64 protein-coding genes are annotated in these 83,687 nt (G+C 73.7%); 18 read left to right on the top strand and 46 right to left on the bottom strand.

The window, feature by feature from the left end; genetic code table 11:
• Window positions 1-153 precede the first annotated feature (153 nt).
• From ACIGZJ_RS25590 to ACIGZJ_RS25580, 3 genes are all read right to left on the bottom strand, one after another.
• Window positions 154-957 carry a DUF3710 domain-containing protein gene (locus tag ACIGZJ_RS25590; RefSeq protein WP_392940617.1) on the bottom strand — a complete coding sequence of 268 codons (804 nt, stop codon included), beginning with the start codon at window positions 955-957 and terminating at the stop codon, window positions 154-156.
• Window positions 958-1,026: 69 nt separating this feature from the next.
• Entirely contained in the window at window positions 1,027-1,494 is a 468-nt protein-coding gene (gene dut, locus ACIGZJ_RS25585; RefSeq protein WP_387951595.1) for a dUTP diphosphatase, read from the bottom strand.
• Window positions 1,491-2,084, bottom strand: coding sequence for a PaaI family thioesterase (locus ACIGZJ_RS25580; RefSeq protein ID WP_396459402.1), 594 nt, complete (start codon window positions 2,082-2,084; stop codon window positions 1,491-1,493). Before ACIGZJ_RS25580 ends, dut begins: the two co-directional genes overlap by 4 nt.
• Before the next feature lie 169 nt (window positions 2,085-2,253).
• Between ACIGZJ_RS25580 and ACIGZJ_RS25575 the strand changes: the two genes are divergently transcribed.
• Window positions 2,254-2,703: a DUF3093 domain-containing protein gene (locus ACIGZJ_RS25575; RefSeq protein ID WP_396459394.1), complete on the top strand. Its 450-nt coding sequence runs from the start codon at window positions 2,254-2,256 to the stop codon at window positions 2,701-2,703.
• A 403-nt stretch (window positions 2,704-3,106) separates the two neighbouring features.
• On the opposite strand, the gene ACIGZJ_RS25570 is transcribed toward ACIGZJ_RS25575, so the two are convergent.
• From ACIGZJ_RS25570 to ACIGZJ_RS25555, 4 genes are all read right to left on the bottom strand, one after another.
• Window positions 3,107-3,406 carry a DUF4193 domain-containing protein gene (locus ACIGZJ_RS25570; RefSeq protein ID WP_073924890.1) on the bottom strand — a complete coding sequence of 100 codons (300 nt, stop codon included), beginning with the start codon at window positions 3,404-3,406 and terminating at the stop codon, window positions 3,107-3,109.
• 483 nt (window positions 3,407-3,889) lie between these two features.
• A complete protein-coding gene (locus ACIGZJ_RS25565; RefSeq protein ID WP_396459393.1) occupies window positions 3,890-4,873 on the bottom strand; it encodes an acyl-ACP desaturase in 984 nt (327 codons plus the stop codon).
• A 245-nt stretch (window positions 4,874-5,118) separates the two neighbouring features.
• On the bottom strand, window positions 5,119-6,447 hold the full coding sequence (locus tag ACIGZJ_RS25560) for a sensor histidine kinase (protein ID WP_396459392.1): 1,329 nt from the start codon (window positions 6,445-6,447) through the stop codon (window positions 5,119-5,121).
• An 84-nt stretch (window positions 6,448-6,531) separates the two neighbouring features.
• Window positions 6,532-7,185, bottom strand: a complete 654-nt coding sequence (locus tag ACIGZJ_RS25555) for a response regulator transcription factor (protein ID WP_387951587.1) — start codon at window positions 7,183-7,185, stop codon at window positions 6,532-6,534.
• Between the two features lie 440 nt (window positions 7,186-7,625).
• On the opposite strand from ACIGZJ_RS25555, the gene ACIGZJ_RS25550 reads away from it, so the two are divergent.
• Window positions 7,626-7,811, top strand: a complete 186-nt coding sequence (locus ACIGZJ_RS25550) for a hypothetical protein (protein ID WP_030301315.1) — start codon at window positions 7,626-7,628, stop codon at window positions 7,809-7,811.
• Between the two features lie 180 nt (window positions 7,812-7,991).
• On the opposite strand, the gene ACIGZJ_RS25545 is transcribed toward ACIGZJ_RS25550, so the two are convergent.
• Both ACIGZJ_RS25545 and ACIGZJ_RS25540 read right to left on the bottom strand, forming a co-directional pair.
• Entirely contained in the window at window positions 7,992-8,801 is an 810-nt protein-coding gene (locus ACIGZJ_RS25545) for an inositol monophosphatase family protein (protein WP_396459391.1), read from the bottom strand.
• Window positions 8,802-8,826: 25 nt separating this feature from the next.
• Window positions 8,827-9,984, bottom strand: coding sequence for a ferrochelatase (locus ACIGZJ_RS25540; RefSeq protein WP_396459390.1), 1,158 nt, complete (start codon window positions 9,982-9,984; stop codon window positions 8,827-8,829).
• A gap of 129 nt (window positions 9,985-10,113) precedes the next feature.
• On the opposite strand from ACIGZJ_RS25540, the gene ACIGZJ_RS25535 reads away from it, so the two are divergent.
• Both ACIGZJ_RS25535 and ACIGZJ_RS25530 read left to right on the top strand, forming a co-directional pair.
• Window positions 10,114-11,370, top strand: coding sequence for an MFS transporter (locus ACIGZJ_RS25535; protein WP_396459389.1), 1,257 nt, complete (start codon window positions 10,114-10,116; stop codon window positions 11,368-11,370).
• 146 nt (window positions 11,371-11,516) lie between these two features.
• A complete protein-coding gene (locus ACIGZJ_RS25530) occupies window positions 11,517-12,839 on the top strand; it encodes a D-arabinono-1,4-lactone oxidase (RefSeq protein WP_396459387.1) in 1,323 nt (440 codons plus the stop codon).
• Between the two features lie 15 nt (window positions 12,840-12,854).
• On the opposite strand, the gene ACIGZJ_RS25525 is transcribed toward ACIGZJ_RS25530, so the two are convergent.
• Complete coding sequence (locus ACIGZJ_RS25525) at window positions 12,855-13,748, bottom strand: hypothetical protein (RefSeq protein ID WP_396459386.1); 894 nt, start codon at window positions 13,746-13,748, stop codon at window positions 12,855-12,857.
• Window positions 13,749-14,327: 579 nt separating this feature from the next.
• On the opposite strand from ACIGZJ_RS25525, the gene sepH reads away from it, so the two are divergent.
• Window positions 14,328-15,413 (top strand): septation protein SepH, encoded by a 1,086-nt coding sequence (gene sepH / locus ACIGZJ_RS25520; protein ID WP_396459385.1) that lies wholly within the window; start codon window positions 14,328-14,330, stop codon window positions 15,411-15,413.
• A gap of 66 nt (window positions 15,414-15,479) precedes the next feature.
• On the opposite strand, the gene ACIGZJ_RS25515 is transcribed toward sepH, so the two are convergent.
• Window positions 15,480-16,340, bottom strand: a complete 861-nt coding sequence (locus ACIGZJ_RS25515) for a sulfurtransferase (RefSeq protein WP_396459384.1) — start codon at window positions 16,338-16,340, stop codon at window positions 15,480-15,482.
• A 154-nt stretch (window positions 16,341-16,494) separates the two neighbouring features.
• Here ACIGZJ_RS25515 and ACIGZJ_RS25510 point away from each other — a divergent pair, with 154 nt between their 5' ends.
• Complete coding sequence (locus tag ACIGZJ_RS25510; protein WP_396459383.1) at window positions 16,495-17,244, top strand: VOC family protein; 750 nt, start codon at window positions 16,495-16,497, stop codon at window positions 17,242-17,244.
• A gap of 8 nt (window positions 17,245-17,252) precedes the next feature.
• Here the strand turns inward: ACIGZJ_RS25510 and ACIGZJ_RS25505 are convergent, their stop codons facing one another.
• From ACIGZJ_RS25505 to ACIGZJ_RS25490, 4 genes are all read right to left on the bottom strand, one after another.
• On the bottom strand, window positions 17,253-17,909 hold the full coding sequence (locus tag ACIGZJ_RS25505; RefSeq protein WP_387951570.1) for a thymidine kinase: 657 nt from the start codon (window positions 17,907-17,909) through the stop codon (window positions 17,253-17,255).
• Window positions 17,910-17,952: 43 nt separating this feature from the next.
• Window positions 17,953-19,140, bottom strand: a complete 1,188-nt coding sequence (locus ACIGZJ_RS25500; RefSeq protein ID WP_396459382.1) for an alkaline phosphatase family protein — start codon at window positions 19,138-19,140, stop codon at window positions 17,953-17,955.
• Window positions 19,141-19,181: 41 nt separating this feature from the next.
• Entirely contained in the window at window positions 19,182-19,775 is a 594-nt protein-coding gene (locus ACIGZJ_RS25495; protein WP_396459381.1) for a DUF5998 family protein, read from the bottom strand.
• Between the two features lie 94 nt (window positions 19,776-19,869).
• Entirely contained in the window at window positions 19,870-22,770 is a 2,901-nt protein-coding gene (locus ACIGZJ_RS25490; protein WP_396459401.1) for a GNAT family N-acetyltransferase, read from the bottom strand.
• A 338-nt stretch (window positions 22,771-23,108) separates the two neighbouring features.
• On the opposite strand from ACIGZJ_RS25490, the gene ACIGZJ_RS25485 reads away from it, so the two are divergent.
• Window positions 23,109-23,390: an HPr family phosphocarrier protein gene (locus tag ACIGZJ_RS25485; protein WP_392940634.1), complete on the top strand. Its 282-nt coding sequence runs from the start codon at window positions 23,109-23,111 to the stop codon at window positions 23,388-23,390.
• Between the two features lie 81 nt (window positions 23,391-23,471).
• On the opposite strand, the gene ACIGZJ_RS25480 is transcribed toward ACIGZJ_RS25485, so the two are convergent.
• The 4 genes from ACIGZJ_RS25480 to ACIGZJ_RS25465 all read right to left on the bottom strand — a co-directional run bounded on the left by ACIGZJ_RS25480 (window position 23,472) and on the right by ACIGZJ_RS25465 (window position 30,368).
• Entirely contained in the window at window positions 23,472-24,053 is a 582-nt protein-coding gene (locus tag ACIGZJ_RS25480; RefSeq protein ID WP_396459380.1) for a hypothetical protein, read from the bottom strand.
• Between the two features lie 18 nt (window positions 24,054-24,071).
• A complete protein-coding gene (locus tag ACIGZJ_RS25475; RefSeq protein ID WP_396459379.1) occupies window positions 24,072-25,256 on the bottom strand; it encodes a hypothetical protein in 1,185 nt (394 codons plus the stop codon).
• Window positions 25,253-25,549 carry a WXG100 family type VII secretion target gene (locus ACIGZJ_RS25470; protein WP_396459378.1) on the bottom strand — a complete coding sequence of 99 codons (297 nt, stop codon included), beginning with the start codon at window positions 25,547-25,549 and terminating at the stop codon, window positions 25,253-25,255. Before ACIGZJ_RS25470 ends, ACIGZJ_RS25475 begins: the two co-directional genes overlap by 4 nt.
• 163 nt (window positions 25,550-25,712) lie before the next feature.
• Complete coding sequence (locus ACIGZJ_RS25465; RefSeq protein ID WP_396459377.1) at window positions 25,713-30,368, bottom strand: hypothetical protein; 4,656 nt, start codon at window positions 30,366-30,368, stop codon at window positions 25,713-25,715.
• 68 nt (window positions 30,369-30,436) lie between these two features.
• Here ACIGZJ_RS25465 and ACIGZJ_RS25460 point away from each other — a divergent pair, with 68 nt between their 5' ends.
• Window positions 30,437-31,918 carry a hypothetical protein gene (locus ACIGZJ_RS25460; RefSeq protein ID WP_396459376.1) on the top strand — a complete coding sequence of 494 codons (1,482 nt, stop codon included), beginning with the start codon at window positions 30,437-30,439 and terminating at the stop codon, window positions 31,916-31,918.
• A 114-nt stretch (window positions 31,919-32,032) separates the two neighbouring features.
• Window positions 32,033-32,245 carry a hypothetical protein gene (locus ACIGZJ_RS25455; protein WP_396459375.1) on the top strand — a complete coding sequence of 71 codons (213 nt, stop codon included), beginning with the start codon at window positions 32,033-32,035 and terminating at the stop codon, window positions 32,243-32,245.
• Between the two features lie 52 nt (window positions 32,246-32,297).
• On the opposite strand, the gene ACIGZJ_RS25450 is transcribed toward ACIGZJ_RS25455, so the two are convergent.
• The 3 genes from ACIGZJ_RS25450 to ACIGZJ_RS25440 form a co-directional block, all read right to left on the bottom strand.
• Window positions 32,298-33,491, bottom strand: coding sequence for an RtcB family protein (locus ACIGZJ_RS25450; RefSeq protein WP_396459374.1), 1,194 nt, complete (start codon window positions 33,489-33,491; stop codon window positions 32,298-32,300).
• A gap of 324 nt (window positions 33,492-33,815) precedes the next feature.
• The gene (locus ACIGZJ_RS25445; RefSeq protein WP_396459400.1) at window positions 33,816-35,183 is read right to left on the bottom strand and encodes a M16 family metallopeptidase; all 1,368 of its coding nucleotides are present in this window, start codon (window positions 35,181-35,183) and stop codon (window positions 33,816-33,818) included.
• A 20-nt stretch (window positions 35,184-35,203) separates the two neighbouring features.
• Window positions 35,204-36,550: a M16 family metallopeptidase gene (locus ACIGZJ_RS25440; RefSeq protein WP_396459373.1), complete on the bottom strand. Its 1,347-nt coding sequence runs from the start codon at window positions 36,548-36,550 to the stop codon at window positions 35,204-35,206.
• A gap of 228 nt (window positions 36,551-36,778) precedes the next feature.
• On the opposite strand from ACIGZJ_RS25440, the gene ACIGZJ_RS25435 reads away from it, so the two are divergent.
• Complete coding sequence (locus ACIGZJ_RS25435; protein ID WP_396459372.1) at window positions 36,779-39,229, top strand: DNA topoisomerase (ATP-hydrolyzing) subunit A; 2,451 nt, start codon at window positions 36,779-36,781, stop codon at window positions 39,227-39,229.
• A gap of 154 nt (window positions 39,230-39,383) precedes the next feature.
• The gene (locus ACIGZJ_RS25430; protein ID WP_396459371.1) at window positions 39,384-40,286 is read left to right on the top strand and encodes a sucrase ferredoxin; all 903 of its coding nucleotides are present in this window, start codon (window positions 39,384-39,386) and stop codon (window positions 40,284-40,286) included.
• Window positions 40,287-40,362: 76 nt separating this feature from the next.
• On the opposite strand, the gene ACIGZJ_RS25425 is transcribed toward ACIGZJ_RS25430, so the two are convergent.
• The 3 genes from ACIGZJ_RS25425 to ACIGZJ_RS25415 are packed head-to-tail and all read right to left on the bottom strand — an operon-like array spanning window position 40,363 to window position 43,145.
• A complete protein-coding gene (locus ACIGZJ_RS25425; protein ID WP_396459370.1) occupies window positions 40,363-41,442 on the bottom strand; it encodes an ABC transporter substrate-binding protein in 1,080 nt (359 codons plus the stop codon).
• Window positions 41,443-41,476: 34 nt separating this feature from the next.
• A complete protein-coding gene (locus ACIGZJ_RS25420) occupies window positions 41,477-42,346 on the bottom strand; it encodes an ABC transporter permease (RefSeq protein ID WP_396459369.1) in 870 nt (289 codons plus the stop codon).
• Entirely contained in the window at window positions 42,336-43,145 is an 810-nt protein-coding gene (locus tag ACIGZJ_RS25415) for an ABC transporter ATP-binding protein (RefSeq protein ID WP_396459368.1), read from the bottom strand. The genes ACIGZJ_RS25420 and ACIGZJ_RS25415 overlap by 11 nt, the downstream gene beginning before the upstream one ends.
• A gap of 384 nt (window positions 43,146-43,529) precedes the next feature.
• On the opposite strand from ACIGZJ_RS25415, the gene ACIGZJ_RS25410 reads away from it, so the two are divergent.
• Together ACIGZJ_RS25410 and ACIGZJ_RS25405 are read left to right on the top strand one after the other, a co-directional pair.
• A complete protein-coding gene (locus tag ACIGZJ_RS25410) occupies window positions 43,530-45,248 on the top strand; it encodes an ATP-binding protein (RefSeq protein WP_396459367.1) in 1,719 nt (572 codons plus the stop codon).
• Window positions 45,248-45,937 carry a response regulator gene (locus ACIGZJ_RS25405; protein ID WP_396459366.1) on the top strand — a complete coding sequence of 230 codons (690 nt, stop codon included), beginning with the start codon at window positions 45,248-45,250 and terminating at the stop codon, window positions 45,935-45,937. The genes ACIGZJ_RS25410 and ACIGZJ_RS25405 overlap by 1 nt, the downstream gene beginning before the upstream one ends.
• Window positions 45,938-45,994: 57 nt before the next feature.
• Here ACIGZJ_RS25405 and ACIGZJ_RS25400 read toward each other — a convergent pair whose 3' ends face one another.
• The 6 genes from ACIGZJ_RS25400 to ACIGZJ_RS25375 all read right to left on the bottom strand — a co-directional run bounded on the left by ACIGZJ_RS25400 (window position 45,995) and on the right by ACIGZJ_RS25375 (window position 53,075).
• Window positions 45,995-47,671, bottom strand: coding sequence for a cation acetate symporter (locus ACIGZJ_RS25400; protein ID WP_396459365.1), 1,677 nt, complete (start codon window positions 47,669-47,671; stop codon window positions 45,995-45,997).
• Window positions 47,668-48,282, bottom strand: coding sequence for a DUF485 domain-containing protein (locus ACIGZJ_RS25395; RefSeq protein ID WP_396459364.1), 615 nt, complete (start codon window positions 48,280-48,282; stop codon window positions 47,668-47,670). The genes ACIGZJ_RS25400 and ACIGZJ_RS25395 overlap by 4 nt, the downstream gene beginning before the upstream one ends.
• A 124-nt stretch (window positions 48,283-48,406) precedes the next feature.
• Window positions 48,407-49,114 carry a response regulator gene (locus tag ACIGZJ_RS25390; protein WP_396459363.1) on the bottom strand — a complete coding sequence of 236 codons (708 nt, stop codon included), beginning with the start codon at window positions 49,112-49,114 and terminating at the stop codon, window positions 48,407-48,409.
• Window positions 49,111-50,229, bottom strand: coding sequence for a sensor histidine kinase (locus tag ACIGZJ_RS25385; protein ID WP_396459399.1), 1,119 nt, complete (start codon window positions 50,227-50,229; stop codon window positions 49,111-49,113). The genes ACIGZJ_RS25390 and ACIGZJ_RS25385 overlap by 4 nt, the downstream gene beginning before the upstream one ends.
• A gap of 53 nt (window positions 50,230-50,282) precedes the next feature.
• Complete coding sequence (locus ACIGZJ_RS25380; protein ID WP_396459362.1) at window positions 50,283-50,789, bottom strand: DUF1453 domain-containing protein; 507 nt, start codon at window positions 50,787-50,789, stop codon at window positions 50,283-50,285.
• 174 nt (window positions 50,790-50,963) lie between these two features.
• Window positions 50,964-53,075, bottom strand: a complete 2,112-nt coding sequence (locus ACIGZJ_RS25375) for a type IIA DNA topoisomerase subunit B (protein ID WP_396459361.1) — start codon at window positions 53,073-53,075, stop codon at window positions 50,964-50,966.
• 539 nt (window positions 53,076-53,614) lie between these two features.
• Here ACIGZJ_RS25375 and ACIGZJ_RS25370 point away from each other — a divergent pair.
• Window positions 53,615-53,848, top strand: a complete 234-nt coding sequence (locus tag ACIGZJ_RS25370; RefSeq protein WP_396459360.1) for a hypothetical protein — start codon at window positions 53,615-53,617, stop codon at window positions 53,846-53,848.
• Window positions 53,849-54,055: 207 nt separating this feature from the next.
• Here the strand turns inward: ACIGZJ_RS25370 and ACIGZJ_RS25365 are convergent, their stop codons facing one another.
• The 7 genes from ACIGZJ_RS25365 to ACIGZJ_RS25335 form a co-directional block, all read right to left on the bottom strand.
• A complete protein-coding gene (locus ACIGZJ_RS25365) occupies window positions 54,056-54,856 on the bottom strand; it encodes a S1 family peptidase (protein WP_396459398.1) in 801 nt (266 codons plus the stop codon).
• A gap of 315 nt (window positions 54,857-55,171) precedes the next feature.
• Window positions 55,172-56,818: an RNA polymerase sigma factor gene (locus tag ACIGZJ_RS25360; protein WP_396459359.1), complete on the bottom strand. Its 1,647-nt coding sequence runs from the start codon at window positions 56,816-56,818 to the stop codon at window positions 55,172-55,174.
• A 483-nt stretch (window positions 56,819-57,301) separates the two neighbouring features.
• Window positions 57,302-58,180: a FadR/GntR family transcriptional regulator gene (locus tag ACIGZJ_RS25355; protein ID WP_396459358.1), complete on the bottom strand. Its 879-nt coding sequence runs from the start codon at window positions 58,178-58,180 to the stop codon at window positions 57,302-57,304.
• 283 nt (window positions 58,181-58,463) lie between these two features.
• Complete coding sequence (locus tag ACIGZJ_RS25350; protein ID WP_396459357.1) at window positions 58,464-59,369, bottom strand: hypothetical protein; 906 nt, start codon at window positions 59,367-59,369, stop codon at window positions 58,464-58,466.
• Between the two features lie 3 nt (window positions 59,370-59,372).
• The gene (locus ACIGZJ_RS25345; protein ID WP_396459356.1) at window positions 59,373-60,983 is read right to left on the bottom strand and encodes an ATP-binding cassette domain-containing protein; all 1,611 of its coding nucleotides are present in this window, start codon (window positions 60,981-60,983) and stop codon (window positions 59,373-59,375) included.
• A 224-nt stretch (window positions 60,984-61,207) separates the two neighbouring features.
• Window positions 61,208-61,966: an NUDIX domain-containing protein gene (locus tag ACIGZJ_RS25340; RefSeq protein ID WP_387950094.1), complete on the bottom strand. Its 759-nt coding sequence runs from the start codon at window positions 61,964-61,966 to the stop codon at window positions 61,208-61,210.
• Between the two features lie 156 nt (window positions 61,967-62,122).
• Entirely contained in the window at window positions 62,123-64,258 is a 2,136-nt protein-coding gene (locus tag ACIGZJ_RS25335; protein ID WP_396459397.1) for a glycogen debranching N-terminal domain-containing protein, read from the bottom strand.
• Window positions 64,259-65,068: 810 nt separating this feature from the next.
• Here ACIGZJ_RS25335 and ACIGZJ_RS25330 point away from each other — a divergent pair.
• Window positions 65,069-66,382: an alpha/beta fold hydrolase gene (locus ACIGZJ_RS25330; RefSeq protein WP_396459355.1), complete on the top strand. Its 1,314-nt coding sequence runs from the start codon at window positions 65,069-65,071 to the stop codon at window positions 66,380-66,382.
• A gap of 106 nt (window positions 66,383-66,488) precedes the next feature.
• Here the strand turns inward: ACIGZJ_RS25330 and ACIGZJ_RS25325 are convergent, their stop codons facing one another.
• A complete protein-coding gene (locus tag ACIGZJ_RS25325) occupies window positions 66,489-68,012 on the bottom strand; it encodes a DUF4192 domain-containing protein (protein WP_396459353.1) in 1,524 nt (507 codons plus the stop codon).
• A 230-nt stretch (window positions 68,013-68,242) separates the two neighbouring features.
• Between ACIGZJ_RS25325 and ACIGZJ_RS25320 the strand changes: the two genes are divergently transcribed.
• Both ACIGZJ_RS25320 and ACIGZJ_RS25315 read left to right on the top strand, forming a co-directional pair.
• Window positions 68,243-70,474 carry a RecQ family ATP-dependent DNA helicase gene (locus ACIGZJ_RS25320; RefSeq protein WP_396459352.1) on the top strand — a complete coding sequence of 744 codons (2,232 nt, stop codon included), beginning with the start codon at window positions 68,243-68,245 and terminating at the stop codon, window positions 70,472-70,474.
• 474 nt (window positions 70,475-70,948) lie between these two features.
• Window positions 70,949-71,560 carry a hypothetical protein gene (locus tag ACIGZJ_RS25315; RefSeq protein ID WP_396459351.1) on the top strand — a complete coding sequence of 204 codons (612 nt, stop codon included), beginning with the start codon at window positions 70,949-70,951 and terminating at the stop codon, window positions 71,558-71,560.
• A 366-nt stretch (window positions 71,561-71,926) separates the two neighbouring features.
• On the opposite strand, the gene ACIGZJ_RS25310 is transcribed toward ACIGZJ_RS25315, so the two are convergent.
• The 3 genes from ACIGZJ_RS25310 to ACIGZJ_RS25300 form a co-directional block, all read right to left on the bottom strand.
• Window positions 71,927-72,649 (bottom strand): hypothetical protein, encoded by a 723-nt coding sequence (locus tag ACIGZJ_RS25310; RefSeq protein WP_396459350.1) that lies wholly within the window; start codon window positions 72,647-72,649, stop codon window positions 71,927-71,929.
• 110 nt (window positions 72,650-72,759) lie between these two features.
• Complete coding sequence (locus ACIGZJ_RS25305) at window positions 72,760-73,461, bottom strand: ribonuclease HII (RefSeq protein ID WP_396459349.1); 702 nt, start codon at window positions 73,459-73,461, stop codon at window positions 72,760-72,762.
• A 167-nt stretch (window positions 73,462-73,628) separates the two neighbouring features.
• Window positions 73,629-74,489, bottom strand: coding sequence for a TetR/AcrR family transcriptional regulator (locus ACIGZJ_RS25300; protein ID WP_396459348.1), 861 nt, complete (start codon window positions 74,487-74,489; stop codon window positions 73,629-73,631).
• A 160-nt stretch (window positions 74,490-74,649) separates the two neighbouring features.
• Here ACIGZJ_RS25300 and ACIGZJ_RS25295 point away from each other — a divergent pair, with 160 nt between their 5' ends.
• A complete protein-coding gene (locus ACIGZJ_RS25295; protein ID WP_396459347.1) occupies window positions 74,650-76,197 on the top strand; it encodes an MFS transporter in 1,548 nt (515 codons plus the stop codon).
• A gap of 168 nt (window positions 76,198-76,365) precedes the next feature.
• Here the strand turns inward: ACIGZJ_RS25295 and ACIGZJ_RS25290 are convergent, their stop codons facing one another.
• From ACIGZJ_RS25290 to ACIGZJ_RS25275, 4 genes are all read right to left on the bottom strand, one after another.
• A complete protein-coding gene (locus ACIGZJ_RS25290) occupies window positions 76,366-77,943 on the bottom strand; it encodes a DUF4153 domain-containing protein (protein ID WP_396459346.1) in 1,578 nt (525 codons plus the stop codon).
• Window positions 77,944-78,127: 184 nt separating this feature from the next.
• Entirely contained in the window at window positions 78,128-81,274 is a 3,147-nt protein-coding gene (locus ACIGZJ_RS25285; protein ID WP_396459345.1) for an Ig-like domain-containing protein, read from the bottom strand.
• 98 nt (window positions 81,275-81,372) lie between these two features.
• The gene (locus ACIGZJ_RS25280; protein ID WP_396459344.1) at window positions 81,373-82,422 is read right to left on the bottom strand and encodes a carbohydrate ABC transporter permease; all 1,050 of its coding nucleotides are present in this window, start codon (window positions 82,420-82,422) and stop codon (window positions 81,373-81,375) included.
• On the bottom strand, window positions 82,419-83,426 hold the full coding sequence (locus ACIGZJ_RS25275; protein WP_396459343.1) for a carbohydrate ABC transporter permease: 1,008 nt from the start codon (window positions 83,424-83,426) through the stop codon (window positions 82,419-82,421). The genes ACIGZJ_RS25280 and ACIGZJ_RS25275 overlap by 4 nt, the downstream gene beginning before the upstream one ends.
• Between the last annotated feature and the right edge of the window lie 261 nt (window positions 83,427-83,687).

The following is an 83,687-nucleotide window of genomic DNA, read 5'->3' as shown; positions in this document are numbered from 1 at the left end:
TATCAGATGTTTTCCGCCCCGTTTTCCGGAGTTTCATTCATCGGACTTGCTTTCCGCCGCCCCTCTCGGTGCGACTCCGGAACTGTACGGGGACGAGACCGTCACAAGCAAATCGCCCCCGCCCGGCGTTCCGGGCGGGGGCGATCGGGGTGCTCAGCGAACCTCGGTGATCTCCGGGCCGCGGGCGAAGGGGTCGAGCGCGGTGGTGCCGAAGCGACCGTCGCCCTCGCCGGCAGCGGCGGCTGCCCCGCCACCATCGGCGACCATCTGCGCGTCCTCGGGGAGCTTCAGCACGATCGGGTCGCGAGGCGCCATCGGGATCTCACCGCGCACGACGACCGTCTGCTGGAAGACCTGCTCCAGAATTCCGGCCATCTCGGGCTGCACGGCGGCCTGGCCCGAGATCACACCGCGCAGGAACCAGCGCGGGCCGTCGCAACCGACGAAGCGGACCAGCTGGACGCCCTGCGTGCCGTCCGGCAGCTGGACGGGGACCTGGGCGCGGAGGTGCCAGCCGAGCGGGCCCTCCTCCTCCTCGACGACGCCGCCCTGCGAGGTGATGCCGGTGGCGATCTCCTCGCGGACCTCGCCCCAGATGCCCTCGGACTTCGGTGCGGCGAAGGCCTGGAGCTGGATGGCGCTGTTGCCGAGGACAAGCGTCGCGGCCACGATCGAGTCGCCGGCCACCTCGACCCGCAGCTCCATACCCTCGACGCCGGGAACCAGCAGGCCCCCGAGGTCGACGCGACCCTCCTCCGGGTTCTCCAGCTCGGAGAAGTCCCACGGGCCGTCCGGACGCGGGGCCGGCGGCAGACCGACCCGGTCCGTCGGGTCCAGCTCGGTCACGTTCTCGCTCTCGGCGGAACCTTCGACGTCATCGGCCGTCTCGTCGGCGCTGATGGCGTCGTCGGCGAGCTGCTCGACAGCGTCCTCGCTCTTCTGGCGACGACGGAACACGGTCACTGTCCTTCCCGGTCCAAGACCGATGCGAATACCTGCTCGGCTTCCTACGAGGCCGCGGGCAGCCTAGACCGCGGCGTGGCCACCGGTCGACCCGAACCCGCCCTCGGCGCGTGCCGACCCGGGAAGTTCGGCCACCTCGTGGAAGCGGGCCTTCTCGACCTGCTGGATGACCAGCTGGGCGATCCGGTCCCCTCTGCGGAAGCTGACGGCTTCGCGCGGGTCCAAGTTGACGACGATCACCTTGATCTCTCCACGGTACCCGGCATCGACCGTCCCTGGGGCGTTCACCAGAGCAACTCCGCAACGAGCTGCGAGCCCGGACCGGGGGTGGACGAAGGCCGCGTAGCCGTCCGGCAACGCGATGGCCACGCCGGTGGGCAGCACGGCCCGCTCGCCGGGGGCCAGTTCGGCATCGACGGTGGTCCGCAGATCGGCTCCCGCGTCACCGGGCTGCGCGTACTCGGGCAGCGGCAGCTCGGCGTCGATTCGCCTGATCAGGACGTCCACCGGCGGACGGGGGGTGGTGCTCAAGGGTTCACCTCAAAGGCTCGGGCGCGCTTCATCAGGTCGGGGTCGTCCAGGACCTTGTCGATGTCCTCCGGACGACCGTGCTTGGTGAAGTGTTCCAGCTTCACCTGGATGAACAGTGCCTGAGCGCGCACCGCCACCGGTCCGTCCGGTCCGCCGATCCGCGCCTCGCCGGCGCTGTAGATCTTGCGGCCGTGCACGCCGGTGATCCGGGCGCTCAGGTGCAGGACGGATCCGACCGGCACCGGGCAGAGGAAGTCCGTCTCCAGCCGGCCGGTGACGGCGGGGGCGTGCAGCAGCCAGTTGAGCGTGCCGAGGGTCTCGTCCATCGCGGTGGTCAGCAGCCCGCCGTGGGCCAGGCCGGGGCCGCCCTGGTGGTCCGGGGCGACGGTGAACTCGGCGGTGACGTCGAGTCCTTCACCGGCCACCGCCTCGATCCGCAGGCCGCCGGGGTGCTGCGGGCCGCAGCCGAAGCAGTGCTCGTAGTGCGAGCCGAGCCGGGTGCCGGGGGCCGGGGCCTCCGGAGCGCGGGGCGGCAGCTCGGCGTCCGGCGGCGGGGAGGTCGGCGACAGCCGGACGGCGGCCTCCTGCACGGCGGCGGGCGGCTGCGGGGCGGAGGCCTGCGGAACCGCCGACTGCGCGGCCGACGGCACGGACGGAGAGGCTATGGAACCGGTCACGGGAGCACCCTACCGATCGGTAGCCGCCCGGCCCGCGGGGGTGCGGTCCCGCGCCGGGCGCCACGGCCACCACAATGGGGGCATGTACGACGAACGCCTCACCGTGCCGCGCTCCTGGTGGTTGCTCCCGGTCGCGATCGGGCTCACGCTCGCGTTGATCCTGCTGCGTCTCAGCGCGGTGGGCGCGCTGGTCGGGCTGGTGGTCGGCATCGCCGCCGGCGCCGCCGCGATCAGCAGTTACGGCTCCGCGCGGATCCGGGTGGTGCAGGGCTCCCTGGTGGCCGGCACGGCCCGGATCCCGGTCGACGCCCTCGGCGCCGCGCACCCGCTGAGCCCGGCCGAGGCCGTGGCCTGGCGCGGGCCGAAGTCCGATCCGCGCGCCTTCATGCTGCTGCGCAGCTACGTCCCGACCGCGCTGCGGGTCGAGGTCAGCGACCCGGCCGACCCGACGCCGTACCTCTACCTCTCGACCCGGTCGCCGATGAAGCTGGCCGAGGCGCTGGACGAGGCCCGCCGCAGCGCCCGGACCTGACCCGGCCCACTCCCCCTGCTCCGCCTCATCCACCCCGGCGGCCCCCGGTGGGCCCCGCAGGCCTGGCCCGGGCCCCGGAAGCCCGGTCCAGGCCCCTGCACGGCCCCATACAGGCGTCAGCACAGGCGTACGGGGCCGGAAAACGGAGAGGGACGGCTCCGCCTTCGCGGGACCGTCCCAGACACTCCGTACTGCGTGTTGCGTACTACTGCGTGTTGCGTACTACTGCCTACTGCCCGGCGCGGCACTGCGTGCTGCGCCGGCCCCGCGTGACCACGTACTGCCGGTGCGTCCGCCTCGGCGTCCGCCGAAACTGCCGTCCGGCCCCGCTGCCCGGGGCCGGAAGGGGCGGTGTGCCGGGCCCGCGGAGACCGCGAGACCCGGACCATGGCCGCCCAGGTGCTCAGGCGCCGCAGTCCCGGCAGATCGGGTTGCCGTTCTTCTCGCTGTACAGCTGGCTGCGGTGGTGCACCAGGAAGCAGCTCATGCAGGTGAACTCGTCGGCCTGGCGCGGCAGCACCCGGACGGAGAGCTCCTCGTTCGAGAGGTCGGCGCCGGGGAGTTCGAGGCCCTCTGCAGCCTCGAACTCGTCGACGTCCACCGAGCTGGTGCTCTTCTCGTTCCGCCGAGCCTTCAGTTCCTCGATGCTGTCCTCGTTGAGGTCGTCATCGGTCTTGCGCGGGGTGTCGTAGTCCGTTGCCATTTTTCGCTCTCCCCCTCCGGGTTGTGCGGTGTGTGCGGTATCTCCAGCGCACGTAACGCATGGGGGGTCGGTCTTGTGCCCGACCCGAGGCGGAGATTTTGCCTTACTTCAAGCCCTGTTACTCAATCGACACTCAGCCAGGGGTCCGTTGGGGTGATCGAATCGGGCTGGGAGGGCCTCACGCTGGGCCATCGCCGCCCCTCGGCCGAGCCCCGTCGGCGGACACTCACAGTGATCGAACGCCCCGCGGCCGCCTGCCCATTCCCCTGCCCACCAGGGGCACTCGTCAATCCACCGGAACGCCCCCGGCCGCCGATCCGATCACGGACGGCAACCGGGGGCTCCGGAATCATGATCACGCTCCGAGAGCATACCAACCCGCGGAGCCACGCGGTGTGACCTTGGTCACGTTCTGAAATTTCCGGGGCAAATCGCGGAAAATCCACCCAACCGGAACGGCCCCGCGCGCGGGCTCCCAGTCGCCTACTTGGCGGCCTCACGAGCGGCCCGGCGGGCCAGCAGGGCGGCCTGGCGCTCGTCGAACTTGGTCGCCATGGCGTCCAGCCCGTCGAGGAAGACGCCGAGCTCCTGCTGGGCCTGCAGGCCCTCCGGGCCGAGGCCGCCGATCTCCATCACCTTGAGGTGGCGCAGCACCGGCTGCAGCACGTCGTCGTGGTGGATGCGCAGGTTGTAGACGCCGCCGATGGCGATCTGGACGGCGGCCCGCTCGAAGCCGGGGATCCCGTGGCCGGGCATCCGGAACTGGGTCACCACGTCCGAGACGGCCCGCATGGCCTGGTCCGGGGCGATCTCCAAGGCGGCCTTGAGCAGGTTCCGGTAGAAGACCATGTGCAGGTTCTCGTCGTTGGCGATCTTCGCCAGCAGCTGGTCGCAGAGCGGGTCGCCGGCGAAGTGGCCGGTGTTCCGGTGCGAGATGCGGGTCGCGAGCTCCTGGAAGGCCACGTACGCGACCGAGTGCAGCATGCTGTGCGCGTTGTCGGACTCGAAGCCCTCCGACATGTGGCTCATCCGCGCCCGCTCGAGCTCGTTCGGGTCGACGGCCCGGGTGGCGAGCAGGAAGTCGCGAATGGCTATTCCGTGCCGGCCCTCCTCGGCGGTCCAGCGGTGCACCCACGTCCCCCAGGCGCCCTCGCGGCCGAACATGGTGGCGATCTCGTGGTGGTAGCTGGGGAGGTTGTCCTCGGTCAGCAGGTTGACGACGAGCGCCACCCGCCCGAGCGGGGTCACCTGGGACTGCTCCAGCGACCAGGCCTCACCGCCGAGGACGCCGTCGAAGTCGCGCCCCTGGCTCCACGGCACGAACTCGTGGGGCATCCACTCCTTGGCGACCTTCAGGTGGCGGTTGAGCTCCTGCTCCACCACCTCTTCGAGGGCCATGATCAGCCGCGCGTCGGTCCAGGTGCTCGAGCCGAGCGAGGCGGTGCGCTGCACGGGGGCGATGGTCACGAGTCTTGCTCCTGGTGGACGGGCACGCGCTGGGACGGGCACGTGGGGCCGGCACGTCGGGGGACGCACTTACGGTTGCGTAGGTTACGACACCGTAAGTTGACTGGACCGGAAAAGACAAGCCGCCCCCGCCAGGCCTTATGTCCTCTTGACAGGCTTGGCGGGGGCGGCTGGGAATGGTCGGCGCACGGAGCGCGGAGCGCCCGGAAGGGCGTGGCGGGGTGTGTACGGGCCCGGGGGGCCGGTCAGGCGCCCGGAATGCGGACGCGCATGGTGAGGCCGCCTCCGGGGCGCGGGGTGGCCTCGATGACCCCTCCGTGCGCCCGGACGACCGAGCGGACGATGGAGAGGCCGAGACCGACGCCCTTGTCGCTGCGGGTGCGGTCGGCGCCCTTCACCCGGCGGAACGGCTCGAAGATGTGCTCCAGCTCGTAGCCGGGCACCACCGGGCCGGTGTTGGAGACCACCAGCTCGCCGCCGCCGGGCACCCGGGCGGTGGTGATCTCGACCCAGCCGTCCGCCGCGTTGTAGCGCACGGCGTTCTGCAGCAGGTTGAGCGCGATCCGCTCCAGCAGGATCCCGTTGCCGGAGACCGCGACCGGGTTCAGCTCGGTGCGCAGCTCGACCTCCCGCTTGCCGGCCTCGGCCCGGGTCTGCTCCAGCGCGCGGGCGGCCACCTCGGAGAGCTCGACGGCGCGGCGGTCGGTCAGCTCGTTGTCGCTGCGGGCGAGCAGCAGCAGGCCCTCCACCAGCTGCTCGCTGCGCTCGTTGGTCGCCAGCAGGGTCTTGCCGAGCTGCTGGAGGTCGGGCGAGGCGCCGGGGTCGGCGAGCTGGACCTCCAGCAGGGTGCGGTTGATCGCCAGCGGGGTGCGCAGCTCGTGCGAGGCGTTGGCGACGAAGCGGCGCTGGGAGTCGAAGGAGCGGTCCAGCCGGTCCAGCATGTCGTCGAAGGTGTCGGCGAGCTCCTTGAGCTCGTCGTCCGGGCCGTCCAGCTCGATCCGCCGGTGCAGGTCGGAGCTGGCCACCTCGCGGGCGGTGCGGGTGATCCGGCCGAGCGGGCGCAGCACCCGGCCGGCCATCGCGTAGCCGGCCGCGAAGGCGATCACGGCGAGGCAGACCAGCACGGTGAGGGACTTGCGCAGCAGGGTGTTGAGGGCCGCGTTGGACTCCAGGCCGTGGCTCTTGGCGATGAGCTGGTTGAACTGGTCCGAGGTCATCGGCACGCGGTTGACGTAGATGTCGCCGTCGAACTTGAACGGCGGCGGCTGGACGTCGTGCAGGGCCTGCCGGACGAAGAAGTACATGAGCAGCAGCAGGACCACGCCCGCCATCAGGAACATCCCGCCGTAGAGCAGGGTGAGCCGGATCCGGATGGTCGGGCGGAACGGCAGCCAGGCGAGCATGCCGTCGCCGGGGACGTAGCCGTCGCCCGGGGACTGGTCCAGCCTGGGCGCACGCGGTGGGTGCGCGGGCCGGGGCGGGACGGACGCGGGCGGGACGGGCCGGGGCGGCACGGCGCGCGGGCCGCCGGCGGGCGCGCCGGAGGCCCCGCCGGCCGGGGGCGGGGTGGTCATGGTTGTCCTCTCGGGGCGTCCGCCGGGGGCGGGCGCGGCATGGTCGGATCCGGCGGATCCGGCATTCGGCTGTGGGGGCTCCGGTCAGATCCGGTAGCCGGAACCCGGGACGGTGACGATCACCGGCGGGTCGCCGAGCTTGCGGCGCAGCGTCATCACGGTGACGCGTACGACGTTGGTGAACGGGTCGGTGTGCTCGTCCCAGGCCTTCTCCAGCAGCTGCTCGGCGGAGACGACGGCGCCGCCGGCCCGCATCAGCACCTCCAGGACGGCGAACTCCTTGGGGGCCAGCTGGACGGTCCGGCCGTCGCGGATCACCTCGCGGCGGCCGGGGTCGACCGAGATGCCCGCGCGTTCCAGGACGGGCGGCAGCGGGACGGTGGCCCGGCGGCCCAGCGCCCTTACCCGGGCGACGAGTTCGCTGAAGGCGAACGGCTTCGGAAGGTAGTCGTCCGCACCGATCTCCAGGCCCTCGACCCGGTCGCTGATGTCGCCGGAGGCGGTCAGCATGATCACCCGGGTCGCCAGGCCCTGGTCGACCACGCTGCGGCAGACGTCGTCGCCGTGGACCAGCGGAAGGTCGCGGTCGAGGACGACCACGTCGTAGTCGTTGACCGCGATGCGCTGGAGCGCGGCCTCCCCGTCGTACACCACGTCGACGGCCATCGCCTCGCGGCGCAGGCCGGTGGCGACAGCCTCGGCGAGCAGCTGCTCGTCCTCGACGACGAGAACCCGCACGGTCGTTGTCCCTTCTCCAGGCCGGCCCCGGAAGCGGACGCGCGGCTCCATCGGTGCCTCCATCCTGCCTGGTCCTGCGGTAAAGCAGCGATAAGCTGCCCCGGAGGCACGGGTGCGCGTGAGGTCCCGCCCATGATTCGTGCCGGAATCAGTCCGCTTGGACTGTGACACAGGCAACTTTCTCGCCCGGGGAGGTTTCCCCGACACCGGGGCGGGGAGGACAGCTGCACACCCGCGATCTGGCCATCGGCCGATCGCACCCACCCGCCGTGCGTTCATCCGCGCCGGCCCTGGGGCTGGGGCGTCACCGGGAGCGGCCAAGGGCCGTCTCCGCGCCCGACCGGAGATCTCCACCTACCGGCTCGGACGCTTCCGCTGACCACCGCACCCGGGGCGGGGGACGCACGAACGTGCACGTCCGACACAGTAAGGGGGCCCGCATGGACGCCTTCACCGCCGGAATCCTGCAGCGCATAGCCAACGCCGAGCAGGACCTGCACCGCGCGATCGAGGCCGGGGACGAGTTCCTGGCCGAGGTGGAGCAGTCCGAGCTGGACGATCTCCGCCGGCTCGCCGCCGAACACGGCGTGGACACGGTGCTGGAGCGCCACCGCACTGCTGCCTGACCGCCCACCGACCCGACGCCGGTCCTCCGGCACCAGCGGCCCTGCGGGGGCCGTGCGAAACCCCAAGCCCTGGCATCTCCCGCATGCCAGGGCTCTTCGCTGTCCCGACCCGGCCGGACCCCGCCCGATGGCGCGGCGGGGTCGGGACGGCGGAGCCCGGTCGGGCCGCGTCAGACCGCGTCAGGCCCAGGCGCGCAGCTCCGCCAGGCGGTCCTGGAGCGGCTGGTAGACGCCGGGGGCGGCGGCGACGGTCAGTTCGCCGTCCGGGCCGTGCCCGGGGCGACCGCCGACCAGGGCGCCCGCCTCGGCGGCGATCAGGCAGCCGGCCGCCCGGTCCCAGGGGGCGAGGCCGCGCTCGTAGTAGCCGTCCAGGCGCCCGGCGGCGACGTCGCAGAGGTCCACGGCGGCGGCCCCGCCGCGCCGGATGTCACGCACCTCGGACATCAGCGCGAGCAGCACCTCGGCCTGCCGGACCCGCACCGACTGCACGTAGCCGAAGCCGGTGCCGATCAGCGCCTGGCCCCACGGCGGGGCCGGGCGGGCGGAGACCGGCTTGCCGTCCAGGTGGGCGCCGCGGCCGGTGACCGCGTGGAACAGCTCGCCGCGCACCGGGGCGTACACCACCCCGACGACCGCGCGCCCGTCCAGTTCGGCCGCCACGCTGACGGCCCAGGAGGGCAGTCCGTAGAGGTAGTTGACGGTTCCGTCGAGCGGGTCGACGACCCAGCGGACCCCGCTGGTGCCGGGGCGCTCGGCCCCCTCCTCGCCGAGGTAGCCGTCCTGCGGCCGGCGGCGGGAGATCAGCTCCAGCACGAGCTTCTCGGAGGCGAGGTCCATCTCGGTGACCACGTCGACCGGGCTGCTCTTGGTGTCGGCCACGCCCAGGTCGGCGGGGCGGCCGTCCCTCAGCAGGGCGCCCGCCTGCCGGGCGGCGTCCAGGGCGACGTCGAGCAGTTCGTCGAGCAGTTCGGGGCTGGGCACGCTGGGCACGGGTCCTCCGGGGTGCGGTAAGGGGTCAGCGCTCGGCGGCGGCCGGGCGCGGGGCGCGCGGGTTGGGGCAGCAGGCCACCGCGCAGACGTCGTGGCCGGCGCCGAGCCGGCCGAGGGCGCAGCGGGCGGGCTCCTCGCCGCGCTCGGCGGCGGCCCGCTCCAGGACGAGTTCGCGGACGGCGGCGGTGAAGCGGGGGTCGGCGCCGACGGTGGCGGCGCGGGCGACCGGCAGGCCGAGTTCGGCGGCCTTGGCGACGGCCTCGGTGTCCAGGTCGTACTTCACCTCCATGTGGTCGGAGACGAAGCCGATCGGGACCATCACCACGGCCGGGGCGCCGTCGGCGTGCTGGGCCTCCAGGTGGTCGCAGATGTCGGGTTCCAGCCACGGGATGTGCGGGGCCCCGCTGCGGCTCTGGAAGACCAGCTCGCACCGGCGGTCGGCGACCCCGGTGCGCTCGGCGACGGCGGCGGCGATCAGCTGGGCGACGTCGAGGTGCTGGGCGACGTACGCCCCGCCGGGCCGCCCGCGGGCCGGGTCGTCGGGCGCCCCGGAGCTCTCGGCCATCGCCTCCGGGATGGAGTGGGTGGTGAAGGCCAGCCGGGCGCCGTCCCGGACCTCGGCGGGCAGGGCGGCCAGGGCGTCCAGGGTGGCGTCGATCATCGGCTCGACGAAGCCGGGGTGGTTGTGGAAGTGCCGCAGCTTGTCCACCCGCAGCTCGGGCAGCCCCTCCTCGGCGAGCACGGCGAGCGCGTCGGCGAGGTTCTCCCGGTACTGGCGGCAGCCGGAGTACCCGGCGTAGGCGCTGGTGGCGAGGACGGCGATCCGGCGGTGCCCGTCGGTGGCGATCTCGCGCAGGGTGTCGACCAGGTAGGGCGCCCAGTTGCGGTTGCCCCAGTAGACCGGCAGGTCGAGGCCGTGCTCGGCGAGGTCCTTGCGCAGCCCGGCCAGCAGCTCCCGGTTCTGCTCGTTGATCGGGCTGACCCCGCCGAACAGGAAGTAGTGCTTGCCGACCTCCTTCAGCCGCTCCTTCGGGATGCCCCGGCCCCTGGTCACGTTCTCCAGGAACGGGACGACGTCCTCGGGGGCCTCGGGGCCGCCGAAGGAGAGCAGGAGCAGGGCGTCGTAGGGCCTGGTCGCAGCGGAACCGGCGCCGGAGGGTGAGGGATTGCGCACGTCGGACATGGGACCGATCCTGCCATTGAGGGCCCGGACAGCGTGGGCGGGGCCGCACCGGGTGTCCGGAAAATACTGTTTGCCAAGGTACGTAAGCTGTGTTGGCCAGCCTCGTTCCTTACTCCCGACGGAGCTCCCGTGCTGTCCAGCTACCGCCAGATATTCGCCGCCCCCGGCAGTCTGGCCTTCTCCTCCACCGGATTCGTGTCCCGGTTGCCGATATCCATGACCGGCATCGGCATCGTCACCATGCTCTCCCAGCTGAGAGGCTCGTACGGGGTGGCGGGCCTGGTCTCGGCGACGCTGGCGGTGTCCGCCGCGGTGCTGGGCCCGCAGGTCTCCCGGCTGGTGGACCGCCACGGACAGCGCCGGATCGTCCTGCCCGCCACCGCGATCACCGTCGTCGCCGCGGTCGGGCTGCTGCTCTGCGCCAGGCTGAAGGCGCCGGACTGGACGCTGTTCCTCTTCGCGGCCGGCATGGGCGTGATGCCCAGCACCGGCGCGATGGTCCGGGCCCGCTGGGCGCACCTCTACCGGGACGACGCGCCCAAGCTGCACACCGCGTACTCCTTCGAGGCCGTGGTCGACGAGATCTGCTTCATCGTCGGCCCGATCCTCTCCATCGGGCTGGCCACCGCCGTCTTCCCGGAGGCCGGCGTGCTGCTCGCCGGCCTCTTCCTCACGGTGGGCGTGCTGCTGTTCGCCGGGCAGCGCTCCACCGAGCCCCCGGTCCACCCGGCCGCGCGGCACGCCGGCAGCTCGGTGATCCTCAACCGCGGCCTGCAGGTGCTGATCCTGACCTTCGTCGCCACCGGTGCGATCTTCGGCTCGGTCGAGGTCGTCACCGTCGCCTACGCGGACGCCCAGGGCCACAAGCCCGTCGCCAGCGTGGTCCTCGCCCTCTGGGCGCTCGGCTCCTGCCTGGCCGGCGTGGTGTTCGGCACGCTCAAGCTCAAGGGCTCGATGGCCGGCCGCTTCTTCGGCGGGGTCCTGTTCATGGCGCTCAGCATGGCGCCGCTGCTGCTGGCCGCCGAGTCCGTGGGCGGGGTCGGCGGGCTGATCGCGGTCGGCGCCGCCCTGCTGGTCGCCGGCATCGCCATCTCCCCCACCCTGATCACCGCGATGGCCCTGGTCGAGCGGCTCGTCCCGGCCTCCAAGCTGACCGAGGGCATGACCTGGACGACGACCGGGCTCGCCCTCGGCGTCGCGGTCGGCTCCTCGGCCGGCGGCTGGGTCGTGGACGCGGCCGGCGCCGCCGCCGGATACTGGGTCCCGGTGACCGCCGGGGCGTTCGGTGTACTCACCGCCCTGGTCGGACTGGGCCGCCTGCGGGCCGGCCTGTCCTCCGCCGAGGCCGGACAGGACTCCGCGCAGACCGTAGACCTCGAACGGTGAACTGACTACTCTCCTGCCTACTCGCGGGTCTACCCGCGGGTAGGAGTTCCAGCGGGGGTCCTGCCGGGTCGCCGGGGGGACACCTCGGCGGCCGCGGCCGCCCCGGAGCGCGCCGACACGTTCGGCCACGGAGCAGGAGGCACCACATGCCCCAGGCCAGTACCGCACCCCGCACCCGCTGGACCAACTGGGCCGGCAACCAGAGCGCCCACCCGGCCAAGGTGGTCACCCCTGGCACCGCGGAGGAGCTGGCCAAGGAGATCCTGCGCGCCGCCGACCAGGGCCGGACCGTCAAGGCGGTCGGCTCCGGCCACTCCTTCACCTCGATCGCCGCCCCCGGGGACGGCGTCCTGGTCCGCCCGTACGCGATGACCGCCGTCCGCGGGATCGACCGCGCGGCGGGCACCATCACCGTGGAGGCCGGCCTGCCGCTGGCCCGGCTCAACCGGGTGCTCGCCGCGGCCGGCCTCTCGCTCGCCAACATGGGCGACATCGAGGTGCAGACCGTCGCGGGTGCCACCAGCACCGGCACCCACGGCACCGGCCGCGACTCCGGCTCGCTCGCCGCCCAGATCCGCGCACTGGAGATCGTCCTCGCCGACGGCAGCGTGCAGCACTGCTCGGCCACCGAGAACCCCCGGCTGTTCCAGGGCGCCCGGCTCGGCCTCGGCTCGCTCGGCGTGATCACCGCACTCACCCTCGCCGTCGAACCGGTCTTCCTGCTCACCGCCCACGAGCAGCCGATGCGCTTCGACGAGGTGCTCGACCGGCTCGACGACCTCACCGCCGTCAACGAGCACTTCGAGTTCTACTGGTTCCCGCACACCGACCGCTGCTCCACCAAGCGCAACAACCGAAGCCAGGGGCCGGCCGCCCCGCTGCCCCGGTTCAAGGAGTGGCTGGAGGACGACTTCCTCTCGAACACCGTCTGGGAGGGGGCCTGCCGGATCGGCCGCCGGTTCCCCGCCGCGGTGCCCTCGATCGCCTCCTTCGCCAGCCGCGCCTGGTCCGAGCGCACCTTCACCGACACCGCGTACAAGGTGTTCACCAGCCCGCGCAAGGTCCGCTTCGTCGAGATGGAGTACGCCGTACCGCGCGAGGCCGTCGCCGGGGTGCTGCGCGAGCTCAGGGCGATGATCGAGCGCTCCGACTGGCGGATCAGCTTCCCCGTCGAGGTGCGGTTCGCCCCCGCCGACGACCTCTGGCTCTCCACCGCCCAGGGCCGCGACACCGCGTACATCGCCGTCCACCTCTACCGGGGCACCGCCGAGCAGGGCTACTTCACCGAGGTGGAGAAGCTGATGACCGCGCACCGCGGCCGCCCGCACTGGGGCAAGCTGCACACCCGCGACGCCGGGTACCTCGCCGAGGTCTACCCGCACTTCGCCGAGTTCACGGCCCTGCGCGACGAGCTCGACCCCGGCCGGGTGTTCGGCAACGACTACCTCCGCCGGGTGCTGGGCGCCTGAACCCCGACCCGGGCCCTACGGCTGCGCGGTCGGAGCCCCGGTGTTCGCGGCGCCGGCAGCGCTCGGGGCAGGCGGCTGCGGGGTCGTCCGGTCGGCCGGCGGCGAGGCGGCGCCGCCCGAGGGGGACGATCCGGCGGACGGCGTCGAGCTCGAACCGGCCGAGGGGGAGGGCTTTCCGCTGCTCTCCGCGCTGTGGCTCGCACTCGGGCTCGGACTCGCGCTCGGGCTGCCGCCCGACTCCGGCCGCTCGGAGGCCGGGGCCGAGGCGCCGCCCGCTCCGGACGACGGCGAGGCGCCGGAGCCGCCCGCACCCTGGGACGGCGTACCGGAGGACGCACCGGACGGAATGCCGGACGGGCCGCCCGAGGGGTCGGCGGCAGGCTTGTCCGCCGGCTTCGGGGCGACGGTGCCGCCCAGCGAGGTGCCGCTGCCCGACCCGCCCTGGACCGTGGCCGACACCGGCTGGCCGGTGGCGAGTTCGAAGGCGAGGATCGGCGCCATCGCCAGCACGAACACCAGCGAGGACATCGCCGCGTACGTCTTCCAGGTCCACCGCCGACGCGCCCGGACCACCTGCGGCTCGCTCCACTCCGAGCCGGGCGCCGACACGGGCCCGCCGCCCACCGGGCCGGTCCGATCGGCGTGGTCGGCGTGGCTGGTGCGGCCGGTGTGGTCCGCCTGATCCGCAGGCACCTGGCGCAGGCCGTTCACGGTCTGGACCGGTACCCGGTCCGCCGCCTCGCGCAGCTGCTCGCCCGTGCGCCGGAAGAGGTGCTGGAACACCGCGCCACCGGTGGTCGCACCGACGCTCACCACCGCCGCGCCCAGAATCGTTCCGTAGACGCCGAGTTCGGAGGCGAGTACCGCCCCCACCACGGCGGCCAGTGCACTCGCCGCGACCTGAGCCACACTCAGATCAATTCGCCTGCGACCTTCCGTGCCCCCCTCCGCGGCGGGCTTCTCCTTCGGCATCGACATCCCTCGGTAAGTACGACTGCTCTTCGAACAAGTCACTCCATCTTGCCCAAAGAAGGACACAAGGGTCGAAAATGCGGTTCTGCCCGCTCGATATATGTGAAGATGATCACCGTGCAGCGGCCAGTCGTCGGCTGTGGGGTGTGCACGCTCTTGAGATTCCCGTGAATCGCGGGAGACTTGAGCGGCGAGCCGCCCCTCCGGATGCCACGAATGGAGTACTGTTCGTAAAGCCTGAGCCTTGGGTCGACTTGTCGACTGCCTATCAACCGGCAGATTGACAAAGAGCCACTGCACAGGCACGCACGGCGACGCCCGTCCCGGATCGTCGCGTCACTGCGCGTGCGAGGACGGCCGGGACACCCAGGCGCGACGTCGACGGATGACGTGGCAAAAAGGCAACCGTGCCACAGCGGCGTTCGCGGGTGTAAGCCCGACACGCCGGGGAACTCAGCAAGGTTGTGGCCAGTCGCGAGTGGGCAGGCCACACTCAGTACGGGAGCAGCGACGCAGGTGACGTCGGCAGGCACCACCCGGGAGGTAACCGTGCCCGAACTGCGGGTTGTGGCCGTCAGCAACGACGGCACACGGCTGGTGCTCAAGGCCGCCGACAGCACGGAGTACACCCTCCCCATCGACGAGCGGCTGCGCGCCGCCATCCGTGGTGACCGTCCGCGCCTCGGCCAGATCGAGATCGAGGTGGAGAGCCACCTCCGCCCCCGTGACATCCAGGCCCGGATACGAGCCGGTGCCTCCGCCGAGGAGGTCGCGCAGGCCGCCGGCATCTCCGTCGACCGGGTCCGCCGCTTCGAGGGGCCGGTGCTCGCCGAGCGCGCCTTCATGGCCGAGCGGGCCCGCAAGACCGCGATCCGCCGTCACGGCGAGTCCACCGGACCGCAGCTGGGCGAGGCCGTCGCCGAGCGGCTCGCGCTGCGCGGCGCCGAGAAGGACACCGAGCGCTGGGACTCCTGGCGGCGCGACGACGGCACGTGGGAGGTCATCCTCTCCTACCGGGCCGACGACGAGGGCCGCAGTGCGTCCTGGACGTACGACCCGCCCCGGCGCCTGGTCCAGCCGAACGACGACGAGGCCCGCGCGCTGATCGGCGAGAACGTCGAGCGGGAGGAGGAGTCGATCTTCCCGTTCATCCCGCGGATCGCCCGGCTCCCCCAGGACCGGCCGCTGCGCCCGATGATCGACCGGCCCTCCGCCGACCGCATCATGTCGGCCCGCGAGGTACGCGAGTCCCGCGAGGCCACCGCCGAGAACCGGGACTCGCTGACCAGCCTGCTCGACGTCGTCCCCGCCTTCCGCGGTGACCTCGCGGTCGGGCCGGCCCCGATCGAACCGGTGCCCGCCGAGGTCGCCGAGGAGGCGGAGGAGCCGGCTGCAGCAGCGGCGGCCGCCGCACCGGCGGTCGGCGCGGGTTCGGCCTACGCGGACATCCTGATGCCGCGCGCGGTCGCCCCGCACCGGGAGCGCCTGGTCGGGACGACGGACCGTCAGGCCGAGGCGGACGGCGTCCGGCCCGGCCGCCGGGCCACCGTGCCGAGCTGGGACGAGATCGTCTTCGGCAGCCGGCGCAAGAAGCAGGAATAGCAGGCACTACAGGAGCGGGGGTCGGCCCAGGCCGACCTCCCGCTCCTGCGTCGTGGGCCGCCGGGGTCAGCCCGGCTGGTCGGTGACCGCCACCGGGCGGCTCTCGTCGCTCGACCACTCGCTCCACGAACCCGGGTACAGGGTGGCCGGCAGGCCCGCCACCGCCAGGGCGAGGATCTGGTGCGCGGCCGTCACGCCCGAACCGCAGTAGACCGCGAGCTCGCGCTCCCCCGCGCCCAGCGCCCGGAACCGCTCCGCCAGCTCGGCGGCCGGCCGGAACCGCCCGTCCGGGCCGACGTTCTCGGTGGTCGGCGCGGAGAGCGCCCCGGGAATGTGGCCGGCGCGCGGGTCGATCGGCTCGGTCTCACCCCGGTACCGCTCCCCCGCACGGGCGTCCAGCAGCAGCCCGGTCCGGGCCAGCGCGGCGGCGCCGTCCCCGTCCACCGTCGGCAACTGCCCCGGCACCGGCTTGAAGTCGCCCGCCTCGGCCGGCGGCACCTCGGTGCTCACCGGCAGCCCGGCCTCCTGCCAGGCCGCGAACCCGCCGTCCAGCACCCGCACATCAGGGTGCCCGGCCCAGCGCAGCAGCCACCAGGCCCGGCCGGCCGCCATCGAGGTCGCGCCGTCGTACACCACCACCGGCCGGTCGGCCGAGACGCCGAAGCGGCGCAGCGCGGCGCCGAACTCCTCGGTGTCGGGCAGCGGGTGGCGCCCGCCGCGCCCGGGCGGGCCGGCCGGGGCCGCGAGCTCGCCGTCCAGGGCGACGAAGTGGGCACCGGGCAGGTGTCCGGCCGTGTAGTCCTCGATGCCGGGCGGGCCGCCGAGCTGCCAGCGCACGTCGAGCAGGACCGGCGGACGGGCGGAGCCGAGCGCCTGGTCGAGCTCGGTGGCCGAAATCAGCGGGGAGCCGTCGTTGTTGGTGGTCATGGCGGCCATTCTCGCGCAGCGCAGCGGCCTCGGAGCTCTTTGTGCGGTCTTTGCCGGACTTTCCGCGCGGCCCGAGGGTTCGACGCGCCCCAGGGTGGAAGCATCACCCTCACGTGCGCAGTTCCGTGCGCCGACCGCCCGTGAGGAGGCCCGCATGCCTGCGGTGAAGCTCCGTCTGGCCCAGGGCACGCCGTGCTGGGTCAGTCTGATGACCGACGACCTGGCCGGTGCCCGCGCCTTCTACGGCGGACTGCTCGGCTGGACGTACACCCCGGGGCCGACCGGGCTCGGCGACTACGTCCGGGCGGAGCTGGACGGCGCGCCGGTCGCCGGACTCGGGGTCGCCTCGGTGGTGGGCTTCCCGGTGCAGTGGACGACGTACTTCGCGGCGGACAGCGCCGACGAGGTGGCCCAGCGGGTGCGGGAGTGCGGCGGCACGGTCGCGGTCGGGCCGCTGCAGTCGGAGCGGGCCGGGCGGCTGGCGATCGCCGCCGACCTGTCCGGCGCGGTGTTCGGGCTCTGGCAGGGCGAGGAGCACCTGGGCCGGGAGGCGGGCCCCGAGCCCGGCGGTCCGGCCTGGGTCGAACTGCTCAGCGCGGACGAACAGGGTGCGGCCGCCTTCTACTCCACCGTGCTCGGCCGACCGGTGGCGCCGTCCGGGGAGGACACCGCGCTGCTGGTGGACGGCCGGCCGGTGGCCGGGATCCGGCACGGCCGCGAACTGCGCGGCCACTCGCCGCGCTGGCGGGTTCACTTCGCCGTGCGGGACACCGACCTGACGGCCCGTCGGGCCGTCGAGCTGGGCGGATCCGTGCTGGTGGAGCCGCACGAGACCGGGCGCGGACGGGTCGCCCGGCTGGCCGACCCGCGGGGCGGCCGGTTCTCGGTGGTCGAACCGCGGTAGAGAGGCCGCTAGGCCTGCTGCTCCTCGAAGGGCAGGACGTCCGGGGAGAGCACCGAGGCGCGGGCGGTGGCGGCGGTCAGCCGGCGGCGGTGGTGGCGGCGGCAGAGCACCTCGTAGCCGACCTCGTCCTCGCTCACCGTGATGTCGCCGATCACGACCTGGGCGCCCTCGACCACCATCACCCCGCCGACCGTGCGGGCGTTGTGGGTGGCGCGGGCGCCGCACCAGCAGAGGGCCTCGACCTGGAGCACCTCGACCCGGTCGGCGAGTTCGATCAGCCGCTGGGAGCCGGGGAACAGCCGGGTGCGGAAGTCGGTGGTGATGCCGAAGGTGAAGACGTCGATGCCGAGTTCGTCGACCACCCGGGCCAGCTGGTCGACCTGCTCGGCGGCGAAGAACTGGGCCTCGTCGCAGATCAGGTAGTCCACCCGGCCCCCGGCCGAGAGCCGGTGCACGACATGGGCGTGGAAGTCGAAGTCGTCCGCCACCTCGACCGCCTCGGCCTGCAGGCCGAGCCGGCTGGAGATGGTGGCCGCACCCGCCCGGTCGTTGCGGGTGAGGATGACCCCCTGCCGGCCGCGGGCGGCGTGGTTGTGGTCCATCTGGAGCGCGAGCGTCGACTTCCCGCAGTCCATCGTGCCCGAGAAGAACACCAGTTCAGCCATGGGTGGTGCAGCGGCCTTTCAGATCAGGGGGTTCGGGCGCGGGTCAGGAGCGCACTTCGAGCAGCGGCACGAACTGCTCCACCGGGGTCATCGAACCGTGCAGGCCGATCATCGCGGACTCGCCGGGCTCGTTGCGGGAGGCGATCACCGCGATGTCGTCGCGGGCCGCCGCGACCACGTCGCCGATCCGGTGGTAGACGCGGTCGTCCACCACCGGGCCGAACCAGCCGGCCGCGATCGCCTCGTCCCGGGTGGCCACCCACATCCGGTCGCCGAGCACCTCGCTCCACACCGTGTGGACGTCGGCGGCCGCCCCCGGCACCGCGTACACGTGCCGGGCCCGGCCCTCACCGCCGAGCAGGGCGACCCCCGCGCCGAGCTCCCAGTCCTCGTCGAAGTCGATCCGGTCCTCGGGTGCGATGTCGATCATGCCGTGGTCGGCGGTCACGTACATCGCCGAGCGCGGCGGCAGCTGCTCGGCGAGCCTGCGGGCGAGGCGGTCCACCGCGTCCAGCGTCATCCGCCACTCGTCGGAGTCCACGCCGAAGCGGTGCCCGGCACCGTCGAGCTCGCTGACGTAGGTGTAGACGAGCGCCCGGTCGTGCTCGGCCATCCAGCGGGCGGCCTGGTCCATCCGCTCCTCGCCGGTGGTCCGGCCGAGGAAGGAGCCGCCGGAGAGCGCCACCCTGGTCAGCGGGGTCTGCGCGAACAGCGGGGAGGAGACCTGGGCGGTCGCCACCCCGGCCGCGTGGGTCTGCTCGAACACCGTCGGGTACGGCTGCCAGAGCGCCGGATCGGTGTGCGGCTGCCAGCGCAGCTGGTTCATCAGGTAGCCGGCGCCCGGCACCGCCACCGTGTACCCGGCCAGGCCGTGCAGGCCCGGCGGGGTGCCGGTGCCGACCGAGGCGAGCGAGGTCGCGGTGGTGGAGGGGAAGCCGGCGGTCAGCGGGCGGCCGGTGCCGCCGAGCGAACCGGCGGTCAGCGAGGAGAGGAACGGCGCGTACTCGGGGTGGCGCAGCAGCAGCTCCCAGCCGAGGCCGTCGACCAGGAAGACCACCGCCCGGTCGGCCGGCGCTATCGGCAGTACGGCGGAGAACCCGGGCACCCCGAGCCCGGCCGCGACCGAGGGCAGCAGGTCACAGAGCGAACCGCCACCGTAGGGGGGCGCGGGGGCGGTGGCGGGGTCGAGGATCTCGAAGGCGTCGTAGCCGTCGGCGGGTGCGAAGGGCATCGTGGCGGGTCTGGCTTCCTGGCTTTCGGTAACGGCTCTGCTCAGACCCGGTTGGTGATCGTGGCGTCGGACAGCGCCCTGGCGAACAGCAGCGCCTGGGCGACCGTCTCCGGGCCGTCCCCCGCCTCGCTGACCCGAAGTGACAGGTCGTCAGCGGTGGCGGAGCCGGTGTAGCCGTGGTCCGCCTCGCAGTTCGGGTCGGAGCAGCCGGCCGGCTCCAGGTCCAGGCGCTGCACCGCGCCCCAGCCGATGGTCAGCACCACCTCGCGGGGCAGGGTGCCCGGGGTGTACGTCTCGGGGTTGGCGACCATCCGGCTCAGCACGACCGAGCCGATCCGGTCCAGCCGCACGCACTCGGTGGAGGTGGTCGCGTACGGGACGGCCGGGCCGGCCTCGCCGCCGGACTGCTCGTCGGTGTGGCTCACCACGAAGCGGGTCGCGGTCAGCACCAGCACGGTCACGTGCCGGCGGACCTCGTTGGCGTCGAAGGTGGTCTCCTGGTGCACCAGGTAGGAGCTGATCGCCTCGGGGCCCACCGCGGACTCGACCGCCTCGGACACCAGGGCCGGGTAGTAGCCGCTGCGCTCGATCGCCGAGCGCAGGTCCTGAGTGGTGGTGGTACCGGTCTTGGCCATAGCTCCATCCTGGCATGGTCCGCCGACGAAGCGGGCGGCACGGCGCCGAGCTTCCGGACAAGAGCGCCCCCGGGCAGGGCGCAACCTAGGAAGGTTACAGGGTGCTCATGGCGCGCGGGCCCAGATCACTGCGGACCGGCAGGGGCGCGATGCGTACCCGCGCCCCCAGGATCGCCAGCCCGTGCGGGGCCACGACCACGGGTTCGAGGTCCACCGAGGCGACCTCGGGGAGGTCGTCCACCAGCCGGGAGACCCGGAGCAGCAGCTCCTCCAGGGCGTCGGTGTCCACCGCCTCGGCGCCGCGCCAGCCGAACAGCAGCGGGGCCGCCCGCACCTCGCGGATCAGCCCGGCCACGTCCTGGTCGGTGGCGGGGACCAGCCGGTGGGCGACGTCTCCGAGCAGTTCGGCGGGGGCTCCGGCCAGGCCGAAGGAGAGGATCGCGCCGACCGCCGGGTCGACGGTCGCGCCGATCACGGTGTCCACCCCGCGCGGGGCGAGGCGCTGCACCACCAGCTCCGCCTGGGCGGCGCCGCCGAGCAGCGCGTCCAGCTCGCGGTGGGCCCGGCGCAGGCCCGGCTCGCCGGTCAGGTCCAGCCGGACGCTGCCGAGGTCGGGGCGGTGGCGCAGGTGCCGGGCGGTGGCCTTGAGGGCGACCGGGTAGCCGAGGACGGCGGCCGCCCGGACGGCGCTCTCCTCGTCGGGTGCGGGCAGCGTGGGGTGGACGTCGACGCCGTAGTGGGCGAGCAGCGCGGCGGTGTCCGCGTCCGGGAGGGTGATCCGCGCCCCGCCGGGCTGGGTGCGGGCCGCGATCGCGGTGCGGGTGCCGAGCGCCGCCTCGACCAGGGCGCGGGCGCCGCCCTCGTCGATCCGGTCCAGTTCGGGGACCCTGGCGGTCTCCTCGGCCTCGGCCATCCGGCGGCGCCAGTCGGCGTAGTGGACGGCGTGCGCGAGGGCGCGTACGGCCCGCTCGGGCGCCGGGTAGGCGGGGATGCCGCCCGGACGCAGCCGGGCCGGCAGGTCGGTCAGCGCCAGGTGGGCGAGCACCAGGGGCTTGCCCAACTCCTTCGCCCGTTCTCCGGCTTCGAGGAGGGCGGCGGCGATCTCCGGATCGTCCGAGCCCATCTCCGGGTCGTCCGGTCCGGTCAGCCGGCCGCCCATGAAGGCGTGCGCGGAGGTGCCGATCGGCGGGATGGCGACGGCGATCACCGCGTCCACGGCCGGGTCGGCGAGCGCCACGTCCAGCGCGATCCGGAAGTTCTCGCCGGTCGCGGCGGTGGTCAGGTCGACGGGGGTGCGCGGGCGCAGGCCGGCGCTCAGGCACGCGTCGTGGGTGAGCAGGCCGAGCGAGTCGGAGTTGCCGACGACGGCGACCCGGTCGCCGGGCGGCAACGGCTGCAGGGCGAGCAGCTCGCCGGTGTCGTACAGCTCGGTGATGGTCTCCACCCTGGTCACGCCGGCCTGCTCGAACAGGGCGTCCACCGTGGCGTCGCGCAGGCCGGTGGCGGTGGCCGGGACAGCGTGGCCGGGCGGCAGGCTGCCGGTGTGGCGGGCGCCCTTGACCACGACGATCGGCTTGGCGGTGGCCAGCCGGCGGGCGATCCGGGTGAACTTGCGCGGGTTGCCGAAGGACTCCAGGTAGAGCAGCACCACGTCGGTGGCCGGGTCCTCCGCCCAGTACTGGAGGAAGTCGTTGCCGGAGACGTCGGAGCGGTTGCCGACCGAGGCGAAGGAGGAGACGCCGAGGCCGCGCCGGTGGGCGGCCTCCAGCAGGGCGACGCCGATCGCGCCGGACTGGCAGAAGATGCCGAAGCCGCCGCGGTCGGGCAGGACGGGGGCGAGCGAGGCGTTCAGCGGCCGGTCGGGGTCGGTGTTGATCAGGCCGAAGGCGTTCGGGCCGAGCACCCGCATCCCGGCGGCCCGGGCCTGGCGGACCAGGGCGCGCTGGCGGTCGCGGCCCTCGGGGCCCGTCTCGGCGTAGCCGGCGGTGACCACGACCAGGCCCTGGACGCCGTGCGCGCCGCACTCGGCGACGGCGGCGGGGACGGCGGCGGCGGGGACGGCGATCACCGCGAGGTCCACCGGACCGGGGATCTCCAGGATCGAGCGGTGCACGGGGACGCCGTCCAGCTCGGTGCCGGGCGGGGCGTTGCGGTTCACCGCGTACACCTGCCGGTCGGGCGCGGGCGCGGGGAGCCGGGTGCCGCTCTCGGGGGTGCCGCTCTCGGGGACTGTGCTTTCGGGGAGGGGGCTTTCGGGGGCGCCGCTCTCCGGGAGGCCGCTTTCGGGGAGGCCGCCCAGCAGGTCGCGCAGGATCGCCCGGCCGACGGTCTGCGGGTTGCGCGAGACGCCGAGCACCGCGACCGAGCGCGGGGTGAGCAGCCGCTGGACGGACCGGGCCTCGGCGCGGTGCTCGCGCGCCCGCATCACGGCGAGCGAGGCGGCGGTCGGCTCCAGGTCGAACTCCAGGTGCACCACGCCGTCGGCGAAGCTGCGGTGCTGGGTGTAGCCGGCGTCGGTGAAGACCTTCACCATCTTGCGGTTCTCCGGCAGCACCTCGGCCTGGAAGCGCCGGATGCCGCGCTCCTGCGCCACCGCGGCGATGTGCTCCAGCAGCGCCGAGGCGACCCCGCGGCCCTGGTGGGCGTCCTGCACCAGGAACGCCACCTCGGCGTCCGTCCCGTCCTCGGAGGGGCGGCCCTCGGCGTCGATCCGGTCGTAGCGGACGGTGGCGATGAAGCGGTCCCGGACCACCACGGCGAGGCCGACCCGGTTCACGAAGTCGTGGTGGGTGAAGCGGCGGACGTCCCGGTCGGAGAGCCGCGGGTAGGGCGCGAAGAAGCGGAAGTACTTGGACTGGTCCGAGACCTGCTCGTAGAACTCGACCAGCCGGCCGGCGTCTCCGGGGGTGATCGGCCGGATCCGGGCCGTGCCGCCGTCGCGCAGCAGGATGTCGGCCTCCCAGTGCTGCGGGTAGTCCGGGCCGGTCTGCTGCAGGTCCCTCGCCGACTCCTTCGCCGGGTCCTTCGCCTGGTCCTTCCGCGAGTCCTTCCGCAGGCCCTGCCCGGCGTCCTTCGGCAGGTCCTGGTTCGGCTTCGGTACCGCGGAGTCGTCCACATTCGTCAGGTTATCCGGCGGCGAGCCGAATGGCGCCTGACCTGCGCCCACGGCAGGGTGGGCAGGGCCACTGGCCGGGGCTTATGCCCCCGAAAGAAACAATCACAACTCCTGAACGCGGCGGCTCGAAGGGGTCGCCTGCGTGCAACACTGGTCTAGACAACATGGCCGCCACCCCGAGCACGGCCGTGACCAGCTTCACCGGAAAGGCACGTCTCATGGCCGAGCGCCGCGTCACCATCGGTTGGGCCGAGGGCCTGCACGCCCGTCCCGCCTCCATCTTCGTCCGGGCCGTCACGGCCACCGGCGTGCCGATCACCATCTCCAAGCCGGGCGGCACCCCGGTCAACGCCGCCTCGATGCTGGGCCTGCTCGGCCTCGGCGCCCAGGGCGGCGAGGAGGTCGTCCTCGCCTCCGACGCCGAGGGCGCCGACGCGGCCCTGGACCGCCTCGCCAAGCTGGTCCAGGAGGGTCTCGACGAGCTGCCGGCCGCCGCCTGAGCACCGTCGTGACGGACTGAGCACCGTCATGCAGAGGGGGCACCGCTTCGGCGGTGCCCCCTTTCGCATCCGCAGGGTTCTTCAGCCCCGGCTGAACACCGTGAGCGCACCGTCCGGGAAGCGGCTGGGCGCCGGCGGACCGTGCAGGTGCTCGGCGAACTCCCGGCCGATCCCCAGGATGTCCGGCCAGTCGCCCAGCCGCGGGCAGGCCCCCTCGACCACGCCGTCCCAGTCCTCGTCCGAGGTGCGGCCGGCCCGGTCCAGCACGAAGCCCTGGCAGCCCGACCGGAACGTCGCCACGATCCGCACCAGCGCCCGAACCACCTGTTCCTGCCGCTCGCCCAGCCCCTCCAGCCCGAACTCGACCACGATGCCGTTCCCCGTGGCGCGCACGGCGGTGAACACGTCGCTCGCCGCGTCCAGCCACAGCTGGAAGGCCACCCCCGGCGAACCGGCCTCCAGCCCGTCCAGGCCGTCCAGCAACTCGGGCTCGGAGACGCTTCGTTGCTCACCCCAGGCGCCCGGCTCGTCCGCGATCACGGTGATGGCGCCGGTCAGCGGGTTGCGGGCGGCCAGGCCGAGGGCGGCCAGCCGCCGCAGCACCACGGCCGCCTCCCGGCGCGACCACGGTGCGCGGTACCAGAGCAGGAAACCCTCGTTCATCGCCAACACCCCTGAGGCTCAGACGACGACCACATGCTGCTTCCCGAGCAGGGTCCGCGCCTGGTCGAGGACCCGTTCGGCCGTACCCCGCTCGAAGTAGACGCGTGCCGGGACACCGCGGACCTGCGCCGCCCGGCGTAGCACCTCCAGCCTATGGGCGACCTTGGGTAGTTCGCCGGGTTTTGCCCGACCCAGCACCATGATCAACGAGCCGTCCGGGCCGATCACGTGCACGGCGGCCTTGCCCAGCCCGTCCAGCTGCACCACCGCCTCCGGGTCCCGGCCCGACAGCAGCACCCGCCCGCCGGTCAGCGCGGCCACCTCCAGCACGGCGCCGGGGGGTGCGGGCGGTGGCGGCGCGGCACCGCTCCCGCCGCCACGCGGGCCCGCCGAGGCCGACGGCGCGGCGGGGCCGCGCCGTTCGATCGCCGCCCCGACCACCTGCAGCACCGGGACGGCCTCGCCCGCACGGCGCAGCACCGGCTCCACGCCTAGCAGTTCGGTCCCGTGCGCGAGGGAGACCACCGGCAGCAGGGCCTGATCCCCCACCACCGTCGCAAGGTCGAAGCAGGCCCGCCCGAGCTTCGCCATGGCTCCCGTCACCGCCGACAGCAGCGCTCCGTCGTACCCCCGCCCGCGCCAGATCGCCGACCAGTGGCGCTCGGCCGCGCGCACCTCGCTGGAGGCGCTGCGCTCCCCGAGCAGCCGCACGCCCACGGTCATGTCGACGCCCGCCTCGGCGACCGACGTCGCCGCGGACTCCCAGGCGAGCCCGGCCTGGGCCAACAGTTCGGCGCCGGCCCGGCCGGGCCCGCCCGCGGTCGGCAGCGGCCGCTCCCGGAGGGCCTCGGGCGGGACGAGGAACGGCAGCAGGTCCGGGTAGGCGTGGACGGTCACGGCGTCGCTGGCGTGGTCGGCGCGCAGGTAGTTGTTCGCGGTCGCGACCAGGCAGTCCGCCATCAGCCCCACCGCGCCCCAGGCCGCCACGGCCGCCCGCTGAGCGGCCGCCGCGGCCTGGTCGTACGACTGGGCGAACACGGCCGTGGCCGGTCCGGCGGCCATCCCCGGTGTACCGGCCAGCCGGGCCACGAGCAGCCGCACCGCCTCGTCCACCTGGTCCTGGCCGCGGGCCAGGCTCTTCGCGACATGGTGGAGGTCCTCCGGGTCGAGGATCACCCGCAACCGACCGTCCGATCCGGTCACCGCACCCCCCACATCCGGTGGTTGGCCTCCTGGGCGGTGCGGTAGTGCTGCTGCGCCTGCACCACCACGGCCCGGAGCCGTTCGAGCGCGGCCCTGAGCTCGGCCGATCCGGCCTGCCACGCGGCGAAGCGCTGTTGGAACCGGTAGGCGGCCTCCCCCTCCCAGAAACCGTCCAACCGGGCCAGCCCCTGGTCGAGTTCGGCCAGCAGGGCGGCCAGTCGGCCGGCTATCGCCGTCAACTCGTCCTGATGCTCTTCCAGAACGACGGAGTCCAGGTGGAGCAGTGGGAACATTGACCACAACTCTCTTGTCAGAGACCGTTTCTGAGAAACCGTATCGCACATTTCGGACAGCGTCGGAGGTGATTTGGAGGCCGCTGTACGCGCCTGGGACCCGTTCGACCGGTTCCGGTACCTACCAGGCCTGGCCTGACCGGCCTGACCGGCCCGCGCGCCGTCAGCCGGTCGGATCGAGCGCGACGACGGCCAACCCCGCCGGGCCGCCGAAGGCCAGCGCCGGGGCCGGGGCCGAACGGGCGGCGCCGCCGCAGGCGGCCAGGGCCAGTACCTGGCGACCGGTCACCACGGACAGCAGCTCCACACCGTCGATCGGGTCCCACAGCCGGACCGTGCCGTCCGCCCCGCCGCTGGCCAGCCGGACCCGGCCGCCGAGGGCTCCAGGGGGTCCGGGGGTTCCGGGGGTTCCGGGGGTTCCGGGGGTTCCGGGCGTTCCGGGGGTTCCGGGGGTTCCGGGGGTTCCGAGACCGTCGACGCCGGAGCCCAGGACGGCCAGCCCGTGCACCTCGTCCACGTGTCCGGTCAGCACCTGCCCGGTCGGGCGACCGGTCAGCGCGTCCCAGAGCCGGATCGTGCCGTCGGCTCCCCCGGCGGCCAGCAGCCTCCGGCCGTCCGGGGCCGCGAACGCCACGACCGAGGTCACCGGGCCATCGTGGCCGGTCAGTTGCGTTCCGGGCTGCGGTTGCCGGAGCGGGTCCCAGAGCTGGACGGTGCCGTCGTCGCCACCGCTCGCCACCATGACCCGGCCCGCCGGGGTGGTGAACGCCGTCAGGCAGCGCACCCAGTCGCGGTGGCCGCGGAGTTCGACGACCCGATGCGGACCGTGGCGCATCGGGTCCCAGATCCGGACGGTCTCGTCGACGCCGCCGACGGCGAACAGCGGCCGGCCGTCGGCGCCGGTGAACGCCGTCAGCGCCAGGACACCGCCCGCATGCCCGGCCAGCGGCTCACCGACCGGCAGACCGGCGACCGGATCCCACAGCCGGACCGCGCCGTCGTCGCCCCCTCCCGCCACCAGCACCCGGCCGGACCCGGACACCGCCGCCACCGCGCGGACCCCGTCCGCGTGCGCCCAGGGGGATTCGCCGACCAGCCGGTCGTCCTGCGGATCCCACACCCGGAGCCGGCCGTCCCCACCGCCGGCCGCCACCAGCATCCGGCCGTCCAGGCCCGCGCACACCGCCACCGCGGCCACCCCGGCCACCCGCTCGGGCCCCGGCCCGGCACCGCGCCGCCCCGCGGAGCCCGCTACCGCCGGCGCAGTGGCCGCCGACCCGTCCGGGCGGGACACCTCCGACCCGTCCCACACCCGGACCGTGCGGTCCTCCCCCGTACTGGCCAACAGCGGCCGACCGTCGGCGGCGGTGAACGCCGTCACGGCGAGGACACCGCCCGCGTGCCCGGTCAGCGGCTCACCGACCGGCAGACCGGCGACCGGATCCCACAGCCGGACCGTGCCGTCGTCGCCACCGCTCGCCAGCAGCACCCGCCCGTCGGGCAGCGCACCCACCGCCACCGAGCGGACCCACCCTTCGTGGCCCGCCAGCGGATCGCCGACCAGCGCGTTGCGCTCCGGATCCCACACCCGCAGCACGCCCTGGTCGCCCGCTCCGGCGAGCAGCACCCGGCCGTCCGGGCCGGCGAACGCGGCCACCGCCCCGAGGTCCCCGCTCAGCCCGGTCAGCGGGGTACCTGCGTCCGCCCCGAACTGCGGGTTCCACAGGCGCAGCACGCCTGCACCGTCGCCGCTCGCCAGCAGCACCAGGTCGGGGCGCAGGGCGAACGCCGCCACCGAGCGCACCCAGTCCTCGTGCCCGACCAGCGGGGAGCGGACGGCCCGGCAGGTCACCGGATCCCAGAGCCGGACGGTGCAGTCCTCGCCGCCGGTGGCCAGCAAGGTCCGGCCGTCCACGCCGGTGAACACCGTGATCGCCAGCACCCGCCCGACGTGGCCGGTCATCGGCCTACCGACCGGCTGGCCGGCGGCCGGGTCCCACAGCCGGACCGTGCCGTCGTCGCCACCGCTCGCCAGCAGCACCTGACCGCCGCGAACGGTCACGGCCACGAGGGCCGCCACCCGGCCCCCGTGGCCGGTCATCGCCTCACCGACCGGCTCGCCCGTCGCCGGGTCCCAGATCCGCAGGGCGCCGCCCGCGTCCCCGGTGGCCAGCCAGGTCTCCCCGTTCGCCGCGGTGAAGGCGGCCAGCGCCGACGGGGTGTGCGGGACGGAGGCCAGCACATTGCCCGGCACGCTCCAGCGGCTCCACACCGGGGCCAGCCACGACCCCGCGAGCAGCGCGCCGTCCGCGGGGGCACGGCCCGCTGCGGAGGCGTGCCGGGCCAGGACCAGGCTGGCCACCCGCGCCCGGTGGTCGGCTCCACCGAGGAAGGGCTCGATCCGCGACCAGGCGGCCAGCCACCGCCGGCCCTCCCGGTCGGCGACCGGCAGGCCGAGCAGCCCCCGGACGGCGCCGCCGGTGTGCCAGGGCAGCACCTCCGGCGGCAGGTGGCGGTCGTCCAGCACCCCGCCGAGCGCGGCATGGCGGGCCAGGTGGCGGGCGATGTACGGGTGGGGGATCCGGCCGCGTCCCCGGTCGGCCAGGGCCGCGGCGATCCGGCGGTGGGCCGTCCGCGGCTCCCACCAGGGCCCGGGCGGCGGTGCCGGGGCATGGGCGGCGGCGGGCGGGCCGTTCAACGCGTCAACGGCAGGTGGGCCGTCCGGGGCGTGGGCGGCAGGTGGGCCGTCCGGCAGTCCGTGGTCGTGCCGCGGGTCGTCCGCCGACCACAGCAGCCGGTGCGGCTCGGTGCGCAGCACCTCGGCCAGCCGCTCGTGCGTCGGCCGGTAGACGGCCCTGCCGTCCTCCGAGTCGTAGCGCAGATAACCCGCCAGCCGGCTGTCCAGCAACAGCGCCACCATCCGGTCCGGCACCGGCCGCCCCCCGACCGGCCCGTCCCCGGCCAGCGCCTCCGCCAGCAGCGGCCAGACGTCCGCCCGGGGCACTCCCGCGCCCTGGGCGAAGGCCCCCGCACCCAGCAGCGCCAGCACCGTGGACGCCGGAAGGTCGGCCGTCGCCACCTCCGCCAGGTCCTGGCGCAGCAGCCCCACCGTCCCCTCGCCGAGGGAGGACCACCACCGGTCGTCGCGCAGCAGGCCTGCCGGGTCGGGCGACTCCCGCAGCTGGCGGCCGGCCAGGCGGGCGTCCAGAAAGGACGGCGCACACCGGCGCGCGACCCCGGCCAGCTGCGCCTGGTACTGCTCGCCGACCGCCCCCTCCTCGGGCAGCAGCGCCCGCAGATAGCGCTCGATGTCCGCCGCTGCGTCCGCGTCGTCCGTCCGCAGCACCGCCGCCCCCGGCAGCACCCGCTCCAGCAGCCGCAGCAGACCGGCGTCCTCCACCGCCTGCCCGACCACGCTGCGCACCCCGATGACCAACCGCAGCCCGACGCCCGGCTGCCCGGCGTCGGCGGCCCCGCCCGCGGCGGTGAACCGCGCCAGCGGGGCGAGCAGCCCGGTGACCAGCTGGTACGGCGCCCGCGCCTCGTCCAGGCCGTCGATCACCAGGGTGACCAGCCGCCCGGCATCCGCCAGCGCCGCCAGCAGCTGCTCACGGAGCTGGAGGACCCGGTCCGCACCGCCCACCTGCGCCGCCGGCGGGCATCCGAGACCGACCAGGACCCGCTCGAAGATCTCCGCGACATCCAGGTTCCGGGCCAGTACCGCGACGTCGATCGAGTCGACCGGGGGGACGGTTCGTTCCGGCGCCTCCGCCAGCGCCGCGGCATACCGCTCCTCGGCCCGGAACGACGAGTCGCTCAGCGTGACGGCCCGCGCGATCACCGCCGACTTGCCGGTCCCCGTCGCACCCGAAACCAGCAGCACCCCGGCCGGGCCCGCCAGGAAGTCCGCCACCACCGTGGTCAGCCGACTGCGGCCGGCGAAGTACCAGCCCCCGTCCTGCCTCCCCGTGCGGCCGCTGGCCCGCTCCACCCAGTCGTCCAACTCGGCCCGGGTGTAGGCCACCTGGCTGAGCTCGGGCGCCACCAGCGCAGGCACCGACCGGTACCCGGGGTTGGGCAGGCAGAGCGTGGCCTCGCCGGTGTTCGGCTCCTTCAGGAGCTCGGTCGGGATCCGCAGCGACAGCCGGCTCGCCGCGTCCTGCAGGGCGCCGACGAAGTCGTTCACCGACAGGTACGGCTCGGTGATCGCGCCGGTCTCCCGCAGGTGCTCGTGGGCCTCCGCCAGCACCTCGGTGAACTCCCGCACCTGGACGCGGTCGTAGACATCGGTGGTGGCCACCACCGCCAGGCTCGCGGTGCGCCGCCGGTCGGCGGCGATGTCGTTGCGCAGCCGGACGAGCTCCGCCTCGATTCCGCGCGCGCCACAGGTGTTGACGATCACCAGGACGTGCTCCGCCAGCGAGTCCAGCGCCGAGGCGACGAGGTCCATCGTGCGGTACGCCGTGGCCGGCAGCCGCTGCTGGTCCGACGCCGGCAGGCACAGGTAGTGGTAGCCGGACTGGGCGGTCTTCCCGTGGCTCGCGATGTACAGCACCAGGGCCGTCGACCGCCCGGCCTCCCGCAGGCCCGCCTCGTGCGCGAAGTCCTCCACCGCCCGGCGGCCGTCGAGCTTCTCGGAGTGCACCGGCGTGAACCGGCGCTCGCCCAGCTCCGGGCCGCACCACCACTGCTCGACCGTGACCCGCTGCTCCGCCATCCCGGCGGTGAACTCCTGGTCACCGTCGTCGTAGTCGGACGCGATCACCGTCACCAGCAGCCGTTCGACCCCGTCGCCGCCGCCCGCGGCCGCCGACGCCACGTCCGAAGGGTCTATCGGAGGTTCAACTTCCGGCAAAGGCAAGAACATTCACGCTATTGTGCCGATCCATGCGAACCCCGGCGGCGGATCCCGCACACTCGACCACCACGCGGGCCCTCACCGGCCGCTCGCCCGTCGCCCCGGCCGTCAGCCAGGACGCGGTCGTCGTCGTCCCCGGCATCATGGGCAGTGCCCTGCGCAACGCCCACACCGGAGAACCCGTCTGGGGCCTGAGCCCGAAACTGCTCGCCGGGTTCTGGAGCGACCCGGACCGCCTGCGGGTCCTGCACCTCACCCCCGCCGAACGCGAGGGCCGGTACGGCCGGATCGAACCCGCCGGCCTGCTCACCGCCTCCACCTGGGCCCCCTTCCTCAAGGGGGTCGAGCCCTACACCGACCTCGTGGACACCATCCGCGAGGTGGTCGCCGACCGCGCCGCCGTACTGGAGTTCGGCTACGACTGGCGCCTGCCGGTCGCCGTCAACGGCGCCAGGCTGGCCGGGGCCGCCCGACGCCACCTCGACACCTGGCGCACCCACCCCGCCCACGAGGCCGCCCGGCGGCTGCGCCCGGACGGCCGGCCCGCCCAACTCGTCTTCGTCGCCCACTCCATGGGCGGGCTCGTCACCCAGGAGGCGCTCGCCGCGGCTGGCGGGCTCGCCGCCGACACTCGCGCCGTGGTCACCCTGGGCACCCCCTTCGAGGGGTCCGTCCTGGCCACCGCCATCCTCAACTCCGGGCGCGGCGGCCCCGCGGCGCTGCCCCGGCGTGCGCTGCGCGAGCTCGCCGCCACCCTCCCCGGCGTCCACGACCTGCTGCCCCGGTTCCTCTGCGTCGACTCCGGCGCCGAGGCGCACCGGCTCAGCCCCGCCGACGTCGCCGCCCTCGGCGGGGACCTCCACCTGGCCACCGCCGCCGAGGAGTCCCACCGCCGCCGCAGGGCCGTGCCCCTGCCCCGGCACCGCGCCGTGGTGGGGACCGCCCAGCCGACCCCGCAGAGCCTGCGACTGCGCGACGGCATCGTCCACGAGCAGTACGCCGGGTTCACCCAGAACTCCGACCACACGCCGATCCGTGACGGCGACGGCGTTCCCGTCCTCACCGATCAGGCCGGCGACGGCACCGTCCACCAGGACAGCGCCTCCCGCGGCGGCGACGCCATCACCTACCTCCCCCTCCAGCACGGCGCGCTCGCGGCGGATCGCAGCGCACGCCACCACGTCCGCGCCGTCATCACCGAACGCGACCGGGTGCTCGGCCCGAGCATGGGCGCCGAGCACGTCGGCCTCGACGTGCCCGACCTGGTCGAGGCCGGCCTCCCCTGGCACCTCCGGCTCCCCGGCGCCGACTCCACCGCCGGTGTCAGCCTCACCATCCACGACACCGACGGCGACACCCCGGTGCGCGCCCCCTGGCCCTCCGCCCTGGACGGCCAGGTCGGAGCCCGGATCACCCTCCCCGCACCCGGCCTCTACCGCATCACGGCCATCGTCAGCGGCCAGCCGCCGATCACCCAACTCGTCCTGGCCATCACCCCCGGCCTCGGCTAGGGCCTAGCAGCCGCCCAGGCCTCTCACCTGCGGATTCGGCCACATCCACACCATTGGGCGAACTGGAGAGCGAACGACCCACTCGAACGGACGGAGCCCGCCCATGCTCGCGCCATGACCTTCTTCGACCTCGAACGACCTGACCACGCCTACATGTTCGCCTTCCTCCAGGCGGACGGGCACCTCGCGCAGGGAACCGGCAACAAGGGGTCGGGAGCAGCCAGCCTGGAACTCGCCGCCGAGCAGCTCGAACGCACGCTCAAGGGCTGCGCCATCCGCAAGTGGCGGCTCGTCAGCCCCAAGCGCAGAGGGGCGGCGTCCGGATAGGAGCAACGCGAGGAGGACCCCGACCGCGTCGGGGCCCTCCTCGGGTCGGTGGTCATCCCTTGATGCAGATGACCTGCTTGATCTGGGCGACGATCTCGACCAGGTCCCGCTGCTGTTCCATGACCTTCTCGATCGACTTGTAGGCACCCGGGATCTCATCGACGACGCCGCTGTCCTTGCGGCACTCCACGCCCTTGGTCTGCTCCTCCAAGTCCCGTACGGTGAACCGCTTCTTCGCCGCCGAGCGACTCATCTTGCGGCCGGCGCCGTGCGAGGCCGAGTTGAACGCCGCCGCGTTTCCGAGGCCGCGGACGATGAAGGAGCTCGTCCCCATCGAGCCCGGGATGATCCCGAACTCGCCGGTACCGGCCCGGATCGCCCCCTTGCGGGTCACGAGCAGGTCGACACCGTCGTACCGCTCCTCCGCCACGTAGTTGTGGTGGCAGCTGATCACCTCGTCGAAGGCGACCTTCTTCCCGGCGAACTCGCGGCGCAGGACATCCTGGAACATCGCCATCATGACGGCGCGGTTGTTCTTGGCGTACTCCTGCGCCCAGTACAGATCCTGCCGATAGGCCGCCATCTGCGGGGTGTCCGCGATGAACACCGCCAGATCGCGGTCGACCAGGCCCTGGTTGTGCGGGAGCGAACGGGCCACGCCCATGTGGTACTCCGCCAACTCCTTGCCGATGTTGCGCGATCCGGAATGCAGCATCAACCAGACCGAGCCGGCCGTATCAAGGCACACCTCGATCATGTGGTTGCCCGAGCCCAGCGTCCCCATCTGCTGCATGGCCCGCTCGCGGCGCCACTTGACCTCGTGGGCGACCCCGTCGAAGCGCTGCCAGAAGTCGTCCCAGCCGGCCGTCGCGAAGCCGTGGAGCTTGCCCGGGTCGACCGGGTCGGTGTGCAGGCCGCGGCCGACCGGGATGGCCTGCTCGATCTTGGAGCGCAGGCGGGAGAGGTCGTCCGGCAGGTCCTTGGCGGTGAGCGAGGTCTTCACCGCGCTCATTCCGCAGCCGATGTCCACGCCGACCGCCGCCGGGCAGACCGCGCCCTTCATCGCGATGACGGACCCGACCGTCGCGCCCTTGCCCAGGTGGACGTCGGGCATCACGGCGAGGCCGTGCAGCCAGGGCAGCGAGCTGATGTTGCGCAGCTGCTGCATGGCCTGGCCCTCGACGGTGGCCGGATCGGTCCACATCCGGATCGGGACCCGGACACCGGGTACCTCGGTGTACGACATGGTTGAACGACCTCCAAAGGTCGGCTGGTTCAAGCGTAGGTGTGCTGCCGCGCGAAGAGTCCCGGTGCGGCTCGGGGAAGATCTGGGGTCGGCAGCGCTCAGGCGGCCAGGGGGCATCGGGAGGACGGCCTCGGGGAGCGCACTATGGTCGACTCGACCCGCATGGTGACCGCCTCCTCTCCGTGTGTGTACCGGCTGCCGGGGGATATCTACCCACGCGGCGCCGAGGGTCCGCAAGGGAATTAACCGCAGTCCGGACGGCGGTCGAAAAGCGAGGGGCCCGGTGGAGCGCAGTGCTCCACCGGGCCCCGGCCCGCAGGGGGTTCAGGCGCTGATGACGGTGACCTCGCCGATGCCGAGCTTGCGCACCGGGTCGGCGATCTCGGCGGCGTCGCCGACGAGGACGGTGACCAGGCGGTCCGGCGGGAACGCCGCGACGACGGCCTCGGTCGCGGCGGCCGTCGGGAGCTCGGCGAGCCGCCGGTAGACCTCGGCCTGGTAGTCGTCCGGCAGGTGCTGCTCGACCTGGTCGGCCAGGGTGCCGGCCACCGAGCCCGCGGTCTCGTACTTCAGCGGGGCGACGCCGACCAGGAACTGCACGGCCTCGTCGCGCTCGGCGTCGGTGAGGCCCTCGGCCGCGAGGGTGCGCAGGATCGTCCAGGTGTCGCCGAGCGCCGGCGCGGTGGAGGCGGTGTCCACCGAGCCGCTGATCGCGATCAGCGCGCGGCCGGTACCGTCGGCGGCCGAGCGCAGCGGCTGGGCGAAGGCCCGCACGCCGTAGGTGTAGCCCTTCTCCTCGCGCAGGACGCGGTCCAGGCGGGAGGTCAGGGTGCCGCCCAGGCAGTAGGTGCCGAGGATCTGCGCGGCCCAGTCGGGGTCGTGCCGGTCCGGGCCGATCCGGCCGATGAGCAGCTGGGTCTGCACCGAGCCGGGGCGGTCCACGATCACGACGCGGCCGGTGTCGTCGGCGGTGACGGGGGCGTGGACGCTGGGGGCCGCGGTGTCGGCCGTCCAGGCGCCGAGGGTGGCTTCGAGCAGCGCCGGAAGCTCGACCCCGGTGAGGTCGCCGACCACGACGACGGTGGTGGTGGCGGGCCGGACGTGGGCGTCGTAGAAGGCCTGGACGGCCGCCCGGTCGATGGACTTGACCGACTCGGCGGTGCCGCCGCGGGGGCGGGAGAGGCGGTCGGCGCCGTCGAAGAGCTCGGCGTAGAGGGCCTTGGCGGCGCGCCGGGCGGGGTTGGCCTGCTCGTGGACGATCTCGTCGAGGCGGTTGGCGACCAGGCGCTCGATCTCGTCCTCGGGCAGGGCGGGGGCGCGCAGGGCGTCGGCGAGCAGGCTGAGGCCGCGCTGCAGCCGGGAGGCGGGGACCTCCAGGGAGACCCGGATGCAGGGGTGGTCGGCGTGCGCGTCCAGGGTGGCGCCGGCGCGCTCCAGCTCGGCGGCGAACTCCTCGGCGGTGAGGGTGTCGGTGCCCTCGTTGAGGGCCCGGGCGAGGATGCCCGCGATGCCGTCGAGGCCCTCCGGCTCGGCGGCGAGCGGGGCGTCGACGAGGACGTCGACGGCGACCAGCTGCTGACCGGGGCGGTGGCAGTGCAGGACGGTGATGCCGTTGCCGAGGGCGGCGCGCTCGGGGGCCGGGAAGGCCCACGGGCTGGGGGTGCCGGGCTGGGGCTGGGGGTGGAACGTCATGGCGGGGACGTAGTCGGTGCTCATGCGGCAGCGCCCTCCTCTTCGGTGTCGGTGGCGGCGGTCTCGTCGTCGTCGGCGGTGGTGGGCTCGTAGACGAGGACGGCCCGGTTCTCGGGGTGCAGCCGGGCCTTGGCGACGGCCTGGACCTCCTCGGCGGTGATGTCGAGCACCTTGGGGAGCGCCTCGTTGAGCAGCTTGGGGTCGCCGAACAGGACGGCGTAGCGGCAGAGTTCGTCGGCGCGGCCGGCCACGGTGGTGAGCCGGTCGAGCCACTCGCGCTCGATCTGGGCCTGGGCGCGCTCGAGTTCGGCGGCGGTCGGGCCGTCCGCGGCGAAGCGGGCGAGCTCCTCGTCGACGGCCGTGTCGATCTGCTCGATGGTGGCGTCGCCGGAGGTCTTGACGTCGAGCCAGCCGAGGCTGGGGGCTCCGGCCAGCCGCAGCAGGCCGAAGCCGGCGGCGACGGCGGTGCGGTCGCGCCGGACCAGGCGGTTGTAGAGCCGGCTGGACTCGCCGCTGCCGAGGATGGTGAGGGCGAGGTCGGCGGCGTCGGCCTCGCGGGTGCCGTCGTGCGGGAGGCGGTAGGCGGCCATCAGGGCGCGGGAGGGGACCTCCTCGCGGATGTTCTCCCGGATCTCGCGGCCGATGCTGTCGGGGAGGGTGCCATCGCGCGGGGGCTGCTTGCCGTCGTGCGAGGGGATCGACCCGAAGTACTTCTCGACCCAGGCGATGGTCCGCTCGGGGTCGATGTCGCCGACGACGGAGATGACGGCGTTGTTGGGCGCGTAGTACGTGCGGAAGAACGCGCGGGCGTCCTCCAGCGTGGCGGCGTCCAGGTCGGCCATGGAGCCGATCGGGGTGTGGTGGTACGGGTGGCCGTCGGGGAAGGAGAGCGCGGTGAGCTTCTCGAACGCGGTGCCGTACGGGACGTTGTCGTAGCGCTGGCGGCGCTCGTTCTTGACGACGTCGCGCTGGTTCTCCATCGAGGTGTCGTCGAGCGCGGCGAGCAGCGAGCCCATCCGGTCGGCCTCCAGCCAGAGGGCGAGCTCCAGCTGGTGGGCGGGCATGGTCTCGAAGTAGTTGGTGCGCTCGAAGCTGGTGGTGCCGTTGAGCGAGCCGCCGGCGCCCTGGACGAGCTCGAAGTGCCCGTTGTTGGAGACGTTGGCGGAGCCCTGGAACATCAGGTGCTCGAAGAGGTGGGCCAGCCCGGTGCGGCCCTTGACCTCGTGGCGCGAGCCCACGTCGTACCAGAGGCAGACGGCTGCGACCGGGGTGAGGTGGTCCTCGGAGAGGACGACACGCAGGCCGTTGGCCAGGCGGTGCTCGGTGATGGCGATGCCTCGGGTGGAGGCGGGGGCCGGGTTGGCCATGCGCTCGGGTCCTTCCCGTCGTCGATGTCGGGGATTCGTGTGGCGTCCCCATTGTGGTGCAACGCGCGGAGGGCGTGGATGTGTCCGCGCGGACGGGGCGTTCGCCAGGGGCGGAAGAGGGGCGCTGGCGGGGTGTGTCGGCGCGAGGGTCCACAATGGGGGCGCTGAGCCCTGATGGACGGCAGACGCAAGTGAGACGCAAGCGAGACGTAAGGGAGCCCCGCCGCGATGGCCCGCCGCAGTTCGCAGACCCCGCCGCCCGGAGATTTCGAGGAGCGGATCCTCGACGTCGATGTCGTGGACGAGATGCAGGGCTCCTTCCTGGAGTACGCCTACTCGGTCATCTACTCGCGTGCGCTGCCCGACGCGCGGGACGGCCTCAAGCCGGTGCACCGGCGAATCCTGTACCAGGCCAACGAGATGGGCCTGCGACCGGAGCGCGGGCACGTGAAGTGCGCCCGTCTGGTGGGCGAGGTGATGGGTCGGCTCCACCCGCACGGTGACGCGTCGATCTACGACTCGGTCGTCCGGATGGCGCAGCCCTTCTCGATGCGGCTGCCGCTGATCGACGGGCACGGGAACTTCGGTTCGCTGGGCAACGACGACCCGCCGGCCGCGATGCGCTACACCGAGTCGCGGCTGACGGCCGCGGCGATGGCGATGGTGGAGTCGATCCACGAGGACACCGTCGACTTCGGGCCGAACTACGACGGCAGCGAGCAGGAGCCGCAGGCGCTGCCGGCCGCGTTCCCCAACCTGCTGGTGAACGGCGCGACGGGCATCGCGGTCGGCATGGCGACCAACATGCCGCCGCACAACCTGTCCGAGGTCGTGGCGGCCGCGCGGCACCTGATCAAGCACCCGAACGCGGACCTGGACACGCTGATGCGGTTCGTGCCCGGGCCGGACCTGCCGACGGGCGGCCGGATCGTCGGCCTGTCGGGGATCCGGGACGCGTACGAGTCCGGGCGCGGCACCTTCAAGATCCGGGCGACGACCTCGGTCGAGAACGTGACGGCCCGCCGCAAGGGCATCGTGGTCACCGAGCTGCCGTACAACGTCGGCCCGGAGAAGGTGATCTCGAAGATCAAGGACCTGGTCAACGCGAAGCGCCTGCAGGGCATCGCGGACGTCAAGGACCTCACCGACCGCGAGCACGGGCTGCGGCTGGTGATCGAGGTGAAGAACGGCTTCGTGCCGGAGGCGCTGCTGGAGCAGCTGTACAAGTTGACGCCGATGGAGGAGACCTTCGGCATCAACAACGTGGCGCTGGTGGACGGTCAGCCGCTGACGCTGGGTCTGAAGGAGCTGCTGGAGGTCTACGTCGACCACCGCTTCGAGGTGGTCCGCCGGCGCAGCGACTTCCGGCGGCGCAAGCGCCAGGAGCGGCTGCACCTGGTCGAGGGCCTGCTGGTGGCGCTGGTCGACATCGACGAGGTCATCGCGATCATCCGGTCGAGCGACAACGCGGCGCAGGCGAAGGAGCGCCTGATCGAGCGCTTCTCGCTGTCCGAGACGCAGACGGCGTACATCCTGGACACCCCGCTGCGCCGGCTGACCCGTTTCGACCGGGTGGAGCTGGAGGAGGAGCAGGCGAAGCTCAACTCCGAGATCGCCGAGCTGACGGAGATCCTGGAGTCGGACACCCGGCTGCGCAACGTGGTGTCGACCGAGCTGGGCGCGGTGGCGAAGCAGTTCGGCACCGAGCGGCGGACGGTGCTGCTGGAGGCGGGTGCGGTGCCGTCGGCCTCGCTGTCGGTGCCGCTGGAGGTCGCGGACGATCCGTGCCGGGTGCTGCTGTCCTCGACCGGTCTGTTGGCGCGGACGGCGGACGGCGAACCGTTCGAGTTGTCGGAGAAGCGGTCGAAGCACGATGTGATCGTCTCGGCGGTGCCGGCCACGGCCCGCGCCGACGTGGGTGTGGTGACCTCGGCCGGCCGGGTGCTGCGGCTGGCGGTGATCGACCTGCCGGCGCTGCCGCCGACGCCGTCGCCGACGCTGGCGGGCGGGGCCGCGGTGGGCGAGTTCCTGCGTCTGGAGGCCGGTGAGCGGGCATTGGCGCTGACCACGCTGGACGAGTCCTCGCCGGGTCTGGCGCTGGGCACGGTGCAGGGCGTGGTGAAGCGGGTGGTGCCGGAGTGGCCGACGAACAAGGACGAGTTCGAGGTGATCGCCCTCAAGGAGGGTGACGAGCTGGTCGGCGCGGTCGAACTGCGCACCGGCGAGGAGGACCTGGTCTTCATCAGCTCGGACGCCCAGTTGCTGCGGTTCCCGGCCGGCACGGTCCGGCCGCAGGGCCGCCCGGCGGGCGGTATGGCGGGCATCAAGCTGACGGACGGCGCGCGGGTGCTGTCCTTCACCGCGGTGGATCCGGCGGTCGACGCGGTGGTGGTCTCGGTGGCGGGTGCCTCGGGCACGCTGACCGGTGAGGCCCAGAGCAGTTGGAAGGTCACACCGTTCGAGCAGTATCCGCGCAAGGGCCGTGCCACCGGCGGGGTGCGCTGCCAGCGCTTCCTGCGCGGTGAGGACGCCCTGGCGTTCGCCTGGGCCGGCGCGGCGCCGGCCCGTGCGGCCGCGGACAAGGGCGTTCCGGTCGATCTTCCGGAGCGCGACCCGCGCCGTGACGGTTCGGGCACTCCGGTGACGGCCGCGATCACGGTGGTGGCCGGACCGGCGTAGCGGTCGGCCGGTCGGCCAGGCGGAGGGGTACCGGATCCGGTACCCCTCCGCTCCTTTTTTGCCGCCGGTGGCGGGCCGCGCCGGGGCCGGGGGCCGGTACCGGCCGGACAGGATCCAGGTGGCCGGGTGGGGCGCGAAGGGTAGCCTTGCCTGCGTGAGTACCTGTGCGACCGCGTCGCGTGAACTGTCCGAGCCGCTGGCCGCCACGGCTGCGACGGCCGCCACCTGGCTGTTGGTGGAGCAGAACGGGCCGTGGGGAGCGAAGGCGGCGACCCAGAGCCATCTGGACGCGGCGGTCGGCCGTGCACTGGAGGCGGCGGCCGCGGGTACCGGGGTCCGGGTCGCGCTGATCCGTCGGCCCGGGCGGCACGCTGACTGTCTGGAGACGGCCCGGCACGAGGTGATCGTGGCCCACACGGTGCCGGGGCGGGGCTGGGTGCGGCGGGGGTCGGTGGCGGACCCGGCGGAACTGCTGGACCTGGACTTCGGCGCGCTGGGCGGCGGGGAGCACGGCGGCTTCGGTGCGGAGCACGTCGGCGGGCCGGTGGCCCTGGTGTGCACCAACGGGCGCCGGGACCGCTGCTGCGCGCTGCTGGGCCGGCCGCTGGCGGCCGAGCTGGCGGCGGCCGGGCACAGCGAGGTGTGGGAGGTGACGCACCTGGGCGGACACCGCTTCTCCCCCACCATGCTGGTGCTGCCGTACGGCTACGCGTACGGGCGGCTGACGCCGGAGAGCGCCAAGGAGGTGCTGGCGGCGACGGCGTCCGGGCACGTCGTGCCGGAGTGGTCGCGGGGCTGCTCGGGCTGGGAGCGCCCGGGGCAGGCCGCGGAGCACGCGGTGCGGCTGGCCACCGGGGAGACCGGGGTGGACGCGCTGACGCTGGTGCAGGAGCCGGCGGGCGGGGGCCGCTGGCTGGTGACCGTCCGGCACCGGGACGGCCGGGCCTGGGAGGCCGAGGTCGTCGAGGCGGCGAGCGAGCCGCCGCGCCCGGAGAGCTGCGGCAAGGCGGCGGCCACCCCCTCGCGGATGGACGTGGCGGTGCTGCGCGCACTGTGACGGCCCCGCGCCCGTGGGGGTGGGCGCGGGACCGTCGGCACGGGTTCGGCCCCTGGCGCGGGGCCCTCGCACGGGTTCAGCCCTTGGTCGCGGCCTTGGCGACGAACTCGGTGGTGTAGGTGCGGGCGAGGTCGATCGAGCCCTCCTTGCCCCGGACGTCCGGGTGGAAGGCGGCGAGCACGGCGAGCACCGTCTTCGGGCCGTCGGCGGGCATCACGCCGTCGGTGGTGAACATCGGCAGGGTGGCCTTGATCGCCGCCGCGTACTGCTCGGCGCCGCCCTGCGCGTAGTCGGCGGGCATCGCGGCGGCGATCTCCTGCGGGCTGTGGGTGGACATCCACGTGAGCGTCCGCACGAACGCGTCGGCGAGCCGCTGGGTGGTGTCCTTGTTCTTCCCCACCCACTCGGTGTTCATGTAGAGCGAGGAGGACGGGTAGAGCCCGCCGAGCGCCTCGCGGGAGCCCTCGGGGGTGCGCATGTCGTAGAGGATCCTGCCGAGGCCCTTGTCCAGGATGGTGGCGACCGTCGGATCCGTCGTCATGCCGGCGTCGATGCTGCCCTGTTGGAGGGCGGCGATGAAGGTCTGCCCGGCGCCGACCGCGATCGGGCTGAACTCGCTGACCGCCGTGCCGTTCTTGACGGCCAGGTACTTGGTGAGGAAGTCGGTCGAGGAGCCGACGCTGGTGACGCCGAGCTTGCGGCCCTTGAAGTCCGCGCCGGACCGGATGGCCTCGGCCTGCTTGGCGGAGACGATCTCGACCTCGCCCGGGGCCTGGGAGAACTGGACCACGGACTCCACGTTCTTGCCCTTGGCCTGGAGGTCGATGGTGTGGTCGTAGAAGCCGACGGCGCCCTGGACGTCCCCGGCGAGCAGCGCGGTGGTGGCGTTGACGCCGGCCGGCTCGCTCATCAGCTCGACGTTGACGCCGGCGTCGGCGAAGTACCCGAGGCGCTGGGTGAGCATGGCGGGCAGGTAGATGACCTTGTCCAGGCCGCCGACCATGATCTTGACCTTGGGGCCGTCGACCTTCCGCCCGGCCGGGGCGGCGCCGTTGTGGGAGGTCGAGGCGGCGTCGTTGGCGCAGCCGGCGAGCGGGAACAGCAGGACGGCGGCGAGGGCGGCTGCGGCGGATCTGCCGATCGGGTTGGGGCGCATGGGTGGGGGTGCCTCTCTCGAAGTGCGGTGGGGGTCAGCGGCCGTCGCCGGAGTCGGCGGGCTTCCAGCGGAACAGCTTCTTCTCGGCGAAGGTCAGCAGCCCTTCGGTGAACAGCGCGACCACGGCGAGGATGGTCATCGCGGCGTACACGCCGGCCGCGTTGAAGGTGCCCTGGGCGGCGGCGACGAGCAGGCCGAGGCCCTTGGTCGCACCGATGTACTCGCCGACGATGGCGCCGATCAGCGCGAAGCCGAAGCTGACGTGCAGGCTGGTGAAGATCCAGGTGGTGGCGGCGGGGATGACCACCTGCAGGGTGACCTTGCGGCTGTTTGCGCCCAGGATGCGGGCGTTGGCGACGAGGTTGCGGTCCACCTCGCGGGCGCCCTGGAAGGCGTTGAAGAACACCGGGAAGAACACCAGCACCACGGCCGAGGCCACCTTGGAGGCCGGTCCCAGGCCGAACCAGATCAGGAAGATCGGAGCCAGCACGATCCGCGGGATGGCGTTCAGCACCTTGATGTAGGGCCCGAACACCTCGGCCAGGAAGCGGATCCGGCCGAGTGCGATGCCGAGCAGCACACCGCCGGTGACGCCGATGACCCAGCCGGTGAGGGCCTCGTAGAGGGTGTAGCCGATCTGTTCGCCGAGCGAGCCCTGGGCCGTGCCATGGGTGATCCACTGCCAGATCTGCGCCCAGATCCTCGACGGCTGGGAGAAGTTGAACGGGTCGATGACCTCGGTGCGGGCGCAGACCTCCCAGAGGCCGAGGAAGGCGGCGAGCACCGCGACCCTGGCCGCGTAGACCCCCAGCCTCCGGTTGCGGGCCGCCCGTTCGCGGGCCGCCGTCCTGCTGGCGGGGACGGCCGCCGGCTGCGTGCCGGCCACTGCGGTCTCAAGCGGCACGACCCGCTCCTCTCTCCCGGGTGATGCGGACCTCTTCGCCGAGCGACGCCCAGATCTCGCGGTACAGCTCGATGAACCTCGGCTCCAGCCGGACGGCCTCCACGGTGCGCGGGCGCGGCAGGTCGACGGTGAAGACCTCCTTGACGGTGGCCGGACCGGCCGTCATCACCACGACCCGGTCGGCGAGGGCGATCGCCTCGTCCAGGTCGTGGGTGACGAAGACCACCGAGGAGCCGGTGCCGGCCCACAGCTCCAGCAGCTGGTCGGACATCAGGGCGCGGGTCTGCACGTCCAGCGCCGAGAACGGCTCGTCCATCAGCAGGATGCCGGGGTCGTTGACGAAGGTCTGGGCGAGCGCGACGCGCTTGCGCATACCGCCGGACAGCTGGTGCGGGTAGCGGTCCTCGAAGGCGCCCAGGCCGACCCTGGCCAGCCAGTCACGGGCCCGTTCCCTGGCCTCGGCGGCGGGGACCCCGCGGAAGCGCGGGCCGGCCATCACGTTCGACAGGACGGTCCGCCAGGGGAAGACGGCGTCCTGCTGGAAGACGAACCCGACCTTGTCGTTGATCCCGTCCACCGGCTCGCCGTACACCCGGACGTCGCCCTCGGTGGGCTCCTCCAGACCGCTGACCAGGGTCAGCGTGGTGGACTTGCCGCAGCCGGTCGGGCCGACGACGGCCACGAACTCACCTTGGGCGACGGTCAGGTCGAGATCGCGGACGGCGGTGTGCAGCACCCCGGAGGGGGTGCGGAACCGCTTGGTCGCGCCGGTCAACTCGATCGCCGGGGTTGTGCTCATGCCCACGCCTCGCTTCGCTCGACGTGCGCCTCGCGCAACGCGCCCCGCTTCGTGGTTCGCGCGCTTCGCTCGCTCATTGGACCTCCCGGGTCTGTGCTTGCCCCGGGAGGCTAGGAGCGGCCGGGCACCCGGCGGGAGGCTTGTCGGCGTACTGCGGGTTCTCCGCGTTGAGGGCTGTTCTGCTCGTTTTGCTTCCGCTACAACAGCGGGGACGCAGCTGACAGACCCACCCCGGAAACGTAGGGTGTGCCAGCCGACCGCCCGAGCCGCCCGCGGCTCCCGCCTGCCCGGCCACCGCCACCGCTACCGCCCCTGCCCGGGCCGCCCGCAGCCGCCCGCCCCTCCGACCGCCCCCGTCCACCCAGCCGCCGAGAGGAGGCCCGGATGAAGCGCCCGCACTGGCCCCGCCGCCCCCACTGGCCCCGCCGGGTCTTCGCCCAGCTGCTGCTCGGCCAGACCGTCGTCACGGTCGGCGTCACCGCCGTCACCGCCGGGCTGTTCCTGGCGCCGGTCAGCTCCGAGCTCGACCACGACGCGATGCAGCGCGCCCTGTCGATCGCCCAGGCCACCGCCGGCGACGAGGTGATCGCCCGCGCCGCCGAGGTCCGCGACTCCGCCACCGCGCAGCGCAACGCCGAGCAGATCCGGCTGGCCACCGGCGCCAGCTTCGTCGTGATCACCGACCTGTCCGGGATCCGGCTCTCGCACACCGACCCGGACCGGATCGGCCACCGGGTCAGCACCGACCCGGAGCCCGCCCTCAGCGGGCGCAGCGTGACCGCCATCCAGCAGGGCACCCTGGGCCGCACCGCGCGCGGCAAGGTGCCGCTGCGGGCGGCGGACGGGCGGATCGTCGGTGAGGTGTCGGTCGGCATCAGCGACGACTCCATCCGGCGGCGGCTGCTGAAGATGCTCACCGGGATCCTGCTCTGCGCGGGCGCGGGTCTGGCCGCGGGCACCGCCGCCACCCTGGTGCTGGCCCGGCGGCTCAAGCGGCGCACCCACAACATCGCGCTGGCCGACATCTCGGCGCTGCTGGTGGAGCGGGAGGCGATGCTGCACGGGATCCGCGAGGGCATGGTGGCGCTGGACGAGCGCGGCCGGATCCGGCTGGCCAACGACGAGGCGGTGCGGCTGCTCGGCCTGCCCGGGGACTGCACCGGGCGGCCGATCGACGCCGTGCTGCCGCCGGGCCGGCTGGCCGACGTGCTGACCGGGCGGATCGCCGGCGCCGACCTGCCGGCCGTCCGGGACGACCGGGTCCTGGTGGTGAACCGGATGGCGACGGCCGAGGGCGGCGCGGTGGTGACGCTGCGCGACCGGACGGAGTTGGAGTCGCTGGTCCGGGAGCTGGACACCACCCGCAGCCTCACCGAGGCGCTGCGGGCGCAGGACCACGAGCACGCCAATCGGATGCACACCCTGCTGGGCCTGCTGGAGCTGGGCCGGTACGAGCAGGCGGTGGCGTTCATCTCGGAGCAGTCCGGTTCGCACGCGGCGGTCGCGGCGCGGATCGCCGAGCAGGTGCAGGACCCGCACGTGGCCGCGCTGCTGGCCGGCAAGACGGCGGTGGCGGGCGAGCGCGGCGTGCGGCTGCTGGTCGCCCCGGCCGCCCACCTGCCGGACGCGGTGGTGGACGCCCGGGCGCTGGTCACCGTGCTGGGCAACCTGATCGACAACGCGGTGGACGCGCTGGCGCCGGGTGGCGGCGGGCGGCTGGAGGTGACCCTGGCCGCGGCCGGCTCCACCCTGCTGGTGCAGGTCTCGGACAGCGGCCCCGGGGTGCCCGAGCGGCTGCGCGAGCGGGTCTTCGAGGAGGGGTGGACGAGCAAGGAGGCGCCCGCGCACCGCCCGCGCGGGCTCGGCCTGGCGATGGTGCGGCGGCTGGTCGAACGGGCCGGCGGCCGGATCGGGCTGGACTGCGGCCCGCTCGGCGGCGCCCGGTTCACCGTCGAGCTGCCCGAGGCCCTGCACACCCGGCCCCCGATCCCGTGCGTACCGACCCCGCCCGCGCAGACCCCGCCCGACCGGACCCCGCCTGCCTTGACCCCGCCTGCCTTGACCCCGGCCGACGGCCGCACCGCACCGCTCGTGGAGGCGTGATGATCGACGTACTCGTGGTGGACGACGACTTCCGGGTCGCCGATGTGCACGCCGCGTACGTGGCCAAGGTGCCCGGCTTCCGGGTGGTCGGCACCGCGCACTCGGCCGGCGAGGCGCTGGCCGCGCTGGAGCGCCGTCCGGTGGACCTGCTGCTGCTCGACCACCACCTGCCCGACGAGACCGGCCTCGCCCTGGTGCGCCGGCTGCGGGACCGGCAGGTGGCCTGCGACGTGATGATGGTGACGGCCGCCCGGGACGTCTCCACGGTGCACGCCGCCATGCAGCACGGCGCGCTGCAGTACCTGGTCAAGCCGTTCACCTTCGCCGGGCTGCGCGACAAGCTGGTCGCGTACGCGCAGCTGCGGCACGCCCTGGCCGGGCCGGCCGCTCGGGAGGCCGGCCAGGACGAGGTGGACCGGCTGTTCGCCACCCTGCGCAGCGCCGCCGCCCCCGCCCCCGCGCTGCCCAAGGGCCACTCGGCCCCCACCACCGACCTGGTCCTCGGGGTGCTGCGGCGGGCCGGACGCCCGCTCTCCGCCCAGGAGGTCGCGGACGCCGCCGGGCTGAGCCGCTCCACCGCGCAGCGCTACCTCAAGCAGCTGGAGCGCGACAGCCGGCTGCGGCTGACCCTGCGCTACGGCGACACCGGCCGGCCCGAGCACCGCTACGGCCTGGCCGCCCGGACGTGACGAACCCCGGCCGGGCGCCGGTCCGAGGCGCCCGCCGGGGTTCGGGTACGGCCGCTGCTACGCGGCGCCGGCGCCGGTGAGGGCGCGCACCTCCAGCTCGGCGTAGCGGTCCGGGTCGGCCGGCTCGGGCGAGGTCAGCGTGCCGATCCAGCCGGCCAGGAACCCGAGCGGGATCGAGATCAGGCCCGGGTTCTCCAGCGGGAACCAGTGGAAGTCCACCCCGGGGAAGAGCGCCACCTTGCTGCCCGAGACGACCGGCGAGAAGGTCACCAGCACGATGGCCGGCACCAGCCCCCCGTACACCGACCAGACCGCGCCGCGGGCGGTGAACCGGCGCCAGAACAGCGTGTAGAGCAGCACCGGCAGATTGGCCGAGGCGGCGACGGCGAAGGCCAGGCCGACCAGGAAGGCGACGTTCAGCTGCTGGGCGAAGAGGCTGAGCGCGATCGCGACCGCGCCGATCCCCACCGCCGCGATCCGCGCGACCCAGACCTCCTGGCGCTCGCCGGCCTCGCCGCGCCCCGCCCGGGCGGCCGGGACGGCGGCACGCCGACGCCTGCGCCGGGGGCGGTCGCGCCAGGCGCCCGCCCAGATGTCGTGTGCGAAGGCCGCCGAGGAGGCCAGGGTCAGTCCGGCGACCACGGCGAGGATGGTGGCGAAGGCGATCGCCGAGATCAGCGCGAACAGCACCACCCCGCCGGTGCTGCCGTTGCCGCCGCCGAGCACCAGGGCCAGCAGCGGGACGGCGGTGTTCCCGGCCGCGTTGGCGTGCCGGACCTCCGCCGAGCCGACCAGCGCGGTGGCGCCCAGCCCCAGCGCGATGGCCATCAGGTAGAAGCCGCCGACCAGCCCGATCGCCCACATCGTGGAGCGGCGGGCGGCCCGCGCGGTGGGCACCGTGTAGAAGCGGGAGAGGATGTGCGGCAGGCCCGCGGTGCCCAGCACCAGGGCCAGGCCGAGGCTGAAGAAGTCGATCCGGCTGGTCACGCTCTTGCCGTACTTGAGCCCGGGCTCCAGGTAGCGCTGCCCGGCGCCGCTGTGCTGAGCCGCCTGCCGCATCAGCTCGGCCACGTCCCCGTGGAAGCGGACCATGAGCAGCACGGTGAGCAGCACCGAGCCCGCGATCAGCAGGAACGCCTTGACGATCTGGATCCAGGTGGTGGCCCGCATCCCGCCGACCGTGACATAGATGATCATCAGACCACCGACCGCCACGATGGTCCAGGTCCGGGCCGCACCGCTGTTGGTGCCGAGCAGCAGGGCGACCAGGCTGCCCGCACCGACCATCTGGGCGACCAGGTAGAGCAGGGTGACGACCACGCTGGCGCCGCCGGCCGCGGCCCGGACCTTGCGGCGGCGCAGCCGCAGCGCCAGCACGTCGGCCAGGGTGTACCGGCCGGCGTTGCGGACCAGCTCGGCGACCAGCATCAGCACCACCAGCCAGGCGACCAGGAAGCCGATGCTGTAGAGCACGCCGTCGTAGCCGTAGAGGGCGATCAGCCCGGCGACACCGAGGAAGGACGCGGCGGAGAGGTAGTCCCCGGAGAGCGCGAAGCCGTTCTGCAGCGGGGTGAAGTCGCGCCCGCCGGCGTAGAAGTCCTCGGCGGCGCTGCCTCGGCGGCCCACCCAGAGGGTGATCGCCAGGGTGACCAGGACGATGACGGCGAACAGCACGATGGCCAGATCGTGGTGGTCCCCGGCGGGGGCGACAGGGGGCGGGGTGGCGGTGGTCATCGCAATTGGTCCTGGGTGTCCCAGCGGAGGTCGAGGGCGGCCCGGTCGCGCTTGGTCCGGGCGTTGCGGGCGTAGAGCCAGGTGAGCAGGAAGGTCGAGGCGAACTGCAGCAGACCGAGCAGCCAGGCCACGTTGACCGGGCCGGCGATCTGGCTGCGCATCAGCCCGGGCGCGCAGGCCTGCGCGGCGACGTACATCAGGTACCAGCCGAGGAAGGCCCCGCTGACGGGGAAGACGAAGGACCGGTAGCCGCGCCGGATCTCCTGGAAGGAGTCGCTGGCCTGGACGGAGCGGTACACCTCGGTGCTGTGGCTGCCGGCCCGGCCCGGCCCGGCGGGCGCCGGCTGCACGGGCACCGGATGGGCGGACACCGGATGGGCGGACACCGGGTAAGCGGACACCGACACGGCGGGCATCGGCACGACGGGCGGCGGAGCGGCGGGCGCCGACGCGACGGGCGGCGGAGCGGCGGCGGGCTGCACCGGGGCCGGTTGGACGGGGGCCGCGGGCGCGGCGGCCGGCCGCCCGGGTTCGGGGGTGGTGGCGGGAGCGGCGGCCCACCAGTCGAATCGCTGCCCCTGCTCGGGACTGCTCGTCTGCTGCTGTGGCACTGCTGCTCCTGGGCCGAGGGCGCTCTGACCGCACCCATGATGGTGGCCCGCGAACACCCCCAACGACCAATGCAGATACGTTCACTCGATGAGGTGATCGATGATCCGACAGACACTCATCCGACTACTGCTGCGTACCGGTGATCCCGTGTCGGAAGGCGTACGCGACCGCCTGCGCCCGGTCCCGGACGGCGGTTTTGGCGAACAGGTTGTTGATGTGCGTCTTCACCGTGGCCGGGCTGACGAACAGCCGCCGGGCGATCTCGGTGTTGGAGAGCCCCTCGGCGATCAGCGCCAGCACCTCGGCCTCCCGGGCGGTCAGCCCGTCCGGGAGCTCGCCGGACCGGCTCGGGTAGGGCTCCGCCGAGGCCGGGCCGGGCTCCCCGGGAGCCGTCGGACCTGCGCCCGCCAGCCGTTCCAGCAGCCGCAGTTGCACCAGCGGTGAGAGGCCGGCCGCGCCCGAGCGGACGTCCGCGATGGCCCGGGCGATCTCCTCGCCGCCGGCGTCCTTGGTGAGGTAGCCGCGGGCCCCGGCCTGCAGCGCGGGGAACAGCGAGTCGTCGTCGGCGTACGTGGTGAGCACCACGACCTCGGTCTCCGGGTGGGCGGCGCGGATCCGCCGGGTCGCCTCGACCCCGTCCACCCGCGGCATCCGCAGGTCCATCAGGACCACGTCCGGGTGGTACCGCTCCACCAGCGCGACGGCCTCCTCGCCGTCGGCGGCCGCGCCGACCACCTCGATGCCCGGCAGCAGCCCGAGCAGCATCACGATGCCCTCGCGCACCACCGTCTGGTCGTCGGCGACCAGCACCCTGGTGTTCCCCGTCGTCATGCCGGCACCCTCAGCAGCACGCGCCACCCTCCGTCCTCCGGGCCCGCCAGCAGGGAGCCGCCGAGCAGTTCCGCGCGTTCGCGCATCCCCAGCAGACCGTACCCGCTGCCGCTGGCGGCCAGCTCGGCGGCGGGTTCGCCACGGGCCGGCCGGGCGTTGCGTACCTCCAGCTCCACCTCCTCGGCCAGGTAGCGGAGTTCGACCGTGCAGCGCGCGCCGGGGGCGTGCTTGCGGACGTTGGTCAGCGCCTCCTGCGCCGTGCGCCGGACCGCGAGCCCCGCCTCGGCCGCCAGCGGACGCGGAACCCCTGTGACGGAGAGCCCGGCCCGCTCACGGCCCGCCAGCTCCACCAGGAACTCCCCGACCGGGGTGAACTCGCCGCGCAGCGCGGAGAGCGCCTGCCGGGTCTCGGCCAGGCCGTCCTGCGCCATCCGCCGCGCGGCCACCACGCGTTCGCGGACCTGCTGCCGGTCGGTACCGGCGTCCAGCATCAGCCGGGCCGCCTCCAGGTGGACCAGCTGGGCGGAGAGGCTGTGGGCCAGCACGTCGTGGATCTCCCGGGCGATCCTGGCCCGTTCGGCGAGCGCCGCGCTCTCCGCCTCGGCGGCCCGGGCGGCCCGCTCCTGGACGAGCAGCCGCCGCGCGGTGCCGCGCGCCTCGATGTCCAGCCGCAGCAGGTAGCCGAGCAGGACGAGCCCGCCGACGGTGGCGATGACGCTCAGCCAACTCGCCCAGCTGACGGCGGCGTACGAGCCGAGCGCGGCCGCCGCGGTGAGCAGCGCCGGCGCGGGCGGCAGCCGGACGATGGCGGTCACGGCCAGCCCGTACCAGAGGACGTCGGCGAGCAGGAAGGCCTGCCCCCAGTTGGCCAGCCAGGCCGCGCCGAGCAGTCCGGCGGCGAGGCCGAACGCCGCCACCGGGCGCTGCTCCCGGCTGGCGTACAGGTATCCGGCGCTCAGGCCGACGGCCGCGGCCAGCCCGGCCGCCGCAGCGGCGGCCGCCCAGCCGGTGTACCTCCCGTCGGAGAAGGTCCCCCAGCAGACGGTGACCAGCAGGATTCCGCGGCCGAGCACGGTGAGGATCCGCCGCGGCCGGCTCTCGGCATCGCGTTCCATCCCCTCGCGGGACGGCCAGCGGGTCCAGTACCACCCGGCCACGGGTGCCTCCCTCACAACTCACGGCTTCGGACCGGTACGGGCTCTGCGGCCGCCTCCGGGACCTCCAGCATCCGGGCCCTCCAGTTCACCACGAGCGTGCGGGCCAGGAGCAGCACCGCCAGGCCGAGCAGCAGGGCGCTGCCCGTCTGGTGGACGTGCAGGGCCGTGCCGGTCCCGTAGATGCCCGCCCGGATGACGACCATCCCCGCCCAGGCGGCCAGGGTGGCCCTGGTGCCCCTGGCCCAGAGCGTGCCGTCCTCGGCCCGCCAGAGCCGGACGGTCCAGCCCCAGACGGAGCCCATCGCGAGCACCGCCACCAGTCCGCACCCGAGCAGGACGGCGGACTGTGCGGTGTGCTCGTGGTCGATCAACTGCGGGTCGCGCAGCGCGAGCCCGCCGAGGACCAGTGGCAGGACCCAGAAACGGCGCTCGGTGTCCAGACGCTGCGCGCGCATCTGGCGGCCGACGACCAGGGCCATCACCGCGATGACCGCGACGACGTTGACAAAGGTGCTCATCGGACTCTCCGTACCGACGGGAGGCTGCTGCTGACCTCCCCGACGCTACGGATCCGGCGCCTGCGGCTGATCGGAGCCCGGGTGGACGGGCGGGTGGATCCGGCAGCACACGGGCCCTCCACCCGTGGGTGGAGGGCCCGCGACGACCGGGTGCGCTCAGGCGGCCGGGTGCGCTCAGGCGTCGATGCGGGAGCGGTCCAGGGTGGCCGCCGAGTCGACGATGAACTCCTTGCGCGGGGCGACGTCGTTGCCCATCAGCAGGTCGAAGATCTTCTCGGCCTGCTCCAGGTCGCCCAGGTTGATCCGGCGCAGCGTGCGGTGGCGCGGGTCCATGGTGGTCTCGGCCAGCTGGTCGGCGTCCATCTCGCCGAGGCCCTTGTACCGCTGGACCGGGTCCTTCCAGCGCAGGCCCTTGCGCTGGAACTCCAGCAGGGTGGAGCGCAGCTCGGCGTCGGAGTAGGTGTAGTGGTACTTCTCCTGGCCGCGCTTGGGGTTGGTGAGCTCGATCCGGTGCAGCGGCGGCACGGCCGCGAAGATCCGGCCCTGCTCGACCATCGGACGCATGTAGCGCTGAAAGAGCGTCAGCAGCAGGATGCGGATGTGCGAGCCGTCGACGTCGGCGTCGGCCATGAAGATGACCCGGCCGTAGCGGGCCTGGTCGATGTCGAAGGTGCGGCCCGAACCGGCCCCTATCACCTGGATGATCGAGGCGCACTCGGCGTTCTTGAGCATGTCGCTCACGGACGCCTTCTGGACGTTGAGGATCTTGCCGCGGATCGGCAGCAGGGCCTGGAACTCGGAGTTGCGGGCCAGCTTGGCGGTGCCGAGCGCGGAGTCCCCCTCGACGATGAAGAGTTCGGTGCGGTCGACGTCGTCGCTGCGGCAGTCGGCCAGCTTGGCCGGCAGCGAGCTGGTCTCCAGCGCCGTCTTCCGGCGCTGGGCCTCCTTGTGCTGGCGGGCCGCGACGCGGGTGCGGGCGGCGGCGACCACCTTCTCCATGACGGCCCGGGCCTGGACCTTCTCGTCCTTCTTGGCGGAGGTCAGGAAGGCCTTGAGCTCCTTGGCGACCACCGCGGCGACGATCCGGTTGGCGGCCGAGGTGCCCAGCACCTCCTTGGTCTGGCCCTCGAACTGCGGCTCGGCGAGGCGGACGGTGACCACCGCGGTGAGGCCCTCGGTGGCATCGTCCTTGGTGATGTCGTCCTCGGCCACCCGCAGCAGCTTGGCGGACCGAAGCGCCTCGTTGACGGTCTTGGCGAGCGAGCGCTCGAAGCCGGTGACGTGGGTGCCGCCCTTGGGGGTGGCGATGATGTTGACGAAGGACCGCAGGGTGGTGTCGTAGCCGGCGCCCCAGCGCAGCGCGATGTCCACGCCGAGGGTGCGGGTGACCTCGGTGGGCGTCATGTGGCCGAGCTCGTCCAGGACGGGCACGGTCTCCTTGAACGTGCCCTCGCCCTGCAGCCGCAGCACGTCGCAGACCGGCTTGTCGGGTGCGAGGAACTCGCAGAACTCGCCGATGCCGCCGTCGTAGCGGAAGGTCGACTCCTCGACCTTGTCGCTCTCCGTCAGGCGCTCGTCACGGACCACGATGGTGAGGCCGGGGACGAGGAAGGCGGTCTGCCGGGCCCGGCTGTGCAGGCCCTCCAGGGAGAGCCTGGCCTCCTTGAGGAAGATCTGCCGGTCGGCCCAGTAGCGGATCCGGGTGCCGGTGCGGGTCTTCGGCACCTTGCGGACCTTGGTGAGGCCGTTGGCGGGCTCGAAGGGCGCGTCCGGGCTGGTCTCGGTGAAGATCCCGGGGGTGCCGCGGCGGAAGCTGATGCCGTGGGTGTGGCCGCTGCGGTCGACCTCGACGTCCAGGCGGGCGGAGAGGGCGTTGACGACGGAGGCGCCGACGCCGTGCAGACCGCCGGAGGCCGCGTAGGAGCCGCCGCCGAACTTGCCGCCGGCGTGCAGCTTGGTCATCACGACCTCGACGCCGGACAGGCCGGTCTTGGGCTCGACGTCCACCGGGATGCCTCGGCCGTTGTCGCGGACCTCGACCGAGGAGTCGTCGTGCAGGATCACGTCGATGCGGTCGCAGTAGCCGCCGAGGGCCTCGTCGACGGAGTTGTCGATGATCTCCCAGAGGCAGTGCATCAGGCCCCGGCTGTCGGTCGAGCCGATGTACATGCCGGGACGCTTGCGGACCGCCTCCAGGCCCTCCAGGACGAGCAGGTGCCGAGCGGTGTAGTTGGAACCGTCGTCGCCGGCCAGCAGTGCGGACGGCACGGTCGTTTCGGCACTCACGCGGCACTCTCCTCGGTGAAGTTCTGTCTCATCGGTCACATCCGGGCACACCCGGATCGTCCGCCAGTGCAGCACATCGCACCGACATTCGTTCCCCTGCGTGTGTACACCCCTCCGCTCGGTGCACAGCACGGCGGGCCGGTCCCGCGCAGCTTGTACGCGCTGCGCGAACAAGGGCTGCGCCGGATTCGGGGCGCCGGGGCGCCATCTCCTCCCGGTACCACCGGTCCTGGCGGACCGTGGGGCCGGGCACAGGCTCCGGAACTGCCGTTATGCAGGCTACCGGGGCCTGGGACGGGGCTTATGCTCCAACCCAGCAGAGGATTATGCTACGCGGACCTCGGCACCCGGTCCCGATCGGGCGTTCGAGCGATAGACGGATCCTGGGATTCGGTACGCATGAACCACCGGCCCCCGGGGCACGTCCTCATCAACACCTGCAGAATCCTCAAAGAAGAAAAGCCACGAGCGGGAACGTTTTCGGCCTGGTTGGATGTTGACCCTGGTACGACAGCTCGTCGAGCTAGAGAAGAGGCGACGTGACTACTGTTCTGACCCCTGCGAGCCCGCTCACCGCGGCTGACCGCTGCGACCGCTGCGGCGCCCAGGCTTACCTGCGCGTCGTACTCGCCAGCGGTGGAGAGCTGCTCTTCTGCGCCCACCACGGCCGGAAGTTCGAGCCCGAGCTCAAGAAGATCGCCGTGGAGATACAGGACGAGAGCGGCCGTCTCAGCACCACGGCCACGGCCACGGCCGCCGACGAGGAGCGCTGATCCGAGGCGCCACAGCAGCAATCAGCCACGAGCTGTGTCCGGCCGTGCACTGCGCATGACCGGTGAGCCGGGCGGCGGGCCTCCCCAAGGAGGTTCGGCCGCCCGGCTCCGCTGTTTTCCCCACCTGCCGCCCTCACACCGGCCGACACCGCTGTCGGCCGGGCGGGCCGACGCCGGATCAGAAGGCCACCGGCCGTGAGCGCCCGGTCACAGGACCGAGCGAACCGCGTCCGAGACCGCGCCGATCCTGGTGTAGACGCCGGGGTGGGCCGCCTCCGCGCAGCCAGTCCCCCAGGAGACCAGTCCGGCCAGCCGCCCGCCGACCACCAGCGGACCGCCGCTGTCCCCCTGGCAGGCGTCCCTGCCGCCCTTCTCCTCGCCCGCGCAGACCATGCCGCGGGCGTCGAAGCGCCCGTCCTGACCGCCGGGGTAGGCGTGCGCACAGGTCTGGTCCGCGATGATCGGCACCTCCACCCCACGCAGCGTGGGCGAGTAGTTACCGGTCCCGGTGGTGTCCCCCCAGCCGAAGACCTGCGCCCTCGTCCCCGGCGCGTACGGCTCGGTCTCGCCCTGGCCGACCAGGTCGATCACCGACCGGTCCGTCTGCGGCTCGGCGAGGGTGAGCACCGCCACATCGTTCATGTTGGCGGCGAAGGCGTAGTCGGGGTGGACCCAGACCGACTGGACCGGCACCTCGTGCCCGGCCGAACCCCGCAGATCGTCCCGGCCGATCACGGCCTTCAGCTCCGGCCGGTCCACCCGCTTGCCCTTGGACTCGTCGTAGAAGCAGTGCGCGGCCGTCACCACCTTGGTCGGCGCGACCAGCGCGGCGCCGCAGAACTGCCCCGAGCGCCCGTTGCCGAACTGCGGCCGGCTGGACAGCGCGACCACCCACGGGTGGTCGGAGGTGCCGACGGCCGAACCCCCGACGATCCGGCGCTGCGCCTCGGCCGGAGCGGCCGGGCCGAGTGCGACGAGCGGCGCGGGCAGCGCGGCCAGCAGGGCCAGGACGGCGGCCCGGTGGCGCCGGCCCCTCGGCCGGTCCGGACGTACCGGCGTCGGTGCGGCAGTCGGCAGGTCCGTGCGGTCCGGGTTGGGCAGCACCGTTTCTCCAGGGTGGCTCGGCAGCAGGCAACCGGCACAGCGTAGGTGATCAACTACGGTGTGCGACCGGTTCCCGACGCACGGCCACCCGGACGAGGGACAAGAGCCACCCGGACGCTGACGTGCCCGGCCCCGGACATGCGCAGAGGCCCGGAGCGGTGTGCTCCGGGCCTCTGCCGTCAAGCTCTCCGCAGGGCTCGCGCCCTGCGGTCCTGCCGATTAGTCCAGGTAGTCGCGCAGCACCTGGGAGCGCGACGGGTGGCGCAGCTTCGACATGGTCTTGGACTCGATCTGGCGGATGCGCTCACGGGTGACCCCGTACACCTTGCCGATCTCGTCCAGCGTCTTCGGCTGACCGTCCGTCAGGCCGAAGCGCATCGACACCACGCCCGCCTCGCGCTCGGACAGGGTGTCCAGCACCGAGTGCAGCTGCTCCTGGAGCAGGGTGAAGGAGACCGCGTCGGCCGGGACGACGGCCTCGGAGTCCTCGATGAGGTCACCGAACTCGCTGTCGCCGTCCTCGCCGAGCGGGGTGTGCAGCGAAATGGGCTCGCGGCCGTACTTCTGGACCTCGATGACCTTCTCAGGGGTCATGTCGAGCTCCTTGGCCAGCTCCTCCGGGGTGGGCTCGCGACCCAGGTCCTGGAGCATCTGGCGCTGGACGCGGGCCAGCTTGTTGATGACCTCGACCATGTGCACCGGGATACGGATGGTGCGGGCCTGGTCGGCCATCGCGCGGGTGATCGCCTGGCGGATCCACCACGTCGCGTAGGTGGAGAACTTGTAGCCCTTGGTGTAGTCGAACTTCTCGACCGCACGGATCAGACCGAGGTTCCCCTCCTGGATCAGGTCCAGGAAGAGCATGCCGCGACCGGTGTAGCGCTTGGCCAGCGAGACCACCAGGCGGAGGTTGGCCTCCAGCAGGTGGTTCTTGGCGCGGCGGCCGTCCTCGGCGATGATCTCCAGCTCGCGCTTGAGCTTGGGGGCGAGCTTGTCGGCGGCCGAGAGCTTGTCCTCGGCGAACAGGCCGGCCTCGATGCGCTTGGCGAGCTCGACCTCCTGCTCGGCGTTGAGCAGCGGGACCTTGCCGATCTGCTTCAGGTAGTCCTTGACCGGGTCTGCGGTGGCACCGGCGACGGCGACCTGCTGGGCCGGGGCGTCGTCCTCGTCGTCGTCGGAGAGCACGAAGCCCTGCGACTCCTCCTCGGGCTCCGCCTCCTCGCCCGCCGCCTTGTCACCGGGCAGCGCGGCGTCCTCGAGCAGCTCCTCCTCGCCGATGACCTCCTCGTCGCCCTTGCCCTTGCCGGCCGCGGTCTTCTTGGCCGCGACCTTCTTGGCCGGCGCAGCGGTCTTCTTGGCGGCGGTCTTCTTGGCGGGGACGGCCTTCTTCGTCGGAACCGCCTTCAGCAGCTCCGCGGCGACGGACGTCGACCCCTCGACCGTGATCTCGGCGGACACGGTGCTGACCGAGGCCGTGGCGGCCGCGACCGACGGGGTGGAGATGGTCGCACCGGGCGCGATCCGCACCGGCGGCTTGGTCGGTGCCGAGGGCGCGGCAGGGTTGCGGGTGGTGACCGCCTTGGTCGCCGTGCGCTTGGTGGGGCTCTTGGCCGCGACGCTCTTGCGCTTGGCGCCGGCCGGTTCGGCCGCGCTGACCATGAGATCCACCCCTTCCTCAATCAGAACCTGGTTGAGGCTGCGCATGACGTTCTTCCACTTGGTGACCGGGATCTGGTCCGCCTCGAACGCCTGGCGCACGTCGTCACCGGCGATCTGCCCCTGGGCCTTGCCCCGCTCGATGAGCGCCAGCAGAGCCGCGGACTCGGCGATCTCGGGGGGAAGTGAACGGGATGTGCTGGCCGACACGAACAACCTCTCGGACGATGAGTGGACTCGAACCCGTACCGGCCGCCCGAGCGGGCGGGGAAGGAAATCGCGCGTCGGACGCGCGGTGTCGATTCCGACCGACTCGGGCTTGAGGACTGGGTTTGCAGGACGGCAACAGCGCCGTGGATCAACACAGCATTCTGACATGTTGGGGTATTCCGGAGCTGCTTCCGCTCCGTACACATCGCTGCTACTCGTCAAGTGTTACGCATGGCCTTCGTGTCGCGGGTCACACCACTCGGCGCCCGCGGCCCGGGGGCCGACTTCCATCATCGCGCACTCTCCGCGAAGCGCGTGACATGGACACGATGCAAGTACCCCGGACGGCCAGGTCCGGTGTCCGACGCCCCGCGTCCGCCCCGCGCCGCGCCCGCCCCATGCCGAGGCCCTCCGGTCGCGCCGTGCGGTGCGGCCGGAGGGCCTGGGGTTCGCGGGGAGCCACTCGGTCGCCGAATGGACGGCTCAGTGCTCCCGGGGAGCCGGGACGGACGGCTCGATCTCCGGGTGGACGGTGAGCAGCGCCCGCATCGCGGCCTCGCCCGCGGTGCCGTCGCCGGTGCCGAGCGCGTCCACCAGCCGGGCGTGCAGGCTGACCGAGGCCTCCGAGGGGCGCTCGCAGGAGATGGCCGGACCTCCGGAGACCTGCAGGGCGCAGGAGACGATTCCCGAGAGGTGCTCCAGCATCCGGTTGCCCGCCATCTGCAGGACCAGGACGTGCAGCTCGACGTCGGCCCGCGAATAGGTCGAGAGGTCGGCCTGGGCGGCGGCGTGGCCCATGATGTCGATCAGCTCGACCAGCCGCTGCTGGACGTCCTCGCGGCCGTGGCCGGCGGCGAGCCGGGCCGCCAGCGGCTCGATCGCCCAGCGGAGCTCGAACAGCTCCCGGCGCTGCTCGTCGCGCTGCGGGCCGAAGGCGCGCCACTCGATGATGTCCGGGTCCAGCAGGTTCCAGTCGCCGACCGGCCGGACCCGGGTGCCGACGTTCGGCCGGGCGCTGACCAGGCCCTTGGCCTCCAGCACGCGCAGCGACTCGCGGACGACCGTGCGGGACACCTCGAACCGCTGGCCGATCTCCTCGGGGACGAGCGGGCGATCGGCGCCGAGATCGCCGGAGACGATCATCTGGCCGAGCTGCTGCACGAGCTGGCCGTGCAGGCCTCGGCCGCGACTGCTGGTGGTCTTGCGGCCGACCCGGGCGAGGTCCGACTCGGCGCCCTCCCAGCGGGGCGCCGGCGGGGTCGGCCGGTCGGCGTACGAGAAACGGTCCAGATCGCCAGGGCCGTGGATGGCGCCGTCGATGGAGCGGGCGGTGGTCATGGTGGGGTGCGCAAGGGTACTCACAGGTCCTTTGTCGGCGATCCGCGGGCCCAGCTTGAGGATTCTCGTGAAAAGCACACGAAAGGGTGATCGCCCGTGACTGGATAATTGACTTCTTATCAGGAAGAACCGCGCATTACGGTCACTGCTGGTCGATCTTGGCAAAGCTCGGCAGAGCCCGGCAGGGCGGAGACGGATCGTCAGCATCCCATCGCCGGAGCCCACCGCGTACGACCCGACGGCCGGACCGGCCCTACCGGACACCGGGCCGCCCGGCGGGAGTTGACGGGTGCCAGGCGGACTGGTCCTAGAGCGCGCGGCGGCGGACCTGGACCAGCAGGCAGACCAGCAGCAGCACGAACGCGGGCGCCACCACCGCCGCGAGCAGGGCGGGATCGGTCAGCGCCGACCCGGTCGCCGCAACCCGGCGGTCCCCGCCATACACCCATCCGTACGCCCACTCCACGCCGGACTGGAACGGCAGCAGTTCGGCCGCCCGGGACGGCCAGGCCGTGCCGGTCTGACGCAGCAGCAGCGCCACCCCGGACTCCAGCAGCGGCGGCAGCGCGCAGAGCAGCAGCACGCCGGCCGCGGCGCTGCGGGTGAGCGAGGCGGTCAGCACGCCCGTCCAGCCCGCCACCACCACCAGCGCGACGAAGGCCAGCAGGGCGGACGGCGACCCGTGGCCGGCCCCGAGCGCCACCGGGGCGAGCGCCCCCGGCAGGTCCGCCAGCCCGGTCAGACCGGCCGCGGAGAGCGCCTGGGTCACCTCGGCCGAGAGCACGGCCGGCTCGGACCAGGCCGCCACGACCACCCCGGCCGGCAGCGCGAGGTGCGCGGCCACGGCGTCGATCAGCAGGGTGGCCAGGGCCAGCAGCCCCGCCACCGGGCCGATCACCATCAGCTTGGCCAGCAGCAGCCGCACCCGGCGCGAGTACGACACCTGCGAGGCCGCCAGGCCCGGGTAGCGCACCTCGTGCCCGTACGAGAGGGCGCCCAGCGCCCCGGCACCGAGGGCCGCGAACGGCAGCGGGATCAGCGGGACGGCCGCCGTCAGCAGCCGGACGCCGGCCGGGGCGGCCAGCGAGCCCGCGGGCGTCTGGTGGGCGAGCACCGCGGCCGCCACCGCGTCGCAGAGCAGCACGGCGGCGAGGAGCAGCCAGGTGGAGCGGAGGCCGCGCAGCCGGCGCAGCTCGTAGGCCAGTACACGCACGGTTCACTCGCTCCGGTGGTCGGGGGTCTGGTGGTCGGGGGTCTGGTGGTCGGCGGTGGGGTGGTCGGTGGCCGGGCGGTCAGGCGTCGGGCGGGGGGTGGCGGCGGTCCGGGCGGCCAGCGGGTCGAAGCGGCCGAGGCGGACGGTGTCGTCGGTCAGCAGGTCCGCTGCGGAGGAGCCCGTCCGCTGGTCGCGGGGGCCGGGGGTGGAGGCCGGGACGGGGTCGCTCTGCCGGGTGACGGCGGTGCGGCTGTCCCGGAAGAGGCGGTCCACGGCGACCGTCGGGGAGTCCTCGAGGGCGTCGAGGGTGCCGGTCGCCTCCGCGGCTGCCACGGGGGCGGGGGTGCGGTCGGCGGTCCTGGCGGATCGCGCCGTGGCCGCCGACAGGGCGGTCGCGGCGGAGACCTTGGACGTGGAGACCGTGGAGGTGGGGACGGTGGAGGTGACGGCACTGGATCCCGAGCCCGCGGCGGCGGTGACGGGCAGCGCCAGGGCGGGCAGCACTCCCTCGTCCGGGTCCGCGGCGGCCGGCTGGGGCACCTGCGCGGCCGGGGTCTTCGCCGTCCGGGGCTCCGCCTGCGCCTCCTCGGACCGGCTCCTCGTCGCCGGGGTCCGAGCGGGTTGGGGCTTGGTCGGTTCGGGCTTGGCCGACTGGGGCTTGGCCGGTCCGGCCTTCGGCGGCTGGAGCTGGATGTGCCCGGAACGGCCCGAGGCGGCCGGCAGGGTGGCGCGGGGAGCGGGCTGCTCGACCACCCGGTCGGCGAGTTCGTGCAGCAGGATGCCGTGTCGGTAGGCGAGCTCGCCGATCTCGGTGCGGCCGATCCCCGCGACGGCGAGGCCGGCCCCGCCGTCGCGGCGGACCTCCGCGCCCTGGCCGATCAGCAGGTCGGCGAGCCTGGCCATCTGCGGCCCGCGTACGGCCACCTCGGGGCTGAGCCTGGTCCGGCAGAACTCCGTGACCGGCTGGTCGGCCACCAGCCGGCCCTGGTCGAGGGTGAGCACGCGGTCCGCGAGCTGCGCGGCCTCCTGCGGGGAGCGGGTGGTCACCAGCACGGTGCCGCCCGCGACTCCGAACGAGCGCAGGAAGGAGTGGAACCACTCCACGTTGCGCGGTGACAGGCCCTCGGTGGGCGCGTCGAGGAGCAGCGTGCCCGGGTCGCCGAGCAGCGCGGTGGCGAGGGCGAGCCGACGGTGCATGCCGGGCGAGAAGGTCCGCAGCCGCTGCCCGGCGACGGTGGCCAGCCTGGTCTGCTCCAGCAGCTCGTCCGCCCGCCGGCCGGGGAGCCCGACGGCCGCCGCAAGCATCCTGAGGTGGCTGTGCGCCTTCCGGCCGGGGTGGCCGGCGGCCGCACCCGAGGCTCCGGCCGGGTCCGCCAGCAGGACGCCGACCTCCCGTTCGGGGCGGCGCAGCCGGCGGTAGGTGCGGCCGTCGAAGAGTGTGACGCCCTGGCCGCGTTCGAGTTCGAGCATCAGCCGCAGCGCGGTGGACTTGCCCGAGTCCTCGGGGCCGAGGAGGGCGGTGACCACGCCCGGACGGGCGTCGAAGGTCAGATCGAGCACCGCCGGTGCACCGCCTCTGCGGTAGACCTTGGTCAGTCCGGTGATCTGGATCATCGCTGGCTGCTCCCATGCCCTTGGCCGACCTGGTCTGCACGGCGTGGGATCGTGCCCGCACGTCCCCGCGCCAGCACATTAGGGGGCCGGACCGGAGATTCCGGGCATTACGGGAGCGGCGCGGGCCCGCAGCCCGCCCACCTCACCCGATCAGGGGACAATCCGATCCTGCGACGGCACGCAAAGGTCCGCCGGGGCCGGGCGGGTGCGGTCGACAGCCCCGGTCAGGACTCGGGGCGCAGCATGGGCGGGTTGAGCACGGTGGCCCCGCCCGGGGTGAACAGCTGCGCCGGGCGGCCGCCCTGACGGGTCGTCGTACCGCCGGAGGGCAGCAGGAAGCCCGGGGTCCCGGTGACCTTGCGGTGGAAGTTCCGCGGGTCGAGGACCACGCCCCACACCGCCTCGTAGACCCGGCGCATCTCGCCGACGGTGAACTCGGTCGGGCAGAAGGCCGTCGCCAGCGAGGAGTACTCGATCTTGGATCGGGCGCGCTCGACCCCGTCGGCAAGGATCAGGCCGTGGTCGAAGGCGAGCGGGACGCCGTCGGCCGGGTTCTGCCCGAGCAGCTCGGCGACCGGGGCCCAGCGGGCGCTGCTGGCGTCGCCGCCGGCCCTGGGCGTCGGCAGGTCCGGGGCCAGCACCAGGTAGGCGACGCTGACCACACGCATCCGGGGGTCGCGCTGCGGGTGGCCGTAGGTCGCGAGCTGTTCCAGGTGGGCGCCGGCCGCGCCGGTGCCGATCCCGTCGTGGCCGGGGGCCGAGTGCGCGCGCAGGCCGGTCTCTTCGGCCAGCTCCCGGGAGGCGGCCTCGGCCAGGCCCTCGTCCGGACGGACGAAGCCGCCGGGCAGGGCCCAGTAGCCCTGGAAGGGCGGCTCGCCCCGTCGTACCAGCAGGGCGCACAGCGCGTGGTCCCGCACCGTCAGCACCACCAGGTCAACCGTGACAGCGAACGGGGGGAAGGCCGACGGGTCATAACGCGACATGGCGACGATCATAGTCGTCTCTCTGACGATAAGCACAGGCCGCCGTCGGGGCCGACCCGGACCCCGCTGCGGAGCGCCGCCCGGTTGCGGAACAGGGCAGGCCTCGGCGGCGGTGGGGGCGGTCCGCCCGCGCGTCCGGACGGACCGGCCCGACCGTCAGCGGGCGACCAGTTGCAGCTCCGCCGATGCCTCCTCCACCATCGCCACGCCGATCCGGCTCACCCGGACCGAGAACGGCTCGCCCGCGACCCGCAGACCGGTCAGCTGCAGCTCGCCGAGCGGCGCCGTGCTGGCCGGTCGGACCAGTACCCGCCCACCCGGGACATCGGGCCGGACCCCGGCGAGCGCGAACACCGCGTGCACCGCGCCCGCCGCCGAGACCGCCGCCGGGCGGCACGCCGCCGGGTGCGGCACGGGCGGGCAGCCGGGCGTGCGCTGCTCCCCCGCGTACATCTCGGGCAGCCGCCCCTCGTAGTGGGCGGCCGCGCCGAGCAGGCCCTCCAGCAGGGCGCCGGCTTCGTTCTCATGACCGGCCTCGGCCAGTCCGGCGATCGCGAGGGCCGTCTCGTGGACGCGCACCGCCCCGCTGCGGTGGCCCAGCGGGTTGAACCGGGCCGACTTGGCGCTGAGCGTGCGCAGGCCCCATCCGCTGTCCAGCTCCGGCGCCGCCAGGCGGTGGGCCAGCAGCCTGGTCTGCTCACGGTCCAGCAGGCTCTCGTGCCGACCGCCGTCGGCGCAGAGCCCAGGGTCGAGGAGGTGGACGAAGGAGGAGGAGGCGACCGCGGGCAGCGGCTGGCCGCCGGGGGCGATGCCAGCCGCCGGACGCCCGCCGGAGAGGTCGTCGATCCAGAACCGCTCCCGGAAGCGCCCGCGCAGCGCGGCCGCCCAGCCGCGCCACTCCTCGGCGCCGGGGCGCCCGAAGGCCTCCAGCAGCTCGGCGCCGTGCAGGGCGGCCCGGTGCGCCTGGGCCTGTACCTCCGTCCGGGCCGCCGCCGGGTGGGCGGCCCGCTCCTCGGCCGGGCGGCTCAGGTCGGTGACGAGGCCGTCGACCAGCCCGCCGCGCAGGGCCCCGAGGGCGCGCTCGGCGGCCGGGAGCAGCTCGGCGACCTCGTGCCGGGGCAGGCCCCAGCGCCAGGCCTCGGCCAGCACCGTGACGAACAGCAGGGTCGCCTCGGTGGCGGTGCAGGTGGGCGGCAACTCCGGCCCGGCGTGCCGCAGCGCGCCGGGCAGCAGGCCCTCGGGCAGCCGGCCGGGGCCGCCGCCCTGGCCGGCGGGGAGGGCGGGCTGCTGGCGGCGGGCCAGGGCCCGCAGGGTGCCCGCCGCCAGCCGGGTGCCCAGCGGCAGCGTGAGCCGCGCCGCCCACAGCGCGTCGGCCGGTGCGAGCCCGAACCGCCAGGGCGCTCCGGAGGCCGGGTAGAGGTCGGTGGGCCGGTCCGAGTCGGCGAACAGCAGCCCGCCGAGGGCGTCCAGCGAACGCGCCACCAGCGGCTGGGCCCGCGGGTCGTCGCAGCGGACCTCCGGTTCCGCCCAGGGCAGCGGGACGCCGGTGCCGCGGCCGCCCGGCGGGCGCGGGCCCGGGGCGGTGGCCTCCAGCTCGGTGCGCAGCTCGACCGACCAGCGGGCGCCGGGCTGGACCTCCAGGTCCCAGCGGAGCACGCCGGCCCCGGCGAGAACGGCGTGCGGCGAGGGCTTGGCGCTGACGGTGGCGCTGTGGGCGGGCCCCGCCCAGCGCAGCCCGGCGGACTGCACCTGGCCGGGCAGGTCGGGCGAGCGGTGTCCGGCGGCGATGTCGCCGACCGGGCCGAGGTCGGTGCCGAGGGCGATCTCCAGCGGGAGGCGGGCGGGGCGGCTCCCGGAGTTCCGCACGATGACGGTCTCCACGCCGTCGGCATGGCGCAGCCGCTCCACGGTCAGCGCCGGGTCCGGGTCGAGGTCGCCGGGCAGGCGGACGGCGCCGAGGAAGCGGGCCTGGGCCGCCGTGGTCAGGGTGCCCAGGAGCGGGAGCGGCTCCATGCCGCCGAGCCGCAGCTCCATCCTGGCCACGACCCGGACGCCGGAGCGGTAGAAGCCGTGGAGGCCGTGACCGCGCAGCTGCCCGTCCGGTCCGGAGGCCGCCATCGCGGGCGCGTTGACGCAGAGCACCGCGTGGTGGACGGCGGCGGGCTGCGGGCGGGACGGGGCCGCGGACCTGGCCTGGCCCGCGGGCGCGCCCACGGGGACCGGATCGGGACGGCCGACCGGTCTCGGCGCACCGACCACGCTCTCGGCCGGTGCGGCCTGTGGTGGCCTCATGGCGGTCACCGGACTCTCCTCCCCTCGGCGGTCCGGTGGCCGGTGGGGCCGGTGGGCCGCGAGCATGCTCGATCGCGTGCTGATGGTGCCGGGCCGGCGGGGGTTCCCGTCGGCGTGTGCCGTGTCTGGCCGTACCCGGTGCCGGGTCGTGCCATGCGAAGCGCGGTACCGCTCCGGTACCGGCCCCGCCCGGTGCCGGGCACCTCGCTGTGCCCGGCACGTCGTCGTGTGCGGCGCTCCCGTGGTGCCGGTGGCGCCGTGCCCTGTTCCGCGGCCGCGCGGCCGCCGTCGGTGGCGGTCCGCGGCCTCGGCGGCGGGTTCCGGCCGCGCCGACCGCCCCCACTGTCGGACGAGCCTCGTGCCGACGCCGCGGCGCCGGCGTCCTGGACGTTCGGCACGGCCCGACGGCCGGCGCTCCGCCGTCCCGTACGCCCCCGGGATTCCGGGGCCGTCGGGGCGCGGTGCCCCGGGGTTGAACGCCACGGACCGGCCGCAGGTAACGCCCCCGCGCAGCCCTGCCGGTCACCGGAGCGGGAAGGCGTGCGGTTGTGCCGCCGCCGTCGCGGTGGTGGCGCCGCCTCGCGGCGCTGCCGTTCCTGGTCGAACCGCGGGCGCGGCCTAGGCCCCGTCCGGGTCGTCGGTCGCGCCGTACGGCCTGCCGGAGCAGCGGTCGGTGGCCCGTTGTGCACGGCGACCGCCGAACCGGCGTCCGATCGCGGTCAGGATACGGTGCGGAGGTCACGGCGCCCGCACCGGCAACACCGTGAGCAGTGACGTGACAGCTGTGACCAGCGCATACCGAGGAGTTGTATGTCCACCGCCAGCCGGCTGCCCGGGATCGTCACGACCGACCACGTCTTCGAGCTGCCCCTCGATCACACCGCCCCGCAGGGCGAGCAGATCGAGGTGTACGCCCGGGAGGTGGTGTCCGCCACCCGCGCGAAGGACGACCTGCCCTGGTTGCTCTTCCTCCAGGGCGGGCCCGGCGGCAAGGCCGCCCGCCCGCTCGGCCGGGACGGCTGGCTGGAGCGCGCCCTGGACGACTACCGGGTGCTGCTGCTCGACCAGCGGGGCACCGGGCGGTCCACGCCCGCGACCCGGCAGACCCTCCCCCGGCGGGGCGGTGCAGCCGAGCAGGCGGACTACCTCGCGCACTTCCGTGCGGACTCGATCGTGCGCGACGCCGAACTGATCCGCCGCCGGCTGCTCGGCGACGACCAGCGCTGGAGCGTGCTCGGGCAGAGCTTCGGCGGCTTCTGCACCCTCACCTACCTCTCGATCGCACCGGAGGGCCTGCGCGAGGCCTTCATCACCGGTGGCCTCTCCGGTCTGCACAGCTCGGCCGACGACGTGTACCGGGCCGCCTACCCCCGGGTGGTCCGCAAGAACGCCGACTACTACACCCGGTTCCCGCAGGACGTCGAAGCCGTGCGCCGGATCGCCGCGCATCTGGCCGCCGCCCCCGTCCAACTGCCCGGTGGCGGATCGCTCACCGTCCAGGCCTTCCAGGGCCTCGGGATGCTGCTCGGCGCCGGCAGCGGCGCCGGCGTCCTGCACTACCTGCTGGAGGAGGCCTGGGTGGAGGGTGTCGGCGGGCCCGAGCTCTCCGACACCTTCCTGGCCGGTGTCCAGGCAAAGCTCTCGTTCGCCGAGGGCCCGCTGTACGCCGTGCTGCACGAGTCGATCTACGGCCAGCGGTCGGTGGACCCGGCCGGCACCGCCTGGTCGGCCGAGCGCGTCCGCAAGGAGTTCCCCGAGTTCGACGCCGAGGCGGCGCTGGAGTCCGGGGCGCCGGTGCTGTTCACCGGCGAGATGATCTACCCCTGGCTGTTCGACGCCGACCCGGCCCTGCGCCCGCTGAAGGAGACGGCGGACCTGCTCGCCGCCCGTACCGAATGGCCCGACCTGTACGACCCGGCCCGCCTGGCCGCCAACGAGGTGCCGGTGGCGGCGGCCGTCTACCACGATGACATGTACGTCGACACCGCCGACTCGCTGGAGACCGCCCGGGCCGTCCGCGGGCTGCGGACCTGGATCACCAACGAGTGGGAGCACGACGGACTGCGGGTCAGCGGCGGCAAGGTGCTCGACCGGCTGATCGCCCTGGTGCGCGGCGAGGCGTAGCAAGCGCCGCCACAGCGCTCGGCGCCTTGACCGCGCCACCCCCGGCCGGTCGGAGCGGATGGCTCCGCCGGCCGGAGGGCGGCCGGGTCGACGGCCCCGGTGGAGGTCAGCGCGCACGCCGAGCCCCGCTCGTCGCCGCCCCGGCACTGCGGCACCTCCCGCGACGGGCGGAGGCAACGGCCGGCGCCGCCCAGGGCGACACCCGGCCCAACCGCGCCTTGCGGGCGGCAGGGCCCCGGGGCGTCGTACGGCAGCCGGGGCCGCGGCGGGCCTGCGCGAGCGGACCCGCGTCCGGCTCGACCACCGCCGGCCCGTCGGCCTCCGGCACCGCCGCCGGCACCGGTCCGACGGCCGGGCCCGCCGACTCGGGCGCCTGCGGGGCAAGGAGAACCGGTGCCTCCCGCCGCGCAGAGCGCCGTCGGCGCCTGGCCGCGGCCGGGCCCGGCGAGCCGTCCGGCCCACCGGTCGGCCCCGGCCCCGACTCGGGCGGCTCACCCTCGGCCCGGGCGGGCGCCGCCGCCTCCCGCTGCGGCCCGTCGGCGGCGGGCGCGGTGCGGCGGCGCCGCTCGGCCTCCACTCCCGCCAGCAGCGGCTCCGGCGACAGCCCCGCGTTCAGCGACTCGTACAGCAGCTGGGCGAGCAGGTAGGAGGGGGCCGACCGCAGGGTGTGGGCCAGCACGACCCGGGCCGTCGCGGCGTCCCCCGCGACCCACGACGTCCAGGCCAGCAAGGTCAGCGGGGCCGCCGCATGGGACGAGTACGGCGGGACGCAGCGCTGGGCGAGGAAGCGCCAGAGCCGCTGGGCGGGCGCGAGCTCGGCCGACCGGACGTACTCGGCCGCGCGGTCCCGGACCTGCCGGTCCTGGAGCGTGACGATCAGCTGCGCCGCGCGCCACTCGTCGAGCTCCCGGACGCCGGCCGAGAACTCTGCGACGGCCTGGGCCAGCAGTTCGGTGCCCTGCTCGCGGGAGCGCACCGGCCCGTCCTGAGCACCCAGGGCCCGGGCCAGGGCCGACCGCTGGGTGTCCGCGGCGGGCGGGCCGATCGGATCCAGCCCCGCGATGATCGACTTGCGGCTGCCACGCGGTGCGAGCCCGGCGAACGTCGCCGCGGCCGCCGCCGCACCCGGGGCCGGAGCACGGCGGATCGGGTTCCCCGCCGGGTCGCAGCAGCCCTCGCGGCGGCAGAGGAAGGACCACCAGCGGCCGGACGAGACGCAGAGCGACTCCTTGACCCCCACGCCCCGGCTTTCGAAGGCCGCCCGCAAGCCGTCCGCGAGCGGCCTGAGACCGGCGACCGCTGGCGGGCCGTGCGCGCCCTCGGGATCGCGGCACAGATAGAGGAGCACTTGGACCGGTCGCCGGTCCCGCTGCTCGGAGAGGCCGATGAGCAGCGCGGCCGTCTCGTCTGCGGCGGCCGGCCACTGCGCGGGCGAGTCGGGGATGTCCAGCCGGATCACCCCGCCCTGGTACAGCTCCGGCCCCTGGAGGCCGACCGCGACGATGCTGTCATCGGGGAAGAAGCCCAGCAGATAGGGCAGCAGCTCGGCCATGTCGGACGGGCCGCGCATGGTGACGGGACGGTGGCCGGAGGCCGGGCCGAGGGAGAGCTCGATGTGTTCGTTGTTCATGGCGGGAAGACTGCCGCACCCGGCCAGCGCCTCCGGAGATTTTCTTTTTCCCTGTGGATAAACCCCGCCTGTGAATAACTCCTCCCCCATTCGGACCAGTCCGGACCACTCCACCGGGGGACATCCACCGGCCTTTCAGCGGCAGAGCCGATGAATCGCCCCCTCTCAACACCCCGCTGCCGGGCATCGCCGTTCGCCCCTTGTCGGCGGCTCGGGGTTACATGGACGCCATGCAGCAGCCCGAGTCCCACCCCAACGCCACCACCCACGCCGCCACCGGCAGCACCGGCACCGCGACGGCCGCCGAGCGTGCCGAGGTCCGGACGCGGGCCGAGTCCGTGCTGCGCGAGCTCGCCGGGCCCGGCGCCGTCCTGCGCGAGGACCAGTGGACCGCCATCGAGGCCCTGGTCGTCGACCACCGACGGGCCCTGGTCGTCCAGCGCACCGGCTGGGGAAAGTCCGCCGTCTACTTCATCGCCACCGCCCTGCTGCGGGCCCGGGGCGCCGGGCCGACCGTGATCGTCTCCCCGCTGCTCGCCCTGATGCGCAACCAGGTGGAGTCGGCCGCCCGGGCCGGCATCCAGGCCCGCACCATCAACTCGGCCAACACCGACGAGTGGGACGCCGTCCAGGCCGAGGTCGCGGCCGGCGCCGTGGACATCCTGCTGGTCAGCCCCGAGCGGCTGAACAACCCCGACTTCCGCGACCAGGTGCTGCCCAAGCTCGCCGCCTCCACCGGCCTGCTGGTGGTCGACGAGGCGCACTGCATCTCCGACTGGGGCCATGACTTCCGCCCCGACTACCGCCGGCTGCGCACCATGCTCGCCGACCTCTCGCCGGGCGTCCCGGTGCTGGCCACCACCGCCACGGCCAACGCCCGGGTCACCGCCGACGTCGCCGAGCAGCTCGGCACCGGCGCCACCGACGAGCACGCCCTCGTGCTGCGCGGCCCGCTCGACCGGGAGAGCCTGACCCTCGGCGTGCTCGCCCTGCCCGACCCGGCGCACCGGCTGGCCTGGCTGGCCGACCACCTGGACCGGCTGCCCGGCTCCGGCATCGTCTACACCCTCACGGTGGCCGCCGCCGACGAGGTGACGGCCTTCCTGCGCGAGCGCGGCTTCACCGTCGCCTCCTACTCCGGCCGCACCGAGGACGCCGAGCGCCGGACCGCCGAGGCCGACCTGCTGGCCAACCGGGTCAAGGCCCTGGTCGCCACCTCCGCGCTGGGCATGGGCTTCGACAAGCCGGACCTCGGCTTCGTGGTGCACCTGGGCTCGCCCAGCTCCCCGATCGCCTACTACCAGCAGGTCGGCCGGGCCGGGCGCGGCGTCGACCGCGCCGAGGTCCTGCTGCTGCCCGGGCGCGAGGACGAGGCGATCTGGCGCTACTTCGCCTCGCTGGCCTTCCCGCCCGAGGAGCAGGTGCGGCGCACCATCGACGCGCTCGCCCAGGCCGGCCGACCGCTGTCCACCGCCGCCCTGGAGCCCCGGGTGGACCTGCGGCGCGCCCGGCTGGAGACGATGCTCAAGGTCCTCGACGTGGACGGCGCGGTGCGACGGGTCAAGGGCGGCTGGACGGCCACCGGGCAGAGCTGGGCGTACGACACCGCCCGGTACGCCAAGGTCGCGGCCTCCCGCGAGGCCGAGCAGCGCGCCATGCGCGAGTACGCGACGGGCGTCGGCTGCCGGATGGAGTTCCTGCGCCGGCAGCTCGACGACGAGGAGGCCGTGCCCTGCGGCCGCTGCGACAACTGCGCCGGGCCGCTGCACACGGCGGACGTCTCGCCCGCGGCGCTGGACGCGGCCCGGGCCGCGCTCGGCCGCCCCGGTGTCAGCTTCGAGCCGCGCCGGCTCTGGCCCACCGGGATGGACGCACTGGGCGTGCCGCTCAAGGGGCGCATCCCGGCGGGTGAACAGGCCGAGACGGGCCGGGCGCTCGGCCGGCTCTCGGACATCGGGTGGGGCAACCGGCTGCGGGCGCTGCTGGCCGAGCAGGCCCCGGACAACGCCGTCCCCGGCGAGGTGGTGGACGCCCTGGTCGCGGTGCTGGCCGACTGGGCGCGCGGCCCGGGTGGCTGGGCGGGGCCGGCGGCCGCCGAGGGCTCCCGGCTCGACCGACCGGTCGGCGTGGTGACCATGGCCTCCGCCACCCGCCCCCAGCTGGTCGGGAGCCTCGGCGCCCGGATCGCGGAGATCGGGCGGCTCCCCCTGCTCGGGCGGATCGAGTACGCGGCGGGGCGGCCGCACGGTGCCCGGAGCAACAGCGCCCAGCGGCTGCACTCGCTGGCCGGCGCGCTGGTGCTGCCCCCCGAGGTGGAGGCCGCGGTGGCCGCGGCAGGCGGGCCGGTCCTGCTGGTGGACGACCTGGTCGACTCGGGGTGGACGGTCACCGTCGCCGCCCGGCTGCTGCGGCGGGCCGGGGCGAGCGCGGTCCTTCCCCTGGTCCTGGCCGTGCAGGGCTGATCCCGGCCCTGCGGGCCGAGGCCGGCCGCGGCTGTTCTCAGCCCGGGGCCGACCACTCGAACGGCGGAACGGAGGAAAGGCGGCAGGAGCGGACGAGTCAGCGGCGACGCGACGCGGCGACGGCGACGACCGACCGGCGGTGACCCGCCGGAGAAGGGAGGGTCCAGGTGGTGGACGCGCTCACCCACGGCCTGCGGACTGCCTGGATCACGATCCAGCACCGCCTGAGTGCCGCCTGTGCGGCGGTGGAATATATCCGGCAGAACGTGGACTTTCGGGTGGCGTTCATCATTTCATCGTTGCCGCTCCACCCCATCTGCCGCGAGACTTGGACGGTACCCGGAATCTGGTCCAACAGACCCGTCCTTCGGCGTACACACGTACCCGCGCGCCCGTGGGTCGGGAAGGAGGATCGTGATCAACGGTATCGGCCGAGGTCAGTATCCCCTCGCCCGGAGCTCATCGCCCAGACGGGTGATCGATCTGGAGACCTGGGCGGCCTCGGGGATCCCGCTACTGCGCGATCCGCGCGAGTTCGTCCTGGAACTGCACCAGCGCCACCTGCCGCAGCCCGGCACGGTGGTGGTCGCCGTGCTGGACGGGCTGCACCGGCTGAACGCCTCGGCGTCCTTCGCGCCCTGGCCGCACCACACCGACGGCTGGCAGCACCGCAACGCGATCCTCGGCCACCTGCGCCAGGTCATCCCGCACGACCTGCGGCTCGCCGCCCCGACCCGGACGGCGGTGCTGCTGCGCTGCCGGGACGGTGCGGCCGGCTGGGCGGAGCAGGACGGCGCCTGGATGTGGGCCCTGCAGGACGCGGCCGCGCTGCACGGGCTGCGCTGCGGCTCGTACATCGCACTGACCCAGGCCGGCTGGCAGATCCTCGGCGACGGGCGCAGTGGCCGCAGTCCACACGCGGGTTCGTGGGCGGAGGGACCGGTCCACACCGTGACGGAGCTGCCGCCCCGGTCGGCGCTGGAGGGATCGCGCGGGCCGCGCCCGCTGCGCCAGCCGCCCGAGCGCCCGTGGACGCCCGCCCGGGTGGCGACCATCGAACCGGCGCGGCGCACCGGGACCCGCTGACGCCGAGGTCGGCCGAGGTCGGCCCCGGGCCACCCGTGGAGGGTCCGCGCGTGGAGCGTCTGCGCGTGGCAGCGCCCCTGAGGCCTGGCGGCGCCCGACGGCATCCGTGCCGTCGGGCGGGCCTGCCACGCGCCGTGACAGCGGATGCCGTCGGACGCCGGGCATGGCAGGCCTCGCGGGCGGGGCCGAGCGAGCCGGTCCGCCCAGCGTCGCCGAAGTCCTTGAGACCTGACAGCCCAGGCCTCGGGGCACGTACGCACCGCAGGCTGTCGCACCGCAGGCGCCCCCACCTAAGGCGGTCACACCTCCAGCGGTCGCACCTTCAGCTGGCGCGCCTCAGGCGGTCGCACCTTCAGTCGGCGCGCCTCAGGCCGGCACCGACCGGCCTGCCGAGGCACCCGCGGCCGCTGTGGCAACGGGGCCCGCGTCACCGCAGACCACCAGCAGCGCGACGGCGCGGCCGAGCGCCTCGGTGTACGCCTGGGCGACCCGGTCGGCCGAGCCGCCGTTGACCACCAGGACGACCGCCTCGCGGCGGGCCGGGCGGTTCAGCGCGGCGTCGGCGTAGAACACGTCGCCGCCCTCGGTGAGCTGCGCCCAGTAGCGCTCCTCACCGAAGGAGAGCTCGTGCTGCTGCCAGGGGTGGGCCTCGCCGACCGTCAGCACCAGGATGTCGCCGGGGTTGCGGCCGGACTCCAGCAGTCGGTCGACCGCCTCGTCGGCCCGGTCCAGCGCGTCCGCCGCAGCGGCGGCGACCAGTTGGACCTCGGGCTGTCGGGCTGCGGGTCGTTGAACCGCAGGCTGCGGCTCGGGGGCGGGCGCCGGTCGGCGCGGGCCGGGCTTGGGGATCTGGCCCGGACGGGGCTGCGGTCCCGGGCGGTCGGCGCGCGGCGGCGCCGGCCTCGGGGGTGCGGGGCGAGGGCCCGGCACCGGCACCGGCACGGCAGCGGTGATGATGGACGGTGCGGAAGTGGTCGCGCTGCCGGTGGCAGGCGTGCGAAGGGCTTGTGCGTCCGACTCGCGGGGGAAGGGAACGCCGGGGCCCGGGAGGCTCTCGTGAATCTCCGGCTCCTCGGGGAAGACAGGCATACCCGGATATCTATCAAATGCCCGTCGAACGCGCACGGGCGCCCCACCCTTTGGGCACCTCGCCGCACCTCGCCGCACCTCCCCCACCCGGGGCAACAGCAGACGGAAGGTCAGAAACCGAGCGTCAACTGCTCGTCGGCCGGCCCTGCGCCGGGGGCGCCGGCCATCGCCCGCTCCCGCTTCAGGTGGCGCCATTTGGGCAGCGCGTCCAGATATGCCCAGGAGAGCCGGTGTTGTCCGGTGGGCCCGTACTCCTCCAGCGCCGCGCGGTGGACCGGGGACGGGTATCCGGCGTTGTCGGCGAAGCCGTACTCGAGGTGCTCCTCGCCCAGTTCGGCCATCAGGCCGTCGCGGTGGACCTTGGCCAGCACCGAGGCGGCCGAGACGCAGATGCAGGACTGGTCGCCCTTGATCACCGTGCGCACCTTCCAGGGGCCGCCGAGGTAGTCGTGCTTGCCGTCCAGGATCACCGCGTCGGGCTCGACCGGCAGCGCCTCCAGGGCACGGACGGCGGCCAGTCGCAGCGCCGCCGTCATGCCCAGTTCGTCGCACTCCAGCGCCGAGGCGTGACCGAGCGCATAGGCGGTGACCCACTCGGCGAGGACCGGCGCCAGCGCCTCCCGGCGCAGCTCGGTGAGCAGCTTGGAGTCGGTCAGGCCCTCCGGGGGCTTGCGCAGGCCGGTGACGGCCGCACCGACGGTGACCGGACCGGCCCAGGCGCCGCGCCCGACCTCGTCGAGACCGACGACGATCTTGGCGCCGGCCCGGCGCAGCGAGCGCTCGACGGAGTGCGTCGGCGGGACGATGGGCATCGCGGTATCCGTTCAGCTGGGGCAACCTCCAGCCTAAGCCCCGCACCGGGGCGCCCCACCCGCCGGCTGCACACGCCCACGCCGCGCACGCCCGCGCCACCCCGCACACCCACGCCGCGCGAGCCGTCAATCACCCACCGCAGTCACCCACCGCGACCGCCGCCGCCTCACCCCTCCCCCGACGGACCACCCGACGGCATGCCGATCAACGGCATCAGCACCTCGTCGACCAGTTCGGCCGCGAACTCCGCCCCGACGTCCCGCCCGCAGACCTTGACCCGGTACATCAGCATCGCCGGCGCCACGTCGGCGACCAGCGGCGTGGCCGCACCGGGGCGGACGTCGCCGCGCTCGGCCCCCCGCTGCAGGATGTCCAGAATGGTGCACTTGGTCGGTTCGATCACCCGCCGCACCACGAAGTCCTTGAAGACCGCGGCCTGTTCGTGGTCCAGCTCGGACATCAGCGCCTGCATCGCCCCACCCGCCCGCGAGCCGATCGCCTCGGCGAAACCGCCGATGAGCAGCAGCAATTCGGCGCGGGCGGACCCGAGGTCCGGGGTGTCCGCAGGGCGTGGCAGAGTGGACTCCAGGGCGTCGATGACCAGTTCGACCTTGGACGCCCAACGCCGGTACAGCGCGGCCTTTCCGGTCCGCGCGGCGCCGGCGACGCCTTCCATCGTCAGTCGCGCATATCCGCCGGAGGTGAGCTGGTCGAGCGTGGCTTCGAAGATCGCGCTCTCCAGCGCCTTCCCCCGGCGGCGCGCCGGCCGGGACAGAACCTCGGCCGCGACCTTCATCGGACAGTGAGCCACGGGCCTCGCCGCCGGAACAGCGGCCTGCGCCGCCGGAGCCCCGGCCTGCGCCACCGGTGACGCGGAGGCCGGTGACGCGGACACCGCGGACGAGGCCGTCGCGCCCGACCGCTCCGTCGCGCGTCCAACCATCCGGCCCACCGCCCGCTCCGCGACACGTTCCGCGACCCGCTCCGCCACCCGGCCCACCACCTGGCGCCGCACCAACTGATCCATTGTCACCAACCTTAGGGAACGCTTGCGTTCACAATCTCGTAAGGACTATCGTCCAGCGTAGTGAACGATCCCGTTCCTTCATAGCCTGCGGGACGCCGCGGGAAACGCGCGGACCCCGGGTCCGCAGCATACGAAGCAATAGCCAGCAGGGGGCAATAACTTGGCTATCTCCGACACGCTCAGCAAGAACTCTCCACCGCAAAGCAGCCCGGGCCGGCGCAAGGGCATCACCCTGACCGTCATCGCGGCCACGCAGCTGATGGTGGTCCTCGACGCCACCATCGTGAACATCGCGTTGCCGCAGATCAGGGACGCGCTGAACTTCTCCACCACCAACCTGTCGTGGGTGATCAACGCCTACACGCTGACCTTCGGCGGCCTGCTGCTGCTCGGTGGGCGCGCGGGCGACATCCTCGGCCGCCGCCGGGTGTTCATCTTCGGCACGCTGCTGTTCGGCCTGGCCTCGCTGCTCGGCGGCTTCGCGCAGGACGGCGGCATGCTGCTCGCCGCCCGCGCACTCCAGGGCATCGGCGGCGCGATATGTTCGCCCACCGCCTTCGCACTGATCGCCACCAACTTCGAGGAGGGACCGGAGCGCAACAAGGCCTTCGGGGTCTTCTCCGCGGTGGCCGGCTCGGGCGCGGCGATCGGCCTGCTGGCGGGCGGCCTGCTCACCGAGTACCTGGACTGGCGCTGGGTCTTCTTCGTCAACGTGCCGATCGCGGTCCTGATCGCGGTCGCCGCGCCGCGCTACATCGCGGAGTCGGACCGGGTCGAGGGCCGCTTCGACCTGCCGGGGGCACTGACCTCCACGCTGGGCCTGGTCGGACTGGTCTACGGGTTCATCCGCGCGGCCTCGGACGGCTGGTCGGACCCCCTCACGCTGGGCTCCTTCGCAGCCGGCGTGCTGCTGGTGGCGGCGTTCCTGGTGATCGAGAAGCGCACCGCGCAGCCGATCACCCCGCTGCACCTGTTCTCCAACCGGAACCGCACCGGCGGCCTGGTGATGATGCTCTGCCTGGCCGCGGCCATGTTCGGCATCTTCTTCTACGTGACGCTGTTCGTGCAGGGCCCGCTGGACTACAGCCCGCTGAAGGCCGGCTTCGCCTTCCTGCCGATCAGCGCGTCGATCATCGTCGCCGCGCAGCTCGCGTCCAGCCTCCAGGTCAAGTACGGCCCGAAGCCGTTCATGGTCACCGGTGCCGCGATGGTCACCATCGGCCTGAGCTGGCTCACCCAGATGAACTCGGACAGCGGGTACATCGACGGGGTGCTCGGCCCCACGGTGGTGTTCGGCTTCGGCATGGGTCTGATCTTCGTCCCGGTCATGCTGCTCGCCGTCGCGGGCGTCGCCAGCGAGGACACCGGGGCCGCCTCCGGTCTGCTCAACTCGATGCAGCAGATCGGCGGTTCGCTGGGTCTGTCGATCCTGACCACGGTGTTCGCGCACTACGCCACGGCGGAGGCCAAGATCCAGCTGCCCGGCTTCATGGCCACGGCCACGCCGGAGCAGAAGGCGCAGTTCCTGGAGAAGCACGAGTTCCCCAAGGGGACGGGTGCGGCCAACGAGGTCCTGGCGCAGGGCATTTCGCACGGCTTCATCGCGGGTGCCGCACTCGCCGGGGTCGCCCTGCTGGTCGCCGTCTTCGTGATCAAGGCGAAGGCCAGCGACCTCCCGTCGGATGCGTCCGGCATCGCCATGCACTGACCGGCGGCCGCACACCAGCGGACGCAGGGGCACCGGTGCAACGCGAGGGCCGGTCGGGAGCACCACTCCCGACCGGCCCTCGCGCTTAGCCGGCCACCGCCCCCGGCCCGCACCTCACCGCACCAGGCCAGGCCAGGCCAGGCCGCACCAGACCGGAGCCGGCCCCGCTCAGTAGTCCCCGGTACGGTCGAAGTCCCGCCGGCCGACCCGGTCGCAGGCAGAGCCGTCGTCCGGCACCGGGCGGTCCGTCAGGATCTCCCGGGCCCGGGACTCCGCCAGGCTGGTGGCGTACCAGGGCGAGTGCGATTCCTCGACCTCGATCCGCATCAGCTCCAGCGCGCAGGCCCGGTGGTCGCCCGGCAGCCGGTCCAGGGCGGGGACGGCGTCCAGCGAGAGGTCGCGGACGTTGCGCAGATCGATCTGCCGGCTCTGCTCGAACCGGGACACGTTCTGCTCGGCGACGATCGCGTCCGGGCCCATCAGGCCGTACACGGCGGCGGTGACCGCGGCGCTGAGCACCACGGCGCGCGGCAGCCAGGCCGCCGAACGGGTCAGCCCGGCCGCGATCAGCAGCAGGAAGACCGCGCCGAGCCAGACCTCGACCACCAGCACCCAGAGCCGCAGCCTGGTCAGGCCGGAGGCGTCGACGTAGAAGTACATCCGGCCGAGCGCCGAGGCGACCACGACCAGGGTGAGCAGGCAGAGCAGACCGAGCATGATGCGCGCCAGCCGGCGGTCGGCGGCCGTGCCGCGCGGCGCCCAGCGCTTGGCGACGGCGACCACCACCAGGGTTAGCACGGTGACGGCCAGCAGCTGCCAGAAGCCCTGCCGGGCGTACTCGGAGCGGCTCATCCCGGTCCTGTCCATGATCGCGTCCCGGCCTCCGAGCACCACCACGCCCTGCACCAGCGCGAAGGCGCCGAACATCAGGTTGAGCGCGGTCAGCGGCAGGGCCCACTCCAAGCGCCCGCGCTCCCGGCCCGGCTTGACCACCGTCCGGTCCCAACGGCGCGGGCCGGCCGCGATGTGCGCGAAGCCGAGCGAGGTCGCCACACCGAGGGCGAACAGCACGAACCGCAGCGGCGCCTCACCGGGGGCGACGGAGGGCGTGAGGCTCGACAGCAGGTCCGCCATGGCCGCGTCGGCGCTGGCGAAGAGCGCGCCGAACACGGTCAGCAGGACGGCCGCCACCACGACCGCCTTGAGCACCGGGACCAGCCTGCCCCGGCCGGGCACGCTGAGGCCGCGCAGCCCCTCCCGGGCCCAGCGCAGGCCGGGCACGAGGTGCCAGAGGACGCCCGGCAGGGCCAGCAGGACCCCCGGCCAGCGGCGGCCGCCGTGCAGCGCGAGCGAGGTCAGGGCCAGTGCGCAGACCAGTGACAGGGCCACCGGCCAACCCGCCTCGGACAGCGCGGGGACGGCCACCAGGACCAGCGCCAGCACGCTCCAGAGGACCGTCCAGACCCGCAGCCTGCGGCCCGCCGACCGGGCGGCGATCCCGGCGCCGACCGCGACGACCACCGCGCAGAGCAGCAGGTTGACGCCCAGGCCGTCGCCCAGCATCCAGGCCGTCAGCAGGCCGGTCAGCGCCGCCGCCCCGACCACCCGGGGGCCTGCTGCCGCCTTGCGCCCGGGGTCGCTGGGCCGCAGCCAGGAGGTGGGTGCCGGAGCCTTCGCGACCGGCGGCCGGTAGGGGTCGAAACCGCGTGGTGCCTCGGCCGGGGTGGGTGTGGGCAGGCCGGACATGAGTCCCCCTCAGAGGTCGGTGGGCATGCGGAAACCGCCCTCGGGGCAGTCCGCCGGCGGGAACGCCGAGTTTCGCGACTGACGCCGACTGTAGACTATTCTGAACAGGTTCAAAAACACGTCCGGGCGCTCCGTCACGGGGCTGTGACAGAAGCGCCCGGCCGCCGGGGGCACGGCCCGGGGATCAGTAGGAGCCGTACAGCGAGTACACCAGCGAGTCCTTCACCGCCGGCCCGAAGTTGGTCGGCCATGTGCCGAACGGCACCACGGAGTTGCTGTAGGCGCCGGAGCCGGAGGCGCCCGTGGAGTAGTTCATGTTGTTCACCGTGGCGCCGGTGCCGTTGCTGTTGTAGACGAACCAGTAGGAGGTGTCGGCGCCGAGCGTCACGTTCACCGGCAGCGAGTTCCAGGCGTTGGCGGTCAGCGTGCCGGCGCCGGAGGCGGCGACCAGGGTGCCGGGCGAGCCGCCGGCGTCGGTGTAGACGGCCAGCTGGTACTGGTTGTTCGGCGCCGCGCTGACCGGTCCGACGTGCACGCTGAGCGAGGTGAGCGGCACCGCGGCGGCGCCCGTGGTGACCCTGCTGCCGTTCAGGTGGTTCGAGTCCGTGTCGTCCACCAGCGAGCCCACCACGGTGTTCCCGAGCGTCTTCGGCGGCGCTCCCCCGGTGGTGAAGGAGATCGGGTACGGGCCGGCCAGCGCGTTGCCCGAGGCGTCCCGGACGCCCTGCACGCTCGCGGTGTACCCGGTGGTCAGGGCCAGTGGGGCGGCCGGTGTGAACAGCACCGCGTTGGTCGCCGCGTCGTACCCGACCGTCCCGGCGACCGCCGTGCCGCCGGAGGTGCGCAGGGTGACGGCGGAGGCGGTGACGCTCGCCGGGTCCAGCGGCTCGCTGAACGAGAACCGCACCGCCGCACCGGGGGCGACCCCGGTCGCACCGCCGGCCGGGGTGGTGCCGGTGACGGCCGGCGGGGTGGTGTCGCGGCCGTAGGAGGCCGTGTACGAGCCCACCGCGCCGTCGAAGAAGGCGTACGGCACGCCCTTGATCGTCTCGATCCGGTAGGGCAGCGCCCGGCCGCCCGAGACGATGCCGGTCAGCGTGCCGGAGGCGGAGGAGACCGGCAGCATCGCCCGCAGGCCGTTCGCCCCTCCGGTGATGTCGAAGGTGAGCGAACTCCCGCTCCAGGCCATCCTGGAGAAGGCCGAGCCGTTGCGGCCGTCCAGCCAGGTGAGCATCTGCCGGCCGGAGACCACCGGGACGCCGCGCGCCTTGGCCGCCGCGATGATCGCGTCCGAGGCCGTGGAGGCCGCGAAGTCGGTGTGGATGTTGGCGGTCAGCGCCGCGTAGTAGCCCTTGGGACCGTAGGCGGCGTCCAGCAGCGTGGTGACGGTGCCCGGGTACGACTGGCCGGACTCGTCGGTGAGTTGGGTGGTGGCCTGGTACTCGTCGAGCACGCTGCCGTCGGCGTCGGCGAAGCGCATGATCTGCGCGGTGCCGTTGAAGTAGCCGGGCCGGTCCTTGGTGAAGGTGGACGGGTAGAAGTAGTAGTCGGTGTCCAGCCGGATGCCGTTGGCCAGCTTGGTCTTCGCCTGCGTCGCCCAGTCGTCCCACTCCACGCAGTGCGTGCGGCTGCTCGAAGGCGCGGGCAGTGCGGGGTACTTGGCCCGCCAGTTGGCCAACTGGTCGCGGTAGAAGCCCTCCAGGGCGGCGGTGGTGCCCCACGGGCGGCAGTTGGTGGTGACGTGCACGCCGACCTCGAATCCCTGGTCGGTGTAGGCCTGGGCCTGCGCCGGGGTCAGCGGATCGTCGGTGTAGATGTACGAGGACCCGCGCACGCACTCCCAGTCGGCGACCTTGCAGCCGGCCGGGCTCTGCGCGATGTAGCCGTCCCAGCGCCCGGCGGTGCCGCCGACCCCGTGGTCGTCGCCCGTCATCACCACGGCGGCCTTGACGTCCCGCGGGAAGTACCAGAAGCGCGGCAGCGGCTTGTTGGCGGAGTCGATCAGGGTGATCAGGTTGGCCAGCAGCCGCTGCTGCTCGTCGGCGATCGGGATCAGCGCCTTGTCCAGGTTGTTCCAGTCCGGCTGCCCGCCGGTGCCGAAGAACATCTCTCCGGCCTCGTAGCCGTCGGTGCCGTCCCGCTGCTGCCCGGCCCAGGCGATGTTGCCCTGCCGGGTCTGCACCACGGACTTGGCCAGGTCGTAGCTGAACGCGGCGGCACGGCCGCTGCCGGCCGTGCGCAGCGTGACGGCCGGGTTGGCGGTCGCCGTCCCGGCGTCGCTGTACAGGGTGGCGACGGCGGTCGCACCGCTCAGCGTGTAGAGGTCGGCGGCGCCGTGGTAGCCCATGGTGTCGCCGGTGATCCCGGTGCCCGGTGCGGCGCCGGTGTCGACCTTGAGGTAGGCGTCGGAGCGGGTGCCGCTCGCCGGGGCGAGCCCGAACAGCGGCGCCAGCTGCCTGTCCGGGCGCATCGCGACCAGTCGGCCGCCCCCGTTGGTCCAGGTGGTGAGCAGACCCGCCTGCGCCGCACTGAGCGGCATCTCACCGAGCAGCACCACGTCGTAGGAGCCGAGCAGTGAACTGGTCACCGCCGAGATGTCCACCGTGCGGTAGTAGTTGAGGCCCTCGGCCTTGAGGATCTCGGCCAGGTAGCGGGTGTACGGATTGGCCTGGCTGGTGACCAGCAGGATCGGGCCCTCCCCGCCCGGGCCGGCACCGGGCGGCGAGGGCGGCGGGGCCTGGTCGGCGGTGTACGTCGCGTAGATCGAGAAGCTCAGCCCGCTGGTGGTGACCGCGCCGAAGTCGCCCGGCCAACCGCCGAACGGGTGGCCGCCGTTGCCGTACACGCTGGTGCCGCCGGCGGTGTAGCGCAGGTTGTTGACGGCCGCGCTCCCGCCGTTGCTGTTGTAGGCCAGCCAGTACGGGGTGTTGGCGGCCAGGGCGGCCGTCAGCGGCACCGTGTTCCAGCTGTCGGCGGTGAGCGTGGCGGAGCCGCTGCTCGCCAGCAGGGCGCCCGGGCTGCCCGCGTTGTCGCGGTAGACCGCCACCTGGTACTGGTTGGCGGGAGCGGCGTCCACCGCGTCCACGTACACGCTGACGGCGCTGACCGTGCCGCCCGCCGGACCGGTGACGTACCGGGAGGCGTTGAGGTAGCCGGAGTCCCCCGTGTCGGTGGACGGGCCGACCGCCGTACTGCCCAGGGTCGCCGTGGCCGCCCCGGCCGGCGCGGCCGCCGGGCCCGCCACCACCGCCGCCGCCGTGGTCAGGGCCGCCAGCAGGCCCGCGAGTCTGCGCCGCCATCGGACGCCTGTCCGGATGCCCGCACCTGCCATGACCGCCCCCTTGCCGCATCGGCCAACTGCCCCTATCGGTGTACAGGTTCGGTGTCGACCGTGTCCACGGAACCGCCACAATCCCCCATCGGGGACGGCTACCCCTTGACGGATCCGGCCAGCAGACCGCGGACGAAGTACCGCTGGAGCGCGAAGAAGACCGCCAGCGGGATCACGATCGACAGGAACGCCCCGGCGGTGAGCAGCTCCCAGCGCCCGCCGAAGGAGCCGGACAGCTGCGCCAGCCGGACCGTCATCGGCGCCACCTCGGGCGTGCCGCCGGCGAAGGTCAGCGCCACCAGGAGGTCGTTCCAGACCCAGAGGAACTGGAAGATGGCGAAGGAGGCCAGCGCCGGGGTGCAGAGCGGCAGCACGATCGAACGGAAGATCTTGAAGTGCGAGGCGCCGTCCACCACCGCCGCCTCCATCAGGTCCCGCGGCAGCTGGGCGATGAAGTTGTGCAGCAGGAAGATCGCCAGCGGCAGCGCGAACATGGTGTGCGCGATCCAGACCGGCGCGTAGGTGCCCTTGAAGTCCACCGCCGGGATGATCGTCAGCGGGCCCAGGTGGGCTCCGCCGGAGAACAGCCGCAGCAGCGGGATCAGTGCCATCTGCATCGGCACCACCTGGAGCGCGAACACCACGAAGAACACCGTGTCGCTGCCCCGGAACCGCACCCAGGCCAGCCCGTACGCGGCCATCGCCGCCAGGACCAGCGGGAACAGGGTCGCCGGGATACTGATCGCCAGCGAGTTCACCAGGAAGGGCAGCAGGCCGGTGCTCACGCCGGAGCCGCCCTCGAACAGCACGGTGTGGTAGTTGGACAGGCCGAGGTCCGGGTGGAGGAAGACGTTCCACCAGCCGTCGGCGGTGACGTCCTGTTTGGGGCGCAGCGAGGTGGCCAGCAGCCCGAGGGTGGGGATGGTCCACAGCACCGTCACCGCGATCACGAAGACCGAGGCGAGCGGGCTGCTGAAGGCCTTGCGGACGTCCCGCGCGGACCCGGATCCGCGCCCCGACCCCGACCCGGACGCGAACCCGGATCGGGACCTGGGCCGGGCGTCCGCGACCGGCGGCGCGTCCACCGGAGGCGCGTCGGAGGTGGCCTTGGAGCGACTGCGGCGGATGGGTGTGCGGCGCTCGCTCATCGGACTCCACGCTCCTTGCGCAGCTGGACGATGTTGTAGGCCACCAGCGGCAGCACGGCGAGGAAGAGGATCACCGCGAGTGCGCTGCCCCGCCCGGTGTTGAACTGCACGAACGACTGCGAGTACATCTCGTTGGCCAGCACCTGGGTGCCGAAGTTGCCACCGGTCATGGTGCGGACGATGTCGAAGGCCTTCAGCGTGGTGATCATGACGGTGGTGAGGACGACGACCACCGTGGTGCGGATCATCGGCACCGTCACGTACCAGAACAGCCGCACGCCGCCCGCGCCGTCCAACCGGGCCGCCTCGGTGACCTCGTCCGGAATCGCCTTGATCGCGGCCGACAGCACCACCATCGCGAACCCGGTCTGCACCCACACCATGACCGCCATCAGCAGGAAGGTGTTGAGCGGCTGGGAGAGCATCCAGTTCGGCGGGTGCTCCCAGCCGAGGCTGATCGCCACCTGGCTGAGCAGGCCGATCTGCTGCTGCGAGGCATCACGGGACTCGTAGACGAACTTGAAGATGATCGAGGCGCCGACCAGCGAGATCGCCATCGGCATGAAGATCAGCGACTTGTACAGCGCCTGGCCGCGCATCCGGTCCACCAGCAGCGCCAGCACCAGGCCGAGGCCGGTCGCCGCCAGCGGCGCGACCACCAGCCAGAGCAGGGTGTTGACCAGCACGTCCTGCACCGAGTCGGTGGTGAACGCCCAGCCGAAGTTCTCGCCGCCGACGAACCGGCTGCTGTCGTCGCTGTAGAGGCTCAGGTAGACGGTGCGGACCAGCGGCACGACGAGGCCGACGAGCAGCAGCAGCGCCGCCGGGCCGAGGAAGACCGCGACGGACAGCGGGCGGGCGATCCGGCCGGTGGCCCGGCCGGCGGCGAGGAAGACCAGCAGGAGGATGCCGAGGAAGCCCGCGATGGCGCCGAAGCTGTTGCCGAACTTGACGGCCGCGTCGCCCCAGGCGCCGTCGGCGAGCGCGGAAGCGGTGAGGGACATGGCTGCGCGGTCCTTTCCCTGCGGAGGGCGGAGAGAACCCTGCGGAAGTGGAAGTGGAAGCGGAGACAGAGTCGAAGGCGGAGGCAGAGGCGGGGACGGAAGCAGGAGCCGGAGACGGAGAGGGGCGGGGGGGGGGGGGGGGGGGGGCCCCCCCCCCCCCCGCCCGGGGGGGGGGGGGGCCGCCCCCCCCCGGCGCCCCCCCCCGCCCGGGCGGGGGGCGGGGGTTCGGGGTGTGTGGCCCACACCCCACACCCCCGGCAA

The organism is Kitasatospora sp. NPDC052868 (assembly GCF_044547105.1).
In the GTDB taxonomy this organism is placed as follows: domain Bacteria; phylum Actinomycetota; class Actinomycetes; order Streptomycetales; family Streptomycetaceae; genus Kitasatospora.
Note: the sequence above shows the minus strand (reverse complement) of the source record. Positions and strands in the feature narration are given on the sequence as shown.

Bases quoted from the DNA above. Each gene is read 5' to 3' on its own strand.
- ACIGZJ_RS25575 (WP_396459394.1), top strand. From the start codon at position 2,254: ATGTACGACGAACGCCTCACCGTGCCGCGCTCCTGGTGGTTGCTCCCG.
- ACIGZJ_RS25570 (WP_073924890.1), bottom strand. From the start codon at position 3,406: ATGGCAACGGACTACGACACCCCGCGCAAGACCGATGACGACCTCAAC.
- ACIGZJ_RS25560 (WP_396459392.1), bottom strand. From the start codon at position 6,447: ATGACCACCCCGCCCCCGGCCGGCGGGGCCTCCGGCGCGCCCGCCGGC.
- ACIGZJ_RS25550 (WP_030301315.1), top strand. From the start codon at position 7,626: ATGGACGCCTTCACCGCCGGAATCCTGCAGCGCATAGCCAACGCCGAG.
- ACIGZJ_RS25540 (WP_396459390.1), bottom strand. From the start codon at position 9,984: ATGTCCGACGTGCGCAATCCCTCACCCTCCGGCGCCGGTTCCGCTGCG.
- ACIGZJ_RS25530 (WP_396459387.1), top strand. From the start codon at position 11,517: ATGCCCCAGGCCAGTACCGCACCCCGCACCCGCTGGACCAACTGGGCC.
- ACIGZJ_RS25515 (WP_396459384.1), bottom strand. From the start codon at position 16,340: ATGACCACCAACAACGACGGCTCCCCGCTGATTTCGGCCACCGAGCTC.
- ACIGZJ_RS25510 (WP_396459383.1), top strand. From the start codon at position 16,495: ATGCCTGCGGTGAAGCTCCGTCTGGCCCAGGGCACGCCGTGCTGGGTC.
- ACIGZJ_RS25505 (WP_387951570.1), bottom strand. From the start codon at position 17,909: ATGGCTGAACTGGTGTTCTTCTCGGGCACGATGGACTGCGGGAAGTCG.
- ACIGZJ_RS25500 (WP_396459382.1), bottom strand. From the start codon at position 19,140: ATGCCCTTCGCACCCGCCGACGGCTACGACGCCTTCGAGATCCTCGAC.
- ACIGZJ_RS25495 (WP_396459381.1), bottom strand. From the start codon at position 19,775: ATGGCCAAGACCGGTACCACCACCACTCAGGACCTGCGCTCGGCGATC.
- ACIGZJ_RS25485 (WP_392940634.1), top strand. From the start codon at position 23,109: ATGGCCGAGCGCCGCGTCACCATCGGTTGGGCCGAGGGCCTGCACGCC.
- ACIGZJ_RS25480 (WP_396459380.1), bottom strand. From the start codon at position 24,053: ATGAACGAGGGTTTCCTGCTCTGGTACCGCGCACCGTGGTCGCGCCGG.
- ACIGZJ_RS25470 (WP_396459378.1), bottom strand. From the start codon at position 25,549: ATGTTCCCACTGCTCCACCTGGACTCCGTCGTTCTGGAAGAGCATCAG.
- ACIGZJ_RS25460 (WP_396459376.1), top strand. From the start codon at position 30,437: ATGCGAACCCCGGCGGCGGATCCCGCACACTCGACCACCACGCGGGCC.
- ACIGZJ_RS25455 (WP_396459375.1), top strand. From the start codon at position 32,033: ATGACCTTCTTCGACCTCGAACGACCTGACCACGCCTACATGTTCGCC.
- ACIGZJ_RS25450 (WP_396459374.1), bottom strand. From the start codon at position 33,491: ATGTCGTACACCGAGGTACCCGGTGTCCGGGTCCCGATCCGGATGTGG.
- ACIGZJ_RS25445 (WP_396459400.1), bottom strand. From the start codon at position 35,183: ATGACGTTCCACCCCCAGCCCCAGCCCGGCACCCCCAGCCCGTGGGCC.
- ACIGZJ_RS25440 (WP_396459373.1), bottom strand. From the start codon at position 36,550: ATGGCCAACCCGGCCCCCGCCTCCACCCGAGGCATCGCCATCACCGAG.
- ACIGZJ_RS25435 (WP_396459372.1), top strand. From the start codon at position 36,779: ATGGCCCGCCGCAGTTCGCAGACCCCGCCGCCCGGAGATTTCGAGGAG.
- ACIGZJ_RS25425 (WP_396459370.1), bottom strand. From the start codon at position 41,442: ATGCGCCCCAACCCGATCGGCAGATCCGCCGCAGCCGCCCTCGCCGCC.
- ACIGZJ_RS25415 (WP_396459368.1), bottom strand. From the start codon at position 43,145: ATGAGCACAACCCCGGCGATCGAGTTGACCGGCGCGACCAAGCGGTTC.
- ACIGZJ_RS25410 (WP_396459367.1), top strand. From the start codon at position 43,530: ATGAAGCGCCCGCACTGGCCCCGCCGCCCCCACTGGCCCCGCCGGGTC.
- ACIGZJ_RS25405 (WP_396459366.1), top strand. From the start codon at position 45,248: ATGATCGACGTACTCGTGGTGGACGACGACTTCCGGGTCGCCGATGTG.
- ACIGZJ_RS25400 (WP_396459365.1), bottom strand. From the start codon at position 47,671: ATGACCACCGCCACCCCGCCCCCTGTCGCCCCCGCCGGGGACCACCAC.
- ACIGZJ_RS25390 (WP_396459363.1), bottom strand. From the start codon at position 49,114: ATGACGACGGGGAACACCAGGGTGCTGGTCGCCGACGACCAGACGGTG.
- ACIGZJ_RS25385 (WP_396459399.1), bottom strand. From the start codon at position 50,229: ATGGAACGCGATGCCGAGAGCCGGCCGCGGCGGATCCTCACCGTGCTC.
- ACIGZJ_RS25380 (WP_396459362.1), bottom strand. From the start codon at position 50,789: ATGAGCACCTTTGTCAACGTCGTCGCGGTCATCGCGGTGATGGCCCTG.
- ACIGZJ_RS25345 (WP_396459356.1), bottom strand. From the start codon at position 60,983: ATGATCCAGATCACCGGACTGACCAAGGTCTACCGCAGAGGCGGTGCA.
- ACIGZJ_RS25340 (WP_387950094.1), bottom strand. From the start codon at position 61,966: ATGTCGCGTTATGACCCGTCGGCCTTCCCCCCGTTCGCTGTCACGGTT.
- ACIGZJ_RS25335 (WP_396459397.1), bottom strand. From the start codon at position 64,258: ATGAGGCCACCACAGGCCGCACCGGCCGAGAGCGTGGTCGGTGCGCCG.
- ACIGZJ_RS25330 (WP_396459355.1), top strand. From the start codon at position 65,069: ATGTCCACCGCCAGCCGGCTGCCCGGGATCGTCACGACCGACCACGTC.
- ACIGZJ_RS25325 (WP_396459353.1), bottom strand. From the start codon at position 68,012: ATGAACAACGAACACATCGAGCTCTCCCTCGGCCCGGCCTCCGGCCAC.
- ACIGZJ_RS25320 (WP_396459352.1), top strand. From the start codon at position 68,243: ATGCAGCAGCCCGAGTCCCACCCCAACGCCACCACCCACGCCGCCACC.
- ACIGZJ_RS25310 (WP_396459350.1), bottom strand. From the start codon at position 72,649: ATGCCTGTCTTCCCCGAGGAGCCGGAGATTCACGAGAGCCTCCCGGGC.
- ACIGZJ_RS25305 (WP_396459349.1), bottom strand. From the start codon at position 73,461: ATGCCCATCGTCCCGCCGACGCACTCCGTCGAGCGCTCGCTGCGCCGG.
- ACIGZJ_RS25300 (WP_396459348.1), bottom strand. From the start codon at position 74,489: ATGGATCAGTTGGTGCGGCGCCAGGTGGTGGGCCGGGTGGCGGAGCGG.
- ACIGZJ_RS25290 (WP_396459346.1), bottom strand. From the start codon at position 77,943: ATGTCCGGCCTGCCCACACCCACCCCGGCCGAGGCACCACGCGGTTTC.
- ACIGZJ_RS25285 (WP_396459345.1), bottom strand. From the start codon at position 81,274: ATGGCAGGTGCGGGCATCCGGACAGGCGTCCGATGGCGGCGCAGACTC.
- ACIGZJ_RS25280 (WP_396459344.1), bottom strand. From the start codon at position 82,422: ATGAGCGAGCGCCGCACACCCATCCGCCGCAGTCGCTCCAAGGCCACC.
- ACIGZJ_RS25275 (WP_396459343.1), bottom strand. From the start codon at position 83,426: ATGTCCCTCACCGCTTCCGCGCTCGCCGACGGCGCCTGGGGCGACGCG.